General features: G+C 51.1%; 127 protein-coding genes, 5 pseudogenes and 1 other annotated feature (2 of these 133 running past the window's edge). Of the genes and pseudogenes, 86 read left to right on the forward strand and 46 right to left on the reverse strand.

Annotated elements, in window-relative coordinates; translation table 11 throughout:
* Positions 1-2,675: the 5' portion of a bifunctional acetaldehyde-CoA/alcohol dehydrogenase gene (adhE, locus tag P2W74_RS10640; protein ID WP_276294896.1), read on the reverse strand. The gene continues 4 nt to the left of window position 1, outside the view; the window shows 2,675 of its 2,679 coding nt (coding positions 1-2,675); the start codon lies at positions 2,673-2,675; its stop codon lies beyond the left edge, outside the window.
* A 474-nt stretch (positions 2,676-3,149) separates the two neighbouring features.
* On the opposite strand from adhE, the gene P2W74_RS10645 reads away from it, so the two are divergent.
* From P2W74_RS10645 to P2W74_RS10675, 7 genes are all read left to right on the forward strand, one after another.
* Positions 3,150-3,797, forward strand: a complete 648-nt coding sequence (locus tag P2W74_RS10645; protein ID WP_276294897.1) for a YchE family NAAT transporter — start codon at positions 3,150-3,152, stop codon at positions 3,795-3,797.
* Between the two features lie 766 nt (positions 3,798-4,563).
* Positions 4,564-6,195 carry an oligopeptide ABC transporter substrate-binding protein OppA gene (gene oppA / locus P2W74_RS10650; protein ID WP_276294898.1) on the forward strand — a complete coding sequence of 544 codons (1,632 nt, stop codon included), beginning with the start codon at positions 4,564-4,566 and terminating at the stop codon, positions 6,193-6,195.
* 120 nt (positions 6,196-6,315) lie between these two features.
* On the forward strand, positions 6,316-7,236 hold the full coding sequence (oppB, locus tag P2W74_RS10655) for an oligopeptide ABC transporter permease OppB (RefSeq protein WP_203361007.1): 921 nt from the start codon (positions 6,316-6,318) through the stop codon (positions 7,234-7,236).
* 14 nt (positions 7,237-7,250) lie between these two features.
* Positions 7,251-8,159, forward strand: coding sequence for an oligopeptide ABC transporter permease OppC (gene oppC, locus P2W74_RS10660; RefSeq protein WP_203361008.1), 909 nt, complete (start codon positions 7,251-7,253; stop codon positions 8,157-8,159).
* An 11-nt stretch (positions 8,160-8,170) separates the two neighbouring features.
* A complete protein-coding gene (gene oppD, locus P2W74_RS10665) occupies positions 8,171-9,184 on the forward strand; it encodes a murein tripeptide/oligopeptide ABC transporter ATP-binding protein OppD (protein WP_276294899.1) in 1,014 nt (337 codons plus the stop codon).
* Positions 9,181-10,185: a murein tripeptide/oligopeptide ABC transporter ATP-binding protein OppF gene (gene oppF, locus P2W74_RS10670; RefSeq protein ID WP_276294900.1), complete on the forward strand. Its 1,005-nt coding sequence runs from the start codon at positions 9,181-9,183 to the stop codon at positions 10,183-10,185. Before oppD ends, oppF begins: the two co-directional genes overlap by 4 nt.
* Before the next feature lie 47 nt (positions 10,186-10,232).
* Positions 10,233-11,069 carry an ion transporter gene (locus P2W74_RS10675; protein ID WP_276295172.1) on the forward strand — a complete coding sequence of 279 codons (837 nt, stop codon included), beginning with the start codon at positions 10,233-10,235 and terminating at the stop codon, positions 11,067-11,069.
* Positions 11,070-11,101: 32 nt separating this feature from the next.
* On the opposite strand, the gene P2W74_RS10680 is transcribed toward P2W74_RS10675, so the two are convergent.
* Both P2W74_RS10680 and cls read right to left on the reverse strand, forming a co-directional pair.
* A complete protein-coding gene (locus tag P2W74_RS10680) occupies positions 11,102-11,431 on the reverse strand; it encodes an HI1450 family dsDNA-mimic protein (RefSeq protein ID WP_162383145.1) in 330 nt (109 codons plus the stop codon).
* 34 nt (positions 11,432-11,465) lie between these two features.
* Positions 11,466-12,926, reverse strand: coding sequence for a cardiolipin synthase (gene cls / locus P2W74_RS10685; protein WP_276294901.1), 1,461 nt, complete (start codon positions 12,924-12,926; stop codon positions 11,466-11,468).
* A 143-nt stretch (positions 12,927-13,069) separates the two neighbouring features.
* Between cls and P2W74_RS10690 the strand changes: the two genes are divergently transcribed.
* Complete coding sequence (locus P2W74_RS10690; RefSeq protein ID WP_276294902.1) at positions 13,070-13,243, forward strand: YciY family protein; 174 nt, start codon at positions 13,070-13,072, stop codon at positions 13,241-13,243.
* A 56-nt stretch (positions 13,244-13,299) separates the two neighbouring features.
* On the opposite strand, the gene P2W74_RS10695 is transcribed toward P2W74_RS10690, so the two are convergent.
* Positions 13,300-13,596 (reverse strand): YciI family protein, encoded by a 297-nt coding sequence (locus P2W74_RS10695; protein ID WP_181630875.1) that lies wholly within the window; start codon positions 13,594-13,596, stop codon positions 13,300-13,302.
* Positions 13,597-13,810: 214 nt separating this feature from the next.
* Here P2W74_RS10695 and tonB point away from each other — a divergent pair, with 214 nt between their 5' ends.
* Positions 13,811-14,536, forward strand: coding sequence for a TonB system transport protein TonB (gene tonB / locus P2W74_RS10700; RefSeq protein WP_276294903.1), 726 nt, complete (start codon positions 13,811-13,813; stop codon positions 14,534-14,536).
* Positions 14,537-14,580: 44 nt separating this feature from the next.
* On the opposite strand, the gene yciA is transcribed toward tonB, so the two are convergent.
* From yciA to P2W74_RS10720, 4 genes are all read right to left on the reverse strand, one after another.
* Positions 14,581-14,982: an acyl-CoA thioester hydrolase YciA gene (yciA, locus tag P2W74_RS10705; protein WP_276294904.1), complete on the reverse strand. Its 402-nt coding sequence runs from the start codon at positions 14,980-14,982 to the stop codon at positions 14,581-14,583.
* Between the two features lie 219 nt (positions 14,983-15,201).
* Positions 15,202-15,741, reverse strand: coding sequence for a septation protein A (locus tag P2W74_RS10710; protein WP_276294905.1), 540 nt, complete (start codon positions 15,739-15,741; stop codon positions 15,202-15,204).
* A 54-nt stretch (positions 15,742-15,795) separates the two neighbouring features.
* On the reverse strand, positions 15,796-16,539 hold the full coding sequence (locus P2W74_RS10715; RefSeq protein WP_276294906.1) for a YciC family protein: 744 nt from the start codon (positions 16,537-16,539) through the stop codon (positions 15,796-15,798).
* A 25-nt stretch (positions 16,540-16,564) separates the two neighbouring features.
* Positions 16,565-16,969 carry a YkgJ family cysteine cluster protein gene (locus P2W74_RS10720; RefSeq protein WP_276294907.1) on the reverse strand — a complete coding sequence of 135 codons (405 nt, stop codon included), beginning with the start codon at positions 16,967-16,969 and terminating at the stop codon, positions 16,565-16,567.
* Between the two features lie 282 nt (positions 16,970-17,251).
* On the opposite strand from P2W74_RS10720, the gene ompW reads away from it, so the two are divergent.
* Complete coding sequence (ompW, locus tag P2W74_RS10725) at positions 17,252-17,890, forward strand: outer membrane protein OmpW (RefSeq protein WP_276294908.1); 639 nt, start codon at positions 17,252-17,254, stop codon at positions 17,888-17,890.
* A gap of 45 nt (positions 17,891-17,935) precedes the next feature.
* Here the strand turns inward: ompW and P2W74_RS10730 are convergent, their stop codons facing one another.
* The 7 genes and pseudogenes from P2W74_RS10730 to P2W74_RS10760 all read right to left on the reverse strand — a co-directional run bounded on the left by P2W74_RS10730 (position 17,936) and on the right by P2W74_RS10760 (position 23,542).
* Positions 17,936-19,063 carry a phage integrase Arm DNA-binding domain-containing protein gene (locus P2W74_RS10730; RefSeq protein WP_276294909.1) on the reverse strand — a complete coding sequence of 376 codons (1,128 nt, stop codon included), beginning with the start codon at positions 19,061-19,063 and terminating at the stop codon, positions 17,936-17,938.
* Positions 19,056-19,289 (reverse strand): excisionase, encoded by a 234-nt coding sequence (locus tag P2W74_RS10735; RefSeq protein WP_276294910.1) that lies wholly within the window; start codon positions 19,287-19,289, stop codon positions 19,056-19,058. Before P2W74_RS10735 ends, P2W74_RS10730 begins: the two co-directional genes overlap by 8 nt.
* Before the next feature lie 51 nt (positions 19,290-19,340).
* On the reverse strand, positions 19,341-21,749 hold the full coding sequence (locus P2W74_RS10740) for a 3'-5' exonuclease (RefSeq protein ID WP_276294911.1): 2,409 nt from the start codon (positions 21,747-21,749) through the stop codon (positions 19,341-19,343).
* Between the two features lie 141 nt (positions 21,750-21,890).
* Complete coding sequence (locus P2W74_RS10745; RefSeq protein ID WP_276294912.1) at positions 21,891-22,229, reverse strand: RrF2 family transcriptional regulator; 339 nt, start codon at positions 22,227-22,229, stop codon at positions 21,891-21,893.
* Positions 22,229-22,567 carry a hypothetical protein gene (locus P2W74_RS10750; protein ID WP_276294913.1) on the reverse strand — a complete coding sequence of 113 codons (339 nt, stop codon included), beginning with the start codon at positions 22,565-22,567 and terminating at the stop codon, positions 22,229-22,231. The genes P2W74_RS10745 and P2W74_RS10750 overlap by 1 nt, the downstream gene beginning before the upstream one ends.
* Before the next feature lie 161 nt (positions 22,568-22,728).
* Positions 22,729-22,869: pseudogene (locus tag P2W74_RS10755) on the reverse strand (hypothetical protein); the annotation flags it as partial.
* A gap of 292 nt (positions 22,870-23,161) precedes the next feature.
* Positions 23,162-23,542, reverse strand: a complete 381-nt coding sequence (locus P2W74_RS10760) for a helix-turn-helix domain-containing protein (protein WP_276294914.1) — start codon at positions 23,540-23,542, stop codon at positions 23,162-23,164.
* 105 nt (positions 23,543-23,647) lie between these two features.
* Between P2W74_RS10760 and P2W74_RS10765 the strand changes: the two genes are divergently transcribed.
* The 9 genes and pseudogenes from P2W74_RS10765 to P2W74_RS10805 all read left to right on the forward strand — a co-directional run.
* The gene (locus tag P2W74_RS10765) at positions 23,648-23,860 is read left to right on the forward strand and encodes a helix-turn-helix transcriptional regulator (RefSeq protein WP_276294915.1); all 213 of its coding nucleotides are present in this window, start codon (positions 23,648-23,650) and stop codon (positions 23,858-23,860) included.
* A 2-nt stretch (positions 23,861-23,862) separates the two neighbouring features.
* Entirely contained in the window at positions 23,863-24,417 is a 555-nt protein-coding gene (locus tag P2W74_RS10770; RefSeq protein ID WP_276294916.1) for a toxin YdaT family protein, read from the forward strand.
* Positions 24,418-24,471: 54 nt separating this feature from the next.
* Positions 24,472-25,278 carry a DUF1376 domain-containing protein gene (locus P2W74_RS10775; protein WP_276294917.1) on the forward strand — a complete coding sequence of 269 codons (807 nt, stop codon included), beginning with the start codon at positions 24,472-24,474 and terminating at the stop codon, positions 25,276-25,278.
* Between the two features lie 2 nt (positions 25,279-25,280).
* Positions 25,281-26,021, forward strand: coding sequence for an ATP-binding protein (locus P2W74_RS10780; RefSeq protein WP_276294918.1), 741 nt, complete (start codon positions 25,281-25,283; stop codon positions 26,019-26,021).
* Between the two features lie 19 nt (positions 26,022-26,040).
* Positions 26,041-26,457, forward strand: a complete 417-nt coding sequence (locus tag P2W74_RS10785; protein ID WP_276294919.1) for a PerC family transcriptional regulator — start codon at positions 26,041-26,043, stop codon at positions 26,455-26,457.
* Positions 26,458-26,462: 5 nt separating this feature from the next.
* Positions 26,463-26,801 carry a DUF977 family protein gene (locus P2W74_RS10790; protein WP_276294920.1) on the forward strand — a complete coding sequence of 113 codons (339 nt, stop codon included), beginning with the start codon at positions 26,463-26,465 and terminating at the stop codon, positions 26,799-26,801.
* Positions 26,798-27,244 carry a hypothetical protein gene (locus tag P2W74_RS10795; protein WP_276294921.1) on the forward strand — a complete coding sequence of 149 codons (447 nt, stop codon included), beginning with the start codon at positions 26,798-26,800 and terminating at the stop codon, positions 27,242-27,244. The genes P2W74_RS10790 and P2W74_RS10795 overlap by 4 nt, the downstream gene beginning before the upstream one ends.
* Before the next feature lie 183 nt (positions 27,245-27,427).
* Positions 27,428-27,712, forward strand: a pseudogene (locus P2W74_RS10800) (DUF550 domain-containing protein); the annotation flags it as partial.
* A gap of 26 nt (positions 27,713-27,738) precedes the next feature.
* A pseudogene (locus tag P2W74_RS10805) lies at positions 27,739-27,918 on the forward strand (hypothetical protein); the annotation flags it as partial.
* A 54-nt stretch (positions 27,919-27,972) separates the two neighbouring features.
* Here the strand turns inward: P2W74_RS10805 and P2W74_RS10810 are convergent.
* Complete coding sequence (locus P2W74_RS10810) at positions 27,973-28,950, reverse strand: Kiwa anti-phage protein KwaB-like domain-containing protein (RefSeq protein WP_276294922.1); 978 nt, start codon at positions 28,948-28,950, stop codon at positions 27,973-27,975.
* A gap of 11 nt (positions 28,951-28,961) precedes the next feature.
* On the reverse strand, positions 28,962-29,558 hold the full coding sequence (kwaA, locus tag P2W74_RS10815) for an anti-phage protein KwaA (RefSeq protein WP_276294923.1): 597 nt from the start codon (positions 29,556-29,558) through the stop codon (positions 28,962-28,964).
* A 724-nt stretch (positions 29,559-30,282) separates the two neighbouring features.
* Between kwaA and P2W74_RS10820 the strand changes: the two genes are divergently transcribed.
* The 38 genes from P2W74_RS10820 to P2W74_RS23585 all read left to right on the forward strand — a co-directional run bounded on the left by P2W74_RS10820 (position 30,283) and on the right by P2W74_RS23585 (position 55,438).
* Positions 30,283-30,516: a DinI-like family protein gene (locus P2W74_RS10820; protein WP_276294924.1), complete on the forward strand. Its 234-nt coding sequence runs from the start codon at positions 30,283-30,285 to the stop codon at positions 30,514-30,516.
* Positions 30,517-30,561: 45 nt separating this feature from the next.
* Entirely contained in the window at positions 30,562-30,807 is a 246-nt protein-coding gene (locus P2W74_RS10825) for a hypothetical protein (RefSeq protein WP_276294925.1), read from the forward strand.
* A 128-nt stretch (positions 30,808-30,935) separates the two neighbouring features.
* The gene (locus P2W74_RS10830; protein ID WP_048235144.1) at positions 30,936-31,136 is read left to right on the forward strand and encodes a hypothetical protein; all 201 of its coding nucleotides are present in this window, start codon (positions 30,936-30,938) and stop codon (positions 31,134-31,136) included.
* A 2-nt stretch (positions 31,137-31,138) separates the two neighbouring features.
* Complete coding sequence (locus tag P2W74_RS10835; protein WP_276294926.1) at positions 31,139-31,498, forward strand: RusA family crossover junction endodeoxyribonuclease; 360 nt, start codon at positions 31,139-31,141, stop codon at positions 31,496-31,498.
* Complete coding sequence (locus P2W74_RS10840; RefSeq protein ID WP_276294927.1) at positions 31,495-32,535, forward strand: DUF968 domain-containing protein; 1,041 nt, start codon at positions 31,495-31,497, stop codon at positions 32,533-32,535. The genes P2W74_RS10835 and P2W74_RS10840 overlap by 4 nt, the downstream gene beginning before the upstream one ends.
* 17 nt (positions 32,536-32,552) lie before the next feature.
* Complete coding sequence (locus tag P2W74_RS10845) at positions 32,553-33,383, forward strand: antitermination protein Q (protein ID WP_276294928.1); 831 nt, start codon at positions 32,553-32,555, stop codon at positions 33,381-33,383.
* A 211-nt stretch (positions 33,384-33,594) separates the two neighbouring features.
* Positions 33,595-34,008: a hypothetical protein gene (locus P2W74_RS10850; RefSeq protein ID WP_276294929.1), complete on the forward strand. Its 414-nt coding sequence runs from the start codon at positions 33,595-33,597 to the stop codon at positions 34,006-34,008.
* Positions 34,009-34,218: 210 nt separating this feature from the next.
* Positions 34,219-34,605 (forward strand): phage holin family protein, encoded by a 387-nt coding sequence (locus P2W74_RS10855; RefSeq protein ID WP_276294930.1) that lies wholly within the window; start codon positions 34,219-34,221, stop codon positions 34,603-34,605.
* Entirely contained in the window at positions 34,592-34,873 is a 282-nt protein-coding gene (locus P2W74_RS10860) for a phage holin family protein (RefSeq protein WP_276294931.1), read from the forward strand. The genes P2W74_RS10855 and P2W74_RS10860 overlap by 14 nt, the downstream gene beginning before the upstream one ends.
* Positions 34,873-35,415: a glycoside hydrolase family 108 protein gene (locus P2W74_RS10865; RefSeq protein WP_276294932.1), complete on the forward strand. Its 543-nt coding sequence runs from the start codon at positions 34,873-34,875 to the stop codon at positions 35,413-35,415. The genes P2W74_RS10860 and P2W74_RS10865 overlap by 1 nt, the downstream gene beginning before the upstream one ends.
* Positions 35,412-35,693: a hypothetical protein gene (locus P2W74_RS10870; protein WP_276294933.1), complete on the forward strand. Its 282-nt coding sequence runs from the start codon at positions 35,412-35,414 to the stop codon at positions 35,691-35,693. The genes P2W74_RS10865 and P2W74_RS10870 overlap by 4 nt, the downstream gene beginning before the upstream one ends.
* A complete protein-coding gene (locus P2W74_RS10875; RefSeq protein ID WP_276295173.1) occupies positions 35,641-35,820 on the forward strand; it encodes a hypothetical protein in 180 nt (59 codons plus the stop codon). Before P2W74_RS10870 ends, P2W74_RS10875 begins: the two co-directional genes overlap by 53 nt.
* Positions 35,821-35,824: 4 nt before the next feature.
* Positions 35,825-36,055 (forward strand): hypothetical protein, encoded by a 231-nt coding sequence (locus P2W74_RS10880; RefSeq protein WP_276294934.1) that lies wholly within the window; start codon positions 35,825-35,827, stop codon positions 36,053-36,055.
* Positions 36,056-36,419: 364 nt separating this feature from the next.
* Positions 36,420-36,938 carry a hypothetical protein gene (locus tag P2W74_RS10885; protein WP_276294935.1) on the forward strand — a complete coding sequence of 173 codons (519 nt, stop codon included), beginning with the start codon at positions 36,420-36,422 and terminating at the stop codon, positions 36,936-36,938.
* Between the two features lie 64 nt (positions 36,939-37,002).
* Positions 37,003-37,353, forward strand: coding sequence for an HNH endonuclease (locus tag P2W74_RS10890; protein ID WP_276294936.1), 351 nt, complete (start codon positions 37,003-37,005; stop codon positions 37,351-37,353).
* A gap of 132 nt (positions 37,354-37,485) precedes the next feature.
* Positions 37,486-37,980, forward strand: coding sequence for a phage terminase small subunit P27 family (locus P2W74_RS10895; protein ID WP_276294937.1), 495 nt, complete (start codon positions 37,486-37,488; stop codon positions 37,978-37,980).
* Positions 37,977-39,710: a terminase large subunit gene (locus tag P2W74_RS10900; RefSeq protein WP_276294938.1), complete on the forward strand. Its 1,734-nt coding sequence runs from the start codon at positions 37,977-37,979 to the stop codon at positions 39,708-39,710. Before P2W74_RS10895 ends, P2W74_RS10900 begins: the two co-directional genes overlap by 4 nt.
* Positions 39,711-39,721: 11 nt before the next feature.
* A complete protein-coding gene (locus tag P2W74_RS10905) occupies positions 39,722-39,904 on the forward strand; it encodes a hypothetical protein (RefSeq protein ID WP_276294939.1) in 183 nt (60 codons plus the stop codon).
* Positions 39,904-41,130 (forward strand): phage portal protein, encoded by a 1,227-nt coding sequence (locus tag P2W74_RS10910; RefSeq protein WP_276294940.1) that lies wholly within the window; start codon positions 39,904-39,906, stop codon positions 41,128-41,130. Before P2W74_RS10905 ends, P2W74_RS10910 begins: the two co-directional genes overlap by 1 nt.
* A complete protein-coding gene (locus tag P2W74_RS10915) occupies positions 41,120-41,770 on the forward strand; it encodes an HK97 family phage prohead protease (RefSeq protein WP_191219747.1) in 651 nt (216 codons plus the stop codon). The genes P2W74_RS10910 and P2W74_RS10915 overlap by 11 nt, the downstream gene beginning before the upstream one ends.
* 15 nt (positions 41,771-41,785) lie before the next feature.
* A complete protein-coding gene (locus P2W74_RS10920) occupies positions 41,786-43,003 on the forward strand; it encodes a phage major capsid protein (RefSeq protein WP_276294941.1) in 1,218 nt (405 codons plus the stop codon).
* Positions 43,004-43,047: 44 nt separating this feature from the next.
* Complete coding sequence (locus P2W74_RS10925) at positions 43,048-43,242, forward strand: hypothetical protein (protein ID WP_276294942.1); 195 nt, start codon at positions 43,048-43,050, stop codon at positions 43,240-43,242.
* A 34-nt stretch (positions 43,243-43,276) separates the two neighbouring features.
* Positions 43,277-43,600 (forward strand): head-tail connector protein, encoded by a 324-nt coding sequence (locus tag P2W74_RS10930; RefSeq protein ID WP_276294943.1) that lies wholly within the window; start codon positions 43,277-43,279, stop codon positions 43,598-43,600.
* Positions 43,597-44,010: a phage head closure protein gene (locus tag P2W74_RS10935; RefSeq protein WP_276294944.1), complete on the forward strand. Its 414-nt coding sequence runs from the start codon at positions 43,597-43,599 to the stop codon at positions 44,008-44,010. Before P2W74_RS10930 ends, P2W74_RS10935 begins: the two co-directional genes overlap by 4 nt.
* Positions 43,985-44,491 carry a hypothetical protein gene (locus tag P2W74_RS10940; RefSeq protein ID WP_276294945.1) on the forward strand — a complete coding sequence of 169 codons (507 nt, stop codon included), beginning with the start codon at positions 43,985-43,987 and terminating at the stop codon, positions 44,489-44,491. Before P2W74_RS10935 ends, P2W74_RS10940 begins: the two co-directional genes overlap by 26 nt.
* Entirely contained in the window at positions 44,488-45,048 is a 561-nt protein-coding gene (locus P2W74_RS10945) for a phage tail terminator protein (protein WP_276294946.1), read from the forward strand. The genes P2W74_RS10940 and P2W74_RS10945 overlap by 4 nt, the downstream gene beginning before the upstream one ends.
* Before the next feature lie 8 nt (positions 45,049-45,056).
* Positions 45,057-45,221, forward strand: a complete 165-nt coding sequence (locus P2W74_RS10950) for a DUF2635 domain-containing protein (protein ID WP_096324204.1) — start codon at positions 45,057-45,059, stop codon at positions 45,219-45,221.
* Positions 45,211-46,707 (forward strand): phage tail sheath subtilisin-like domain-containing protein, encoded by a 1,497-nt coding sequence (locus tag P2W74_RS10955; protein ID WP_276294947.1) that lies wholly within the window; start codon positions 45,211-45,213, stop codon positions 46,705-46,707. Before P2W74_RS10950 ends, P2W74_RS10955 begins: the two co-directional genes overlap by 11 nt.
* On the forward strand, positions 46,707-47,063 hold the full coding sequence (locus P2W74_RS10960) for a phage tail tube protein (RefSeq protein WP_276294948.1): 357 nt from the start codon (positions 46,707-46,709) through the stop codon (positions 47,061-47,063). The genes P2W74_RS10955 and P2W74_RS10960 overlap by 1 nt, the downstream gene beginning before the upstream one ends.
* Positions 47,063-47,332: a phage tail assembly protein gene (locus P2W74_RS10965; protein ID WP_276294949.1), complete on the forward strand. Its 270-nt coding sequence runs from the start codon at positions 47,063-47,065 to the stop codon at positions 47,330-47,332. The genes P2W74_RS10960 and P2W74_RS10965 overlap by 1 nt, the downstream gene beginning before the upstream one ends.
* A 141-nt stretch (positions 47,333-47,473) precedes the next feature.
* Positions 47,474-49,378, forward strand: coding sequence for a phage tail tape measure protein (locus P2W74_RS10970; protein WP_276294950.1), 1,905 nt, complete (start codon positions 47,474-47,476; stop codon positions 49,376-49,378).
* Positions 49,379-49,417: 39 nt separating this feature from the next.
* Positions 49,418-50,716: a DNA circularization protein gene (locus P2W74_RS10975; RefSeq protein WP_276294951.1), complete on the forward strand. Its 1,299-nt coding sequence runs from the start codon at positions 49,418-49,420 to the stop codon at positions 50,714-50,716.
* Positions 50,713-51,792 carry a phage baseplate assembly protein gene (locus P2W74_RS10980; protein WP_276294952.1) on the forward strand — a complete coding sequence of 360 codons (1,080 nt, stop codon included), beginning with the start codon at positions 50,713-50,715 and terminating at the stop codon, positions 51,790-51,792. Before P2W74_RS10975 ends, P2W74_RS10980 begins: the two co-directional genes overlap by 4 nt.
* On the forward strand, positions 51,792-52,340 hold the full coding sequence (locus P2W74_RS10985) for a phage baseplate assembly protein V (RefSeq protein WP_276294953.1): 549 nt from the start codon (positions 51,792-51,794) through the stop codon (positions 52,338-52,340). The genes P2W74_RS10980 and P2W74_RS10985 overlap by 1 nt, the downstream gene beginning before the upstream one ends.
* On the forward strand, positions 52,340-52,765 hold the full coding sequence (locus P2W74_RS10990; RefSeq protein ID WP_276294954.1) for a phage GP46 family protein: 426 nt from the start codon (positions 52,340-52,342) through the stop codon (positions 52,763-52,765). The genes P2W74_RS10985 and P2W74_RS10990 overlap by 1 nt, the downstream gene beginning before the upstream one ends.
* Complete coding sequence (locus tag P2W74_RS10995) at positions 52,752-53,810, forward strand: baseplate J/gp47 family protein (RefSeq protein ID WP_276294955.1); 1,059 nt, start codon at positions 52,752-52,754, stop codon at positions 53,808-53,810. The genes P2W74_RS10990 and P2W74_RS10995 overlap by 14 nt, the downstream gene beginning before the upstream one ends.
* Entirely contained in the window at positions 53,801-54,385 is a 585-nt protein-coding gene (locus tag P2W74_RS11000) for a YmfQ family protein (protein ID WP_276294956.1), read from the forward strand. The genes P2W74_RS10995 and P2W74_RS11000 overlap by 10 nt, the downstream gene beginning before the upstream one ends.
* Positions 54,386-54,388: 3 nt before the next feature.
* Positions 54,389-55,438, forward strand: a complete 1,050-nt coding sequence (locus P2W74_RS23585; RefSeq protein ID WP_412767227.1) for a phage tail protein — start codon at positions 54,389-54,391, stop codon at positions 55,436-55,438.
* A 265-nt stretch (positions 55,439-55,703) separates the two neighbouring features.
* Here the strand turns inward: P2W74_RS23585 and P2W74_RS11010 are convergent, their stop codons facing one another.
* A complete protein-coding gene (locus P2W74_RS11010; protein ID WP_276294957.1) occupies positions 55,704-55,946 on the reverse strand; it encodes a DinI-like family protein in 243 nt (80 codons plus the stop codon).
* A gap of 77 nt (positions 55,947-56,023) precedes the next feature.
* Between P2W74_RS11010 and P2W74_RS11015 the strand changes: the two genes are divergently transcribed.
* Positions 56,024-56,443 carry a translesion error-prone DNA polymerase V autoproteolytic subunit gene (locus P2W74_RS11015; RefSeq protein WP_276294958.1) on the forward strand — a complete coding sequence of 140 codons (420 nt, stop codon included), beginning with the start codon at positions 56,024-56,026 and terminating at the stop codon, positions 56,441-56,443.
* A 2-nt stretch (positions 56,444-56,445) separates the two neighbouring features.
* Positions 56,446-57,714, forward strand: coding sequence for a Y-family DNA polymerase (locus P2W74_RS11020; RefSeq protein ID WP_276294959.1), 1,269 nt, complete (start codon positions 56,446-56,448; stop codon positions 57,712-57,714).
* A 169-nt stretch (positions 57,715-57,883) separates the two neighbouring features.
* Here the strand turns inward: P2W74_RS11020 and P2W74_RS11025 are convergent, their stop codons facing one another.
* The gene (locus P2W74_RS11025; RefSeq protein WP_276294960.1) at positions 57,884-58,876 is read right to left on the reverse strand and encodes a DUF6896 domain-containing protein; all 993 of its coding nucleotides are present in this window, start codon (positions 58,874-58,876) and stop codon (positions 57,884-57,886) included.
* A gap of 250 nt (positions 58,877-59,126) precedes the next feature.
* Positions 59,127-59,801, reverse strand: a complete 675-nt coding sequence (locus P2W74_RS11030; RefSeq protein ID WP_276294961.1) for an SOS response-associated peptidase — start codon at positions 59,799-59,801, stop codon at positions 59,127-59,129.
* Between the two features lie 186 nt (positions 59,802-59,987).
* Here P2W74_RS11030 and P2W74_RS11035 point away from each other — a divergent pair.
* Both P2W74_RS11035 and P2W74_RS11040 read left to right on the forward strand, forming a co-directional pair.
* Positions 59,988-60,110, forward strand: a pseudogene (locus P2W74_RS11035) (OmpW family outer membrane protein); the annotation flags it as partial.
* 216 nt (positions 60,111-60,326) lie between these two features.
* Entirely contained in the window at positions 60,327-61,796 is a 1,470-nt protein-coding gene (locus P2W74_RS11040; RefSeq protein ID WP_276294962.1) for a GGDEF domain-containing protein, read from the forward strand.
* A gap of 32 nt (positions 61,797-61,828) precedes the next feature.
* Here the strand turns inward: P2W74_RS11040 and trpA are convergent, their stop codons facing one another.
* The 6 genes from trpA to trpL form a co-directional block, all read right to left on the reverse strand.
* On the reverse strand, positions 61,829-62,635 hold the full coding sequence (gene trpA, locus P2W74_RS11045) for a tryptophan synthase subunit alpha (RefSeq protein WP_276294963.1): 807 nt from the start codon (positions 62,633-62,635) through the stop codon (positions 61,829-61,831).
* The gene (trpB, locus tag P2W74_RS11050; RefSeq protein ID WP_276294964.1) at positions 62,635-63,828 is read right to left on the reverse strand and encodes a tryptophan synthase subunit beta; all 1,194 of its coding nucleotides are present in this window, start codon (positions 63,826-63,828) and stop codon (positions 62,635-62,637) included. The genes trpA and trpB overlap by 1 nt, the downstream gene beginning before the upstream one ends.
* Before the next feature lie 11 nt (positions 63,829-63,839).
* On the reverse strand, positions 63,840-65,198 hold the full coding sequence (trpCF, locus tag P2W74_RS11055; protein WP_276295174.1) for a bifunctional indole-3-glycerol-phosphate synthase TrpC/phosphoribosylanthranilate isomerase TrpF: 1,359 nt from the start codon (positions 65,196-65,198) through the stop codon (positions 63,840-63,842).
* A 3-nt stretch (positions 65,199-65,201) separates the two neighbouring features.
* Positions 65,202-66,797, reverse strand: a complete 1,596-nt coding sequence (gene trpD, locus P2W74_RS11060) for a bifunctional anthranilate synthase glutamate amidotransferase component TrpG/anthranilate phosphoribosyltransferase TrpD (RefSeq protein ID WP_276294965.1) — start codon at positions 66,795-66,797, stop codon at positions 65,202-65,204.
* Positions 66,797-68,359, reverse strand: coding sequence for an anthranilate synthase component 1 (locus P2W74_RS11065; protein WP_276294966.1), 1,563 nt, complete (start codon positions 68,357-68,359; stop codon positions 66,797-66,799). The genes trpD and P2W74_RS11065 overlap by 1 nt, the downstream gene beginning before the upstream one ends.
* 23 nt (positions 68,360-68,382) lie before the next feature.
* Positions 68,383-68,476, reverse strand: a sequence feature (Trp leader region).
* Positions 68,453-68,497: a trp operon leader peptide gene (trpL, locus tag P2W74_RS11070; RefSeq protein ID WP_193568659.1), complete on the reverse strand. Its 45-nt coding sequence runs from the start codon at positions 68,495-68,497 to the stop codon at positions 68,453-68,455. (Overlaps the previous feature by 24 nt.)
* 136 nt (positions 68,498-68,633) lie before the next feature.
* On the opposite strand from trpL, the gene rnm reads away from it, so the two are divergent.
* The 3 genes from rnm (at position 68,634) to rluB (ending at position 71,108) form a co-directional block, all read left to right on the forward strand.
* On the forward strand, positions 68,634-69,515 hold the full coding sequence (rnm, locus tag P2W74_RS11075; RefSeq protein WP_276294967.1) for an RNase RNM: 882 nt from the start codon (positions 68,634-68,636) through the stop codon (positions 69,513-69,515).
* Positions 69,512-70,132, forward strand: coding sequence for an L-threonylcarbamoyladenylate synthase (locus tag P2W74_RS11080; protein ID WP_203361022.1), 621 nt, complete (start codon positions 69,512-69,514; stop codon positions 70,130-70,132). Before rnm ends, P2W74_RS11080 begins: the two co-directional genes overlap by 4 nt.
* Before the next feature lie 100 nt (positions 70,133-70,232).
* The gene (gene rluB, locus P2W74_RS11085) at positions 70,233-71,108 is read left to right on the forward strand and encodes a 23S rRNA pseudouridine(2605) synthase RluB (RefSeq protein ID WP_276294968.1); all 876 of its coding nucleotides are present in this window, start codon (positions 70,233-70,235) and stop codon (positions 71,106-71,108) included.
* A gap of 86 nt (positions 71,109-71,194) precedes the next feature.
* On the opposite strand, the gene cobO is transcribed toward rluB, so the two are convergent.
* Together cobO and P2W74_RS11095 are read right to left on the reverse strand one after the other, a co-directional pair.
* Positions 71,195-71,785, reverse strand: a complete 591-nt coding sequence (cobO, locus tag P2W74_RS11090) for a cob(I)yrinic acid a,c-diamide adenosyltransferase (RefSeq protein WP_276294969.1) — start codon at positions 71,783-71,785, stop codon at positions 71,195-71,197.
* Positions 71,782-72,543: a YciK family oxidoreductase gene (locus P2W74_RS11095; RefSeq protein ID WP_276294970.1), complete on the reverse strand. Its 762-nt coding sequence runs from the start codon at positions 72,541-72,543 to the stop codon at positions 71,782-71,784. Before P2W74_RS11095 ends, cobO begins: the two co-directional genes overlap by 4 nt.
* A gap of 236 nt (positions 72,544-72,779) precedes the next feature.
* Here P2W74_RS11095 and sohB point away from each other — a divergent pair, with 236 nt between their 5' ends.
* Entirely contained in the window at positions 72,780-73,826 is a 1,047-nt protein-coding gene (gene sohB, locus P2W74_RS11100; protein WP_276294971.1) for a protease SohB, read from the forward strand.
* 35 nt (positions 73,827-73,861) lie between these two features.
* Here the strand turns inward: sohB and P2W74_RS11105 are convergent, their stop codons facing one another.
* Complete coding sequence (locus P2W74_RS11105; RefSeq protein WP_003020616.1) at positions 73,862-74,113, reverse strand: YciN family protein; 252 nt, start codon at positions 74,111-74,113, stop codon at positions 73,862-73,864.
* A 395-nt stretch (positions 74,114-74,508) separates the two neighbouring features.
* Here P2W74_RS11105 and topA point away from each other — a divergent pair, with 395 nt between their 5' ends.
* The 6 genes from topA to acnA all read left to right on the forward strand — a co-directional run bounded on the left by topA (position 74,509) and on the right by acnA (position 82,146).
* Positions 74,509-77,106, forward strand: coding sequence for a type I DNA topoisomerase (gene topA / locus P2W74_RS11110; protein ID WP_276294972.1), 2,598 nt, complete (start codon positions 74,509-74,511; stop codon positions 77,104-77,106).
* A gap of 209 nt (positions 77,107-77,315) precedes the next feature.
* The gene (gene cysB, locus P2W74_RS11115; protein WP_192612388.1) at positions 77,316-78,290 is read left to right on the forward strand and encodes an HTH-type transcriptional regulator CysB; all 975 of its coding nucleotides are present in this window, start codon (positions 77,316-77,318) and stop codon (positions 78,288-78,290) included.
* Between the two features lie 325 nt (positions 78,291-78,615).
* Positions 78,616-78,756, forward strand: a complete 141-nt coding sequence (locus P2W74_RS11120) for a YmiA family putative membrane protein (protein WP_276294973.1) — start codon at positions 78,616-78,618, stop codon at positions 78,754-78,756.
* Positions 78,757-78,930 (forward strand): hypothetical protein, encoded by a 174-nt coding sequence (locus P2W74_RS11125; protein ID WP_412767228.1) that lies wholly within the window; start codon positions 78,757-78,759, stop codon positions 78,928-78,930. It begins immediately after the preceding gene.
* 255 nt (positions 78,931-79,185) lie between these two features.
* On the forward strand, positions 79,186-79,281 hold the full coding sequence (gene ymiC / locus P2W74_RS23590; protein WP_276294974.1) for a small membrane protein YmiC: 96 nt from the start codon (positions 79,186-79,188) through the stop codon (positions 79,279-79,281).
* Positions 79,282-79,470: 189 nt separating this feature from the next.
* Positions 79,471-82,146: an aconitate hydratase AcnA gene (gene acnA, locus P2W74_RS11135; protein ID WP_276294975.1), complete on the forward strand. Its 2,676-nt coding sequence runs from the start codon at positions 79,471-79,473 to the stop codon at positions 82,144-82,146.
* A gap of 79 nt (positions 82,147-82,225) precedes the next feature.
* On the opposite strand, the gene ribA is transcribed toward acnA, so the two are convergent.
* Positions 82,226-82,816, reverse strand: a complete 591-nt coding sequence (gene ribA / locus P2W74_RS11140) for a GTP cyclohydrolase II (protein ID WP_276294976.1) — start codon at positions 82,814-82,816, stop codon at positions 82,226-82,228.
* Positions 82,817-83,011: 195 nt separating this feature from the next.
* On the opposite strand from ribA, the gene pgpB reads away from it, so the two are divergent.
* The 5 genes from pgpB (at position 83,012) to yciH (ending at position 86,662) form a co-directional block, all read left to right on the forward strand.
* Complete coding sequence (pgpB, locus tag P2W74_RS11145; RefSeq protein ID WP_276294977.1) at positions 83,012-83,776, forward strand: phosphatidylglycerophosphatase B; 765 nt, start codon at positions 83,012-83,014, stop codon at positions 83,774-83,776.
* 150 nt (positions 83,777-83,926) lie between these two features.
* Positions 83,927-84,235 (forward strand): LapA family protein, encoded by a 309-nt coding sequence (locus P2W74_RS11150; RefSeq protein WP_276294978.1) that lies wholly within the window; start codon positions 83,927-83,929, stop codon positions 84,233-84,235.
* A gap of 6 nt (positions 84,236-84,241) precedes the next feature.
* On the forward strand, positions 84,242-85,411 hold the full coding sequence (gene lapB, locus P2W74_RS11155; RefSeq protein WP_276294979.1) for a lipopolysaccharide assembly protein LapB: 1,170 nt from the start codon (positions 84,242-84,244) through the stop codon (positions 85,409-85,411).
* A gap of 187 nt (positions 85,412-85,598) precedes the next feature.
* Entirely contained in the window at positions 85,599-86,336 is a 738-nt protein-coding gene (gene pyrF / locus P2W74_RS11160; RefSeq protein WP_276294980.1) for an orotidine-5'-phosphate decarboxylase, read from the forward strand.
* Positions 86,336-86,662: a stress response translation initiation inhibitor YciH gene (yciH, locus tag P2W74_RS11165; RefSeq protein WP_276294981.1), complete on the forward strand. Its 327-nt coding sequence runs from the start codon at positions 86,336-86,338 to the stop codon at positions 86,660-86,662. Before pyrF ends, yciH begins: the two co-directional genes overlap by 1 nt.
* A 110-nt stretch (positions 86,663-86,772) precedes the next feature.
* On the opposite strand, the gene osmB is transcribed toward yciH, so the two are convergent.
* The 9 genes from osmB to P2W74_RS11210 all read right to left on the reverse strand — a co-directional run bounded on the left by osmB (position 86,773) and on the right by P2W74_RS11210 (position 96,546).
* A complete protein-coding gene (gene osmB, locus P2W74_RS11170; RefSeq protein ID WP_162383533.1) occupies positions 86,773-86,991 on the reverse strand; it encodes an osmotically-inducible lipoprotein OsmB in 219 nt (72 codons plus the stop codon).
* Positions 86,992-87,259: 268 nt separating this feature from the next.
* Complete coding sequence (yciT, locus tag P2W74_RS11175) at positions 87,260-88,012, reverse strand: DNA-binding transcriptional regulator YciT (RefSeq protein ID WP_276295176.1); 753 nt, start codon at positions 88,010-88,012, stop codon at positions 87,260-87,262.
* Between the two features lie 97 nt (positions 88,013-88,109).
* Positions 88,110-88,301: a YciZ family protein gene (locus tag P2W74_RS11180; RefSeq protein ID WP_192612377.1), complete on the reverse strand. Its 192-nt coding sequence runs from the start codon at positions 88,299-88,301 to the stop codon at positions 88,110-88,112.
* 177 nt (positions 88,302-88,478) lie between these two features.
* Entirely contained in the window at positions 88,479-90,470 is a 1,992-nt protein-coding gene (gene pdeR / locus P2W74_RS11185; RefSeq protein ID WP_276294982.1) for a cyclic di-GMP phosphodiesterase, read from the reverse strand.
* 283 nt (positions 90,471-90,753) lie between these two features.
* Entirely contained in the window at positions 90,754-92,688 is a 1,935-nt protein-coding gene (locus tag P2W74_RS11190; protein ID WP_276294983.1) for an exoribonuclease II, read from the reverse strand.
* 89 nt (positions 92,689-92,777) lie between these two features.
* Positions 92,778-93,935, reverse strand: coding sequence for a CMD domain-containing protein (locus tag P2W74_RS11195; RefSeq protein ID WP_276294984.1), 1,158 nt, complete (start codon positions 93,933-93,935; stop codon positions 92,778-92,780).
* Positions 93,936-94,167: 232 nt separating this feature from the next.
* Positions 94,168-94,956, reverse strand: coding sequence for an enoyl-ACP reductase FabI (fabI, locus tag P2W74_RS11200; RefSeq protein ID WP_203361040.1), 789 nt, complete (start codon positions 94,954-94,956; stop codon positions 94,168-94,170).
* Positions 94,957-95,179: 223 nt separating this feature from the next.
* Positions 95,180-95,806 carry a winged helix-turn-helix transcriptional regulator gene (locus P2W74_RS11205; RefSeq protein ID WP_276294985.1) on the reverse strand — a complete coding sequence of 209 codons (627 nt, stop codon included), beginning with the start codon at positions 95,804-95,806 and terminating at the stop codon, positions 95,180-95,182.
* Between the two features lie 92 nt (positions 95,807-95,898).
* Entirely contained in the window at positions 95,899-96,546 is a 648-nt protein-coding gene (locus tag P2W74_RS11210) for a helix-turn-helix domain-containing protein (RefSeq protein WP_276294986.1), read from the reverse strand.
* 438 nt (positions 96,547-96,984) lie between these two features.
* Here P2W74_RS11210 and P2W74_RS11215 point away from each other — a divergent pair, with 438 nt between their 5' ends.
* Genes P2W74_RS11215 through P2W74_RS11230 form a run of 4 tightly spaced genes read left to right on the forward strand, consistent with a single transcriptional unit; the run spans position 96,985 to position 101,956 of the window.
* The gene (locus P2W74_RS11215) at positions 96,985-97,560 is read left to right on the forward strand and encodes a fimbrial protein (protein WP_276294987.1); all 576 of its coding nucleotides are present in this window, start codon (positions 96,985-96,987) and stop codon (positions 97,558-97,560) included.
* A 24-nt stretch (positions 97,561-97,584) separates the two neighbouring features.
* Entirely contained in the window at positions 97,585-98,331 is a 747-nt protein-coding gene (locus P2W74_RS11220; RefSeq protein ID WP_276294988.1) for a fimbrial biogenesis chaperone, read from the forward strand.
* Positions 98,332-98,360: 29 nt separating this feature from the next.
* The gene (locus P2W74_RS11225) at positions 98,361-100,898 is read left to right on the forward strand and encodes a fimbria/pilus outer membrane usher protein (RefSeq protein WP_276294989.1); all 2,538 of its coding nucleotides are present in this window, start codon (positions 98,361-98,363) and stop codon (positions 100,896-100,898) included.
* Positions 100,899-100,933: 35 nt separating this feature from the next.
* Positions 100,934-101,956, forward strand: a complete 1,023-nt coding sequence (locus P2W74_RS11230; protein WP_276294990.1) for a fimbrial protein — start codon at positions 100,934-100,936, stop codon at positions 101,954-101,956.
* 538 nt (positions 101,957-102,494) lie between these two features.
* On the opposite strand, the pseudogene P2W74_RS11235 reads toward P2W74_RS11230, so the two are convergent.
* A pseudogene (locus tag P2W74_RS11235) lies at positions 102,495-102,870 on the reverse strand (IS1 family transposase).
* A gap of 187 nt (positions 102,871-103,057) precedes the next feature.
* Between P2W74_RS11235 and P2W74_RS11240 the strand changes: the two are divergent.
* Positions 103,058-104,062: a fimbrial protein gene (locus tag P2W74_RS11240; protein WP_276294991.1), complete on the forward strand. Its 1,005-nt coding sequence runs from the start codon at positions 103,058-103,060 to the stop codon at positions 104,060-104,062.
* Between the two features lie 146 nt (positions 104,063-104,208).
* On the opposite strand, the gene sapF is transcribed toward P2W74_RS11240, so the two are convergent.
* From sapF to pspF, 6 genes are all read right to left on the reverse strand, one after another.
* Positions 104,209-105,015, reverse strand: coding sequence for a peptide ABC transporter ATP-binding protein SapF (gene sapF, locus P2W74_RS11245; RefSeq protein ID WP_276294992.1), 807 nt, complete (start codon positions 105,013-105,015; stop codon positions 104,209-104,211).
* A gap of 1 nt (position 105,016) precedes the next feature.
* A complete protein-coding gene (gene sapD / locus P2W74_RS11250; protein WP_203361048.1) occupies positions 105,017-106,009 on the reverse strand; it encodes a peptide ABC transporter ATP-binding protein SapD in 993 nt (330 codons plus the stop codon).
* Positions 106,009-106,899, reverse strand: a complete 891-nt coding sequence (sapC, locus tag P2W74_RS11255; protein WP_276294993.1) for a peptide ABC transporter permease SapC — start codon at positions 106,897-106,899, stop codon at positions 106,009-106,011. Before sapC ends, sapD begins: the two co-directional genes overlap by 1 nt.
* Complete coding sequence (gene sapB / locus P2W74_RS11260) at positions 106,886-107,851, reverse strand: peptide ABC transporter permease SapB (protein ID WP_276294994.1); 966 nt, start codon at positions 107,849-107,851, stop codon at positions 106,886-106,888. Before sapB ends, sapC begins: the two co-directional genes overlap by 14 nt.
* Complete coding sequence (sapA, locus tag P2W74_RS11265) at positions 107,848-109,494, reverse strand: ABC transporter substrate-binding protein SapA (RefSeq protein ID WP_276294995.1); 1,647 nt, start codon at positions 109,492-109,494, stop codon at positions 107,848-107,850. Before sapA ends, sapB begins: the two co-directional genes overlap by 4 nt.
* A 112-nt stretch (positions 109,495-109,606) precedes the next feature.
* Positions 109,607-110,596: a phage shock protein operon transcriptional activator gene (gene pspF, locus P2W74_RS11270; protein ID WP_276294996.1), complete on the reverse strand. Its 990-nt coding sequence runs from the start codon at positions 110,594-110,596 to the stop codon at positions 109,607-109,609.
* A gap of 154 nt (positions 110,597-110,750) precedes the next feature.
* On the opposite strand from pspF, the gene pspA reads away from it, so the two are divergent.
* The 5 genes from pspA to P2W74_RS11295 all read left to right on the forward strand — a co-directional run.
* Positions 110,751-111,419, forward strand: a complete 669-nt coding sequence (gene pspA, locus P2W74_RS11275; protein ID WP_203361053.1) for a phage shock protein PspA — start codon at positions 110,751-110,753, stop codon at positions 111,417-111,419.
* A gap of 54 nt (positions 111,420-111,473) precedes the next feature.
* A complete protein-coding gene (gene pspB, locus P2W74_RS11280) occupies positions 111,474-111,698 on the forward strand; it encodes an envelope stress response membrane protein PspB (RefSeq protein WP_203361054.1) in 225 nt (74 codons plus the stop codon).
* On the forward strand, positions 111,698-112,057 hold the full coding sequence (pspC, locus tag P2W74_RS11285; RefSeq protein ID WP_192612358.1) for an envelope stress response membrane protein PspC: 360 nt from the start codon (positions 111,698-111,700) through the stop codon (positions 112,055-112,057). The genes pspB and pspC overlap by 1 nt, the downstream gene beginning before the upstream one ends.
* 17 nt (positions 112,058-112,074) lie before the next feature.
* The gene (pspD, locus tag P2W74_RS11290) at positions 112,075-112,305 is read left to right on the forward strand and encodes a phage shock protein PspD (RefSeq protein WP_276294997.1); all 231 of its coding nucleotides are present in this window, start codon (positions 112,075-112,077) and stop codon (positions 112,303-112,305) included.
* A gap of 164 nt (positions 112,306-112,469) precedes the next feature.
* Positions 112,470-113,082, forward strand: partial view of a sugar phosphorylase gene (locus P2W74_RS11295; RefSeq protein ID WP_276294998.1) — the 5' portion only. Its footprint extends 1,097 nt past the window's final position; only the first 613 of its 1,710 coding nucleotides appear in the window; the start codon lies at positions 112,470-112,472; the stop codon falls past the right edge of the window.

Below are 113,082 nucleotides of genomic sequence, written 5' to 3' on the forward strand. Positions count from 1 at the left end.
GCAGATTTTTTCGCTTTTTTGTCAGCTTTTGGTGCTGCAGCAACGTCTTTCTTCGCTACAGTGTCACCTTCGCTGAATTCACGACCGTAGAAGGTATCCATCAGAATCTGTTTCAGTTCAGAGATCAGCGGGTAACGCGGGTTAGCGCCAGTACACTGGTCATCGAACGCATCTTCAGACAGTTTGTCCACGTTAGCCAGGAAGTCAGCTTCCTGCACGCCCGCTTCACGGATGGACTTAGGAATACCCAGTTCAGCTTTCAGGCTTTCCAGCCATGCCAGCAGTTTTTCAATTTTCGCTGCGGTACGGTCGCCTGGAGCACTGAGACCCAGGTGATCGGCGATTTCAGCATAACGACGACGAGCCTGCGGACGGTCGTACTGGCTGAATGCCGTCTGTTTGGTCGGGTTGTCGTTTGCGTTGTAACGAATAACGTTACAGATCAGCAGGGCGTTCGCCAGACCGTGAGGAATGTGGAACTGAGAACCCAGTTTATGCGCCATGGAGTGACATACACCCAGGAAGGCGTTAGCAAACGCGATACCGGCGATAGTCGCTGCACTGTGTACACGCTCGCGCGCTACCGGGTTTTTAGCCCCTTCATTGTAGGACGCCGGCAGGTTATCTTTCAGCAGTTTCAGCGCCTGCAGAGCCTGACCGTCAGAGAACTCAGAAGCCAGTACAGAAACGTAAGCTTCCAGAGCGTGAGTAACGGCATCCAGACCACCGAACGCACACAGAGACTTAGGCATTTCCATAACCAGGTTGGCATCAACAATTGCCATGTCCGGAGTCAGCGCGTAGTCAGCCAGCGGATATTTCTGACCAGTCGCGTCGTCGGTTACAACCGCAAACGGGGTAACTTCAGAACCGGTACCGGAGGTAGTGGTGACAGCGACCATTTTCGCTTTCACGCCCATTTTCGGGAACTTGTAGATACGTTTACGGATATCCATAAAGCGCAGCGCCAGTTCTTCGAAGTGAGTTTCCGGATGCTCGTACATGACCCACATAATTTTCGCGGCGTCCATCGGGGAACCACCACCCAGAGCGATAATAACGTCTGGTTTGAAGGAGTTAGCCAGTTCAGCACCTTTGCGAACAACACTCAGCGTTGGGTCAGCTTCAACTTCAAAGAACACTTCAGTTTCAACGCCTGCGGCTTTCAGAACAGAGGTGATCTGGTCAGCATAGCCGTTGTTGAACAGGAAGCGGTCAGTTACGATCAGCGCACGTTTGTGACCATCGGTAATCACTTCATCCAGTGCGATTGGCAGTGAGCCACGACGGAAGTAGATAGATTTCGGAAGTTTGTGCCACAACATGTTTTCAGCTCGCTTAGCAACGGTTTTCTTGTTGATCAGGTGTTTCGGACCAACGTTTTCAGAGATGGAGTTACCACCCCAGGAACCACAACCCAGAGTCAGGGAAGGCGCGAGTTTAAAGTTGTACAGGTCACCGATACCACCCTGAGAAGCCGGGGTGTTGATCAGGATACGCGCGGTTTTCATCATCTGACCGAAGTAGTTGACGCGATCCTGCTGGTTGTCCTGGTCAGTGTACAGGCAAGAGGTGTGACCGATACCGCCCATGGCGACCAGTTTCTCTGCTTTAAGTACGGCATCTTCGAAATCTTTAGCGCGGTACATTGCCAGCGTAGGAGACAGTTTTTCGTGAGCAAACGGCTCGCTTTCGTCAACAACTTTCACTTCGCCGATCAGAATCTTGGTGGTTTCTGGTACGGTGAAGCCTGCCAGTTCAGCGATTTTGTACGCTGGCTGACCAACAATCGCTGCGTTCAGCGCGCCATTTTTCAGGATGATGTCCTGAACGGCTTTCAGCTCTTTGCCCTGCAGCATGTAGCCGCCGTGGGTAGCGAAACGTTCACGAACTGCATCGTATACGGAGTCAACAACAACAACGGACTGTTCAGAAGCACAGATTACGCCGTTATCGAAGGTTTTAGACATCAGTACGGAAGCCACCGCACGTTTGATATCGGCCGTTTCGTCGATAACAACTGGCGTGTTGCCTGCGCCTACGCCGATAGCCGGTTTACCCGAGCTGTACGCAGCCTTAACCATGCCCGGACCACCGGTAGCAAGGATCAGGTTGATGTCCGGGTGGTGCATCAATGCGTTTGACAGTTCTACGGAAGGTTGATCGATCCAGCCGATCAGATCTTTCGGTGCCCCTGCAGCGATAGCAGCCTGCAAAACGATGTCGGCAGCTTTGTTTGTTGCATCTTTAGCACGCGGGTGCGGAGAGAAGATGATGGCGTTACGGGTCTTCAGGCTGATCAACGATTTGAAGATCGCCGTAGACGTCGGGTTAGTGGTCGGAACGATACCACAGATGATACCAATCGGTTCAGCAATGGTGATAGTCCCGAAGGTGTGGTCTTCATCCAGCACACCACAAGTCTTTTCATCTTTATAGGCGTTATAGATGTATTCAGAAGCGAAGTGGTTTTTAATCACTTTATCTTCGATGATACCCATGCCGGATTCGGCAACGGCCATCTTGGCGAGAGGAATTCGAGCATCTGCAGCGGCCAGAGCGGCGGCGCGGAAGATTTTGTCAACCTGTTCTTGAGTGAAACTGGCATATTCACGCTGGGCTTTTTTTACGCGCTCTACAAGTGCGTTAAGTTCAGCGACATTAGTAACAGCCATAATGCTCTCCTGATAATGTTAAACTTTTTTAGTAAATCATCTGCTCGATACGAGAGTATAGACAGATCGACGAAAGTTTGTAGAAAAGTCTGAAAATCAAACGGTTACTTAACGTCCATTTTGCTCTGATTTACTAAAAGAGCTCATGCGTTAGCGCTAACAAATTCTAACGCGTGCTTCCAGGTGGCGTAAGCAAGATTACTCACTTCTGAGTAGTTATTACGTGATCAAGATCAAATTTACGCAAAGCTGACACCTTTCAGCAGGCCCTTTTAGCAATTTACATTAAGTGTTGGTGAATTGTTGTGGTGAATGATGGTTACATTAGCATAATCCACACATATTAATAACACTGGAGAATATAGAGAGATTACGCAGATTTGAGGTGAAGTATGCTGCTAAAAGGCGTATCTTCAGCGCGGTTTTACCATTATTGACGACTAACTTCATACGGCTAACGCTTCGGAGCTAACCGTGATCCAAACGTTATTTGACTTTCCTGTTTACTTTAAATTTTTCATCGGGTTATTTGCGCTGGTTAACCCGGTTGGGATTATTCCTGTCTTTATCAGTATGACCAGCTACCAAACGGCGGCGGCGCGCAATAAGACAAACCTGACCGCTAACTTGTCGGTCGCCATCATTTTGTGGACTTCACTCTTCCTGGGTGACGGCATTTTGCAGCTTTTCGGTATTTCGATTGATTCGTTCAGGATCGCGGGTGGGATTCTGGTTGTCACGATTGCGATGTCGATGATCAGCGGGAAACTGGGCGAAGATAAGCAGAACACACAGGAAAAATCAGAAACCGCAATACGCGAAAACATCGGTGTTGTGCCGCTGGCGTTACCCTTAATGGCCGGTCCGGGTGCCATCAGTTCGACGATAGTCTGGGGTACGCGATATAACAACATTATGCACCTGGTGGGTTTTTTCGTTGCTATTGCCATCTTTGCTCTGTGCTGTTGGGGCTTATTCCGTATGGCGCCGTGGCTGGTGCGGTTGCTGGGACAAACCGGCATTAACGTCATTACACGTATAATGGGCCTGTTGCTGATGGCGTTGGGCATTGAGTTCATCGTGACAGGGCTTAAAGCCATTTTCCCAGGTCTCCTCAGCTGACACACCTTTCATATAGACGGAGTCAATAATTGGCTCCGTTTCCTTCACAGTATCAGTAAAAGCGCTCACTTACGTTGAAAATTAACGCGAAAAAAGAATCAACATAGCGATATTTTTAATTTGCTTTCCTGTTGATTTAGCGGAAGTTTATTCAATTTTGATGTTTTAAAGTCACGCGTCTCGCTGTTATTTTATTTACATCATACTAAGGGGCTTGATGAAGGATTATCGAAATGTTATTAGTTATTTCAGCGCCATGCCAGATGAATGTGCTAAATAATGACCATTTGTTAAATTTATGTGTATTTTGACCTCTGCGCGATGCCTGGGTCGGTAGACGGTGGTGTATCTAAGATAACCTATTGATGAAAGTGATTTTTTTATGAGAATTATTCTCTCAAATGATGTCTTCAGGTTGGCGTATTTTTTCTACAAAAGAGAATTGGTTAACAAATCTGTAAATTGTATTGGCGGTTAAGAAACGCATTTGGTACTTTCCGGCCAGATATTTTCAGAAGATCTCACGTTGTTGAGAACTATTGTCAATAAAATGATTTACAGAATAAAAGCGCGTCTCTGACAGGGGAGGCGTAGACGGAATCGACGTAAGGCGATCATTCGAATCGTCAAAATAAATAAAGTCGGTGATAGCAACGTAGTAAACGAACTGACAGCAGCAAAATCTCCGGTGCTGTACAGAAACCCTAACGGGATTAAACAGGCTGGTTAAAAAGCCAGTAATTATAATGAGTGGAGTACAAACACAATGTCTAACATCACAAAAAAAAGTTTAGTAGCTGCGGGGATTTTAACTGCGCTAGTCGCTGGAAACGTTGCAATGGCTGCGGACGTACCGGCCGGCGTTCAACTCTCCGATACGCAAACGCTGGTGCGCAATAATGGTTCCGAAGTTCAGTCTCTCGACCCGCACAAAATTGAAGGCGTTCCGGAGTCGAACGTTAGTCGCGATCTGTTTGAAGGTTTATTGGTCAGCGATGTCGAAGGACATCCGTCAGCAGGTGTGGCGGAAAAATGGGAAAACAAAGATTTTAAAGTCTGGACGTTCCATCTGCGTAAAAATGCAAAATGGTCAGACGGCACGCCGGTTACCGCACACGACTTTGTTTATAGCTGGCAACGTCTCGCAAACCCGAATACCGCATCACCTTATGCAAGTTATCTCCAGTACGGTCATATCGCGAATATTGACGACATTATCGCGGGTAAAAAACCATCAACCGATCTCGGCGTAAAAGCGATTGATGATAATACGTTCGAAGTCACCCTGAGCGAGCCGGTTCCTTATTTCTATAAACTGCTGGTTCACCCATCCGTTTCTCCAGTACCTAAAGCCGCCGTCGAAAAATTCGGTGAGAAGTGGACTCAGCCCGCCAATATTGTCACCAATGGTGCGTACAAACTTAAAAATTGGGTGGTGAACGAGCGTATCGTGCTTGAGCGCAATACCAATTATTGGGATAACGACAAGACCGTCATTAATCAGGTCACCTATCTGCCAATCTCTTCTGAAGTCACTGACGTTAACCGCTATCGCAGCGGCGAAATCGACATGACCTACAACAACATGCCGATTGAATTATTCCAGAAGCTGAAGAAAGAGATCCCGGATGAAGTCCGCGTCGATCCTTACCTGTGTACTTACTATTACGAAATCAATAACCAGAAAGCGCCGTTTAATGATGTTCGCGTTCGTACCGCGCTGAAAATGGCGCTGGATCGCGACATCATTGTCAACAAAGTGAAAAATCAGGGCGATTTACCAGCTTATAGCTACACCCCTCCGTACACCGATGGCGCGAAACTGGTTGAGCCGGAGTGGTTTAAGTGGTCACAAGAAAAACGTAACGAAGAAGCGAAAAAACTGTTGGCCGAAGCTGGCTTCACCGCAGACAAGCCGTTGACGTTCGATCTGCTTTACAACACCTCCGATCTGCATAAAAAGCTGGCGATCGCAGTGGCTTCCATCTGGAAGAAAAATCTGGGCGCCAACGTGAAGCTGGAAAACCAGGAATGGAAAACGTTCCTCGACACGCGTCATCAGGGAACCTTTGATGTGGCACGTGCTGGCTGGTGTGCGGATTATAATGAACCGACATCCTTCCTGAATACCATGTTGTCAAACAGTTCAAACAACACCGCTCACTATAAGAGCCCTGCGTTTGACAAACTGATTGGCGACACGCTGAAGGTCACTGAAGAAGCGCAGCGTACCGAGCTGTACACGAAAGCAGAGCAGCAACTTGATAAAGACTCTGCAATTGTACCGGTTTATTATTACGTTAACGCGCGCCTGGTGAAACCCTGGGTAGGCGGTTACACCGGTAAAGACCCGATGGATAATATCTACGTTAAAAACTTGTATATTATCAAGCATTAATGGCAAAACGTGGGGCGAACGAGTTTTGCCCCACAGTGTCTTTTTTTCATCGCACTATAAACACCTCACCTGATTCGTTTGATACAGAGGTGTAAAGGCACACGCCAGAAGGTACGGGCAATGTTGAAATTTATTTTACGTCGCTGTCTGGAAGCGATTCCAACACTCTTCATTCTTATCACGATTTCATTCTTTATGATGCGCCTTGCGCCGGGAAGTCCTTTCACCGGTGAACGCGCGCTGCCGCCAGAGGTTCTGGCGAATATTGAAGCGAAATATCATCTGAATGACCCCATCAGCACGCAGTACTTCAGCTATCTGAAGCAGTTGGCGCACGGTGATTTTGGGCCTTCTTTCAAATACAAAGATTACACGGTCAACGATCTGGTCGCTTCAAGCTTCCCGGTGTCCGCAAAACTGGGGGCCGCCGCCTTTCTCCTTGCGGTGATTCTCGGCGTAAGCGCAGGGGTCATTGCAGCGCTTAACCAGAACACGCGCTGGGATTACACGGTGATGGGGGTGGCTATGACCGGGGTGGTTATCCCCAGCTTTGTCGTAGCACCCTTATTGGTCATGATATTTGCTATCACGCTCAAATGGCTGCCCGGCGGAGGCTGGAACGGCGGGGCGTTGAAATTTATGATTTTGCCCATGGTGGCGCTGTCACTTGCCTATATCGCCAGTATCGCCCGTATTACTCGTGGCTCGATGATTGAAGTGCTGCACTCCAACTTTATTCGTACCGCCCGGGCTAAAGGGTTGCCGATGCGACGGATTATTTTCCGTCACGCGTTAAAACCCGCGTTGTTGCCTGTTCTGTCTTATATGGGACCGGCGTTTGTCGGCATTATCACGGGCTCGATGGTCATTGAGACAATCTATGGTTTGCCGGGGATCGGCCAGCTATTCGTTAACGGGGCATTGAACCGTGACTATTCGCTGGTGCTGAGTCTGACCATTCTTGTGGGGGCGCTTACCATTGTGTTTAACGCCATCGTCGATGTGCTGTACGCCGTCATCGATCCGAAGATTCGTTACTGATACTGGAGCTCGCTATGATGTTAAGTAAGAAAAACAGCGAGACGCTGGAAAATTTCAGTGAAAAGCTGGAGGTCGAGGGCCGCAGCCTTTGGCAGGACGCCCGTCGTCGTTTTATGCACAACCGTGCGGCGGTGGCCAGTCTCGTGGTTCTGGTGATCATCGCGTTGTTTGTCGCGCTGGCGCCGATGCTGTCGCAGTTTACCTATTTCGATACGGACTGGGGCATGATGTCGAGTGCGCCAGATAGGGAGTCGGGGCACTATTTCGGCACGGACTCTTCCGGACGCGATCTGTTGGTGCGCGTGGCGATTGGTGGGCGTATTTCGCTGATGGTTGGGATCGCCGCTGCGCTGGTGGCGGTGATCGTGGGGACGTTATACGGCTCGTTATCGGGTTATCTTGGCGGCAAAATTGACTCAGTCATGATGCGCTTGCTTGAGATCCTCAACTCCTTTCCGTTCATGTTCTTCGTGATTTTGCTGGTGACCTTCTTTGGGCAAAATATCCTGCTGATTTTTGTGGCGATCGGGATGGTGTCCTGGTTGGATATGGCGCGTATTGTTCGGGGTCAGACATTAAGCCTGAAGCGTAAAGAGTTTATTGAAGCGGCTCAGGTTGGCGGTGTTTCCACGGGCAGTATCGTCATTCGTCATATCGTCCCTAACGTTCTGGGTGTGGTGGTGGTGTATGCCTCACTGCTGGTGCCGAGCATGATCCTGTTCGAATCCTTCCTGAGTTTCCTCGGGTTAGGTACCCAAGAGCCGTTGAGCAGTTGGGGGGCCTTGTTGAGCGATGGCGCCAACTCAATGGAAGTTTCACCGTGGCTACTGCTCTTCCCGGCAGGTTTCCTTGTGGTGACGTTATTCTGTTTTAACTTTATTGGCGATGGCCTGCGTGATGCCCTCGACCCGAAAGACCGTTAAGGAGTGCAGCCATGAGTGTAATTGAAACCTCAACCGCGCCGCTCGCGCAGCAACAGGCTAACGCACTGCTGAACGTGACAGATCTTCGAGTAACATTTAGTACTCCAGACGGTGATGTCACCGCGGTTAACGATTTAAATTTTTCGCTTCGTGCAGGGGAAACGTTAGGGATTGTCGGTGAGTCAGGTTCTGGCAAATCACAGACGGCGTTTGCGTTGATGGGGCTGCTGGCGGCAAATGGACACATTGGCGGTTCTGCGAAATTTAATGGGCGCGAAATACTGAACTTACCCGAGCGCGAGCTAAACAAGCTGCGTGCTGAACAAATTTCAATGATTTTTCAGGACCCGATGACCTCACTGAACCCGTATATGCGGGTCGGGGAGCAGTTAATGGAAGTCCTGATGCTGCATAAAGGGATGAGTAAAGCCGAGGCATTTGAAGAGTCTGTGAAAATGCTGGATGCGGTAAAAATGCCGGAAGCGCGTAAGCGCATGAAAATGTTCCCGCATGAGTTTTCTGGTGGTATGCGCCAGCGCGTCATGATCGCGATGGCGTTGCTTTGCCGTCCTAAGTTACTGATTGCCGATGAACCTACCACGGCGCTTGACGTCACTGTTCAGGCGCAGATTATGACGCTGCTGAATGAACTTAAACGTGAATTTAACACCGCCATTATCATGATCACGCATGACCTCGGCGTGGTGGCTGGGATTTGCGATAAAGTTCTGGTGATGTACGCGGGCCGTACCATGGAATATGGAAATGCACGCGACGTGTTTTATCAACCCGTTCATCCGTATTCAATCGGGTTGCTCAACGCCGTACCGCGTCTGGATGCGGAAGGGGAGTCGATGTTGACGATCCCTGGCAACCCACCGAACCTGCTGCGTTTGCCAAAAGGCTGTCCATTCCAGCCTCGCTGCCCTCATGCGATGGAAATATGCAGCAATGCGCCTCCTCTTGAGGAATTTAGCCCTGGCCGTCTGCGCGCCTGCTTCAAAGCGGTGGAGGATCTGGTATGAACGCGGTGACTGAACAACGAAAAGTGCTTCTCGAAATTGCCGATCTCAAAGTGCATTTTGACATCAAAGACGGCAAGCAATGGTTCTGGCAACCGGCACAAACCCTGAAGGCGGTTGATGGTGTGACGCTGCGACTGTATGAAGGGGAAACGCTGGGTGTCGTGGGAGAATCTGGCTGCGGAAAATCGACCTTCGCGAGGGCGATTATCGGTCTGGTGAAAGCCACCGACGGCAGAGTGGCCTGGTTGGGCAAAGATCTGCTGGGAATGAAGCCGGAAGAATGGCGCGCGGTGCGTAGCGATATTCAGATGATTTTCCAGGACCCACTGGCCTCGTTGAATCCGCGTATGACGATTGGGGAAATTATCGCCGAACCTCTGCGCACCTATCATCCCAAACTGTCGCGTCAGGACGTCCGTGACCGTGTGAAGGCGATGATGATGAAGGTAGGGCTTCTGCCAAACCTGATCAACCGCTATCCGCACGAGTTTTCAGGCGGGCAATGCCAGCGTATTGGTATTGCGCGGGCGCTGATCCTTGAGCCTAAACTGATTATTTGTGATGAGCCGGTTTCCGCGCTGGATGTCTCCATTCAGGCTCAGGTGGTTAATCTACTGCAGCAATTACAGCGTGAAATGGGGCTGTCGCTGATTTTCATCGCCCACGATTTGGCGGTGGTTAAACATATCTCCGATCGCGTTCTGGTGATGTATCTGGGTCATGCTGTGGAACTGGGCACCTATGACGAGGTGTACCATAATCCTCTGCATCCCTACACCAAAGCGTTAATGTCGGCAGTGCCGATCCCGGATCCGGATCTGGAAAAGAACAAAACCATTCAACTGCTGGAAGGGGAGTTGCCGTCGCCAATCAATCCTCCGTCAGGCTGCGTATTTCGCACCCGTTGCCCTATTGCCGGGCCTGAATGTGCTAAAACGCGGCCGGTGCTGGAGGGCAGTTTCCGACATGCTGTTTCCTGCCTGAAAGTAGACCCGTTATAATCGTGAGGGCTGACATGATGTCAGCCCTTATAAATTGCGAGGTCACTGTGTCGCGCTACTTCTCTTCAGTTCGTAGACGTCTTTATCATCTCTTATTCGATCTGAATACACGTTCTGGTCGCCGCTTTGAAGGGATATGCGGTCTGTTCGCGCTGCTTAGCGTCTTAATTATCTTTATTGAATCAGGTCTGGGGACGCAATATCACCTGACGTATAGCGAATGGCACACGTTTGTCTGGCTGGAGTTATTCGTGACGCTGGTCTTCACCTGCGAATATCTTCTGAGGTTATTGACCTGGCCGAATCCGGCGAAATACGTCTTCAGCTTCTGGGGGTTTATTGATTTAGCCACCATCCTTCCCCTGTATGTCATGTGGCTATGGCCGGAGATCAGTCTCAATTATGTTTTTGCCTGGCGGGCAATGCGGGCGATTCGTGTCCTGCGGATCCTGAAACTGTTGCGTTTCATGCCCTCGTTGCGGGTGTTCTGGAGCGCAATCATTAGCGCGCGTCATCAGTTGATTCTGTTTTATTCGTTTATTGCCATCGTGATGATTATTTTTGGTGCGCTGATGTATCTGATTGAAGGGCCAAAATATGGGTTCACGACACTGAATGCGTCGGTGTACTGGGCGATCGTTACGGTGACAACGGTGGGCTATGGTGATATTACGCCGCATACCCCGTTGGGGCGTATTGTGGCATCGGTGCTTATTTTAATTGGCTATTCCGTTATTGCGATTCCGACGGGTTTAATTACCACGCACATGAGTACGGCGTTTCTGAAACGTAATCAGCAGCGGAAATGCCCGTCCTGTCAGCAGGGGCAGCACGAATACAGCGCACAGTACTGTAACCGTTGTGGGAGTAAGCTTCCGGAGTAGATGAAAAAAAAGCCGCGTTAGCGGCTTTTAACTTACTCGCGCCAGAGAATATGGCAGAGTTTGTGATCTTTCTCGCGACAGAGCAGCACGCGGGCAAAGATGTCGTTAATTTCACCGTCTTCACTGTCTGCCAGGCCAATCACCACTTCGGCAAAAAAGTCAGGATTCAGGTCAAAATCGACATGCTCCTGCCAGTCTTCCGCCGGATCAAACAGTTCTGCGCCGCCGCGTTCTTCGAACTGAAGATTGAACAGAATAATGTCTGCCGGGTCGAGGTTATCCGCGGCCAGCTCAAGAAAAATATCGTAAGCCTGCTCAAGGGTTTCATCCTCAGTCAGGCGATTGTTCAGATCCATATCCATAATGACTACCTGTTTATCGTCGCTTGCGCACGTTTTACAGCAACGGGCTGAAGAAGTAAAACAGTCGCTCGGTGATTCGTTGCCACACGGGGCGTTTTACCCACAACCGCGCATCAAGCAGGCGTGAACGCGAGATATAATCATCCTGAACGGCGGCGAGATCGCCGCCGAATCCCGCGTCATCAATCACCAACGTTATCTCAAAGTTGAGCCATAAACTGCGCATATCCAGATTGACGGTGCCGACCAGACTCAGTTCGCCGTCAACCAGCACGCTTTTGGTGTGTAACAGTCCCCCTTCAAACTGGTAAATTTTGACCCCGGCAGCCAGCAGTTCGCTGAAAAAGGCACGGCTCGCCCAGCCGACCAGCACTGAATCATTTTTACGTGGAAGAATGATACTGACATCCACCCCGCGTTGCGCTGCGGTGCAAATCGCATGCAACAGATCGTCGCTGGGGACGAAGTACGGGGTGGTCATAATCAAATATTCGCGGGCAGAGTAGGCGGCTGTCAGCAACGCCTGGTGGATCAGGTCTTCAGGGAAGCCCGGTCCGGACGCGATAGTGTGAATGGTGTGTCCGCTGGCCTCTTCAAACGGCATGATATTCGCGTCAGGCGGAGGAGGCAGAATACGTTTACCAGTCTCAATCTCCCAGTCGCAGGAGTAGACGATACCCATCGCCGTCGCGACAGGACCTTCCATTCTGGCCATCAAATCGACCCATTGCCCGACGCCCGCATCCTGTTTGAAAAAACGCGGATCGACCATATTCATGCTGCCGGTATACGCGATGTAATTGTCGATCATCACCATTTTACGATGCTGGCGTAAATCCATACGGCGTAAAAAGACACGCATCAGATTAACTTTGAGCGCTTCGACAACCTCAATGCCTGCATTACGCATCATTGCCGCCCACGGGCTGCGAAAGAAGGCGACGCTGCCAGCGGAATCCAGCATCAGGCGGCAGTGAATACCGCGGCGGGCAGCGGCCATCAAAGACTCCGCGACCTGATCGGCCATCCCGCCGGGCTGCCAGATATAGAACACCATCTCAATATTATGGCGTGCGAGTTGGATATCGCGGATCAGCGCCTGCATAACATCATCGGAATCGGTCAGCAGTTGCAGTTGGTTTCCCTTCACGCCCGCAATTCCCTGACGACGCTCACAAAGTTTAAACAATGATGAAGCAACGCTACTGTTTTCCTGCGCGAAGATATGTTTGCAGGCCTTGAGATCGTTTAGCCATTTGGCGGTCGACGGCCACATGGCTCTGGCGCGTTCGGCCCGACGTTTCCCCAGATGGAGTTCACCAAACGAGAGATAAGCAATAATCCCTACCAGCGGCAGAATATAGATAATCAGTAGCCACGCCATCGCGGAAGGAACTGCACGTCGTTTCATCAGAATGCGCAACGTCACGCCGGCAATCAGAACCCAGTATCCGAGAATGACCAGCCAACTCACCACTGTGTAGAAGGTTGTCATAACATTAAAAATCCTTTTGAAAGCGTATTGTTATGAGTTTACGCATCAGGATTCATCTGGCAAATAAAAACACGGGAAAAGCGCTGGTCTGAGTTTGGTGAGGGCGTATAATGCTCGCCTCCAGCACTGTAAGAGTCGTTAACATGAAACGTAGTAGAACGGAAGTGGGACGCTGGCGTATGTTACGTCAGGCTAGCCGCCGTAAAGCGCGTTGGCTTGAAGGGCAGTCGCGTCGCAATATGCGTATCCACTCAATCAGAAAGTGCGTTCTCAATCAACAACGTAACTCGTTGCTGTTTGCGATCCACAGCATCTGATTAAAATAAGGGCACCGTATTCGGTGCCCAACGACTTCAGTGGTGTCCAGCCGGACTCAAAATACTTTTTTATAGGGCTTGACGGAAACCTGTGCGTAGACACCCGCGGCAACATAAGGGTCCGCTTCTGCCCACGATTGCGCAGCTTCCAGAGATTCAAATTCAGCAATGACCGTCGAGCCGGTAAAACCAGCCGCACCAGGATCGTTGCTGTCAACGGCAGGCATAGGACCCGCCGTGAGCAGGCGGCCTTCATCGTGTAGAAGTTGCAGACGCGCCAGATGTGCGGGGCGAACCGAAAGGCGCTTTTCGAGAGAGTCGGCGATATCCTGAGCGTAGATGACATACAGCACGGGTAGAACTCCTTAATAGGTAAAAGTCGTTAATTACGTTATTGGAAAGGACTCTCAACTGCAACGCAAAGATGACGGCTTTGTTAATGCGCACATTTTACAGGGCTTTTTTAGGATAATATTGCGTTTTAAATGCACCTCATTGTGATGTCTTATTGAATATGATTGCTATTTGCATTTAAAATCAGGGCCTGGTTTTTTAACTGAAACGATTATGACTTCAATGACCCTTGATCTACCTCGTCGCTTTCCCTGGCCGACGTTACTTTCCGTTGGCGTTCATGGTGCTGTAGTGGCGGGACTGCTGTATACCTCGGTACATCAGGTTATTGAACTGCCTGCGCCTGCGCAGCCGATCTCCGTCACCATGGTCGCGCCTGCCGATCTTGAGCCACCCCAGGCTGTTCAGCCGCCGCCACAACCTGTTGTTGAGCCTGAACCCGAGCCTGAGCCGATCCCGGAACCGCCAAAAGAAGCGCCGGTAGTGATTGAGAAACCGAAGCCAAAACCGAAACCCAAACCTAAACCGGTGAAGAAGGTTCAGGAGCAGCCGAAACGTGATGTGAAGCCGGTTGAGTCGCGTCCGTTGACGCCGTCTGAAAACACCGCGCCTGCGCGTCCGACGACCAGTACCGCACCCACTACCAGCAAACCTGTGGTCAGTGCGCCTGCGGGCCCTCGAGCCCTGAGCCGTAATCAACCACAGTATCCACCGCGTGCGCAAGCGTTGCGTATCGAAGGGCGGGTGAAGGTGAAATTCAACGTGACGTCCGACGGACGTGTTGACGATGTTGAAATACTCTCAGCACAACCGGCGAACATGTTTGAGCGGGAAGTGAAAAACGCGATGCGCAAATGGCGCTATGAAGCCGGGAAGCCAGGTAACGGGTTGGTGGTGAATATTGTTTTCCGCCTCAATGGCACAACGCAGATTGAATAAGCGTCATGATGAATAAAAAAGCCTCCACATCCGGAGGCTTTTTTTTACTTCTGACCTGGCAGAGCGCGGGGTTTACCGTCTTTGTCTACCGCAACATAAATAAACAGCGCTTCAGTCGCTTTATAACGCTGCCCAATAGGCTCAGAGGCCACCTTTTTAACCCACACTTCGATGTTGATGCTGACGGAGGTTGTGCCGCGTTTTACACAGCGAGCGTAACAGCACACCACATCGCCCACCGCGACAGGGCGTAAAAACGTCATTCCCTCGACGCGCACGGTCACCACGCGGCCATGGGCAATTTCTTTGGCCTGAATGGCACCGCCAATATCCATTTGCGACATCAGCCAGCCGCCAAAAATATCGCCATTGGCATTCGTATCAGCAGGCATGGCCAGCGTGCGTAAAACAAGTTCGCCCTGGGGGACATTATTCGTTGTTGTCATTGTAGAACCGACTATAGAAAAAAATTACAGGCGCGATGCTACTATGATTTGCAGATTGAGAACAGAGGAGATACGCCGCACACCGCGGGTGTCCCGGCAGTCAGAAGGAAAAGGTGACATTTCCACCATCGCTTTATGATTCATGCAATCTGTGCAGCGGAATCCGGGGAATAACGCAGAAAAGAGCAGCGCCAGAGGAAAGGTCTGGCGCTGGAGAGATTACGATTTGTCTTCCTGGGGCAGATGGCGGTAAATATAAACGCCGCTCAACAGGGTGAAAATCAACGTCAACGCGGTCAGGCCAAAGACTTTAAAATTGACCCAAATATTTTGCGGTAGCCAGAACGCGATGTAGATATTCGCAAGGCCACACAGGATGAAAAAGACCGCCCACGCCAGATTTAACTTCGACCACACAGGTTGAGGGAGCGTAAGCTCTTTCCCAAGCATGCGCTGAATCAATGGCTTTTTCATAATCCACTGGCTTACCAGCAGTGCGCCTGCAAACAGGCCATAAATCACCGTCACCTTCCATTTAATAAATTCATCGTTATGGAAGAAAATGGTCAGGCCGCCAAACACCGCAACCAGAATAAAGGTAATCAACGCCATCTTCTCAACCTTACGATAGCGTACCCAACTGTAAATCAGGACAACTGCGGTGGCGACGATCAGGGCTGAGGTTGCCGCATAGATGTCATACATCTTGTAAAACGCGAAAAAGACAACCAGCGGTAAAAAATCAAGAAACTGCTTCATTCTTCGATTCCGTAATTAAAATGCATCGGCCGGAAAGCACCGACGCACACAGGGTTATTGGCGAATCAACATATACAGGCGGAATAAATAGATGAGCAAAACAGCAGAGATCAAATTGCTCAGCGTATTCGCCACCACTGCGCCCACGTTCGGGGTCAGTACAGCAAAGTTAGGTGCAAAGAGCAGAAGCAGCGTTTTTGCCAGCAACCAACCGATCACCGCAGGCGCGACCAATCGCATATTAGACCACACAAGACGCATGCTGTTGCGCATTGCTGCAAAAACACCCATTTTGTCCTGAACCAGCATGACAGGCGCAAGTGCGAGGAGGATGGCCACAAGAATACCGGGAACCACCACCAGCATGATACCTACCTGCACCAGCAGCGTCGTCAGGAAAATCAGAATAAACAGCTTAGGCAAAACAGGGGCGCTGGCGCCAATGGCGCGTAATGCACTTACCCGATGACCGGCCGAAATCAATTGAATCATCAGCAATACGCCACCTGCCAGAATGGCATTGCCAATGAGACCTGAAAACGTCGAGGCGGCAGAAGCACGTAACAAGATTTGCTGCTGTTCCGGCGTCATGTTTTGCACCAGGTCGAACAATCCGACGCTATTCGCCAGATGATCGCCTTCGCTGAGTTGCGCAATTTGCGCGTCGCTGGGGGAAAAGGCATGACCTAAAACCACCGTGATAAACGCGCACAGCAACGATACCAGTAAGATGGTAACAAATTGATTACGGAAAAAATTCCCCGTGTCACGGTATACGGACTTCGCCGTGATAGACATGCACTCTCCTTGAGTTCTGCAGGTGTTAATTAGCGGGCAATTGTACCCTGGATAACCCGTGAGTGGCAGCATCAAGGCTTGTATGGAAAAGCATATCTTTGTAAAGCGGAGGTAATCCGTATCGGGCGCGAGCGCGGTTACAGGCTTCGTTGACCTCGCCATCTTCACCTGACATGGCAAATTCCCGGCAGGAGGAGGGGCGGTTTTCATAGATAGTACAGCTGACATTGTCTCCGGGCGAACCGGACAGCGCGGCACAGCGGGACTGTTTTTGGTTGGTGCCCGCCATACAACGGAGAAAGGGACTCACCGGTTCCGTCAGATGAACCGGGACAGGGCCGCCGGCATCACTGGCTTCTGCCCAATAAAAAGAGACACGAAAAAACGCACAACAGGCACCGCACGTCATGCACGGGTTGAGATCGCTCATGATTTCACCTGCAACAAGATAACGCATCAATTCAATTGTGAGAAAGCTAAATTAGCCCTCTGTTTCAGGAAGGGCAAGAGGGAAGCATCTGAATATTTTCAGTGCGAAAATATATCAAAATTGATTTGAATCACTTTAACCAGGATTTTGAATGCAAGTTCTAAATTAATCTGGATCAATAAATGTTAAATTACAAGATGTAATGTGATCCGTGTTAGATCACTTTTTACTCCATTGTAGGTATATTCGTCACGCTTTTATAACCATAACGATGGAGCGAATATGAAAAAATTAACAGTGGCGGCGTTGGCAGTAAGTACTCTTCTCTCTGGCGGGGTCTATGCGCATGAAGCGGGTGAGTTCTTCATTCGTGCGGGTTCGGCAACCGTTCGCCCGACCGAAGGGGCGGGGGGTACGTTAGGCAGCCTGGGCGGATTTGATGTTAGCAACAATACGCAACTTGGCCTGACCTTCACCTATATGGCAACGGACAATATCGGTATCGAATTGCTGGGCGCGACGCCGTTCCGTCATAAGATTGGAACCTCATCAACCGGTGATATCGCTACCGTTCACCATTTGCCGCCGACATTAATGGCTCAGTGGTACTTTGGCGACGCCAGCAGCAAACTGCGTCCGTACGTCGGGGCCGGTATTAACTACACCACCTTCTTCGACACGGGTTTTAACGACAAAGGAAAAGAGACCGGATTGTCTGACCTGAGCCTGAAAGACTCCTGGGGCGCTGCGGGACAAGTGGGTATGGATTATCTGATCGACCGTGACTGGCTGATCAACATGTCGGTTTGGTACATGGATATCGACACGACCGCGAACTATAAACTTGGCGGCGCTCAGCAGCATGACAGCGTTCGCCTCGATCCGTGGGTGTTTATGTTCTCTGCGGGCTATCGTTTTTAAGTTCTTCTGCAAAACCCCAGCAAAACTCCTCTGCAAAACTGGTCATTAAATGACCAGTTTTTTCCATTCTTTTCCACGCGTATCGTTGTAATGATCGGTCATTACTTTACTGCTATGGCCCAACAATATTTGTGTGTCGATACCTTGCTCTCTGAATATCCTTTCAGCCAAAGAACGCTGCTCATGGAAAGAGGGTGGAGTGCCTTTGCTTGACCAGTCGTAGTCGACTGAGTCACGTGTTTTTCTGAAGGCACCAGTTAGAGATGCTGGTTTTACCATTCCACCTCTTTTGCCTTTCCCTTTATCGTGGTGATGATGTAGTAAATACGGGCTAAGTATCCTGTCCCGGCACTGAGCGATCACATCTTCAAGAGAAATGTTTAACTTGTTACAACGTAACTTTATAGGTATCGCGATTTTGGCGCCTGTCTTACTTTGTTCAATAAAGAGGTGACCATCTCTGACATCTGAAAATTTCATATTACAAATATCGGCCAACCGCTGTCCTGTAATGATGGCCAGCAGCATCCCTTTCTGCAGAAAGTAATTTTCTTTTTCGGCTGCCTGGTAGATCATCAGCCATTCTTCGAACGTCAGTCGTTGTCTCGAGACACGGACCTGAGGTTTTTTTGTAGCCTCAGCTGGATTAAATCCTGCCGGCACTTCTCCTACCTGCTGTGCTTCTTTAAAAACATCAGACAGCACTTTGCGTACAATTTGTGCCATCCGTAGTTGGCCTTTATTCTTGTAGTCCTCGAGGATCCCAACTATATCTTTAACCGTTATGCTGTCGATTACCCGCATGCCAAGATGACTTTCAAAAACGTTAAGCGGGGCGTTTTTCTGCTTAAGCGTATTGAGTTTTATCTCTCCAGTTTCGTAACGCTGGTCCTGCAACTTTCGGTACCGAACAATCCATTCGCTTACCGTCGTAGACAGCCCACACCGTTTATTAATTTCTTCTCTGATTTTAAATGTGTGCCGCATTTGTCTTTCTGCGAGTCGGCTATTTGCTTCGACAGCTATTTCTTTAGCAACTTGCTCATCTGTTCCCAAACCATGAAATTTACCGGTTACAGGGTGCTTATACCTCCAGTACACCCTGTTGGTCCTCGAATCCAGGTAACATGACAATCCGGGAATGGTCACGTTGTGTTTTCGAGGTCTAGCCATCTTCTAAAATCCTTCTGAGTAATGGGTGATCTTGATTTTTAATTACTGGTTCTGTTGTGAGTCCAGTAAATCGTGCATTAGTCTCAACGCGCCAGCTTTTCCCAACACGGCAAGGGAGAGGAAAGATCATCCCGTTTTTTGCGTATTTGTTGAGTGTGGACCTGCTCGGAACCGGGTCACCGAACTCTGATCTCGCCCATTCAGAGAGTAAAATCAGTCTGGACATTTTTCCCCCAGAGTATGGCCCAGTTACGGGCCACTTAGTGAATATATGAAATCAGTTTGTGGTCAGACGTTGCCAGATTGCTGATACGTATTTGACCTGATGCCGGGCGTCAGAAAGCGCATTGTGCATGTCACCTTCAAACGGGATGTCGTAGCGTGGATTTATGCCGACAGATTTACCCAGTTCAACCATGGTCCTAACGTCCCTGTCATTCCTGAACGGAACAGCGAAGGGGGTATCTGTTAACGCGTATGCGCGGCGAAGAATGACGTTATCAAACGAACAACCATTACCCCATAACTGAACTGTTTGGCTTCCGTTAGCAGCATTTTCAGCAATAAAGTCAGCCAGAAGTTCGAGGATCTCAAGCAGTCCCATGGCTTCATCAACAAGAATGGCAGAGCGGGCTTCCGATGATTGTTTTAACCACCACTGAATTGTCGACGCATCCGGTTTCATGCCAAACGACATCGATGATTCAAGACTGACAACCCGGTAAAACTCGGCACCAGTGTTGCCAGTCGAAGGATCGAAAAATACAGCGCCGATAGAGACTATTGGGGCATCAGGACTGTTGCCCATAGTTTCCATATCAAGCATCAGGTGAGTATAAAAAGCGTTCAGTGGATCCGAATCAATATGGTGAACGGGTTCATTATTCAGGGAAGATGATGCGTCACCAGTTGCATCAGTGCTTTTAACTGGCAAAACTGCTGCTTCGCCCTGAGACACTTCAGGATTAGCTTTGATTTCGTTGTTGTCAGTTTCTTCCATCTGCACATTGCTGGTGGTTTCCTCGGTTAATTTTGCATGGGTATTCATCAGGCCATCGATTGAAAACGTGCCGTTACCCATGTTGATGACTTCAGGCTGACCTGTGGGTGCTTCCTGCCCAGTTGCAATCTGCTCGTTAATTTCATTCTCCCAACTCGATTCCGGCGCATGACCGGCTGCCGCCAGGGTTTCTTCAGTTGGTGCTTCGTGGTTGCTTTCTGTCAGGTTTGCATTGATGTAGGTCTGCAGGCTGGCCGGAAAATGATGGGCGTTTTCTGTCGCACCACGGATAAGCGCGAATATTGCTGCGCGCGAATAGTCCAAAATGCCAGCGCACTTACGCAGTGCTTCCGACCATTCCTTGAAAGGGCTCTCTTTTTTGGTGACGATCTCTTTTGCCCGGCGGTAAACCCCGCCAGGGATGTCGTAGATGTTAAAATCCATTGGCAGGGTGGCCAGCGCGATCTCAACGTCGAGCGTATCCAGTGTATGAGCGTAATCGGAATTGCGATCGGTCTTATTGCCACCACCGGCGTTGGTTCCGGTATCAGAGCGCTGAATATGCGACACTCGATTGCCTTTACACCACTCTTTAACCAGCAGCCCACGGTCAATATGTTCAGTATTGAACCAGGACTTAAAGAACTGGATGACGGTAGACAGTTCAACTCGCTTTCCATCAACCGGGAAAATAGTTTTCAGCGCGCTGACAATTTTCCAGATATCGATCTCTGGTACTTTTTTAAATGGTTCCACGTTTTCGGCGGCAAGCAGCAGGTTTTGCACATAACTGTCATCTACGTCCAGCTCGAGTTCCTGAATGGTTTTCTTCTGCTCAGCACTAATATGGTAAGCATATTCTTCAGAAATAAACTGAGCTAAAAGGCGCTGGCGTAGCGGCAGAGTGGCGACAGTAATAAGCTCAGGCGTGGTAGATGTGGTGGATTGTTCATCACCCACAACCTTTGCTTTCTTATCATTAACCCATTCCTGAACGGCGAGAGCTCGAGTATCTGGATCTTCAATCCATTCAGTAATAAATTCTTCAAATGAAATAACGGCGTAGACTTGGTCGCGGTCGAAGACTTCTTTTATCGCGCCTGCCAGTTTCCACTCAACATGTGCAGAAAGCTCCTTAACAGCTGGGACATTAGCGACGGCCAGTAGCAGGTTTTGTACATAGAGATCATTTTCGTCCAGTTCCATTTGTCCGATCTGGATGTGCTGTGCTTCGCTGATTTCCTTCTCTTCTGCATCATTTAACAGGTGAGCGATCAGGCGTTGAGACAGGCGCAGGCGAGCAATTGGGCGGAGCAGTACAGGCGCATCAGTGGCGGGTGTGCTGGCATTGGTAGGTTCAGGTTTTTGCTGGTTGGAAGCCCCCTGATTTTCATTTACCGACTTCGGTTTCAGCTGCCATGTTTGCTGGTCTTCTGCCAGCTCGTAACGATCGCACCATGTGTCATCGAGTGTGCTTTCCTCAGGAAGATCGTCAACAACAAACCAGTTAGTGCGGACAGGTAATTGATGGTCGGCACCACGACCGACGGCAATGCCATTGTCTTCCAGAATATTGAGGATTTCGCGTTCTGCACGGGAATCTGATTTCGCAGAGAACCAGCAAAACAGGTTTTTTGCCTCAGTTGCTTTCGCTTTGGCTTTAATAAGATACGCATACGTTAACATTGCGTTCGGGCTCCATTGGATTGTAAGATACCCGGCAGCTGATGATCGCCGCCTAAGGTAGTGGTTATTGGTCAAAACTCGTTCCGGAAAGCTTTGGTCGGCTGACCGGGTACTTAACCCGCCTTGCGCGGGTTTTGTGCTTTATGGGGTAGGGGATTTTCCCTGCGCCAGCTGTGCGACGGGGACCCACTCCAGAGCATTCAACACGGGTTCAAATGAATCAGGCGTGTTAGTAACGGCTCGAACGACGTCAGCAACGCTGGGGTTTACTTTGTTCAGATGGTAGCCGCCGCCGGGACCACGCTGACTGGTGACGATTTCACTGGTTCGCAACTTAGAGAAAATCTGCTCCAGATAAGACACAGACAACTTTGATTCTTTACTGACAGACGCAATGGAAACAGGGCGCCCGTTATAAATCCTGTTGAGGATGGCAACGACCTGAACAGATGCCACCACACGTTTCATTCCAAATTCCATCACGCATCCTTTGCCGGTTCGCGACCGTATCCTGGGTTATCGTTTAAGGCATCATTCAGAACCTGCATTGCCTCATTGTGTGGGAGAGTCAGTGCAAGTTTGATCGCCGTTCCAAGCTCTTCAGCTACGCATTCAAATTTACGAGCGAGCCTGGCTGTTTCATCAACTTGTTCACCCATCGCTTCCATTTCAAAGTTGTGCTCAGTCCAGACCTCATCCATCACATCGCTTTCAACTTCTTCACGTAATGATTCTTTCACTTCCAGAACAGGCAATACCCCGATTAATGACTCTGCTGGTGCGCTGCTGAAGCGCAATGCCAGATCGTTAGCTGACATAAAAACCTCCGGAAAAAAGCCCGCCACAGGACGGGCAAAGAACACTTTTCCAATTTAACCAGAACAGGTCTTCGTCTCCTGTTTGGTTACGATGGTGGTATTACCATCACAATGCCTGGTGCACCGGGCATGAGGCTGGTAACAGCTATTGGTCAAACTCGTTATGAACGAACTGCAGTCTGTTGGTCGGCAGACGGGTCACCCTTCTGGGCGAGCATGTAGCAAATCAGTCGAATGATTACTTCAATACGGTTTAGATGTACGGCCTGACGCCGCACTGGTTTACGTGCGAAATCGATCATGGATTTATCCTCTTGCGTTGCCCTTGTCGCCAGGCTGGCGGAACGTTGAACCTGCTGCGTGTTAATACTTGCCATCTCATCCGGTGATTCATATGCCGCCGGCAGCTACTTCGTGGGCGTCCTGCCTTGATGACTCATTTCAAATTGTGTTTATATTTAAACCCTATTTGTGTTTGAAAGTCAACACGACATGTGTTTAAAACTAAAGAGGTAAAAACGAGGGGCTGCAGGATGGGAAATAAGCATAAAAAAACCAGCCAAGTAGGCTGGTCAGGTCGCTGAGGATTGTAGATTACTCGTCAGTTGGCTTAAATCGCCCCCGAAGGTATTTCTCAACATATTCATCAATCTCTTTCAGTCGCAACTGAAAAGTATCAATCATTCTGTCTTGCTCAGACTCAGGTAACTGGTCAAAAAGAGTGATTAACTTACGATGTTTTGTCGTTAACCATGATTCAGCATGATCATCGCCAAACATTAGCTCCGCAGGGCTAATCCCAAGAGCTTTAGATATTGTTATAGCGTCGTCAACGCCAATATTTCGGCGACCTGCCTCATAGTTTCCGATGCGTGATTGAGCCCACCCGCACAACTCTGCGAGTTTAGATTGCGACATATTTTTCTGTTCGCGTAGCTGCTTCAGTCTGGCGGCAATTGCAGTGTTTATGTTCATTACTGATTTTTACCACGTTACGTGTTATCGCTCAAAGAACGTTTCGTCTTGACTATCTAACACATTATGTGTTTAATTCAGCTAAACACCATATGTGAGGACAAGATGAACAACATCGCCAAAGAACGGCAGGCGCTCGGATTAACTCAAGCGCAATTAGCCAAATTATTCGGGTGGCGTCAGTCAAGGCTCTCAAATTATGAGAACGGAACACGCCAACCGGGACTACCGGAATGCAGATTAATTGTGGAGAAGCTTAACGACCTAGGACGTTCTTGCTCTCTTGATAGTGTGTTTCCGCCACAAAGCGAGGTCTAACGATGCAATCAGTAGCTTATTCCCATAATAACCCACGGTTAGCAGCTCCGTTGAAAACGCAAAATCATTTTAAACCCCAGCGCCGCGACAGCATTCAGCACCGCGTCATATTGGCTGCTGTTCGTGAATGGGAATCGACATTACCAGGGCAGGCGCAGGAGCGGATCGCTCAGCTGGTGGCTGAAGAGTGGGCCAAAGCAGATGGCCGCGGTCTTGCGGTCAATAAGCAGAATCTATTTCGCTATCTGAAAAATGAGGGTGGTTCAGAGAAGTACACGGCTTACGTTATGCAGTTGTCAGGCTCAATTATTGCCGCTATGCCAGTTCAGATAGCCAGGAAGCACGGGTTAAGTAATGCAAGCACAGACGCTGAGCTGGTGGCGAACGCAGTCAAAGAGTGCAGTGAGGCACACCAGGCGAAATTAATCGGCGCGCCGTTACAGAAGCTTGAGAAGGAAATTCGTGAAGCCGCAATCGCTTTGTTCAACATGTTACCTGCTGACGCGGCGGGACCACTACTGGCGAGTTTAAGCGCCGTAGCGCCGCAATTGTTTTAATCGAGTTTTGAGCAATAACCATTACGCGCCGGAAAACCGGACAAGGGAGTAACCATGGCAGCTCTGCCTTACATGCAACTTTACATTGCTGATTACCTGGCGGACACCATGCATCTGTCTACAGAAGAGCATGGTGCTTACCTGCTACTGATGTTCAATTATTGGCAAACAGGTCGCCCGATCCCCAAAAACCGCCTGGCGAAAATTGCACGGCTAAGTAACGACCGTTGGGATGCCGTTGAGCCGTCGTTGAAAGAGTTTTTTAACGACACTGGTACCGAATGGGTGCAGGAGCGTATAGAGCGGGATCTGGAGGCTGTTAAAAATTCAATCAGCCAAAAGTCGGCTGCAGGAAAAGCATCCGCTCAAGCCAGAAAGGCCAAAAAAGGAGCAGACACCCAACAAAAGGGTAACGGGTGTTCAACGGGCGTTGAAGTTCCGTTTGAACAGGGCAGCAACGGCAACTCAACTAATAAAGATACAGATACAGATACAGATACAGATCTAAAAGAACAACAAGAGAGAGAGTTACGCGCGCAAAGTGATTTTCTCCCTCCAATGGGTAAATTTCCGATCACCGATGACTGGATGCCTGGTGAAGACTTTGTCGGTCAAGCCGCACAATGGGGGATTAATCTCGGCAGCCTGCCGGGTTACACGGCGGTTGAGATTCAGCAGTTCCGTGATTACTGGAAATGCGAAGGGAAAGTTAAACATCACATCCAGTGGGAACAGACCTTTGCTTCCAGCCTGAAAACATCACGGGCCATATCCTCCTCATCATCGGCAGGTACACGCCGACAAGCGGGCTTTGGCGTTTCGCAACCAGACACTGAGATCCCTCCGGGATTCAGGGGGTAACGATGAAATCGACGCACGATTTGCTTGGTCGTCTCCGCAATCTCATGCCTGCAGGTGTTCAGCCAAAATTTACCAGCAGTCAGGAGTTAATGGCCTGGCAGCAGGAAGAGGGTCGCAAGCGGGCTGCTGAGCTGGAAAAACAGAATCAGCAAAACCGCGCTGAAAGGATTTTTGGTCGTTCAGGGATCTGCGAGCTGCACAAGGGGTGCTCATTCGCGAATTACCAGGTGAGTATCGACGGGCAGAAACATGCACTGACGATGGCAAAGAGCTACGCCCATAACTTTGGTAATGGTTTCACCAGTTTCATATTCAGCGGCAGTTGCGGTACCGGGAAAAATCACCTGGCCGCGGCAATCGGGAACTACCTGCTTCAGCACGATCATTCCGTTCTGGTCGTGACCGTACCTGATTTGATGCTCCGCGCCCGCAAGTGCTATGACGAAGGCCAGTCTGAATCCGCTCTGCTGGATGACTTGTGCAAGGTTGATTTGCTTGTTCTTGATGAGGTTGGTGTTCAACGTGATACGCGCAACGAGTGGGTATTACTTAATCAGATTATCGATCGCCGTATGGCGTCAATGAAGCCAGTGGGGGTGCTAACAAACCTGAATTACGACGAGTTATCGAAAGTTCTGGGTGTGCGGGTCATGGACCGCTTAACCATGGATGACGGTATCTGGGTGAATTTTGCCTGGGGAAGTTATCGCAAAAACGTGACCCATTTACGGATCGTAAAGTAACCAAAACGAGTATTGACCAATGACCAAAGAAATATCTCAGAAAGACCGGGTGGCGATAGTCGTACGCCATACCCCGAACTGTGTAATGCGGGATGTATGTGAGGCACTTGATATTCCATCAGGTACCGCCGGAAAGTTTCTGCACGCACTGACAGTTAGCGGCACAGTTCGACGAACCCACAACGGAACTCAGTACGTTTACAACATCGCCCCGGATGCAGAAATACCAGACGTAAAACTGCCATTCATGGAAGAGAAAAGCGACCCGGTTCAAACGCAACTGGCGGAGAAAATGGCGAAAGACCTTAAGTCCAGAGGACTCTGGCGGCGCGCGGCAAAGGTGTATGCCGACATGTTGGGAATTGCCCGTAGTTCGGTTGAAGTTTCACGTATAGCGCAGCAGCGTAACGAGTGCCTGCGTATGGCCCGGAGATGATCAGCATGCCAAGACCAAATACACCAGAAGAACAGGAGGCGCTTATCAGGGTGATCATCGAAGAGGTGAAAATCCGCGGTCGTTTAACTGTTGACGAGGCATCGCAGATGTTGTCGCTTCACCGTCAAACAGCGGAGAAGTATTTCCGCGCAGCAGCTGTACGAGGCGAGCTCATCCGCTACGGTCGTCTCGGTCTGTTCCGGGACCAGAAAGCAGTGATTGATTTCGATCTCCAGCGATTCTCATACGGTTCAAGCAAGCCTGTAATGGAGTTGCCAGCAGATTTTCGGGGAAGTGCAGTTATGCGCCGGGTTATGGATATCGTGGGGAGAATGCCAGCATGAAACCAAACAAACAGGGGCTGACCGCTGAATCAGCGCGTGAATCAGGAAATATTCTGCTCATTGTGGCTGCTCGCATGGTCCGTCGAGAACTATTCACGCCACTCCACTTTCTCAGTGAATTACCGAAACGAGTGGTTAGCATGCGGGATTTACGCGATGCACTGGAGCGGTGTGAGGAAGCTCTTCAACGAGAGGTTTGCAAAATCGTTGATGGTCATGACCGCATGGCGAAAAAGCTCAAAGAGGCTGAGGCAAAGCTGGAAGTCGCAGAGAAGCGCATAGCAGAAATGGAGGCGCGTGAGGTTAAGGTTAAGCAATTCTCGGAGTTTCAGATTTGCCATTACGGCGCTTCTGAGGACTATGCGAAGGGCTACATCGACTGCCAGAAAAATTACAACAAGGCGCTTGGTGCCGCTAACATCCTCGTCAGCATGGAGGAATAACCCATGGCCACATTAACCAAAGACCACAATAAACACCCGGCACACTCTCCACTGACATCCCGTCGACTTCACCAGATGCGCGACATACTCAGCAAAGCCGCATCACAACGTGACGGCGGAGACCTTGGCTATGCGATGTCCGACGCGGTGAAGCTGATTGATGGGGTTCTGGAGTCGATGGCCCGTGAGCAAGTACGCCGTGAGCATGCAGCATGGTCACAGGCTACTTTCGGTGATGTCGGTGCCATTGGTCCTCTGAAGCACCTTTCCAAAGAAGCGCTTGAGGCCGCTGCTGAACCTGGCGACCTGAGCGAATGGGCTGACATGCAATTCTTGTTATGGGATGCGCAAAGACGCGCCGGTATCAGTGACGAGCAGATTACCCAAGCGATGATAGAAAAGCTGTCGGTTAACAAACAGCGTCAGTGGCCTGAGCCGAAAGATGGAGAGCCAAGGCTGCACATCAAAATGGGTCAACAGCAAGGAGAGATATGATGGACCAGATACTGCAATACGCAACCAACCGGATTATTAAGCTGGAAAACTTGTTGCTGGTGGATGTTGAGGAAACTGTCTGACCAGCCGAGTTGAAAATGATTTTTTCTCAGGTTGAAAACGCCGGGGATCTCCCGGCGCACCACCAATACCATCTACAGCATCACATTAACTGGATGTAGCGGGAAACAAATTAACCTTAAAAGTGCAACTTGCCATTAAAATGGTAAATATTATGCTGCTGAGTCTTTTCCAACGGCAAGAAAGGGTTCTTGGTTTAGTGCTGTGAAAGATGCTTCGTTATTTAAAAGACGGATGAAATATAATTTTTGCTTCTGAGATGATAGCTCTATTAATCCCGCTTGGTTGATAATGATATTTCTACCCAAGATTGGAAATTTTTGTATTAATGTTTGAATGTTAGCTATGTTTATAGTCCCATTTTGTATCAGGGGGCTATTTGCAGTAGTGGCAAGCCTACGCATAAAATTTCTATTTTTATGCATGTCATTAAAAATATCTAAAGGATTCGGATGATTTGTTACATCTAAGATATTTAATGCAATTATATGAGGTGTAGCATTTGCGGCTAAATTATTGATGACTTGCTCGAGCCCATATGACCTTTCAAGTAGGCTAATGTTTAGCGCGTAATATTTGTTGTTGAAGTAGAAGAAATCCACATTCCCATTAATATCAATGCTATCATGGCTGACTTTGTCTAGGGTTCTGCCATTCGCTGAAAAATATGATAATTTTGTTTTTTTGTGTAGTGCGATTGGGTACTTATGCTGGTAGACAACAACACCAGTGCCTTGCCCGTCACAAAGGTAATATATGATTCCTTTAACAGATGACAGGTTTTGCTGAGCAAAATTGAAATCAGGTGGTGTGATATTTACTCCAAAGTTAAGCACGTCAGCCATCTTTGCGAGGGCGGGCGGAAGGTGATTTATTGTTTGATGATCGTATTCATGAACCTGTTTATCTCTGCTCAGCAGCGAAGATACCAACGGCAAGGCGTTTTGCCCAACATTTGGGTCAATGACATCACGTTTAAGTGACTCACTAAACGATTGTGTTAATTTTTGTTCTGCTCCTTGTTCCAGTGATACTCTGTATATGTTGAGTTGTCCTTGTAATTCCGCAACAAAATACGCTTCACCTGATAAATTAGCAGAGTTTAATATATTGTCGATTGCTGTAAACATACCGTCCTCGGTTATTTAATGATCTTTGCAAGACATGTGTTGTCATCTAGTTTTATATATTTAATTATGCTTTTATTATCGATTTCACCATGACAAATTATTACAAAATCCTTTATTCCTCTGTCGTTTATTTTGGCTCTAAAAATTCTAAACCCAAGTAATGCCAGTGAAGGGTTTGAATAGAATCGATTTGTTTTAACATAAATCATTCCTATGGCTACTATCATTATCAACAGGTTCAGCATTGTCCTTTTGCTGTTCACGTCAGTAAAAACCAAAGGCATAACATAGGTTGTCAAAAACTCTAGGTGCTCATGACTTTCATTTTTAACATCAGAAACAGTACATGTTACTGACCATCCTGAGTTAAATGAGAAGAGTAAATATAGGAATATCAAAAATCCAGCTATTATCATTATAAAACTAGAAATAAAAACTATGTTTTTGGGTGTGATTTTTGATAGTAAAGTCGCTATGTCTTTGTTGCTAAAATATGTTGATATTGAAATAAAAAGATTTTTGTCATATGACATTATAAATAGAGATATAAATAATAACCATAAGGACAATATATATAATGCATACTTTAAGCCTGTTCTTTTTTTCATAATTTACATCTCTTGGGTTAATATAGTTTTGTATCGTTAATATTGTTCTTTGTGCTTGGTTACACACTCGAACAACTCATCGGCAATCAACTGATACGAAAAGAGATGGGCAGGGGCTATTGCAAAGTTTTTTTTATCACGCTACCGCCACAGACGCACAGTAGTAAGTCTGAGGAATAATTACACATAAGGTTAGCATCATGATTTTACAACCTTTTAGGTATTAAGATCCAGCGCTATGTCCCTAGCCACCTTATGGTTGCCACTGTTTGAATATACAGTATTTTTTTAGAGGTTCCAACTTGAGGTTGCTGGCCCAGCGAAAAGATTACGAGGAGCATACTCTTACTATGGAGTGCCTTTGTCACTTTGGCTCAAACAGCATGGCTATTGAGACAAATTAGGTTACACAGTGATTGACTGTTGTTTCATGGTTGTGAGGGGCAACATCATTTATCAATCGGTGTGGACGAGACCATTTGAAAAATTGATGGTTAAATCTCTCGTCACTATAGATGGAGAGGCGCTGGTAGGAGTTTATTGGTCCCTGTTATGTCACTTATAGAACTAACTACTTAATAAACTGTTGCTAATTCAACCCGCTACAGCGGCTTTTCCTTTTTTACTCCTGACAAGAAACTAACAATTTGTGCTCTTAAATCATTGATCATTTCAATGCACAGGTGTACTGTATAAACATACAGTATATGCAGTGGAGGCTATTATGAAAGTTGAACTCACCATTGATCGTACTAAAGAACTTCCAAAGGGAGCGATTCCCGCACTGGAGAAAGAATTGCTGAAAAGGTTGGGCAACCAGTATGAGAACTGCAGCCTGAGCATTCGTCGTGCTGGTTCTGATGGTTTAAGTGTTCTTGGTGGTGACAAGGAAGATAAAAAGAAAATAGAGACGATCCTCCAGGAGACCTGGGAAAGTGCTGACGATTGGTTTTATTAATTATTTTGGGTATTGCTTTTGTCCCGTTTGCATGGGGGAGTTTCAGTGGAAGAAAAAGTAGAATTGCCCAAAAAAGGCTACGCAGTCATCAGATGTCACGATGGGGTCATCGTTGCCAGGCTGCAATCATTTCCTGAGTGTGAGCGCGCCCTGATGTACCGGCGCGGTAGCGTGGTGTCATTTATGCCCCTTCAGGATGATGATGTTGTTGGTACACCAACGTTGTTTACCCAGATGCTGGAAAGGGCTGGTTATCGCGTTAATCAGAATTCTGTTACACTCCCGTCATAGGCCTGAACAACCTATACCTGCTGCGCCACAGGAGAAAAGCCCATGGCGCAAGACCAATTCAAGCAATTCCACTTACTGACGTTAACCAACGCCAGCGATTTTCTTTTTGCCGCATCCAGAGGTGCGTTATGAAGAAGAGCTGGTTCCAACATACCCAACTCACCACTGAGCAGGCCGACGAACTGGAAGCCCGCTATCGCGCAAAGCAGATTAAGACAGAGCGTAGTCTGGATAATGACTTTATTCACTGGACGATAAGCGCGTTCTTACCGGAAGTTTCGAAACCTCCGCGTCAGGACAGAACCTGGCAACAACGGATCTGGAGGTGAATGTGAAAGTCTACAACATCACCCCAATGGGCAAACCCAGAATGACGCGTGCTGATAAATGGAAAAAACGCCCTGAGGTTCTGCGGTACCGGGCTTTCTGTGACGAAGTTCGTCTGCAGGGCGTTGAGCTGCCGGAAAGCGGTTCGCATGTCACATTCATCCTGCCGATGCCCGCGAGCTGGAGCAAAAAGAAACGGGCTGAGTTCAACGGTAAACCGCACCAGACTAAACCTGATTTTGACAACATGATGAAAGCCCTGATGGATGCCATTTACGAAGATGACGCTCACATCTGGGATTCACGAGTCACAAAATTGTGGGGGGATAGCGGGAAAATCATTATTGGGGAGATTGCAGAATGAGGGCGCTGCTGAAGCCGGTGGTTGCACGTGAGCTCGGGATTGTGCTGCTTAAACCAGGCAGCGAGCTGATGTCATTATTCAGCTGCGAGCGCGTGCTGGTGGAGAGTCAGCCGGCAGGTATGGAACGGTTGCCTGCAGGCCGAGTTCCTGACGTGCGCCAGCCGCTTGCGTGTGACGATTCCCTGCGCGCGTTCTTCCTGGATGAAAAAGTTATAAACGCTGCTGGCGGTTTCAGTGGTCTTGATTACTGGCTTCAGCGTTATGGCAGTAATTGCTGCCAGTGGCCACACAGCAATTACCATTATCACGAGCTAACCATTCTGCGTCATGAACCGGGTTCGGTTCTTCTGTGTGGGCATTGTGATAACCATCTGCGTGACCATTACAGCGAGCAACTTGCAGAGCTGGCGCGCCGCAATGTTATTAACTGGATTATCAATAGCGTAATGACTGCGCTGAATCTGGATCCTTCCAGAGAACTGTCGCTGGCGGAGCTTTGCTGGTGGGCTGTTCGCATGGGGGTTACCGATGCAATTCCCGAATCAGCGGCCAGTCGTGCGCTACGTATTCCTTTGAAAGAACACCAGTCAGTCATGCGTGAAAGCGATATCGAACCGGGTGTTACATCCACCAGCATCATTACAGCCAAAGCCAGCGCAGTTACCGTGAGCACGCCACCAGCGCAGGTTCCTGCGATTAAACCCGTAGTCGGTGTTCTGGTAGATCCCGAGTCCCCGCAAACCTATATGAAGCGTCCAAAGCGGATCCGCTGGACGGACCCCAGATATCTGACGTGGATTAAAACACAGCCCTGTGAATGCTGCGGCAAACCATCAGATGACCCACACCATTTAATCGGCTGGGGGCAGGGAGGGATGGCAACAAAGGCGCATGATATTTTCGCGATCCCCCTGTGCCGTCAGTGCCATACAGAACTACATAACGACCCGGTGAAGTTTGAGCGAGAGCATGTGCCTCAGCCGGTGATGATTATCAGAGTGCTGGACCGGGCTTATGGGCTCGGCGTTCTGGCATAAAAAGACGGGATGCACATATGAATCTGGACAATATATTAAAGTTTTTCGCGCCGAAAGGTATGCTCATATCTGATACCAGCAGAGCAACAGCAAGCGACCAACTGAAGGTTACTGATGTTATGGCAGCACTGGGAATGACTCAGGCTGACGCGGGAATAGGGCTGGCGATGTATCTCGGGAAGGCTGGTATCAGTAGCCAGGACAGGGAGGCATCAATAAACTGGCTGAGTGAATGCGCCAAACAAACAGCCCCCTTTGCTGTTCGCCGCATCGCAGGAAAAAAATTCCCCCTCTGTATGCTCATACTTGCTAAGTTCGCCTACAACGACTACGCGTCATCAGCAGCTGACGTATTCGATTGCCCGAAATGCAATGGGAAAGGGATCCTTGAAAAAGTCGGGATGGTTACCAAAAGTCATTACACGGTAAGGATCCCGCAATGGGCCAAAGAGCTTGGGCAGTCTCCATCGGATTTTGAAAAAAAACGTGAAGTGAAGAATGTTGAACAATCACTCTGCGCTAAATGTCATGGCACCGGAAAGCTAAGCAAGCGCTGTCAGTGTGGCGGTACTGGGAAGACACTGGACCGCAAAGCAACTGAGCTTCAGGGCATTCCGGTTTATAAGGAATGCAAACGCTGTGAAGGTCGCGGTTACAGCAGACCTAAATCATCAGTTGCATACCGGGGAATTTTCTCTGAATTGCCAAGCCTTCCTGATCGCACGTGGCGTTACAGTTGGAAGCCATTTTACGAAATGCTCGTTTCCCGGTGCTTCCAGGAAGAGAGCTATTCAAACTCTCAGCTAAAAAAGGTTACCAGAAGCGAAAATATGATGAATATCGCGTAATTTAGCGTCACGTTATTTGCAATGTTGCCGTTTTTGAGTTAATTTGACACTAAAGATGGGCTTTGTATGTCCACGGTTAGCAAGTTGATTAAAAACCTCGCCAATGCGGGGTTTTTTAGTTTTGACGATTGGTGTCTTAATCGGGAACTATATTTTAGTTTCGTTGTCATAAGTTACTGTTGCATAAAGCTTCTAATTCTGGGATACGCATATGTTCGATGATAAACGAGACACAACAGTTGTTTTTACTGATACAGAAATGAATTCATTCGATGATGATGCCTATTTGGATCTTTCACAAGAAGTGCTGTCGTCAAGAATCGGAGAGGAATTACCAACCGTTTCGGTGTTGGTTGACATTGATGAAAGTGAGGATCTTCCCCCTGGGGTAGGGAGGGAAATTTATGAAGATTTCTCAGTCTTTGCTGACAAATTAAACCCGACTCAACTCATCATTGACAGAGAGTATGACGATAATTACTTCAGAATTACTCGACCCAAGGATCTTTCAACCATTGATAGCATCCTTCAAGAAAGAATTCAGGATATTAAAAATAACCGTGAGTTAGACGAGGACTATGAAAGAGAGCGCCAAGAGCGTGAGCGAGATGAATGGAATGACTGACTAAATTAAGTTCAACCTTTCATCAGTCTCACTTTTGTGAGCCATTTCATTTCAAAGATATATTTCATAGAGCGGTAGATTTGCGGGACACTAAGTTTTTACTAACTTAGAACCGAGATCTTACCGCTAGATCAAAACAGGCTGCCAGAAGGCGGCCTTTTTTATTCCCCTCGTTCTGAGAGGACTCACAGCAATTAAGAGGGGGGCTAAATGTCCGATCCGATTTCCGGCACTGGGTTAGCTGGTGGAGCCCTGACGGGGGCCAGTGTCTATGGACTGCTGACTGGAACTGATTACGGTGTGGTATTTGGCGCATTTGCGGGGGCCGTGTTCTACATAGCAACAGCCTCAGATATGAGTGCAACCCGTCGGCTTGCGTATTTCGTTGTTTCGTATATCGCCGGAATTCTCTGTTCTGGGCTGGTGGGTTCAAAACTGGCTGCTCTGACTGGTTATAGCGATAAACCTCTGGATGCCATTGGTGCCGTAATCATTTCCGCATTGGCCGTCAAAATCCTGACATTCCTGAATAACCAGGATGTCGGCTCGCTGGTGGCGCTTATAACGCGCCGGGGAGGTTCTGGTGGTGCTAAATGATCCGACAGCGACTGTTAACGCGCTGCTCTGCGTTGGGGTAGTGATAACCCTGATGTTTTACCGCCGTGGGGATTCCCGGCATCGTCCGTGGATTTCGCGCCTGGCATGGCTAATTACAGTCATCTACAGTGCGGTGCCATTAGCCTATCTTTGCGGCATTTACCCCCATTCATCATGGGCCACTATCGGGGCCAATATCATCTTTCTTTCTGTGCTGGTGGCCGTCAGGGGCAACGTAGCGCGTCTGGTTGATCAGCTGAGGCACTAATGACTAAAGACGGCATCTTTAATGCGATTCTCACGAAAGAGGGTGGCTACGTTAATCACCCGAACGATAAAGGCGGCCCGACGAACTGGGGTATCACCGAGGCAACTGCTCGTTCCCATGGCTATACCCGTGACATGCGTGATTTGACCAGACAGGAAGCACTCGAAATTCTTGAGGCCGATTACTGGTATGGCCCTCGATTTGACCTGATTGCCACCGTCTCACCGTCCATCGCCGCTGAGTTGTGCGATACGGGCGTAAACATGGGGCCATCAGTTCAGGCGAAGTGGTTGCAGCGTTGGCTAAACGCGTTCAACAACCAGCAGCGGTTCTATCCCGACATTATTACTGATGGTCATATTGGCCCGCGAACTGTCAGCGCGTTGAAGTCATTCATCGCTAAGCGAGGAAGTGAAGGGGAAAACGTCCTGTTACGTGCGCTGAACTGTAGCCAGGGACAGCGCTACCTGGAACTGGCGGAGCAACGCCCGGCGAACGAATCATTCGTTTATGGATGGCTACGGGAGCGTGTGAGCCTGTGACAAAACTCAAAGCTATTCTGGTCGGTATCGGGCTGCTCATCATGCTGGTGCTGGGGTCATTTGGCCTGGGCAGTGTGCGTGGACGCGAAAAGGCTGAAGCTAAAGCGGATAAGCAACGTACCGATGATAATGCGGTCGCAACCAAAGCCGTAGCTGAACGGCGCGTCGAAGCAACGAAAGAGGCCAGCAATGTACAGCAGACTGTTAACCGTATGCCTGATGACGATGTTGATCGCGAGTTGCGTGAGAACTTCACCCGTAAGACCCGAAGTAACTGACACCGCCTGTGACTGGATAAACATCATCTACCTCACTGAGCACGACATTGAGGTAATGGATAGACAGACAAAGCGTGACGTTCTGTCGCATAACAAATCAGTACAGGCGAACTGCAAGAAGGGGTAAGCTCGTGAACGCAGAGAACCTAAGTGAAGCGTATTACATCAATAACGAGATAAAAGAACTACAGCGGCAGAAAGACATGCTGGAAAGTGGCGCTGGGCTTGGGGTAACAATTCAGTCTACCTATCAGGATAATGCCTTTTTGGATGCTATCCGTCCACATGCAGTGGCTGAGCTTGATCGTCGTATCGAGGAGAAGAGCAAAAAACTCTCCACTCTTGGGGTAACGATTACTTGAGATTTTTGCACTTATATCGCTTTCTTAGCTCTAGTTTCGCCCACTCCATTAGAAAGCTAACTATTGGAGCGACATAGGGCGCAAGCGCATTAAGCAAATCGATTAAATCTGAGTCAAACATATTCCATCTCCTTGAAATTAACTAGAGGAGATGACTACGGATTGCAGTCATCCCATTGTAGGGCCTAATGGCTCTTCTCATTAGTGAGTCGTATAGATTGCGGCTCATTGAAGGGTTCATTACAGGAGATATGAAAATGGTTTCACTACGCCTTAGAGGTATGAAAAAGGCGGTGTTAATCAGTGCAGAAGCATTCACTGAGCGCTTGCGACAATGCTATCCTAGCGCCTCAAAGGAGGGGCTATGAACATCAATGAAAAAATATCTCTGCTGTCGATGATAGGGACATGGTTCTCAGGAATCGCCACGGTATTAGCTGTGTGGATGGCGCTGCATCTGGCAAATCGTAAACCGAAAGCTATTGCTAAATGTACGGTTTCTAGGTCATTGTTTTTCATACAAAGTAGTATGGGGACTGAAACGGAAAAAGGAATTCAAATTAAAGTCATTAATCAGAGCCTCCATGCTATAACTGTATCTTCAATAGAGTGGGAATATGGTGGTGATAGTGTGATCGCAAGTTATTTTTCTGATGAAAAATCACATAAGCTGCCATCAAAGTTAGAACATGGAGAAGTGGCTAGGTTTTGGATACCATTATTCCCTGATGAAAGGAATTGGTTAAAAAGAATCGCAGCCTTGGTCAGAAGTAATGGCAAAGACCCAAGCAAAATTATTTGTTCTGTTGAACTAACAACAGGCGATAGGTTTAAAACCAAACCGGATAAAGAAATTATTAATATACTTAAAAATATTAAATAAAAGCCTCGCTGACGCGGGGCTTTTTCTTGCGCATCGCACGCGCAGCATCAAAAAGAGTCTTTCAATGCCACCACGCACACCGAAAGCTTGCCGTGTACGCGGCTGCCGAAACACAACAACCGAACCATCTGGTTACTGCGAATACCACAAAAGTGAAGGCTGGAAATCCTACAAACCAGGGCAATCCCGTCACCAGCGTGGCTACGGGACGAAGTGGGAGGTAATCCGGGTCCGCATCCTGAAGCGTGACAAAGGGCTGTGCCAGGAGCATCTCCGGCGTAGCGTGGTGAAGCCGGCCTCCTGTGTCGACCACATCAAGGCGAAGGCACACGGCGGCACCGATGATGACAACAACCTCGAAAGTCTGTGCTGGTCGTGTCACGCTGCGAAGACCGCGCGTGAACGTCTCAAGTGAGAATTATTGTCATCTGAGTCCGCAAGGGGGGGAGGGGGAGGGTAAATCCCTGTAGCCCTTGTCCTTCCGGACTGCCCGCCTCATCGGTTTTTTATACCCGCGAAAAATCAAATTTAACCAGGAGCATTGCCCATGGCTGGAAAGGCGGGCGCTTCCGGTCGTCGTCCCAAGCCAACGGCGCGGAAAGAGCTGGCCGGAAATCCCGGTAAACGAGCCCTGAATAAAGACGAGCCGGTCTTCACCCCGATACAAGGCGTCTCGCCGCCGGACTGGTTTACCGAAGACGATCTTCCGCTGGCAGTGATTATGTGGGAGCTGACAACCAAAGAGCTTTGTGGACAGGGACTGCTGTGCGTTACCGATCTGGCGGTGCTGGAGCGCTGGTGTGTTGCCTATGAGTTCTGGCGCCGCGCGGTAAAAAATATTGCGTCCGAGGGAAACACCATCATCGGAGCGATGGGGGGGAAGATCAAAAACCCTGAACTTACCGCCAAGAAAGAGCAGGAGTCGGAGATGAGTTCGACTGGCTCCATGCTGGGGCTCGACCCCAGTAGCCGGCAGCGACTTATCGGTCTCGCTGGCCAGAAGAAAACCTCAAACCCCTTTCTGAAGATGATTAACTCATGAGCCGGAAATCGTACCCCAACGTCAACGCCGCGAACCAGTACGCCCGCAACGTTGTGCGGGGCAAGATCCCGGCGTGTCAGTTTGTTATTCAGGCCTGTCAGCGTCATATCGATGATATGGCGACCGAAAAGAGTAAAAAGTTCCGGTACCGCTTCGACAAGGATATGGCAGAGAAGGCGGCGAAGTTCATTCAGTTGCTGCCGCATACCAAGGGCGAATGGGCCTTTAAACGAATGCCGATCACCCTCGAGCCATGGCAGCTTTTCATCGTCTGCTGCGCGTTTGGCTGGGTGCAGAAGGGGTCTAAGCTGCGGCGTTTCCGGGAGGTGTATACCGAAATCCCGCGCAAAAACGGCAAATCGGCTATCTCTGCCGGTGTGGCGCTGTACTGTTTCACCTGCGATAACGAGTTTGGCGCGGAGGTTTACTCCGGTGCCACGACCGAAAAGCAGGCATGGGAAGTGTTTCGCCCGGCTCGCCTGATGTGCAAGCGCACTCCGCTGCTGGTGGAAGCGTTCGGCATCGAGGTGAATGCCTCCAACATGAACCGTCCTGAAGACGGCGCGCGCTTTGAACCGCTGATCGGTAATCCCGGCGACGGTGCATCGCCGCATTGCGCCATTGTCGATGAGTACCACGAACATCCTACGGACGCGCTTTATACCACGATGCTGACCGGGATGGGGGCCCGGCGCCAGCCGCTGATGTGGGCGATCACCACCGCCGGTTACAACATTGAAGGTCCCTGCTACGACAAGCGGCGCGAAGTTATCGAAATGCTGAACGGTTCGGTACCGAATGAGGAGCTGTTCGGCATTATCTACACCGTGGATGAGGGGGATGACTGGACCGACCCGAAGGTGCTGGAGAAGGCCAACCCGAACATGGGTGTGTCGGTCTACCGTGACTTCCTGCTCAGCCAGCAGATGCGTGCAGTGAACAATGCCCGCCAGGCAGGGATATTCAAAACCAAGCACCTCAATATCTGGGTGGCGGCCCGCGCCGCGTTCTTCAACCTGGTGAGCTGGCAGAACTGTGAAGACAAAACGCTGACCCTTGAGCAGTTTGAGGGACAACCTTGCGTACTGGCATTTGACCTGGCGCGCAAACTGGATATGAACAGTATGGCGCGGCTGTTTACCCGGGAGATTGACGGGAAAACGCACTATTACAGTGTGGCGCCACGCTTCTGGGTACCGTATGACACGGTCTACAGCGTGGAGAAAAACGAGGATCGCCGCACGGCTGAACGTTTCCAGAAATGGGTGGAGATGGGGGTTCTGACCGTTACCGACGGTGCCGAGGTGGACTACCGCTACATCCTGGAAGAAGCCAAAGCGGCGAACAAACTGAACCCGGTCAGCGAATCGCCGATCGACCCGTTTGGCGCAACGGGGCTTTCTCACGACCTGGCTGACGAAGGTCTGAGCCCGATCACCATCATCCAGAACTACACCAACATGTCAGACCCGATGAAAGAGCTGGAAGCCGCCATTGAATCGGGCCGGTTTCACCATGACGGTAATCCGATCATGAGCTGGTGTATCGCGAACGTTGTCGGGAAATGTATTCCCGGTAACGACGATGTGGTGAAACCCATCAAAGAGCAGAACGAGAACAAAATCGACGGCGCGGTGGCGCTGATTATGTCAATCGGGCGTTCGATGCTTTACGAGAAGGTAGACACCTTGTCTGACCGACTCGAGTCTCACGGTATCCGTTCACTTTAACCGAGGCGTTTATGATCCTGAAAATACTCACCCCACTGGTCGGGGTGCTGGGGGCACTTTTGCTCTCATTTGGGGTATGGATGATTTATCCCCCTGCAGGCGTTATCGCTGGTGGTTTTCTGTGTCTTCTCTGGTCCTGGCTGGTGGCTAAAGCACTCTCCATTTCGGGCAGCAAACAATCAGGGGGTGGCTGATGTTTTTCTCTGGCATGTTCGCCAAAAGTAACCAGCCGGTAACCACGCCCTCAGAACTGGCGCAGGAAATAGGTCTGACTTACGACACCTATACAGGAAAGCGGGTGAGCAGTGGGCGCGCAATGCGTCTGACCGCTGTTTTTGGCTGTGTGCGCGTGCTTGCTGAATCTATCGGCATGCTTCCCTGCAATATTTATAAAACCGTTGGCAGAGGTAAAGAAAAGGCGACCAGCGAGCGTCTGCATAAGCTGGTATCCATAAAACCGAATGGTTTTATGACACCACAGGAGTTCTGGGAGTTGCTGGTGGTTTGCTTATGTCTTCGCGGAAATTTTTACGCGTATAAGGTTAAGGCCCTGGGCGAGGTGGTTGAGCTTCTTCCATTGGACCCTGGCTGTGTCCAGGCGAAACTTAACAGTCAATGGGAGCCGGTTTACCAGGTCACATTTCCTGACGGTAGCACTGATGTGCTGGGGCAGGAGGACATCTGGCATGTGCGCATTCTTACCCTCGATGGTCTGGTGGGGCTGAACCCCATAGCCTATGCCCGTGAGGCAATTTCCCTTGGGCTTGCCACGGAAGAACACGGTGCCAGGTTGTTCAGTAATGGTGCGGTCACTTCCGGTGTATTGCGGACAGAGCAGGAGTTAAGCGATCTCGCTTACCAGCGACTAAAAGAGGATTTTGCCGAAAAACACCAGGGGCTCGGCAATGCCCATAAACCCATGATCCTCGAAATGGGGCTGGACTGGAAATCGATGGCACTGAGCGCCGAGGACAGTCAGTTTCTGGAAACGCGTAAGTTTCAGCTTGAGGAAATCTGCCGCCTTTTTCGAGTACCGATGCATATGGTCCAGAACACGGATCGGGCAACGTTCAGCAACATTGAAGAACTGGGCCTGGGCTTTATCAATTATTCATTAATCCCGTACCTCACGCGTATTGAGCAGCGCATCAATATCGGTCTGATCCGGGAATCGAAACTGGGCACGTACTACGCAAAATTTAATGTCGGCGCGCTGTTGCGAGGCGATATGAAGTCACGCTTTGAGGCATATGCCACTGCCATCAACTGGGGCATGTATTCCCCCAATGACTGCCTTGAACTTGAAGATCGCAATCCTCGTCCGGGCGGGGACGTCTACCTGACGCCAATGAATATGACCACGAAGCCGTCAGACGGCAGCAAAGCGAAACCTCAAGAGGATAAACCCCATGCAGAATAAGCAGCGACTGGATGTGCCGCTGAAACTGAAATCCGTCAGTGACAGCGGTGAATTTGAGGGCTACGGATCCGTATTTGGTGTGAAGGACAGCTACGACGATGTGGTCGTGCCCGGCGCGTTCAGCAAATCGCTTCAGTCGTGGCGTGAAAAGAACACGATGCCCGCCATGCTCTGGCAGCATCAGATGGATGAACCCATCGGCATCTATACCGACATGAAAGAGGATGACGTCGGGTTATACGTTAAGGGGCGACTCCTTATCGATGACGATCCCCTTGCCAGACGCGCACATGCTCACATGAAGGCCGGTTCTTTAACCGGCCTTTCTATTGGTTACATGCTGAAAGACTGGGAATACGACAGGACCAAAGAGGTGTTTCTTCTGAAAGAGATTGATCTCTGGGAAGTCAGCCCGGTGACGTTCCCGTCGAATGACGAGGCTCGCATCAGTGATGTTAAAAGTGCGTTTGCCCGGGGTGAGATGCCGTCCCAAAAAAGTATCGAAAGAGTCCTGCGCGACGTTGGGCTCTCCCGTACCCAGGCCAAGGCATTCATGGCCGGGGGTTATAGCACACTGAATCAGCGCGATGTTGATGGCGTGGGCACTGCACTGGATGCACTTAAAAACATCAAATTTTAATCCGGAGTAAAAAACATGGCAGTCGAAATTAAAGATGTAGAACAGGTCGCGCAGGAACTGCAGGCGAAGTTTGATGACTTCAGGGCCAAGAACGATAAGCGAATTGACGCCCTCGAAAGTGAGAAAGGGAAACTGGCCGGGGAGGTCGATACCCTCAACGGTAAACTCTCCGAGCTGGAAAACCTGAAATCCGATCTGGAAAGCGAACTGGTGTCGCTCAAACGCCCTGGCGGCCCACAGCAGCAGTCCAAAGCGGCGACTGAGCACAAGACCGCTTTTATGCAGTTTATGCGTAAAGGTGATGATGACGGTCTTCGTGAGCTGGAGCGTAAAGCATTACAGGTGGGCACCGATGAAGATGGTGGATATGCCATTCCGGAAGAACTGGATCGCAACATCCTTACCCTGCTGAAGGATGAAGTGGTGATGCGCCAGGAGTCCACGGTGATCACCGTAGGGGGTTCTGAGTATAAAAAACTGGTGAGCGTGGGTGGCACGGCTTCAGGCTGGGTGGGGGAGACTGATGCACGCCCGGCAACAGATGCATCCAAACTGAAAATGATTGAACCTTTTATGGGGGAAATCTACGGCAACCCGCAGGCGACACAGAAAATGCTCGATGACGTGTTTTTTAATGCGGAAGACTGGATTAACAGTGAGCTGGCCACTGAATTTGCTGAGAAGGAAGAGATTGCCTTTACCTCCGGGGACGGTACCAAAAAGCCAAAAGGGTTCCTGGCTTATGCATCCAGCCTCGACGACGACAAAGCACGCGCTTTCGGTACTCTGCAGCATATCCTGTCCGGTTCAGCCGCAGCAGTAACGGCGGATGCCATCATCAAGTTGGTATATACCCTGCGTAAGTCACACCGTAGCGGCGCCAGGTTCATGATGAACAACAACACCCTGTTTGCGATCCGCATCCTCAAGGATTCGGAAGGTAACTATCTGTGGCGCCCGGGGCTGGAAGTCAATCAGCCATCCACGCTGGTCGGCTACGGTATCGCGGAAAATGAGCAGATGCCCGATATTGCAGCTGATGCCAAAGCCATCGCGTTTGGTAACTTCAAACGCGGTTATACCATTGTCGATCGTATCGGCACCCGCATTCTCCGTGATCCGTACACCAACAAACCGTATGTCGGTTTTTATACCACCAAGCGTACTGGCGGCATGCTGACAGATTCGCAGTCCATCAAACTGATGCAGATTGGCGCGCCAGTTGCTCCGTAAGTACCGGGGGCTTCGGCCCCTCTTTAATGAAAGAGGTGAATACCATGCCTGTATTGAAAACGAGCCTGAAGTGGTCTCCTGATGGTTGCCGCATCGAGGTTATCCCGGCGGGTGAGCATCCGGAATTGCCAGGCCGGGCTCTGGAAATTGCCAGTCAACTGGGGATCCTTGACGTTGGCTACCTGCCGCCAGACCCGCAGCAGGACCCGGAAAAAACCGATAAAAAAGCCAAAAAATAACCCGCTATTGGCGGGTTTTTTACAGGTGTTTCTCATGATCCTGACGAATGAAGAGATAAAGCGGCAACTGCGGCTTGAGGACGATGACACCTCTGAAGATGTGTTGCTCAGTGCTCTTGGTGCCGCAGTGGAATCCAGGACAAGCACTTTCCTTAATCGCCCTTTATATGCCAAAGCCGACGATATTCCCGATGGGGATACGCGCGGACTTGTCGTGTCGAATGATATCCGCCTCGCGATGCTGATGCTGGTGACCCACTTCTACGAGAACCGGTCAGCGACCTCTGAGGTCGAAAAGCTTGAAACGCCGCAGGCATATAACTGGCTTGTATCTCCATACAGGTTTTATCCGCGATGAAAATTCGGCAAGCGCAAACCAGCGCGACATACCTGCTACCCGATCCCGGTGACCTGGATAAGCGAGTTCTGATCCGTAAACGGGTCGATGTGCCAACCGCTGATTTCGGTACGAAGCCAGAATACCCGGTATCGTTCAATACATGGGCAAAGGTGGTTCAGACCAGCGCCACGACATACCAGGAGACGGCCCAGACTGACAATGTCATCACGCATTACATCACCATTCGCTGGCGCCGCGGGATTACCAGTGATTTTGAGGTGGTGAAGGAGGACGAGGTATACCGCGTAAAACGCGCTCGTGACCTGAACAGCAAGCGGCGATTTTTGCTGCTTGAATGCACTGAGCTTGGTGTATTTCCAGCAAATACTGGAGGGAATTCTAATGGCGGAACCCTTTTTTCACGTTGATTTTCAGCAGCCGAATGAAATGCGCTTCAACCGTGCCCGTGTCCGGCGAGCGTTTATCACCATCGGCCAGCGCCATATGCGTGATGCACGCCGACTGGTAATGCGCCGTGGACGTTCCGAACCGGGAGAAAACCCCGGATACCAGACGGGCCGCCTGGCAAAATCCATTGGCTATATGGTGCCCAGGGCGAGTAACAACCGACCCGGTTTTATGACTCGTATCGCACCGAACCAACGAAACGGGCAGGGGAACAGGCTGATCACCGGCGATTTCTACCCGGCCTTTCTTTTCTACGGTGTGCGTGGTGGTGCTAAGCGGCGTCGGAGCCATCACAGAGGTGCTTCCGGTGGCAGCGGCTGGCGTATGGCTCCGCGTAACAACTTCATGGTTGAGACACTCAACAAAAACAGCCCGTGGACACGCTACTACCTGGCGCGTGAACTGCGGCTATCACTCAAACCGGAGAAACGTCGCAGATGAAACTGGCCCCGATTATTGCCGCACTACGGGCGCGTTGCCCGGAATTCCAGAATCGTGTAGCGGGAGCTGCGCAGTTTAAGGATTTGCCGGAAGTCGGAAAGATGAAACTGCCGGCGGCTTATGTTGTTCCTGGTGATGACTCACCTGGCGAACAGAAAAGCCAGACTGACTACTGGCAGGATCTGACCGAGGGTTTTTCCGTCATTGTGTTTGTCAGCAATGGCCGGGATGAGCGCGGTCAGTTTGCCTCATATGATGTTGTTCACGATGTGCGACAGTCACTGTTTAAGGCGCTCCTGGGCTGGAATCCTGAAGAACGAGGAAACCCGATCACCTATGCAGGTGGTACGTTGCTTGATGTGAACCGGCATGAACTGAGCTACCAGTTCGACTTCACTGTTCTGGCAGAACTTTCAGAAGACGACTCCCGTCAGCAGGACGATCTCAACGGCCTGGATGAGCTCCGCACACTGGCGATTGACGTCGATTTTATCGATCCCGGCGAAGGTCCCGACGGTAATACTGAGCTCCACACTGAAATAACACTCCCTTCCTGAGAGGTCCCATGTTTGTAAAACCCGTAAAAGGGCGGTCAGTTCCTGACCCGGCCCGGGGTGACCTTTTGCCCTCAGAGGGGCGAAACGTTGAAGAAGATAACTACTGGCTGCGACGTGAAGCGGCCGGTGATATCCGGCGCGTTAACAAAAAGGTGAAAACCAATGACGATTAGTATGAATACCATTCCCGCGAACACGCTGGTTCCGCTGTTCTATGCGGAAATGGATAACTCAGCGGCGAATACCAGCCAGGACAGCGCGCCCTCGCTTCTGATTGGGCACGCCAACAATGATGCAACCATTGCGACGAACAGCCTGGTGCTGATGCCATCGGCAGATTATGCCCGCCAGATTTGCAGTCCTGGCAGCCAGCTGGCGCGCATGGTTGCTGCTTATCGTAAAACCGATCCGTTTGGTGAGCTGTATGTCATCGCGATACCCGAATCCGCCGGGGCAGCCGCAACGGTGGTTCTGACGGTGACCGGCGAGGCGACCGAAACCGGTACGGTGAATCTCTATATCGGGCGCACCCGCATCCAGGCTGTCGTCATCAATGGAGATGATGTGGCCACGGTGGCCAGCAGCATTAAAGATGCCATTAATGCCGATCTGACTCTGCCGTTGACGGCGACCGCTGCGGCGGGTGTGGTTACGCTGACTGCGCGACACAAGGGGCTATGTGGCAATGAAATCCCCGTCACCCTGAATTATTACGGTTTTGGTGGGGGAGAGGTTTTACCTGCCGGTGTTCAGATTGCGATTGCAGCCGGTACAGCCGGCAGTGGTGCGCCTGTGCTGACTGGCGCGGTCGCCGCGATGGCGGATGAACCGTTTGATTATATCGGACTGCCGTTCAGCGACACCGCGTCCATTAACACGCTGGTGACCGAAATGAACGATACCAGCGGTCGCTGGAGCTATGCGCGTCAGCTCTACGGTCACGTTTATTCGGCGAAGATCGGTACGTTGTCAGAGCTTGTCACCGCAGGTGATCAACTGAATCAGCAACACATCACCCTCGCGGGTTACGAGAAGGATACGCAGACCCCGGCAGACGAACTGGCGGCAAGCCGGACGGCGCGGGCGGCGGTGTTTATCCGTAACGATCCGGCGCGCCCGACCCAGACGGGTGAACTGGTGGACATGCTGCCTGCACCCAAAGGGAAGCGTTTTACGATGACCGAGCAGCAGACGCTGCTGTCTCACGGCGTGGCGACGGCTTACGTGGAAAGCGGCATCCTGCGCATTCAGCGCGATGTCACCACCTATAAGAAAAATGCGTATGGCGTGGCGGATAACAGCTATCTCGACAGTGAAACGCTGCATACCAGCGCCTACGTGCTGCGGCGTCTTAAATCGGTGATCACCAGCAAATACGGGCGCCATAAACTGGCGAACGACGGCACCCGCTTTGGGCCCGGTCAGGCCATCGTGACCCCGGCGGTGATCAAAGGGGAATTGCTGACAACGTACCGTCAGCTGGAGCGGGCGGGCATCGTGGAGAACTACGAGTTGTTCAAAACGCACCTGATTGTTGAACGTGATGCCAGTGACCCGAACCGTCTGAACACGCTCTTCCCGCCAGATTATGTCAACCAGTTGCGTGTCTTCGCGGTGGTTAATCAGTTCCGTCTTCAGTACCAGGAGGAGGTCGCATAATGGCGCGTATTGGGGGTACCTGTTATTTCAAGATTGATGGCCAGCAGCTCTCGCTGACCGGTGGCATTGAAGTGCCAATGAACACGAGGGTAAATGATGATCTTATTGGCCTGGATGGCTCGGTGGATCGTAAAGAAACGCACCGTGCTCCCTACGTCAAAGGCACGTTCAAGGTACCGAAAAATTTTCCGGTCAACAAAATCACCAGTTCCGATGAAATGACCATCACCGCCGAGCTGGCGAATGGTCAGGTCTATGTGCTGTCGTCTGCCTGGCTGCATGGTGAAGCAAACCATAATGCGGAAGAAGGGACAGCAGAGCTTGAATTCCACGGTGAAGAGGGGGATTACCAGTAATGAAAGAGCTTGAGTTAAAGAAACCGATTATCGCGCACGGCGAAACACTGTCGGTACTGGAGTTTGAAGAGCCCACAGGAAAGGACGTCCGGGAACTGGGGTATCCGTATCAGATGAACCAGGATGAGTCCGTGAAGTTGCTGGCCCACGTCGTATCGAAATACATCGTGCGACTGGCTAAAGTGCCGCAAAGCTCTGTGGATCAGATGTCTCCCTCCGATCTGAATGCAGCCGCCTGGCTGGTGGCCGGTTTTTTCCTCCAGGCCTGACGGCGGAATTCCTCACTGATCGTTATTTTGACTGCGCCAGTTACTGGCGCATCAACCCCTTCGAGTTACTGAATATGCCGATCAGTGATATCCCTCTGCTGGTCAGTCAGGCGAACCGAATAGAGCAGGAGAAACGCACTCATGGCTGAATTTGAGCTGAAGGCGCTCATTACCGGCGTTGATAAGCTGTCGCCCACGCTCACGAAGATGCAGAAAAATATCCGTGGGTTTAAGCGCCAGGCGGAAGATGCGTCGAAAGGTGGGCTTGCACTGGCGGGAGGGCTAGCCGCCGGGTTGACGCTGTCGATGAAGAGTTATGCGGATCAGGAAAATGCCGCGATGGGGCTGAAAGTCGCCATGATGGAGGCGAACGGCGAGGTCGGAAAAAGCTTTGAGGGTATTAATAAACTGGCTGTCGGGTTGGGTAATCAGTTACCCGGAACCACGGCTGATTTTCAGAACATGATGCAGATGCTGGTCCGTCAGGGGATCCCGGCAGAAAACATCCTGGGGGGTGTCGGGAAAGCCACGGCGTATCTGGCTGTACAGCTGAAAAAGACCCCGGAGGCAGCGGCTGAGTTTGCGGCGAAAATGCAGGATGCGACGGGGACCGCCTCCGATGACATGATGGGACTCTTCGATACGATCCAGAAGGCGTTTTACCTGGGCGTTGACGATACCAATATGCTGTCGTTTTTTACGAAGACCAGCTCTGTTCTGAAGATGGTCAACAAGGATGGTCTGGAGGCAGCACGCGGTCTGGCCCCGATCAGCGTCATGATGGATCAGATGGGCATGCAGGGGGAATCTGCAGGTAACGCCCTGCGTAAAGTCATCCAGTCCGGACTGAATGTCAAAAAGGTCGGTGCGGTTAACAAGGTGCTGGCTCGCCAAAATCTGGATATCAGCCTCGACTTTACTGACGGCAAAGGCAGCTTTGGTGGCCTGGACAACATGTTCAGGCAACTGTCCCGGCTGCGAAAACTCACCGATGTGAAGCGTACCGGGGTGCTGAAGGAGCTTTTTGGCGATGATGCTGAAACACTGCAGGTCGTGAATGCACTGATCGACAAAGGCAAGGATGGTTACGATCAGGTGCAGCAGAAAATGAACAGGCAGGCCAGCCTGAACAAGCGTGTGGAGGCTCAACTGGGCACGCTTGCCAACCTGTGGGAAGCGATGACCGGTACGGCGACCAATGGTTTGGCGGCTATTGGCGGGGCGTTCTCCGATGACACAAAACAAATCACCACCTGGCTGGGCGATCTCGGTGAGCGATTCACAAAGTTTGCTGATGAAAATCCCAGAGTGATCCGCGGTGTCTTTGGCCTTGCAGCAGGACTGACGGTGCTGAAGCTGGGATTTATGGGGGTGGGTGGCGCCATCAGTATGGTCAGCCGGATTATGGCGATGACACCCATCGGCATGATAGCAACAGGTATTGCGCTGGTGGCGGGCCTGATCATTTCAAACTGGGACGTTGTGGGACCGTACTTCAAAGCATTATGGGACTTTGTTCAGCCGATATTTTCTGACTGGATGCGCTGGGCAAAAATGGTTTTTGACTGGTCCCCTCTGGGGATTGTCATCAATAACTGGGGACCCATAGTCCAGTGGTTTCAGGAACTGTGGGTCATGTTGCAGCCGATATTTGCTGACTGCATGAGCTGGACGAAGATGGCATTCGACTGGTCTCCTCTGGGCATGGTTATTAACAACTGGGGGCCGATCGTTCAGTGGTTTCAGGATATGTGGGCGAAGGTAAAGCCGATCATTGAATGGTTCTCTGAGGGGGCCAGCGATACGGTGACCGCTGCTAATGCGGCTCAGTGGGGGGCGGGGGGTTACGGTGCATACGGTACCGGTGTTCCCGCTCAGGGATATAACCCGTATCAGATTGCCCCGGCCGCGCCAAAAAAAGCGGAGGGCGAAATTACGGTCTCCTTCAAAGATGCTCCACCCGGGATGCGGGTAACAGATACCCGCTCCAGTGGCATCGATGTAAATCACGATGTTGGCTACACCCGCCTTGGTATGGGTGGCTGATAACCCGCTCCGGCGGGTTTTTTTATGTCCGGAGTTTATATGGCGTGGAAAGACAGGCTACAGGATGCGTCGTTCCGTGGCGTTCCGTTCAAAGTCGAGGAAGAGAGCAGTGGTGTCGGCCGCCGGGTGGAAACGCACGAATACCCGAACCGTGACAAACCCTACACCGAAGATTTGGGCAAAGTTTCTTTTCGTCCCTCTCTCACTGCCTATGTTGTCGGGGAAGACTGTTTTGACCAGCGCGACAGACTGATTGAGGCACTGAACAAGTCTGGCCCGGGAACCCTGGTTCATCCGGTCTACGGGGAAATGAGTGTTTGCGTGGACGGTGAGGTTCGCGTCAGCACATCCAGAAGCGAAGGACGAGTCGTTCGTTTCGATCTTAAATTTGTTGAGGCCGGTGAGCTGTCTTATCCCACGGCTGGTGCCGCAACCGCTCAGAACCTGACGTCTTCCTGTTCGGCGCTTGATGACTGCATCAGCAGCAGTTTCAGTGATTTCAGCATTGATGGTGTGGCGGACTTTGTCCAGAACGATGTCATCGGCAACGCCACAACGATGTTGGGGTATGTCTCCGGTGCCATGAAAGTGGTGGATTCCGCCGTCTCTGATGCCGCCAGATTGCTGCAGGGTGACATTTCAGTGCTACTTCCGCCCCCCTCATCCGGGAAAACCTTTGTCGACGAATTGCAGAAAATGTGGCGGGCAGGCAACCGCCTGTATGGTAACTCCGGCGATCTCTTCACGATGATTAAAACTTTTTCGGGGGTCAGTCTTGGGAGTGATTTGCAGCCCCGGGGCGTCTGGAAGACTGACAGCGTCACCACCAGGACCACCACACAGCAGAGCAACTATGTTGCCAGTGCTATTCGCACCACGGCCATCAGTGAAGCAGCACACACGGTAACGCGTCTGCCGGCACCCGCTCCTGTACCCACGGATAGCCAACCCGGTACCGGCTGGCCAGTGGTGACTCACCCTGCGCTGAATACCTCACCGGAAGAACCTGTTGCCACCGATCTGCCCGCCTGGGAGCAGCTTGTCGATATCCGCGACACACTGAATGTTGCCATCGATAAGGAGATGGCGCGCACCACCGATGACCGCTTATTTCTGGCGTTACGTCGGGTAAAAACCGATCTGAACACGGACATGAAAACCCGCCTGGAGCAGGTACAAAAAACTGTACAGCGCGTCCCGGCTGAAGTTACCCCTGCACTGGTACTGGCAGCGTCCTGGTTTGATAACGCCGCGAGGGAAAGCGACATCATCCGGCGTAATGTCATTTCACATCCCGGCTTCGTGCCGGTTGTTCCACTGAGGGTGCCGGTACGATGAATGATAACGTGACATTACGAGTGAATGGTCGGGAATGGGGCGGCTGGACGTCGGTCAGGATCGGCGCAGGCATTGAGCGGCTGGCGCGCGATTTCAGCGTTGAAATTACCCGTCAGTGGCCGGGGGATGACGGTACCGCCTCTCTCCAGCCACGTATTAAAAACGGCTCCCGGGTGGAAGTGCTCATCGGTGACGACCTTGTCATTACCGGCTGGGTGGAAGCCACTCCCGTCAGGTACGATGCCCGCTCCGTCAGTACCGGCATTTCCGGGCGGAGCCTGACTGCTGATCTGATTGACTGTACGGCAGAGCCGACACAGTTCAATGGTCGATCTCTGGTACAGATAGCCCGGGTCCTGGCTCACCCCTTCGGTATTGAGGTAGTGAGTGCCGGGGCGCCCGCCAGCGTTATCCCCGATGTTCAGCCCGATCATGGTGAAACCGTCATCGAGGTCATCAACAAAATACTGGGTCAGCAGCAGGCGCTGGCGTATGACGATCCCCGGGGCAGGCTGGTGATTGGCGGTGTTGGCGAAACCCGTGCTCACACCGCGCTGGTTCTCGGGCAGAACATCCTTTCCTGCGATACCGAAAAAAGTATCCGCGAACGCTTCTCCGTCTATCAGGTCGCCGGACAGCGTGCCGGGAATGATGACGATTTCGGGTCTGCCACCACCACGGCGCTGCGGGCCAGGACGGAGGATGCGATGGTATCCCGCTACCGCCCGATGTCTGTGAGACAGACCGGACAGGCGACGGGGGCGAGTTGTATTGCGAGGGCGGAGTTTGAAGCCCGGCAGCGGGCCGCGAGAACCGATGAAACCACCTATGTGGTTCAGGGCTGGCGGCAGGGGAACGGCATGTTATGGCAGCCAAACCAGCGGGTCATCGTCTTCGACCCCGTCTGTGGTTTCGATAATGCGGAACTGCTGATCTCAGAAGTGACCTTTACCAAAGACCAGAGCGGCACACTGGCGGAAATCCGTGTGGCGCCGCCGGATGCCTATCTGCCTGAACCGGATGATCCAAAAACCAGAAAAACGAAAACGCGTAAAACCCGGGAGGATCCTTTCTGATGAGTGCGTTACCCGGTTTGCATCGACAGTTCCTCAACCTGATAGGTCGGGCAGTCGTGAAAAGCATTAATGCTGCCGCGAAGTGCCAGACGGTGGATGTGTCACTGATCGCGGGCGAATCCAAAGGCGGCATAGAGCATCTCGAACCCTATGGATTTACCGCGCGGGCAACATCAGGCGCTGAGGCGATTGTGCTTTTTCCCGATGGCGATCGTTCTCACGGTGTCGCCATTGTGGTAGCCGACCGCCGGTACCGGCTGAAAGGTCTGAAAGGCGGAGAGGCGGCACTGTATGACGACCTCGGACAGAAGGTTCACCTCACCCGAAATGGCATTGTCGTTGACGGTGCGGGAAAGACCATCAGATTCATCAACGCACCAAAGGCCCGTTTTGAAATGGATATTGAGGCGACAGGTCAGATTAAGGATCTCTGTGATTCTTCTGGCCAGACGATGGCCGCCATGCGTGTGGCCTATAACGGCCACCGACACCGGGAAAACGGGCAGGGCAGTAACACCAACACACCGGATAAACCGATGGAGGCGTAATGGAACTGTGGCTGACAGTGAACGGGCAGCGGGTGAACGCGAATGCGCCGCTGGATCCCCTGACCCGATCGGTGGTGATTTCCCTTTTTACCTGGCGCCGCGCCGATCCGGATGACCAGGCTGATGTGCCGATGGGGTGGTGGGGGGACACCTGGCCTGCGGTACAGAATGATCGTATCGGTTCAAAACTCTGGCTTTACCAGCGCAGCAAGTTGACCAATCAGCTGGTGAATAACATCAGAACCTGTATTCGCGATGCGCTGCAGTGGATGCTGGATGACGGCGTGGTTTCCCGAATCGATCTGGACATCCGGCGTACAGGCATCAATGAACTGGCAAACAGCCTCACACTCTGGCGCCGTAGTGGGCCGGTCACCCTGACTTTTGAAGATTTATGGAGCGTAATTACCCATGGCGGACAGTGAATTCCGGCGCCCGACGCTGGCAGAGAATATCAGTATGCTCCGCACCGATTTATTCGCCCGGCTGGATGTGAACGATGCTCTGCGGCGGATGGATGAAGATGTGCGGGCGAAAGTGTATGCAGCAGCGCTGCACACCGTGTACGGCTATATCGATTACCTGGCCATGAATATGCTGCCGGATCGGTGTGATGAAGCCTGGCTGGCGCGCCACGCTGCCATGAAGCGCTGTCCACGTAAACCCGCAACAACTGCGGCCGGGTATATGCGATGGGAGGGGGTCAGCGACGGGCTGAAAGTCACTGCCGGTAGTGTGATTCAGCGCGACGATATGATCCAGTACACAGCCACGGTGGGCGCCGTCAGTGCGGGTGGGGTGTTGCGTGTGCCGGTTACGTGTTCAGTTGCCGGTGTCAGTGGTAACGCGGACGACGGTACCGCGCTCATTCTGGTCACGCCGGTGAGCGGACTTCCCTCTTCAGGTCTGGCCGACACACTGGTGGGGGGATTTGATACCGAGGATCTGGAAACCTGGCGCGCCCGGGTCATTGAACGTTACTACTGGACGCCGCAGGGCGGTGCCGACGGAGATTATGTCGTCTGGGCGAAAGAGGTTCCTGGCATCACCCGGGCATGGACTTATCGTCACTGGATGGGGACCGGAACGGTTGGGGTAATGGTGGCCAGCAGTGATCTGGTCAATCCGATCCCCGATGACGATACCGTGACGTCTGCCAGAACGCATATTATGCCGCTTGCCCCGGTGGCCGGCTCCGATCTCTATGTGTTTAAACCTGTAGAACATACGGTGAATTTTCACGTCAGAATTACGCCGGACACCCCGGAAAGTCGTGCGGCGGTCACGGCGGAGTTACGCGCCTTCCTGCTACGCGACGGTTATCCGGAAGGGGAACTGGAGCTGTCCCGTATCAACGAGGCCATTTCGATTGCGACCGGGGAATACAGCCATCAGCTAATTGAACCCGCTGCCAGTATTCCGATCGCGAAGAATGAACTGGCGGTGATGGGGAACATCGCATGGACGTGACGAACGACGATTACATCAGCCTGCTGTCTGCCTTGTTGCCACCGGGACCCGCATGGTCTGTCAGCGATCCGGCACTGTCCGGCTCCGCGCCCTCATTGCTGCGGGTGCATCAGCGGGCGGATGACCTGATGCTTGAGCTGGACCCACGCACCACGACAGAACTGCTTAACCGCTGGGAACGATTGTGCGGCCTGCCAGACGAATGTATTCCCGCAGGAACGCAGACACTGCGTCAGCGTCAGCAGCGTCTGGACGCAAAGGTCAATCTGAGTGGGGGAATCAACGAGGATTTCTTTCTTACCCAGCTCGCCGCGCTGGGGAAACCGGGCGCCACCATTACGCGCTATGACAAAAGCACCTTTACCTGTACCTCGGTCTGCACCAATGGCGTGTATTCGCCTGACTGGCGTTATTACTGGCAGGTGAATATGCCATCTTCCACCAGTACCGCCTGGATGACCTGTATTGATCCCTGCAACTCTGCGTTGCGGATCTGGGGGGACACGGTTGTCGAGTGTGTATTGAACAAGCTTTGTCCTTCTCATACCTACGTTATTTTTAAATATCCGGAGTAACTCATGCACCGCATAGATACCGCAACCGCGCAGAAGGATAAATTCGGCGCGGGCAAGAACGGCTTTACCCGTGGAAACCCTCAGACTGGCACTCCAGCCACCGATCTGGATGATGATTATTTTGACATGCTGCAGGAAGAGCTGGTGGGGGTAGTTGAGGCATCAGGCATCACTCCTGACAAGGCAAAACACGATCAGTTGCTGACGGCATTAAAGAAACTGCTCCTGAGCCGTTCAAATCCCTTTGGGGATATTAAAGCTGATGGCGCGACTGCCATCGCCACTGCTCTCGCAAACCTTCAATTGAGAGAATCATTCTCTGGTGTGGTTGGAACAACCAGAAATGCGAGAATGAGTGTCGCGACTGCATCAGCCGCCGCGATATTTTCAGCAGATGCGTTGATTGTTGAGGATACCGCTCGTCGGCAATACCGACTGACTACGTTCAACAAATCAGTCAACCTGGCAATAACTGGTGTGGGTGGGATGGATACTGGAGTAGCACCAGTAACCGGGTTTGTAGCTCTGTATGCAATTTACAACCCGACCACAGACACCTCTGCTCTGCTGGCAGTCAATGCAACATCAGTGGTAGCGCCTGAAATTTATGGTGGCGCAAATATGCCAGCAGGCTATACGGCCAGCGCACTGGTTAGCGTGTGGGCCACAGCCAGTGGAAAGTTCATTGTTGGATTTCAGGCAGGAAGAACTGTCAGGTTCGCGGCAAACCTGCTTTTGAATACAACTTCCGCGCCAACGTTGTCACCAACGGCATTTGTTATTTCAGCTGCGGTACCGAAAAATGCCAGGGCGGCCTATATCATAACCCGTGCGCAGGCGACATCGGGAACTGGTGGTTTTGGTTTTGCTCTGTCATCAGATGATTCAGGGGTGGGCAGAACGTCAGGGGGATGGTTTTTGGGTAGTAACTTCGCTATCGATTCCCCAGCGAACCCTGTGGAACTAATCACCCTGCAGACAATATTTTATTATGTGCAATCTGCCGTCGCGGCGTATGTGTTCAGCATCTATTGTTCCGGTTATGATTTCTGAGGTCTTATTATGATTTATGTACAGTTTTCTGATGAAACAGAGGAAGAAATAGTTTCTGTATTTAGTTCAGAGCAGTCAGGTTCAGCATATGTAAACCTTGGCACTGTCGAGCCCACAGATCCCCGGTATACTGCGTTTTACAACAGCATACCGGATGAATCTCGGGACGGACTGATTAGACCTGCGCCGCCGGCGGTGTAGGCCATTCGATACCTTGAGCTTTTGATGTATTCAAGATTACAGCTATAGCGGACATTGAAGAACTTTATTCACTGGTTAACCAGAACTCAGTCTCTTCAAACATTTCCTGAACCGCCCGGCTTATCTGTTCTTTCTCATGCTTGCTGGCGTCAGTGTTGATCGCCGGCAGTGTCATCATCGGTTTAACCCGGACATCAGCGTCCGGGAAGATTCGGTGAATCCTCTTCCTAAGCTCGCCCGATATGATGTCTTTTGCACCAGGCAGACCATCAAAATTTCTTTTGTCATAAACGAGTTCCACGAACATGCTTCAGCTCCTCTTTACTGAATATAATGACAGTATATACTGTATGTATAAACAGTATCAATGTGAGTGAGTTTATTATGAAGTTTTATTCACCAACTGAGCTGCGCCAGACAGTTGCGCTCCCCTTATTTAGCGATCTTGTACCCTGTGGTTTCCCAAGCCCAGCTCAGGACTACGTTGAACAGCGTATCGATCTTAACGAGTTACTGGTACAGCACCCCAGCGCCACCTATTTCGTTAAGGCATCCGGTGACTCGATGATTGATGCCGGGATCAGTGAAGGCGATTTACTGGTAGTGGACAGCTCACGCAAGGCAGAGCACGGCGATATCGTTATTGCTGCGGTGGACGGGGAATTTACAGTCAAGCGTCTGCAGTTACGCCCAACAGTCCAGCTTAACCCTGAAAACCGTGCCTGGTCGCCAATCATCGTCGGGAGCGAAGAAACGCTCGATGTTTTTGGTGTGGTGACGTTCATCGTGAAATCGACGGGCTGATCATGTACGCGTTGTGTGATGTGAACTCGTTCTATGCCTCCTGTGAAACCGTCTTTCGCCCGGATCTCAAAGGTCGGCCGGTTGTGGTGCTTTCCAACAATGACGGTTGTGTTATTGCGCGGAGCGCAGAGGCAAAGAAACTGGGTATCAAAATGGGAGAGCCGTACTTCAGGCAGAAGGAGCTTTTCCTCCGCCACGGGGTACTCTGCTTCAGTAGCAACTATGAGCTGTATGCGGATATGTCTAACCGGGTGATGACCACGCTGGAAGAAATGGCACCGCGTTGTGAAATCTACTCGATAGATGAGGCATTTTGTGACCTCACTGGTGTACGGAACTGTCGGGATCTGACCGATTTTGGTCGTGAAATCCGGGCTACTGTTTTGCAACGCACACACCTGACAGTGGGGGTCGGTATTGCCCAGACCAAGACGCTGGCCAAGCTGGCTAACCACGCGGCCAAACAATGGCAGCGGCAGACGGGCGGGGTGGTGGATCTGTCAAATGTTGATCGCCAGCGCAAACTGATGGCCGCGCTGCCGGTTGATGAAGTCTGGGGTATCGGTCGGCGTATGTCGAAAAAACTGGAGGCGATGGGGATCAAGACCGTGCTGCAACTCGCTGATACCGACATCCGTTTTATCCGTAAACATTTTAACGTCGTGCTTGAGCGCACGGTGCGTGAGTTGCGCGGAGAACCCTGTCTGGCGCTGGAAGAATTCGCGCCAGTGAAACAGGAAATTATCTGTTCCCGCTCTTTTAGCGGTCGTATCACGGAGTATGAAGAAATGCGCCAGGCGATCTGCAGCTATGCCTCACGGGCGGCAGAGAAGCTGCGTGGCGAACACCAGTATTGCCGTTTTATCTCGGCGTTTGTGAAGACCAGCCCGTTCGCACTGAACGAGCCCTATTATGGCAATAATGCCTCCGTGAAACTGTTAACGCCCACGCAGGATAGCCGGGATATCATCGGTGCCGCCATCCGTTGTCTGGACACCATATGGAAGGACAGTTATCGGTATCAGAAAGCGGGGGTGATGCTGGGTGATTTCTTCAGTCAGGGGGTTGCCCAGCTCAACTTGTTCGATGATAACGCGCCGCGCCAAGGCAGTGAGAAGCTGATGGAGGTACTGGATCAGCTCAACGCGCAAGACGGCAGGGGGACGCTGTACTTTGCCGGACAGGGTATCCAGCCACAGTGGCAGATGAAGAGAGAAATGCTGTCCCCACGTTATACCACCCGGTACTCAGATTTGCTGGTGGTGAGGTAACTTGTGATATCAGCGACTTATCCTGACGATACTCTGCGGCAGAGGTCGCTCATAACTGAAATTCGGTTATGAGCGGGGAGTGGACGTTAGCTTTAAAGTAACCTAATTCAATTCGTATGTCGGAAGTCCTCTAAAAGTGTATGGAACGTTCCTGTGGGATACTTGGTACTCATCGTGAGCTTCGCTTGTGCAACGTTCTTTTCTTCCTGATTAAATCACTTTCCCCATTACGTCCATTCATGAGGTAATGTACTTCACAACTAACTCTGTACTGAGAAAAAAATTCCGCAAAAGTAATATGTAACTCATGTGCCCATGGAAGACATTCTAATTTTTTATCAAAAAAATCACGCACCAATTCAGTATTGTCACGCAGATGGAAAATATCATTTCTAAAATTTCGGAGAGGATCTGAATGTTTATTCATTAACCGTCCTATACCATCAGAAAGAGGTATCAACTTCTTAAAATCATCAGGCCGATTATTCTTTAGTAAAATGTGCATGTTCAACTTTTTAAATCCCTCGCAAACCACCCTCAAGAAACCAAGCCAGGTAGTAAGATAAATTCGCATATCAATTTCTTTGCGTCGACTTAGACGTCCAGTTTTATGAAATTTCCGACTTAGTTTTTCGTAATTCTCAAGCATCAATTCAGCAGTTTGAAAGTAATGTGAATAGAGAACAAGAACTTGATCTAGATTGTGGCCTGGAAGCATATCGTCAGAGTGTCTACTATCTAACTCTGCGGCGTAGGTATATGGAATATTAGCTATATAGTAAAGGTCATGATCTGGACAAATCAGTTCCCCCACATCTATTGCTTTATTCAAACATTCAGCAACCTCATCCTTATTTTTAAATCCATAGTCTTTTAGATTTTTACCAGCAAATTGAATAAGCCACCATAAATTAAATCCCCCGATTTGCCCCTCCTCACCAAAATCGAAATCAACTTTCCCTGTACTAAGGCTTACTAGACATCCTGCGCCATGCTTAAAATATTTCACACCACCATCTAGTTCTCCAGTCTTTGGGATATCCGATTCAATCCAATCATTACGACTGGATGGCATTCGGATACCAGACCGCTGCATGAGTTTTAGCGCATCTTGTACTCTTTCTTGAAAATCAACTATCAAACGATCAAGTTTTTCATTCATATCATTAACCTACACTAATATTATTGAAATAGATGATACTGTAAGTACCCCACTAAATAGAAATACTCATTTTTAGTTTTCTTCTGGGATACTAGCTATACGCTAACCAAGTCACGCTGCGTAGGCTTGTTTCAACGAGTAACAAATTATCGCCGCTGACACTATGTAGTGTTTTACTGAATTCAGTCACATGAACAGAGGTGATATGCTCACTTCAGATCAGCCGCAGTTTCAGCACTAATGAACCTACTCAATTATTAACAGGCTCAATCAATTCAGAACCTTGGTTTTTTACATTCCCCACGGCGCGGGATACTGCATGCCAGGTAAAGTGTTCGCCAGATACAGCTCCATCTCCTACAATACGCTCCGCTTCTTTTCCTCCAACATCCTGCCGCATCCACTCACGAGCTGCTTCCGGTGACAGCACCAGCGGCCGGCGTTCATGAATATCTACCAGCCCTTTATCCGCTGCAGTAGTGACAATCAGGAACCCCTCAGCCTCATCACCACGTTCAAATGGTGTACTGCCAATGGCGGCCATAAATAATGGCTGACCGTCGATACGATGAATGAAGTAGGGTTGTTTTTTGCCGCCTTCGGTTTTCCATTCAAACCAGCCATCAGCAAATACAATTGCCCGGCCATGCAGCCACAGTGTCTTGAACATCCGGCTGGTGGCCGCAGTTTCAACACGGGCATTAATCAGCGGTGATTTATTCCACCATCCTGGCGCATACCCCCAGAACACGGGATCAAGATGCAGCTGTTCGTCGCGTTCGCTCAGCAGCAAAACTTTGGTGCCTGGCGCCACGTTGAATCTTCCAATCGGCTCGGGATCGTATGGGATGTCGCGTTCGGCTTCTTCTGAGAGTAAGGCGAGATAGTCCTCGCGCGTCATTGATTGGGCGAAACGTCCACACATAGATACCTCCAGTCTCGAGACTGAAAGTATAGGTATTCAAGGAATATCTAAGAAAATACGTTCTGCAAAACAATTTAAATCTATTGGCGAATCATAAGCTTACAACACGTTCATAATGGTCATTTAAATCTGATGAAACATCCATAAAATTCTTTTAATTCATGCTGATAGCGTGAAATCAGATGTATGCCGGTTTGGTACATGGATATCGACACGACCGCGAACTATAAACTTGGCGGCGCTCAGCAGCATGACAGCGTTCGCCTCGATCCGTGGGTGTTTATGTTCTCAGCGGGCTATCGCTTCTAAAATCCTCATCGCTATCGAAAAAGGCTGGTTGCATTGCTACCGGCTTTTTTTTCGTCACTTGCAGCGTGTTTTTTTATTTTTCCCCTCGCTTAACTCTCTGAAATGCTAACATTAGTAAAATTATCGCCGTCTCTGGCAAGCAGATTTCAGGGATGTTATGCAACAACATAAACGGGCGACCGGTTTTGCAGTACTGTTAATGATCTGGGTGGACGCGTGAAGATTGTGCAGGACGGGCTGAGAAACCGACAGGCATTGCTCATTTCAGGGCTTATCACGTTACTTTTTACCTCGCTGTTCATTTTTGTGATTTATGAACAGCGACTTGCGGCGGCCAGTGATGGCATGAATCGTCTGCAGACGCGGATGGTAGACATTTTTAATGATAACGAACTGATCGCAGATGCGACGGGTGAACGTTACCATCAGATTAAAAATGCTGGTATGTGTGGCGATACGTCACTGTTTGTCCCCAGAGATAACGACGGTTGGGGCATCAATGCCGACAGAAACCGGACCCATTCGGCGACAGGCGCGATGGTGGCAAAACATACCGGCATTGAAGCGCTATGTATGTTTACCGCGGCCGAGTTCATCCGTGACAGGGTCAATACCCTCAATCCCGGAAATTATGACGCGCACCGTTATATCATCGCCAAAGATGCCGATTACTTTTACTGGTTTACGCCTGCAGACTCCCGGATGTTTCATTTCTCTGACTCGGAGATGGCGAGAGATATTCGCAGCTTTTTTTACCCCCCCGTTGATTTTTATACCCGCCTGTTGGAAAAAAACGTCAAAACCAAGGCGCTGAGCTCCACCAATTTCTACACCGATAAAATCACCGGCGACAAAGCATTCAGCGTGGTGAGTTATATTTACGATCTTTCCGGAAAAGAGATCTCCGATCATATTGTGGCGTATCTCGTTTACGACCACGCCAGGCCTGAGTTACAGGAAGCATTGGCTAAAGCCTTTGATAACCAGATACCGCAGGGGCTTAACGTGGCGCTGGTGAATGTAACAAACAACGAATCGCTGTGCCTTACCGGAGATTGCCAGTCGATGGGGGGAAGCATTGTCAAAATAGTGTCTGAAAAGTATGAGTTTAAATACACCATCTCACTCGGGCGTTTTGTCACGCATGACGTACAGGCGGGTATTGCGATTCTGTTGGCACCTTTCTTTTTTATTATGATCAGTCTGGGGCTGAAGGCATGGCTCAACGAAAGTGACCTCAAGATTTATATCGACTCTTTGACGGGGTGCTTTAACCGCAAGATCCTCGATATTATTAAACGCCGTATGCTATCGCATTGCGCGGTGATTCTGCTGGATTGCAATAAATTCAAAGCGATCAATGATACCTGGGGACATGTGGCTGGCGACAGGGCGCTACAGGTTATCGCGAACCGTATGCTTTCCAATACCCGAACCAGCAATGACATGGTGATACGCACGGGCGGCGATGAGTTTGTGATTCTGCTTTACCGGGCAAAAGCCAGCGATGCCATCGCAGTTGCAGAACGCATTGCCAGCCAGGTGCAGGGATATGCGTTTTGGGTTGACGGCAATCAGGTGCCGTTGTCGGTGTCATGGGGAATTGCAGAAGTGAACGGCGCGTTGGATGCGGCGATCCAGCTTGCGGATAATGAGATGTACAAAATGAAACAGGTAAAAGGGTAAACCGCCAGACGTGTTCTGGCGGTTGTTGGGCATTATGCGCGCGTTGCCGCTTTCATCGCCGTGACGAACGTTTTTAGCTCGGCCAGCATTTGTTCGGGCTTATCGACGTTTTTCTCGATGATTTTAACAATCGCTGAACCGGAAATGGCTCCTGTCGCACCGGCTTCAACCGCCCCGGTGACCTGTTCCGGTGAAGAGATCCCGAACCCCTGCAACGGCGGGGCCGCGTTGTACTCTTTCAGTTTTTCGACCAGATGGTGCAACGGTAACGCGGCACGATTTTCGGCACCAGTGACCCCCGCTCGGGAAAGCAAATAGGTGTAGCCGCGGCCCCGGGAGGCAATCTGGCGCAGAAGATCATCATCGGCATTCGGCGGGCAGATGAAAATCGGCGCGACGTTGTGGCGCAATGCCGCCTGATGGAAAGGCGCAGACTCTTCCACCGGTACGTCGGCAATCAGTACAGAGTCGACGCCGACTTTTTCGCACTGGGCGTAAAATGCGTCGATCCCTTTACTGAAGACCAGGTTGGCGTACATCAACAGGCCAACAGGAATGTCAGGGTGCTTCTGGCGGATTAACGCCAGCATCTCAAAACATTGCGTTGGAGTAACGCCCGCGGCAAACGCGCGCAGCGTGGCTTCCTGAATCGTCGGGCCGTCAGCCAGCGGATCGGAGAACGGTATCCCGAGTTCAAGGGCATCGGCACCAGCCTCGATCAGCGTATCAATAATTTTCAGCGATTGCTCAACCGAAGGGTCGCCCAGCGTGACGAAGGGAACAAATGCGCCTTCCTTACGATCCTTCAACTGTGCAAATAGATTGTCGTAGCGTTCCATCAGATTTCCCCTCGCGCTTTCAGAATGTCGTGTACGGTGAAAATGTCTTTGTCGCCGCGACCGGAAAGGTTAACCACCAGCAGCTGCTCTTTTTCCGGGTTGTCGCGCATCATTTTTAACGCATGCGCCAGGGCGTGAGACGACTCCAGCGCCGGGATAATACCTTCATGAAGGCACAGGGTTTTGAACGCCTCAAGCGCTTCGTCATCGGTGATCGACACGTAATCGGCACGACCGATACTGTTCAGGTACGCGTGCTGCGGCCCGACAGACGGGAAATCCAGCCCGGCGGAAATCGAGTAAGACTCTTCAATCTGGCCTTCTTCCGTCTGCATCATCGGTGCTTTCATACCGAAGTAGATGCCGACGCGACCGTGTTTGAGCGGCGCGCCATGCTCACCGGTTTCGATCCCATGACCGCCGGGCTCTACGCCAATCAGCCCCACGCTGGTTTCGTCAATAAAATCAGCAAACATACCGATCGCATTTGAACCGCCGCCCACACAGGCGATAACCGCGTCTGGCAAACGACCTTCTTTTTCCAGGATCTGGGCTTTGGTTTCTTCGCCAATCATGCGCTGGAACTCACGCACAATGGTCGGGAACGGATGCGGACCTGCGGCCGTACCGAGCATATAGTGTGCGGTGTCATAGCTGCCAGACCAGTCACGCAGCGCCTCGTTACAGGCATCTTTCAGGGTTGCGGAACCACTGTGAATCGGGATCACTTCAGCACCCATCAAACGCATACGGAACACGTTAGGCGACTGACGTTCAACATCTTTTGCACCCATATAAATGCGGCATTTCAGCCCCAGCAGCGCACTGGCAAGCGCGGCGGCCACGCCGTGTTGACCCGCGCCGGTTTCGGCAATAATTTCGGTTTTGCCCATCCGTTTGGCCAGCAGCGCCTGACCCAGCACCTGGTTGGTTTTGTGCGCGCCGCCGTGCAGCAAATCTTCACGCTTCAGGTAAAGGGTGGTGCGAGTGCCTGCGGTGATGTTCTGGCATTTGGTTAACGCGGTCGGACGTCCGGCATAGTTTTTGAGCAGGTCGGTAAACTGCGCCTGAAATTCTGGATCTTTCTGCGCGCTGACGAACGCTTCTTCCAGTTGACGCAATGCAGGCATCAGAATCTGTGGCACATACATGCCGCCAAATTCACCAAAATACGGATTCAGTAATGTTGTCATGTGTTTCTTCCTTAATAAGCGCGCAGTGTCTGAAAGACCGAGGCCAGAAGACGCGCATCTTTGATGCCCGGCAGCGACTCTACACCAGAATTAAAATCGAGGCCGGCACAGCCGGTTTTAGCCGCGTCTACGCAGTTATCTGCGCTTAATCCGCCAGCCAGAAAAACATTGTCCAGCGTCTGACCCTGCAATAATGACCAGTCAAAACGTTGCCCTGTACCGCCCTGGCCGTTATCCAGAACGTACTTATCAACCTGCTGATAATCGCGGGCAGGGAGCGTGTCGCCGACGCTCAAGGCTTTCCAGATTTGTACCTGGTCAGGCAGCGCAGCGCGCAGCGCATTCACATAGGCCTGATCTTCGTGACCGTGCAGTTGCACCGCCTTTAGCGACAGGGTGGTGGCTTTCTCGCAAACCTCTGCAATGTCCGCATCACGAAAGACGCCAACATACTGGAGCGGTGCCGCCGCCATCACGTCCCGTGCCTGCTCAGCGTTCACGGCGCGAGGGGAGGAGGTCACAAAAATCAAACCGCCATAAATGGCGCCAGCGTCATACGCCGCCCTGGCATCCTGGGGACGCGTCAGGCCGCACACTTTATTCTCACCCAGCAACACCCGACGCACGGCGGCGTGGAGATCGTCCAGGGACATCAGCGCAGAGCCGATAAGAAAGCCGTTGGCAAAGTGGCTCAGTTCGCGCACCTGGCCGTAGGTGTTGATCCCGGATTCGCTGATCACGGTCACGCCATGGCCCAGACGTGGCGCAAGCTGCCGGGTACGATTCAAATCAATCGACAGGTCGCGCAGGTCGCGGTTATTGATACCGACCACTTTTGCGCCCAGCGCAATGGCGCGCTCCAGCTCTTCTTCGTTACTGACCTCGGTCAGCACGCCCATTTTTAAGCTGTGCGCCACGGTGGCAAGCTGGCGGTACTGCTCGTCATCCAGCACCGAGAGCATCAGCAGGCATGCATCCGCCTGATAATGGCGCGCCAGATAGATTTGGTAAGGGTCAATAATGAAATCCTTACACAGAATCGGCTGCGGCGCGATGGCGCTGACCACCGGCAGAAAGTCAAAACTGCCCTGAAAATATTTCTCGTCGGTCAGTACGGAAATCGCCGACGCATAGTGCTTGTAGACGCCCGCAATCTGCGCAGGGTCGAAATTCTCCCGAATTACGCCTTTCGATGGGGAGGCCTTTTTGCACTCCAGGATAAACGCGGTACGCGCGCCCTGCAGGGCATCATAAAAATGTCGTGAACTCGGCTGGATGTCGTTCTGGAAACTGGCCAGCGGTTGCTGCTGCTTACGGGCTTCTACCCAAATCGCCTTATCTGCGACGATTTTCGCTAAAACGGTCTGCATCATTTACCCTCTTGCCGCCAGTGCGGTGACCCGGTCATACGCTGCGCCGCTGCGCAGAACAGTGATGACGGTTTGCGCATTGGCCTTCAAATCTTCCTCGCCATGCAGGCGCATCAGCATGGCGACATTCGCGGCGACAGCAGCCTCGTGGGCGGCTTCACCTTTACCTTGTAGCAAGCGTGTCAGAATGTCACGGTTTTCTTCTGGCGTGCCGCCTGCCAGCTGTTCCTGATGATAAGGGGTGAGGCCAAAGTCATCAGCCGTCAGCGTATAGCTTTTGATTTCACCCTCGTGTAGCTCGGCAACGATAGTCGGCGCATGCAAGGAGACTTCGTCCATTCCACCGCTGTGGACCACCGCGGCGCGTTGATATCCCAGAACGCGCAACGTCTCGGCAATCGGCAGCACCAGTTCAGCGCTGTAGACGCCAATCAGGGCAATCGGGGGGTGCGCCGGGTTAATCAGCGGTCCCAGAACGTTGAACAGCGTGCGCGTTTTTAACTGCTGGCGCACCGGCATCGCATGGCGAAAACCCGTATGGTACTTCGGTGCAAACAGGAAGCAGACGCCGAGGTCGTCCAGCGCCTGGCGTGACTTGTCGGCATTCATCTCCAGATTAATGCCGAAGGCCGCCAACAAATCAGAAGAGCCGGATTTACTGGAAACACTACGGTTGCCGTGTTTCGCGACTTTCATGCCGCACGCCGCCGCCACAAAGGCGCTGGCGGTGGAAATATTGATACTGTTGCTACCATCACCGCCGGTACCGACGATATCGGCGAACAGATAGTCAGGACGCGGAAACGGTGCCGCGTTTTCCAGCAATGCGGTTGCCGCACCGGCAATTTCGTTAGGATGCTCGCCACGAATTTTCATGCTGACCAGCGCCGCCGCCAGCTGTTCCGGCTTCAGTTCTCCGCGTACCACGGCAGAGAACAGCTGATGGCTCTCCTGTTGAGAAAGCGTTTGTGCCTGGTACAGTTTTTCCAGAATAGGCTGCAGCGTGTTGGTATGCTCCAGCTTCTGTTGCGCCCACGCCAGCGTTTGTTCCAGCAAGCGAGCGCCCTGAGTGGTCAGAATGGATTCCGGATGAAACTGGAAGCCGCAGACGCGATCCGTATCGTGACGTACCGCCATCACCATCCCGTTAAAATGGGCGTTGATGGTCAGCCCGGCAGGCACATTGCTGCCAACCAGAGAGTGATAACGCGCGACGGGCAGCGGATTTGCCAGACCGGCAAACATCGCCTGGCCGTCATGCTCAATGCTTGACGCTTTGCCATGCAGAATTTCGCCTGCCTGACCGACATAGCCACCGTAGGCTTCAACAATCGCCTGATGGCCGAGGCAGATACCGATAATCGGCAATTTGCCACGCAGACGGGTCAACAGCTCCGGCATGCAACCGGCTTCACTTGGCGCGCCAGGGCCCGGAGAGAGCATCAGTACCGGATTTTTCATCGTCGCAAGACGGTCAATCAGCGTCTGGGCAGGGATATGGTTGCGGTAAATCACCACATGATGACCGTTGGTCCGTAGCTGATCTGCCAGGTTGTACGTGAAGGAGTCGATGTTATCGAGCAGCAGAATGTCAGCCATTAGAAAATCTCCTGTGCATGGTGCGCGGTGGCGATAGCGCGCAACACCGCGCGCGCTTTGTTACGGGTTTCATCGGCTTCAGACTGCGGAACAGAATCGAGAACAATCCCGGCGCCAGCTTGCACGGTGGCAATGCCATCTTCGACAAGGGCAGAGCGAATCACAATGCAGGTATCCAGATCGCCGTGGGCGGTAAAATAGCCGACGGCGCCGCCATAGCTGCCGCGACGACGCCCTTCGGCATTCGCGATGAGCTGCATGGCGCGGACTTTTGGCGCGCCGCTAAGGGTGCCCATATTCATGCAGGCGCGGTAAGCATGCAGAACATCCAGATCGCTACGCAACTCGCCCACCACGCGGGAGACCAGGTGCATCACGAAGGAGTAGCGGTCAACTTTCGTCAGGTCGGCGACGTAGCGACTACCTGGAGTACAGATCCGCGCCAAATCATTGCGGGCAAGGTCAACCAGCATCAGATGTTCGGACATCTCTTTGTGATCGGTACGCATTTCCAGCTCAATACGGCTGTCCAGATCCCGGTCCAGAGTGCCATCCGCGCGACGGCCGCGTGGCCGCGTTCCGGCAATGGGGTAGATCTCAATTTGACGGCTGGTGGCATCGTATTTCAGCGAGCTTTCTGGCGATGCGCCAAACAGCGTGAATTCGTTGTCCTGCATAAAGAACATATACGGACTGGGGTTACTCTTTTTCAGTACATCATAGGCCGCGAGCGGCGACGGGCAGGGCAGTGAGAACCGGCGTGACGGGACCACCTGAAAAATCTCACCTGCACGAATGGCTTTTTGCATGCTGCGTACAACAACGCCGAACTCTTCATCGTTCTGATTGCATTCGCAACGCATATGCGGAACGGCGGTGACAGGCAACGGCGGCGCGGTCTCGGTCAACTGCTGGGTTAATTGCGCCAGACGCTGCGCCAGACGCTGACGTTCAGCCGCATCAGAGGTAAAAATGCTGGCCTGAATGCGGGTACTTTTCTTTTGATGGTCAATCACCATCAGCGTTTCCGCCAGGTAGAAGCAGTAGTCCGGGCAACGATTACCGGCTTCAAGCTGCGGTAAGTCTTCAAAACCGGCCACCAGGTCATAGGCAAACAGACCACCGAAGAACATCGCTTCCCGCTCTTGCGAGGGCACATTCACCAGGTTCTGCAACAGGCGGAACGCGTCAAACACGGAGAGTGAACACAGGCGGGCATCTTCATCCAGCAGCGGGCTGACCGGCGGAAAATGGAGAACGCGACCTGATGCAAGCTGCTCGTTGTCAATCCCGGCGGGCAGTGCGGCATCCAGCAGTGGCAGCAGGGAAGCGCCGTTATCTGATAATGCCTGAATGGTGACAGTGTCACCTAATGCGGTAATGCGCAACGCGCTGTCAACCAGCAGCAGACTTTTGAGGTCATCTTTACTGTCGATGTCGGCGGATTCCAGTAACAGTGTGGCAGGTCGATCGCCACAGACCTGATGGAACAGTGCCGTCGGGTTTTCGCGGTAAGCGGCATCGCAGGAGAGCAGTTCGAGTGTCGGTTTTTGTGTTTGCATTGTTCTTCTCATTCATTTTGTTCAAAAAAAAGCCCGCTCATATTGGCGGGCCGGGTATCTGGTTGCATATAGCTGCTAAGACACTGCCCGAAATCAGGAAGTGCGCCACCAACCTTGCAGTACGAATTGAGCTTTCATTTCAGATACCTTCTTCATGTGAACTTGTGTACTAGTTAACTAGTTCGATAGATTTTTGTCAACACCTGATTTCAGTAAATTTGCCGGAAACGTTATGATGTGTGTGAAAGAACCTTTATTAAGACGGGAGCTCGCCTTGAGCGACACGAATTACGCAGTGATTTATGACCTGCACAGTCATACAACGGCGTCCGATGGACGGTTGACGCCAGAAGCGTTGGTACACCGTGCAGTAGAGATGCGAGTCGGCACGCTGGCGATCACCGATCATGACACCACAGCCGCTATTCCGGCGGCAAGAGAAGAAATTTCACGTTCCGGGTTAGCCCTGAATTTGATTGCCGGCGTCGAAATTTCGACGATCTGGGAAAATCACGAGATCCATATTGTGGGGCTGAATATCGATATCGCCCATCCGCTGATGTGTGAATTTTTGGCCGAACAAACGGAGCGTCGCCAGCAGCGCGCGCGTTTGATTGCTGAGCGCCTGGAAAAGGCCCACATCCCCGGTGCATGGGAAGGGGCGCTACGCCTTGCAGACGGCGGGGCGGTTACACGCGGGCATTTTGCCCGCTTTTTGGTGGAATGCGGTAAAGCGACCACTATGGCGGATGTGTTCAAAAAGTATCTTTCGCGTGGGAAAACCGGATACGTTCCCCCACAGTGGTGTACAATAGAACAAGCTATTGATGTGATTCATCATTCTGGCGGTAAGGCGGTGCTGGCCCATCCTGGGCGATACGACCTTAGCGCTAAGTGGCTGAAAAGATTAGTTGCGCATTTTGCTGAACACCACGGTGACGCGATGGAAGTCGCGCAATGCCAGCAATCTCCCAATGAACGTACTCAACTGGCGACATTGGCGCGCCAGAATCAATTATGGGCATCGCAAGGGTCTGATTTTCATCAACCGTGCCCGTGGATTGAGTTGGGTCGTAAGCTCTGGCTGCCAGCAGGCGTCGAAGGCGTATGGCAGTTATGGGAGCAGCCCGAAGACACCACAGTGAGGGAAGTATGAGCCAGTTTTTTTATATTCATCCGGAAAACCCGCAGCCGCGCCTGATTAACCAGGCCGTCGAGATCGTGCGTAAAGGCGGGGTGATCGTTTATCCAACCGATTCCGGTTATGCGCTTGGCTGCAAAATCGAAGATAAAGGCGCCATGGAGCGCATTTGCCGTATTCGTCATCTGCCAGATGGGCATAATTTTACGCTGATGTGTCGGGATCTGTCGGAACTGTCGACCTATTCCTTTGTTGATAACGTCGCGTTTCGTTTAATTAAAAACAACACGCCGGGCAACTACACCTTCATCCTGAAAGGAACCAAAGAAGTGCCGCGTCGCCTGTTGCAGGAAAAACGTAAAACCATTGGCCTTCGCGTGCCATCAAACCCGATTGCGCTGGCGTTGCTGGCCGCTCTGGGTGAACCGATGCTTTCGACATCGTTGATGTTACCGGGCAGTGATTTTACCGAGTCGGATCCGGAAGAGATCAAAGATCGCCTTGAGAAGCTGGTTGATTTGATTATCCACGGGGGCTATCTCGGCCAACAACCCACGACGGTTATTGATTTAACCGATGATTCTCCGGTGGTCTTGCGCGAAGGCGTCGGCGACGTTAAACCTTTCTTATAAGGGCGCAACTCTGTATACTACGCGGCCTTAAAATGGCGCTGTATAGCGCCGTTGATTCTCCTGTTCGACGCCTGTGAAGGCGACACCTAAAGGAAGCTCTATGAGCGAAAAGTTACAGAAAGTGCTGGCACGCGCTGGCCACGGTTCCCGCCGTGAAATCGAATCCATTATTGAAGCCGGTCGTGTGAGCGTTGACGGCAAAATTGCCACGCTTGGCGATCGCGTTGAAGTGACGCCGGGTCTGAAAATCCGTATCGACGGTCACCTGATCTCGGTGAAAGAGTCTGCAGAACAAATTTGTCGCGTTCTGGCCTATTACAAGCCTGAAGGCGAACTGTGTACCCGCAACGACCCGGAAGGTCGTCCTACTGTTTTTGATCGTTTACCAAAACTGCGTGGCGCGCGCTGGATTGCGGTAGGGCGTCTGGACGTGAATACCTGCGGTTTGCTGTTGTTTACGACGGATGGCGAACTGGCAAACCGTCTGATGCACCCCAGCCGTGAAGTTGAGCGCGAATACGCTGTGCGTGTCTTTGGTCAGGTCGATGAGACAAAACTGCGCGATCTGAGCCGCGGCGTACAACTGGAAGATGGTCCTGCTGCCTTTAAAACCATCAAGTTCAGCGGCGGTGAAGGGATTAACCAGTGGTACAACGTAACGTTGACCGAAGGACGTAACCGTGAAGTACGCCGCCTGTGGGAAGCCGTAGGTGTGCAGGTGAGTCGTTTGATTCGCGTACGTTACGGTGACATTCCGCTGCCAAAAGGTCTTCCGCGTGGCGGCTGGACCGAGCTGGATCTTGCGCAGACTAACTATTTACGCGAACTGGTGGAGTTGCAGCCAGAAACCGCGTCAAAAGTGGTCGTCGAGAAAGACAGACGTCGCATGAAAGCGAATCAGATTCGCCGTGCGGTGAAACGTCACAGCCAGGTTGGCAGCGGTCGTCGTTCCGGCGGTCGTAACAACAACGGTTAACGCTTTTGTAGGCCTGATAAGCGTAAGCGCCATCAGGCAATTGCGCGGTGCCGGATGGCGCCGCAAGCGCCTTATCCGGCCTACAGTCAGTAATCAATACCCATTTGGGCTTTCACGCCCGCTTCAAAGGCGTGCTTGACCGGGCGCAGTTCGCTCACGGTATCCGCCAGCTCCAGAATATCCCGATGGCAACCACGACCCGTGATGATCACCGTTTGATGCGCTGGGCGCGCCTTTAAGGCGTTCAGGACCTCTTCAAGCGGCAGATAGTCGTACGCCACCATATAGGTCAACTCGTCCAGCACTACCATATCCAGTGTCGCGTCGGCCAGCATGCGTTTACCGTGCTCCCAGACGGCCAGACATGCAGCGGTATCGGCTTCGCGATTTTGCGTCTCCCAGGTAAAACCTGTCGCCATCACCTGAAACTCTACGCCATGGGGTTCAAGCAAATTCCGCTCGCCGTTTGGCCAGGTTCCTTTGATGAACTGCACCACGCCGACGTGCTTTCCATGGCCGACTGCACGCGTTGCCGTACCAAACGCGGCGGTTGTCTTGCCTTTGCCGTTGCCGGTAAACACAATCACAATTCCGCGTTCGTCTTGTGCTGCCGCAACGCGGGCGTCAACCTTGTCTTTTACGCGCTGCTGGCGCTGTTGATAGCGTTCTTCACTCATTGGGCGATTCCTGGTTTACGGCCCGGTTGGGCATCAAAAGTCATACCGGTTTTGCGACGGCTGTCATCGCCCATCAGCCACAGATAGAGCGGCATAATATCGGCGGGTGTTTTCAGTTTTAACGGATCTTCTGTTGGAAAGGCACTGGCGCGCATATCGGTGCGTGTCCCACCAGGATTGATGCAATTGACCCGCAATTGACGATTTTGATATTCATCTGCCAGCACCTGCATCATACCTTCCGTTGCAAATTTGGAGGTCGCATAAGCGCCCCAGTTAGCGCGGCCCTGTCGCCCGACGCTTGACGAGGTAAACACCAGTGAACCGGCATCCGATTTGAGTAATAAAGGAAGCAATGCCTGCGTCAGCATAAATGTCGCGTTGACGTTAACCTGCATCACCTCCTGCCAGATCTGCGGATTCTGTTCGCTCATCGGGCAAATATCGCCGAGCAGTCCGGCGTTGTGCAATACACCGTCAAGGCGTGGGTAGTGCGCTTCAATGCGCTGGGCCAACTGATGGCAGTTCTCTGAGGTGCAGGTCAGCAAATCCAGCGTAAACCACTGTGGCATTGAGCCTGTCGTATCGGCGATGGTTTGCGCCACCTGACGCAGTTTTTCCTCATTACGGCCGAGCAAAATGACGCTGGCGCCGTAGCGGGCATAGGTGAGCGCGGCCTCCCGGCCGATACCATCGCTGGCGCCAGTGACCAGAATAATACGGTCCTGCAGTAAATCGTGTTTGGGTTGGTAATGCACGGCTACTCCTCGGTGACGCGTTGGGTCACCCTGCCAGTTGTCTTATCTTTTCATTAACTTTTTGGTTTTATGCCTGAAACCCTACGGTTTTTCAATCAGTCAACGGCGATAACGCCGTAAAATGAACGCTTTGTCATGTTTTTCACTGAGTCACCGCCAGGTGGATGAAGCGAGACGGGTTCACAGGCCTGTTGTACACTGAGGCGAAGTTGGAATGTTTAACCAAGGTGGGACTCGTGGAATTGTTGTCTGAATATGGGTTATTTTTGGCAAAGATCGTCACCGTGGTGGTGGCGATTGGCGTGATTGCCATGATTGTTGTGAATGCTACCCAGCGTAAACGTCAACGCGGTGAGTTACGGGTGACGAATCTCAGTGAGCAGTATAAAGAGATGAAAGAAGAGCTGGCGATGAGCCTGCTTGATGGCGCACAGCAAAAACGTTGGCATAAGGCGCAGAAAAAGAAACACAAGCTGGAGGCGAAGGCCGCGAAAGCCAAAGCGAAATTGGGCGAGAGTGACGACAGCGGGAAACCCCGTGTCTGGGTGCTTGATTTTAAAGGCAGCATGGATGCGCACGAAGTGAGCGCATTACGTGAAGAAGTGACCGCGGTGCTGGCGGTGTTTAAACCTCAGGATCAGGTGGTGGTTCGCCTGGAAAGCCCCGGGGGCGTTGTCCACGGCTATGGTCTGGCGGCGTCACAATTACAGCGCCTGCGCGATAAGCAGGTTCCCTTAACCGTGACGGTCGATAAAGTGGCGGCTAGCGGCGGGTATATGATGGCCTGCGTGGCCGATAAAATTGTCTCGGCGCCGTTCGCCATTGTGGGATCGATTGGGGTCGTTGCACAAATTCCGAACTTTAATCGCTTCCTGAAAGGCAAAGAGATCGATATTGAGTTGCACACTGCCGGACAGTACAAGCGCACGCTGACGCTGTTGGGGGAAAATACAGAAGAAGGGCGCCAGAAATTCCGTGAAGATCTGAATGAAACCCATCATCTGTTTAAAGCGTTTGTACAGCGGATGCGTCCGAGCCTGGACATCGAAAAGGTGGCGACCGGTGAACACTGGTATGGCCAACAGGCGCTGGAAAAAGGGCTTGTGGATGAGGTCAATACCAGTGATGACGTTATACTTGGTCTGATGGACGGTCGCGAAGTGCTGAGCGTGCGTTTTATGCAACGTAAAAAGCTGATCGATCGTTTTACGGGCAGTGCAGCAGAAAGCGCGGACAAGCTATTGCTTCGCTGGTGGCAGCGCGGGCAAAAGCCGCTGATGTAAACGAAAACGCGAGGCACTGGCCTCGCGTTTTGCTTTCAATCGATCAGGTGATACTTCTCAGAGAGCACATGGGCTAAATGTTTAAACATATTAAACACTGCGGTGCTTTTTGGGGTCGGCAATCCTTGCTCGTCTAAAAAGTAATCACCACTGAAGACCAGCACGCCGTTTCGCTGTGTCACACCGGTGGCTACAATCCCCGCCAGCGTGTCCTCATGCTCACGAATGATTTTGTTGGCTTCTATCAGCAGTGTTTCACGATCGATGGGTTGAGTGTCTTTGTGCATTTTTTACTCCTTAAACAAGGACATTAGTCTACGCCGAGCGCCGCTTATGGGCAAATATTCCATGAGGAAACCGAGGGCTTTATGACATGGGCATCACTGGCGAGATTTGTTTTTGCATGCTAATAAAGTTGCGTAACGGATTTTATCAGGTACAGTGTGACGCTTTCGTCAATCTGGCAACAGATTTGCTTGACATTCGACCACAATTCCGTCGTGCTATAGCGCTTGTGTGCTAAAAAGCCTGTTAACTCAGTCACCTGACTATTTCGTGCACACAGTCAGTTCAAGGGGTTGATATCCGTCGTCGCAGAGACCATATCGGTGTCTCGTCGCCAGCGGAAGGTGAATCAACGTGCGACGCATTCCTGGAAGAATCAATTTAGGTAAAGGTGAATATGGGTAAAGCTCTTGTCATCGTTGAGTCCCCGGCAAAAGCCAAAACGATCAACAAGTATCTGGGTAATGACTACGTGGTGAAATCCAGCGTGGGTCATATCCGTGATTTGCCGACCAGTGGCTCAGCAGCTAAAAAGAGCGCCGACTCTACCTCCACCAAAACGGCCAAAAAGCCCAAAAAGGATGAACGTGGCGCGCTCGTCAATCGTATGGGGGTTGACCCGTGGCATGACTGGGACGCGCACTACGAAGTGCTGCCCGGCAAAGAGAAGGTTGTCTCTGAACTAAAACAGTTGGCTGAAAAAGCTGACCACATCTATCTCGCAACCGACCTTGACCGCGAAGGGGAAGCCATTGCCTGGCACCTGCGGGAAGTGATCGGGGGTGATGACACACGCTACAGTCGTGTGGTGTTTAACGAAATTACCAAAAACGCCATTCGCCAGGCATTTGAAAAGCCCGGTGAACTGAATATTGATCGTGTTAATGCTCAACAGGCGCGTCGCTTTATGGACCGCGTCGTGGGCTATATGGTCTCTCCGCTGTTATGGAAAAAGATTGCGCGTGGCCTGTCAGCCGGTCGTGTCCAGTCTGTCGCCGTGCGCCTGGTCGTTGAGCGCGAGCGCGAGATCAAAGCGTTTGTTCCTGAAGAGTTCTGGGAAATTGATGCCAGCACGACCACGCCGTCTGGCGATGCGTTACCGCTGGAGGTCTCGCACCAGAACGATAAACCGTTCCGTCCGGTTAACCGCGAGCAAACGCTGGCGGCGGTGAGTCTGCTGGAGAACGCGCGCTATAGCGTGCTGGAACGTGAAGATAAACCGACCAGCAGCAAGCCGGGCGCGCCGTTTATCACCTCCACGCTTCAGCAGGCGGCAAGCACGCGTCTGGGCTTTGGCGTTAAAAAAACCATGATGATGGCGCAGCGCTTGTATGAAGCGGGTTACATCACTTACATGCGTACCGACTCAACAAACCTGAGTCAGGATGCGGTATCCATGGTGCGTGATTACATCAACGACAACTTCGGTAAGAAATATCTCCCGGAGAACGCCAATCAGTACGCGAGCAAAGAAAACTCGCAGGAAGCGCACGAAGCGATTCGTCCCTCCGATGTCTCCGTTCAGGCCGAAGCCCTGAAGGATATGGAAGCCGATGCGCAGAAACTGTATCAACTGATCTGGCGTCAGTTTGTCGCCTGTCAGATGACCCCGGCACAGTACGATTCCACCACGCTGACCGTTGGCGCAGGGGATTTCCGTCTGAAAGCGCGTGGTCGTATCCTGCGTTTTGATGGCTGGACAAAAGTGATGCCTGCGCTGCGTAAAGGTGATGAAGACCGCACGTTGCCTGCCGTGAATAAAGGCGATGTGCTGACGTTGGTCGAACTGACCCCGGCGCAGCACTTCACCAAACCGCCGGCACGCTTTAGTGAAGCGTCGCTGGTGAAAGAGCTTGAAAAACGCGGTATCGGTCGTCCTTCGACCTACGCGTCAATCATCTCTACGATTCAGGATCGTGGTTATGTGCGCGTTGAGAACCGTCGTTTTTACGCGGAAAAGATGGGCGAGATCGTCACCGACCGTCTGGAAGAAAACTTCCGCGAGCTGATGAACTACGATTTTACCGCGCAAATGGAAAACAGCCTTGACCAGGTGGCGAATCACGAAGCCGAATGGAAAGGGGTGCTCGACAACTTCTTCAGTGATTTTACTCAGCAGTTGGATAAAGCAGAGAAAGATCCTGAAGAGGGCGGTATGCGTCCGAATCAGATGGTGCTGACCAGTATCGACTGCCCAACCTGTAGTCGTCAGATGGGGATTCGTACCGCCAGCACCGGTGTATTCCTCGGTTGTTCCGGTTATGCCCTGTCGCCGAAAGAGCGCTGCAAAACCACCATTAACCTGGTGCCGGAAAACGAAATACTGAACGTGCTCGAAGGCGATGATGCAGAAACCAACGCCTTGCGTGCTAAACGTCGCTGCCAGAAATGCGGCACGGCGATGGACAGCTATCTGATCGATCCAAAACGTAAGCTTCACGTGTGTGGTAACAACCCAACCTGTGACGGCTACGAAATCGAAGAGGGCGAGTTCCGCATCAAGGGGTATGACGGCCCGATCGTTGAGTGTGAGAAATGTGGCTCTGAAATGCACCTGAAAATGGGGCGTTTTGGTAAATACATGGCCTGCACCAACGACGAGTGCAAAAACACCCGTAAGATTTTGCGTAACGGCGAAGTGGCTCCACCGAAGGAAGATCCGGTGCCGCTGCCTGAACTGCCGTGCGAAAAATCTGATGCTTACTTCGTCCTGCGTGACGGGGCGGCAGGTATCTTCCTGGCGGCGAATACGTTCCCGAAATCACGTGAAACACGTGCGCCGTTAGTGGAAGAGCTGTACCGCTTCCGCGATCGTTTGCCGGAAAAACTGCGTTATCTGGCCGATGCGCCGCAACAGGACGCCGAAGGTAACAAGACTCTGGTTCGCTTCAGTCGTAAAACGAAACAGCAATATGTTGCTGCGGAAAAAGACGGAAAAGCGACCGGCTGGTCAGCCTTCTTCGTTGACGGCAAATGGGTGGAAGGTAAGAAATAACCGTTAACTGACAGTTATTTGGTGTAAAAAGGTCGCGAAAGCGGCCTTTTTTATGGGTGACTTATTATTTTTTCGTCACGTCTATACACTACAGATATAAATGATATAGTGGTTATAGTTATCGACTTTCTTATTATTAAATCGTATTAGCAACTCGGCGGAGTTTGCTCTCAAACGATGATCTGATGGCGCAAATCTGGATGGCTAACATGAAATTACAGCAGCTTCGCTATATTGTTGAGGTGGTTAATCACAACCTTAATGTTTCCTCAACAGCAGAAGGACTTTACACCTCTCAGCCGGGCATCAGTAAACAAGTTCGTATGCTGGAAGATGAGCTTGGTATCCAGATTTTTGCCCGCAGCGGGAAACATCTTACGCAAGTCACCCCGGCGGGGCAGGAAATCATTCGCATCGCGCGTGAAGTGTTGTCAAAGGTTGATGCGATTAAGTCGGTAGCCGGGGAGCATACGTGGCCAGATAAAGGCTCGCTGTATATTGCCACCACGCATACTCAGGCACGCTACGCGCTGCCAAATGTCATCAAAGGATTTATCGAGCGCTATCCACGCGTGTCGTTGCATATGCATCAGGGATCGCCAACCCAAATTGCGGAGGCGGTCTCCAAAGGCAATGCTGATTTTGCCATCGCCACCGAGGCGCTGCATCTGTACGACGATCTGGTCATGCTGCCATGCTATCACTGGAACCGCTCTATTGTCGTGACTCCGGAGCATCCGCTGGCGGCGAAATCATCGGTCTCGATTGAAGAGCTGGCGCAATATCCGCTGGTGACTTATACCTTTGGCTTTACCGGACGTTCTGAACTGGACACCGCGTTTACTCGTGCCGGCTTAACACCGCGTATTGTCTTTACCGCAACGGATGCGGACGTTATCAAAACCTACGTCAGGCTGGGGCTTGGGGTTGGCGTGATCGCCAGTATGGCGGTGGATCCTATTGCCGATCCTGACCTTGTTCGTGTTGATGCGCATGATATTTTCAGCCACAGCACCACCAAGATCGGTTTTCGCCGCAGCACATTCTTACGTAGTTATATGTATGATTTTATTCAGCGTTTCGCGCCGCATTTGACGCGTGATGTGGTAGATACCGCAGTGGCATTACGTTCTAATGAAGAAATCGAAGCCATGTTTAACGATATTAAACTGCCTGAGAAGTAATCGCGAATGCACTCTTTTTGGTATCTCCTGTGAAGGGGAGATACCAAAATAATGTCGGATATATTGACCTGGAAATTGAATCAGCGATCCTGTAAATAGTAACCGCATAATATTCAAGGTAATGAGGTCGCAAAGTAGTTATAAATTCCCCGCCTCGCAAATTTCACCGTCCAAATATTTATTTCGTGTCAAAAGATTGATTTATTCACTGGAAACGATGCGTAAATTCGCTGGATTTTTGACTAAAGTTTCTTTAGGATTTGTCTCATCTAATGATTAGTTGCATCAATCGTTTGGTGCTAAAATAATAAGTGATACCGATTGTATGAGGTTAGCAATGCCGTCTGGAAACCAGGAACCACGCCGAGACCCTGAGCTGAAACGCAAAGCCTGGCTCGTGGTTTTTGTTGGCTCCGCACTGTTCTGGGTTGCGGTTGCGCTGTTGATCTGGAAAGTGTGGGGATAAATGATGGTCACACAAGAGCAGCAGTCCGCCTTGTCAAAACAACTTCCGCATTGTGATGACGAGAAAGAAACGGCAACGGGATGCGTGACGCAAATTCCAGAGTCCTGGACACTGACGCAACAGCAGCAGGCATTTATTGATTTATTTGCGGATGATGAGCAACAGAAAAAATAATCGATAAAATTCTTATTCTCACTTTTTAGTTCAGATTATTAATAGCCTGAGCTGTCATTATTCCTACACCACAGCAATATCGCGCTGAGAAAATCTCAGTTAATTTTCCTGGTTCGGCTTGCCGTATTACGGCAGGTGAGAGGCGCCCTGGGGGCTTATCACAGTCAGTGGCTGAGGTGAGCGAACGTGGTTGCAGCATATGTCGCCTGAAATATGGCGCACATATTATCCTCTGAGCAAATGTGGGTGTCGCTTATGCAAACATGCAGTCTTAAATATTGGTCATGGCTAAGCACGTTCTTCGTCTCGCTGTTATTCTGGGCCTCATTGTTGGGGTTCGTTATCCGTTAATTCTCTTCTTCTCACTGCCCGATAGCGCCATGCCGTCGGGCATTGTTTTGTATTGATTCCCTCTTGCAACGTTCCTCCTCTTTTATCAATTTGGGTTGTTATCAAAACGTTACATTTTGTTTGTGTTATCTTTAATACTAACCCTGAGGAGAATCCGGGTTTCGCAAACCCTGTTATTAAGGAGGAGCTATGTCGTCAACCCTACGAGAGGCCAGTAAGGATACGTTGCAGGCCAAAGGCAAAACCTGGCATTACTACAGCCTGCCGCTGGCAGCCAAATCTTTGGGTGACATCACCCGCTTACCCAAATCATTAAAAGTTCTGCTCGAAAACCTCCTGCGCTGGCAGGATGGAGACTCGGTCACTGAGGAAGATATCCGGGCACTGGTGGGCTGGTTGAAAAACGCCCATGCCGACCGTGAAATTGCCTATCGCCCAGCCCGTGTTCTGATGCAGGATTTTACCGGTGTTCCGGCGGTGGTCGATCTGGCCGCGATGCGTGAGGCGGTAAAACGTCTGGGGGGCGATACGGCCAAAGTAAACCCGTTGTCTCCCGTTGATCTGGTGATTGACCATTCGGTCACGGTCGATCATTTTGGCGATGATAGCGCGTTTGACGAAAACGTCCGGCTGGAGATGGAGCGTAACCACGAACGTTATGTCTTCTTACGCTGGGGGCAGCAGGCGTTTAGCCGCTTCAGCGTAGTCCCTCCGGGAACTGGCATTTGCCACCAGGTTAACCTGGAATATCTGGGCAAAGCTGTCTGGAGCGAGTTACAGGATGACGAGTGGGTGGCGTATCCGGATACGCTGGTGGGAACTGACTCGCACACCACCATGATAAATGGACTGGGGGTATTAGGTTGGGGTGTCGGGGGGATCGAAGCGGAAGCGGCGATGCTGGGCCAACCCGTGTCGATGCTGATCCCTGATGTCGTGGGATTCAAACTGACCGGTAAATTGCAGGAAGGCATCACTGCCACTGACCTCGTGCTGACGGTCACGCAAATGTTGCGTAAGCATGGCGTGGTGGGCAAATTCGTCGAATTCTACGGCGATGGGTTGGATTCGCTGCCGCTGGCCGATCGGGCAACTATCGCGAATATGTCGCCAGAATATGGGGCGACGTGTGGCTTCTTCCCAATTGATGCCGTCACACTGGATTATATGACGTTAAGCGGGCGTAGCGACGAACAGGTCGCGCTGGTGGAAGCCTATGCGAAAGCGCAAGGCATGTGGCGCAACGCTGGCGATGAGCCGGTGTTCACCAGTTCGCTGGAATTAGACATGGGCGAGGTTGAAGCGAGCCTGGCGGGACCGAAACGTCCGCAGGACCGGGTCGCTCTGGGCGATGTACCGAAAGCCTTTGCCGCCAGTAGCGCACTGGAACTGAACACGGCGCAGAAAGACCGGAAGCCTGTTGATTATGTTCTGAACGGTCATCAATACCAGTTACCGGATGGCGCAGTCGTGATTGCGGCCATCACCTCTTGTACCAATACCTCAAACCCCAGCGTATTGATGGCCGCAGGGTTACTGGCGAAAAAAGCGGTGACGCTGGGACTGAAACGCCAACCCTGGGTTAAAGCCTCGCTGGCGCCCGGTTCAAAAGTGGTCTCCGACTATCTGGCAAAGGCGAAGCTTACGCCGTATCTCGACGAGCTTGGATTCAACCTGGTGGGCTATGGCTGCACCACCTGTATCGGTAACTCCGGCCCGTTGCCCGATCCTATCGAAACCGCCATCAAAAAAGGGGATTTGACCGTGGGGGCGGTGCTTTCGGGTAACCGAAACTTTGAAGGCCGAATCCATCCGCTGGTGAAGACCAACTGGCTGGCGTCGCCGCCGCTGGTGGTAGCCTATGCTCTGGCCGGGAATATGAACCTTAATCTGGTGAAAGATCCGCTTGGTCATGACAAAAAAGGCGACCCGGTCTATCTGAAAGATATCTGGCCGTCGGCACAGGAGATCGCCCGCGCCGTTGAGCAGGTCTCAACGGAGATGTTCCGCAAAGAGTACGCGGAAGTCTTTGAAGGCACACCGGAATGGAAAGCCATTGAGATTGCGCGCTCAGACACCTATGGCTGGCAGGAGGATTCGACGTATATTCGCCTGTCGCCCTTCTTTGACGAGATGCAGGCTCAACCAGATCCGGTTGAAGATATTCATGGGGCGCGTATTCTCGCCATGCTGGGCGATTCTGTCACCACCGATCACATTTCGCCCGCCGGGAGCATCAAACCGGATAGCCCGGCAGGGCGCTATCTGCAAGGGCGTGGCGTAGAACGTAAAGACTTTAACTCCTACGGTTCGCGGCGCGGCAACCATGAAGTGATGATGCGAGGCACATTTGCCAATATTCGTATTCGTAACGAAATGGTGCCAGGCGTCGAAGGCGGCATGACGCGTCATTTACCGGGCTCCGAAGTTGTGGCGATCTACGATGCGGCGATGCAGTATCAACAGGAGAAAACGCCGCTGGCGGTTATCGCCGGGAAAGAGTACGGCTCAGGATCAAGTCGTGACTGGGCGGCGAAAGGGCCACGATTACTGGGGATCCGCGTGGTGATTGCGGAGTCCTTCGAGCGCATTCACCGTTCGAACCTGATCGGGATGGGGATCTTGCCCCTGGAGTTCCCGCAAGGGGTGAGCCGTACAACTCTTGCGCTGACCGGTGAGGAAATCATTGATATTGCGGATCTGCAAAAGCTGAAACCAGGCGCGACGATTCCGGTCACCCTGACCCGGCCTGATGGCAGTACAGAGGTGGTTCCTTGTCGATGCCGCATTGATACGGCGACCGAGTTAACGTATTACCAGAATGATGGCATTCTGCACTACGTGATCCGTAATATGCTGCACTAAACGATCAAAAAAGCCTGCGTGAGCAGGCTTTTTTCTCGGTAAGAGGGCACTTTCTTACCGGGCCGCGCAGGACGGGCATTTACTCATCCAATAAATGGCCCATTTTGGCGGCTTTAGTATCCAGATAGTGCGCATTTTTCGGGTTACGCCCGACAATCAGCGGGACGCGCTCAACGATATTGATGCCTGCTTCTGTCAGGATTTCGACTTTCTTCGGATTGTTGGTGAGCAGGCGAACTTCATCCACCCCCAGCAGCTTGAACATATCCGCACAAAGGGTAAAGTCACGCTCATCTGCGGCAAACCCTAATTGGTGGTTGGCTTCAACCGTGTCGTAGCCTTGATCCTGCAATGCATACGCGCGAATCTTGTTGAGCAGACCAATATTACGTCCTTCCTGGCGGTGATACAGCAGAATACCGCGACCCTCTTCGGCGATGTGCGACAGTGCGGCTTCGAGCTGAAACCCGCAATCACAGCGCAGGCTGAACAGCGCATCGCCTGTTAAACATTCAGAATGGACACGCGCGAGGATTGGTGTTTTCCCTGAAGTATCGCCATAGACCAGCGCGACGTGATCGTGTCCGGTTGCCAGTTCTTCAAATCCCACCATCAGGAAATCGCCCCATGGGGTTGGCAGTTTGGCTTCTGCCACACGTTTAAGCTGCATGTATTTCTCCAGATTATGCTGGCACCTGACGTGCCGTCGCCTGTAGGCTTCTGTATTGGGCTATTTTGCCATAAGCCGACGGACTTCACCTAATTGCTGTCGCGTGTCCGAAATTGGAATGGCACAAATTTGTCAATTTTCCCGACCTGCGTCATTTTCGGTTATCATTGCGAGAGTTATCAAAGGGGAGAGTTCATGCTTTCAATTGCCAAACGTACCGCTGTCGGCGCCGCGTTGTTACTTGTGATGCCTGTTGCCGTATGGAGCTCGGGCTGGCACTGGCAACCGGGACATAATGTCTGGTGGTTAAAAGCCTTATACTGGGTAACTGAAACGGTCACTCAGCCCTGGGGAATTATCACCCATGTGATTCTGTGCGTCTGGTTTCTTTGGTGTTTACGCTTTCGCCTCAAAGCGGCCATTATGCTATTTGCGATCCTCGCGGCGGCGATTATGCTGGGGCAGGGGATAAAATCCTGGGTCAAAGAACGCGTACAGGAACCCCGTCCGTTTGTCATTTGGCTGGAAAAAACGCACCATATTCCTGTTGATGAGTTCTACACTTTAAAGCGTAAAGAACGTGGTAACTTAGTGAAAGAACAGCTGTCCGGACAGCATGATATTCCGAGCTTTTTACGCAAACACTGGCAAAAAGAGACGGGTTTCGCATTTCCTTCCGGACACACGATGTTTGCGGCCAGTTGGGCATTACTGGCCGTGGGACTGTTGTGGCCACGCAGACGAACCCTGACGATTGCGGTGTTATTGGTTTGGGCGACGGGTGTGATGGGAAGCCGGATGGTGTTGGGGATGCACTGGCCTCGCGATTTAGTGGTGGCAACCGTGATATCCTGGCTTCTGGTGACGCTGGCGACCTGGCTGGCGCAACAGTTGTGCGGGCCTTTAACACCGCCGGTGGAAGAGGTCCGTGAGATTGCAGAACGTGAACAAGAAGACTGATCGTGGTTGATTTTCCGTAATTTGCCCTTAAATCATTTGTTGGCAGGGCGCTTTTCCATTTCGCACTCGTCGTGAAAATGGTAATTTAACAGGATTAATGCGGTAAGTTGAACACGATTTATTCGCTCAAACCACATAACGGGAAGTAATGTGAAATATTTACTCATTTTCTTACTGGTGTTGGCGATTTTTGTTATTTCGGTAACATTGGGTGCGCAAAACGATCAACAGGTGACGTTTAATTACCTGTTGGCTCAGGGCGAGTATCGTATCTCTACCTTGCTTGCCGTATTATTTGCCGCAGGTTTTGCCATTGGTTGGTTGATTTGCGGTCTGTTCTGGCTACGGGTTCGCGTATCTCTGACACGTGCAGAACGTAAAATTAAACGACTGGAAAACCAGCTTTCGTCTGCGACCGACGTTGCGGTAACTGCCGATTCGTCGGTTGTAAAGGAATAATCATTTATGTTGGAGTTGTTGTTTCTGCTTTTACCTGTAGCGGCAGCGTATGGCTGGTATATGGGTCGCAGAAGTGCGCAACAAACAAAACAGGATGAAGCTAACCGCTTGTCTCGCGACTATGTCGCCGGGGTTAACTTCCTCCTGAGCAACCAACAGGACAAAGCGGTGGATCTGTTCCTCGACATGCTAAAAGAGGATACCGGCACCGTTGAGGCTCATCTCACCCTCGGAAACCTGTTTCGCTCACGTGGCGAAGTCGACAGGGCCATCCGCATTCACCAAACCTTGATGGAAAGCGCCTCGCTGACCTATGAACAGCGCCTGCTGGCGGTTCAACAGCTGGGTCGTGATTACATGGCGGCGGGATTGTATGATCGCGCGGAAGACATGTTTACCCAACTGATTGATGAAACAGACTTTCGTATCAGCGCGTTACAGCAACTGCTGCAAATCTACCAGGCGACCAGCGACTGGCAAAAAGCGATCGATGTGGCGGAGCGGTTGGTGAAACTCGGCAAGGATAAACAGCGTATTGAAATTGCCCATTTCTATTGCGAGTTAGCGCTGCAACAGATGGGCAGTGACGATTTGGATCGCGCCATGGCGCTGTTAAAGAAAGGTGCCGCGGCAGACAAAAATAGCGCCAGAGTCTCCATCATGATGGGGCGGGTCTATATGGCAAATGGCGACTACGGCAAAGCGGTTGAGTGCCTGCAGCGCGTCATCTCTCAGGATAAAGAGCTGGTAAGCGAAACGCTGGAGATGCTGCAGACCTGCTACCAACAGCTCGGGAAGAATGACGAATGGGCTGAGTTTTTACGCCGGGCAGTAGAAGAGAACACCGGCGCCGCTGCGGAATTAATGCTGGCTGATATTCTGGAAGGGCGTGAAGGCAATGATGTCGCACAGGTCTATATCACCCGTCAGTTGCAGCGTCATCCCACGATGCGCGTATTCCATAAACTGATGGATTACCACCTTAATGAAGCAGAAGAAGGGCGTGCCAAAGAGAGTTTGATGGTGCTGCGCGATATGGTCGGCGAGCAGGTGCGCAGTAAGCCTCGTTATCGTTGCCAGAAATGCGGCTTCACGGCTTATACTCTGTACTGGCACTGTCCTTCCTGCCGTGCGTGGTCGACCATCAAACCGATTCGCGGTCTTGACGGCCAGTAGTTTTAAAAAAAATCTTATTTTAGTTACAACATCCTTATTGTTTCTCATCCCGCAACCTCCGGCAATCGTGCAACGGAGTCTGGCAGGAATGCAAACGCGCCTGTTAATTTGAGCCTCTCGCGGGTAGAATGCACGCCGTTTACCTATTTCGCGCCACACCCGGCGCCCATCATAAGAAGGTCTGGTCATGACGTTTACTGCTTCATCTTCTTCTCGCGCTGCTACTGATTCTCCTGTCGTTGTTGCCCTGGATTATAATAATCGTGATAAAGCGCTGGCTTTCGTCGACAAAATCGATCCCCGTGATTGTCGCCTGAAAGTAGGCAAGGAGATGTTCACGCTCTTCGGGCCGCAACTCGTTCGTGATTTGCAGCAGCGTGGATTTGATATCTTTCTTGATCTGAAATTTCACGATATCCCCAATACCACCGCCCATGCGGTTGCCGCCGCCGCAGAACTTGGCGTCTGGATGGTCAATGTGCATGCATCGGGAGGGTCGCGAATGATGACCGCCGCACGCGAAGCATTAATGCCGTTTGGCAAAGACGCGCCATTGCTGATTGCGGTGACAGTGCTGACCAGCATGGAAGCGAGCGACTTGCTTGATCTCGGCGTGACGTTGTCACCTGCGGAGCATGCAGAACGGCTGGCGCGTTTAACGCAAAACTGTGGCCTGGACGGTGTGGTCTGTTCAGCGCAGGAAGCCGTGCGTTTCAAACAGGCGTTTGGCGAAGCGTTTAAACTGGTGACGCCGGGTATTCGTCCTCATGGGAGTGATGCTGGCGATCAACGTCGCATTATGACCCCAGAACAGGCGATGTCTGCGGGTGTGGATTATATGGTGATTGGTCGTCCGGTGACGCAGTCAGAAGACCCTGCACAAACCCTGAAAGCCATCAACGCGTCTCTGAAACGAGGAGCATAATGAACGATTCCAACAGCCGTCTGGTGTACTCAACAGACTCTGGGCGTATTAATGAGCCAGAGGTAGCGCCTGAGCGTCCTAAAGGTGATGGCATTGTCCGTATTCAGCGTCAGACCAGCGGTCGTAAAGGTAAAGGCGTTTGCCTGATTACCGGCATTGATATGGATGATGCTGAGCTGACAAAACTGGCCGCTGAACTGAAGAAAAAATGCGGTTGCGGCGGTGCGGTGAAAGAGGGTGTCATTGAAATTCAGGGCGATAAGCGCGATCTGATTAAATCGTTGCTGGAAGCCAAAGGAATGAAAGTTAAATTGGCTGGCGGCTAACGAAAAAAGCCACGGTATATTCCGTGGCTTCAAATGTAGCTGTAAATATTATTTTAAGTCAGACCAGGTCAGAAATAGTGTATTTTTGTATTGAGTCGGTCAACCGTAAATTATTTACCCACCTGGTGGCCGATAATACCACCCACAGCAGCACCACCCAGCGTACCCAGCGCGCTGCCGTCAGTTAAGACCGCGCCGCCGACTGCACCAGCGCCTGCACCAATTGCCGTGCTGCGGTCTTGTTTTGACCAGTTAGAACATGCGCTCAGAGACATCGCAAGGGTAATTGCCAGAACCGCGGCGGTCATTTTTTTGCTCGTTGCAAACATAATACTTTCTCCTGAATTAATGATTCACGGAAGCAAGTCTCTTTAACTATAGCTAAGATAGAGGCCATCAAAGAAGCATTCCGTAAAACCGTGTTGCGCAGGTGTGTAGCCTATTATCACGCAGGTGATAGTCACTCCCTGTTATATCGCTAACATTAATTTTACGACTTTGATTCATTTACTAAAGGTAAATAGTCTTAATTGGCTGATCGGAAAAATCTCAGAGAGAGGAGATGATTTGCCGCCCGGCAAATCATCTGAAAAGCGGTCAGGACTGGGATTCAATGATGTTCACCGTCAACCCGGCGAGCTCCAGTTCCTGTTGGTCGTTAGCGCTGATTTTTGAATCAGTAATCACACGGTTGAACCTGGATAATGGACCGAGCGTATACGGGTGTACGGTGCCGAATTTGGAGCTGTCGGTCAGCACAATGGCCTCCGCCCCTTTTTCAAGAACCGCATTGACCACATCAGAACGCATCATATCCCGTCCCGTAAATCCGGTTTCAGGCTGCCAGCCATCAATCCCGATGAAAGCCTTACTGAAGTGAACCTGTTGGATGAACTGCCGGGTTAAGGGACCGACCATACTTTCACTTTTTTTCTGATAGATCCCGCCAAGCAGGATCACTTCGCAGGGAGTTCCCTTCAGCAAGTGCGCAATGTAGCTGCTGACGGTAATAATCGTCACGTCTTTTTGTTCAGCCAGCGTTCTGGCCAGAAGCGCGTTACTGCTGCCGTTTTCAATAAAGACCGATTCACCCGGGTTGACCAGAGAGGCCGCAAACTCGGCAAGCTGATGTTTGAGGGTGTAGTTAGTCATCATGCGCGTTTCAACATCTTCACTGTCCAGTGAAACGGCAAAACCATGAGCACGGCGCAGATAGCTCTGTTTCTCGAGCGTGTTGAGATCCTGTCGAATCGTCACTTCAGAAACACCGGTGATTTTCGCCAGCTCGGCCACACTCATGCGGCCTTTATCAATCACCATTTGTAAAATTGATTGTTGTCGGGAATTCATCGCTTTAATTTTTATAATGGTATCCATACCGTGGAGTAAAAGAGTGCTACGTATTCTGAGTCAGGTCGCGCCCGACGTCAGATGGAGCCCTGTATTGTTAGATCTCCCAAGGGGATCTGGGGTGTTTTGACGACGATTCCACATCGTCTTTCACCTGGCTTAACAACTCTGCCTTCAGTATTTCAAGGTTATGGATGGCAGAGTGGTAATCGCCAGCGACAAGGATATCCAGCACGGTATCAATTCGTTCAGCGACACGTTGTGCGTCGATATCAGACATGGTTGTCATCCTTACGTCAGAAGGTGTTTGATTTTAATGATGCAGAAAATCATCGCAAAAGAGAAGGGAAAAATAGGATTACTCACCACCCGTGAGAAATATCATATCTTCTGTCATTACAGACAGATAGGTTTGCGGTGAAATCACCTTTATTCTGAACGGTTCACGTTCTCTGTATCGCCAGCGCTAGCGTCTTTTTTTATTCAGATAACGTTTATACCAGCGTTCAAACGCGGCGGCGGGCATCGGTTTGGCAAACAGAAAACCTTGCCGTTCATTGATGCCATTTTTGGTCAAGAACGCATCTTCCTTTGTGCTTTCCACCCCTTCAGCAATCACCTGCAGATTCAGCGCCTGCGCCACGGCAACGATGGCGCGGACCAGCGATTGTGAGATGGACTGTTTGTGTATGTCTTTGACGAAGGTGTGATCAAGTTTGATGGCGTCAATCGGGAACCGGGCAAGCTGCGACAGGGAGGAGTACCCGGTCCCAAAATCATCCAGGTGTATTTGTGCGCCCAGCTGGCTAAATTGTTGGATGACGGATAACGCAAGTTCTTCATTTTCAATCAAACAGCTTTCCGTCAATTCGACATCAATGGGGCAATACTCAAAGTTAAGCTCATTAAGGACCTGCTTCAGGTCCGTAAAAATCGTTTGATCGGCGAGCTGGCGGGCAGACACGTTGACGGCGACACGCAGATGAATCCCTTTATCGCGCCATTCGGCAACCTGTCTGACGACCTCGAGGATCACCCAGCGCCCCAGCGGAACAATCAGGCCAGACTCTTCAGCATACGAGATAAATTCACGGGGGGGGATCAGTCCACGCTCGGGAGATTGCCAGCGCACCAGCGCTTCCAGGCTGCGCACTTCGCCTCGCCAGGTCAGCTTGGGCTGGTAGTGAATCAGTAGCTGATCGCTTTCGAGGGCTTTACGCAGATGGGTATCCAGCCACAGATATTCGAAAACCCGTTGGTTCATTTCGGGGGAGAAAACGCAAAACTGACCGCGTCCGCCTTCTTTGGCGGTGTACATTGCCGTATCGGCGTTGCGAATAATGCTGTCGCTGTCGTGACCGTGTTGAGGGGCCAGAGCAATGCCGATAGAGCATCCGGTATACACTTCGAGTAGACCGATACGGAAGGGCTGACGTAAACGCGTTAAAATGCGGGAGGCAACGGCCTCAAGCGAACCCTGAGAGGTATGGGTGGCAAGAATAATAAATTCGTCACCGCCCAGGCGGGCCAGTAGCTGATTCTCCTCCAGACAACTGAGGATCGCCAGTGACACGGCCTGCAACAACTGATCGCCAAACATATGTCCGTAGGCGTCATTCACCTTTTTGAAATTATCCAGATCGAGATAAACAACACCGACCTGATTTTCCCCGGCGCTATCAATGGCATCATTGATCAGCTCATGAATGGCATTACGATTCGGTAGCCCGGTAATCGTGTCGGTGTTGGCTAACACCCGCAGACGTTCCTGGGCGCGGCGTTCTTCGGTGATGTCGGTCCCTGAGCAGATCAGATAGATTTCGTTTTTTCCGCTACCGCTATGGACAAACTTATTGCGAAACAGAAACAGGCGCTGACCTTTGCGGGTCTTCACCCAGCGTTCGATTTCGTAAGAGTTACCGTTACGGAAAAAGCCGTTAATGTTACGCCGTGAGGCGGCGGCTTCGCGGCGGCTCATAAACAACTTAAACACGCTTTGTCCAATGACTTCGTGCTCTTTCAGGCCGGTATACTCTTCGCAGAGACGATTGAAGCGCTGAATATTGCCCCGGCTATCGAGGATCACAATGGCGGAATTGGCTTCGGAGACGACCTGTTCGGCAAAAGATAATCCTTGCACCAGATCGCGGGCGACGGCAGGGGTGTCGTGCCATGCAGATGCACTGCCGGCCCATTCACGTTTATTGATTTTTCGACCGACCAAATGCACTGACAAATCGTTATCGTCGATGGGCAGCGTCATCATCAGGCTGGAGGTAATCGCGGTCATTTCCCGAATGCGGTTTGCCTGTTCAGGCGTGAGTTCGACGGCCTGATCCGACTGTGCAACCTCGGTGACCGATAAGTGCAGGATGTTGCAATCTTCCGACAAATGCCAGTAAGGGCTGTGCGTCCCCAGGTAGCTAAACAAGGTGACCGGTTCCCGAATGTTTTTCATTATGCATACCGTCCCGTTTAAAGCACTACAGCCGTCAGGCGAAAGGTTAGCCATGAATCCTTTTCGGTAACTATGGCTGAACATCTTGTTTTATTTATATTTTAATTTGTAATCCAGATTTAGAAAAATGCATACTCATCACAGTGAAATAACCAAAAAAACGTAATGAATATTTAAAGTGTAGTGTGCGTGGGCGGTTCAGGCAGGAAAAAGAAAACGGCCTTTCCTTATCGGGAAAGACCGTTGTACTCGTCATACTTCACGTTGCAGGTACGGTGGTACGTTATGCGACCGGGCGGGCAATGACGCTACGGGTTTCCATGCGCACTTCGGCAATCGTTACGTCGATAACGTCAGTCACTTTGTAAACCGCTTCACCTTTAATCTGTACGGTGCCGCTTTCCTGGCTACAGACCAGTTCATCGCGAACCGCATGCAGGAACGGCGCAGGGATAAAGGCAACGGCACCGTTATCGACCAGACGAACACGCATTCCACCACGGCTGACATCAATGATTTCTGCCGCGAAACGCGTGTCGGTACCGGCTTTGTCACTCAGGAAACGCGCGTACAGCCAGTCGCCGACATCACGTTCCGCCATACGGTTCAGGCGACGACGTTCTGCCATTTGCAGGGTTGTTTCTTCCTGCGGACGTGCGATTGACTCACCCTTGATGATGGCTTTCAACAGGCGATGGTTGATCATGTCGCCATATTTACGGATAGGCGATGTCCAGGTGGCGTAAGCCTCCAGACCAAGACCAAAGTGCGGACCCGGTTCGGTGCTGATTTCGGCGAAAGACTGGAAGCGACGAATTCGGCTGTCCAGAAAACCGGAAGGCTGCGCATCCAGCTCACGACGGAGTTTGCAGAAACCCTCCAGCGTCAGGACTTCTTCGGCATTAACGTGCATACCGTGCGATGACAGCAGCGCCGCCAGGGCGTCGACATTAGCCGGATCGAAGCCCATGTGAACGTTATAAATACCAAAACCTAATTTGTCGCGGAGCACGCGAGCGGCGCAAATATTTGCGGCGATCATGGACTCTTCCACAATACGGTTGGCAATGCGACGGGGTTCCGCAACGATATCGAGGACTTCGCCTTTCTCACCGAGTACAAAACGGTAATCCGGACGGTCTTTGAACACCAGCGCGTGGTTGTGACGCCATTCGCCACGGCTCAGGCAAATGCGTTGCAGCAGTCGGATTTGCTGGGCAATGGCCTCGTTCTCAGGCTGCCAGGTCCCGGTGTTTTCCAGCCAGTCGGAGACGTTGTCATAGGCCAGTTTTGCTTTTGAAATGATGGTCGCGGCGAAGAACGTGATGTCGTCTTCAAGGGTTCCATCAGCAGCAATGGTCATCCGGCAGGCGAGAACAGGGCGAACTTCCTGCGCGCGCAAGGAGCACAGATCGTCAGAGAGTTCACGCGGCAGCATTGGGATATTGAAACCCGGCAGATAGTTGGTAAACGCACGGACTTTCGCCGAGTTATCCAGCTTGCTGCCTTCGGCAATCCAGGCGGTAGGGTCGGCAATGGCGACGGTGAGCTGCAGTTTGCCGTCGGCCAGTTCTTGCGCGTATAACGCATCGTCCATATCTTCGGTGCTGGCACTGTCGATCGTGACAAAATCCAGCGCCGTCAGGTCCTGACGTTCGAGGCCTTCATCCAGCATTTCAGTGGCGACGCCGTTGGGGGCTTCTTTTTCGAGGTTATGACGCGCCAGTGTGACCCACCATGGCACGAAATGATCGTCGCCAAAGGTGATGAACTGGGTTAATTCGGCGTAAAACGTACGATCGCCTTTCAGGGGATGACGGCGCATCTCAGCGACAGCCCAGTCACCCTCTTTAAATTCATGTTCCACGCCACGTGCAGCGCGGCACGGGATGGCGTCTTTCAGCAACGGATGATCCGGCACGATGGACAGACGATCGTTCTTGCCCTGAACTTTGCCCACGAAGCGGGTCAGGAAGGGTTCGATCAGCTCTTCTGGCTCAGCAGATTCGCGTTCTTTTTCCGTGTGGATCACCGCGACAATGCGGTCACCGTGCATCACTTTTTTCATCTGCGGCGGCGGGATGAAATAACTTTTTTGCGCGTCGACTTCCAGGAAGCCAAAGCCTTTTTCCGTGGCTTTTACCACCCCTTCAGCGCGTGGCGTCTGGGAATGCAGTTGCTGTTTAAGCTGCGCTAGCAGCGGGTTGTCCTGAAGCATAATTGTCTATTTTCGTGGCCAAAAGAGCGGCTGACAGTTTTACGCGATTCTGCCTGACGCATCAAGCGCTCTTTAAGCAAATGGATGGGTTAATGGGTCTCACCCAGCGCGATTTTTAGGCGGTTTAACCATCCGCACAATCCGCTCCAACTGAGTAAGTTGATTGCCTGTTCAGAGGAAAAATCGAGCCCGGATAAAGCGCTGAACTGGACGTCGCTAAAACGATCGGGTGCCCTCGTGAGCCATTGTATCGCTTGCAACGTAATGCGCTCAACCGGATGTCGCCGTTCCCACTGCTGTATTTCGCGTTCGTCCTGACGAAGTGTGGCAATAAACGCGGCACATTCCGGGGAACGTTGCGCCTGCTCATTAAAGCAAGCGACGCTGCCATTAATGCGGGCAGTGAGCAGGGTTGCAAGCGGGGAGGCGTTCTGCGGCATCCCGGTGCGCAATGCGCTTGTTATCAGCGTGGCGAGCAGTGAGAGCAGCGCGGGTTCGTGCGCCAGTACCGGCGCAAGCTGCTGTAATTCTGTGACTGGCTGAGGGTGGGACAAACACGCCTGCTGTTCGGCGTTGGCCAGATGGAACGCAACGGCGACATGTGCTGGATGCCATGTTGCCTCGACGGCGGCAAAAGGGGGGGCGGGAGCGAACGGCTGCATATCGAGTCCGGGCACCCAACGCACCGGCTGTCCGAGAAAAGCCTGGAAGACCGCCACCACCCGCGCCTGAAAACCGACAAAGCCAACGATCTGACTTATCAGAACGCTGTCCCACACCGTCAGTCCAACATCATCCAGATGCTGCCGGGCGCGGGCATCAATCACCGCAGGAGAACTGGCTAACTGACGGGCATACTGGGTTATTTGCGCGAGACGATGGTTACTTTCCCGGGAGGAGTCTGGGCCAGGGAGCGGCGCCAGACGAGCCGCATAGTGATTGCACAGTCGCTGAACGCCACAGACCTGCGCGACAGTCAACGCGGTACTCATGCGTTCATAGGCGCTGAACGTATTCATTTGATTTTGCTGAACGTGAGGGGGAAACAGAATATGAGCAAGTTGACGGGCAGGGTGCAACCAGGACTGAAAGGGGAAAAGCGCCTCTTCAGGTATCGGCAGATCGAGCAGAAAACGGTCCTCTACGTGTGCCGCTTCAGGCACCAGCGGCAGGACATCCTGCGCCCAGGCGTTGGACTGTGTTTCATGATACCAGTGGCTTTTGCCTTCAATTCGGCGTTGTTCCATGGGCGTTCCTTGATCTAAAAGTGGCGACCCGGACACGTCATTGAAACACAGCGGGTCGTTTTCGCTGCATTATCCTGACGTAAGCAAGAGGTGGGATGAAAGATTGTTACGTGATAATAAATATCGGAAAGCTATATGCTGGGCGAAAAGCGAGTGGGAAACGCGTGGGGAGGGGAAAACAGGCAGAGATCGATGGGCGACGAGCGCCGCCCATACCAGGATCCTGAAACGATTATTTCAGTTCCAGCTCGTTCATTGCCGCGATGCTAAAACCGCCATCAACGTGAACCACTTCACCAGAGATACCGGCAGACAGATCAGAACACAGGAATGCTGCGCTGTTGCCCACGTCTTCAATGGTCACGGTACGACGGATCGGAGTAACCGCTTCGCAATGCGCCAGCATTTTGCGGAAATCTTTGATGCCAGAGGCAGCCAGGGTACGGATTGGACCTGCAGAGATACCGTTGACGCGTACGCCTTCCGGACCCATCGCATTCGCCATATAACGCACGTTAGCTTCCAGAGACGCTTTTGCCAGACCCATCACGTTGTAGTTCGGAATTGCGCGCTCTGCGCCCAGGTAGGAGAGCGTCAGCAGGGCAGAACCTGGGTTCAGCATGGAACGGCATGCTTTCGCCATCGCAACGAAGCTGTAGGAGCTGATGTCGTGAGCGATTTTAAAGCCTTCGCGGGTGACTGCATTCACGTAGTCGCCGTCCAGTTGGTCGCCAGGTGCAAAACCGATGGAGTGTACGAAACCATCGAATTTCGGCCAGACGTTACCCAGTTCAGCGAACATTGCGTCGATGCTGGCATCTTCAGCCACATCGCACGGCAATACGATGCTAGAATCCAGTTGAGCGGCAAATTCTTCCACACGGCCTTTCAGTTTGTCGTTCTGGTAGGTGAACGCCAGTTCAGCACCTTCGCGGCGCATAGCTTGCGCGATACCGTAGGCGATGGACAGTTTGCTGGCAACGCCAGTCACCAGAATGCGTTTACCGGAAAGAAAACCCATAGCTTTAATCCTTATGTCATTGCTTATTTTTGGCTTTATATTCATTCAGTTACAACGAACGAAGCCAGAATAATAGAGATAGCAGGCCGAAATTATAGCCCACTATACGCATGAATTGTCACGTGATTTTTACATAGCGCTGAAAGTGGCGAGCGCCAGTGAGTAGAAAACCAACACTTTTCTATTATACCAGCAGCCGCGGTCTGTACTGATCCAACCTCATTCAATACTTTTGCGGCAAATGATGGATAGCTATCAACCGTCCGTTTTCGATGTTGATGTAACCACCCGTTTTGAGATCGGCGAGGATTTTCATGATGCTGCTGCGTGAAAGGTGGGTCCTGTTGCGAATAAAACGTTCGACGGAGATTTTACTGCGCATATCTTCAGGTTCATGCATCAATTGTACTAACTGGCTGCAAATCACTTCATAAGCGGTCGGTGCACTCAATTGCTTACTGTAAGAAAACAGTTTGCTGCTTACCACGATCATATGTTTGGCCAGCACTTCCCATAAACCCAACTCCTCAATGTGCTGATGCACCTCGTCTAAAGGGAGGGTCGCGATTTTGCACGGCTCAGCAGTAGCAATGTAGACGTCGTGGAGGCCCAGACCGAGGATACTAAAAGGAAGGGCTCTCACAATCAGAAGATGGTCTGAGGAACGATGCACATCCGCTGAGCCGCTGATAATAAACCGGCAAACCGGTTTATCGTCCTGACGTAAATCGAGCCGAATCCCTTTTCGGTATGACTGAGGCGTAGCAAAGGGCAATAACGCCTCAACGAGGGTTTTTGACCATGGGTAAGGCGCATTTAATGCCGGTGGGGTTATCGCTTTTTCATCCATAAAATTGTTTTACCGAAAAAAATGTCTCTTTGACAAGTATATACAAAGAGTTGCAAAGCGTTACAATAAAACTCACCAGATCATACTTAAACTTAAAACTTTGTCGGCAAATAATTGATTGAAAGCAATTTTCCATTGCTTATTTCAATGTAATTCCCCCGGCGTAAGGTTGAAAGGACTGCCATAATCCCACTGCGTGACAGAAAACTGCGGGTTTGGATGTAATTGACCACCGATTCCGATTTTCTGACGGTCTCTGATTCAAGAGAAAGTTCAAACAGCAAATAGCGTATGGTGCCATAAGCTCCTGGCTGCGACATCCGCGTACAATGGTTAAATATCCGGGATGAGACATACACCATTACGTGGGAAAGCGACTCCCATAGCGCGTGCTGCTGGATAATACCCATGGCCAGGTCAAGCGGAAGCCGGCTCAGGACCGCATCTTCTGATGTACATAATGTTAACCGACAAGGGTTGTCGCTCATCATGCTAAAACCAAAAATGAACGGTGCGGTTTCAGAATTTAACGAAAGCTCATCTTTTGTGCGGTTGATCACCACATGGCCTTGATGTAGCAAATAACAGTAATTTATCTCATCGGTTACAAATTGCAGCAATGTTCCCTTGCGCGTCAGTAGGGGCGTGGCCGGAGGTGCTAAAGCCGTGAACAATTGCTGCAAGGAACGTTCCGGCTTATTTTCATGCAAAAAAATGTCAATGGTCGGTGAATCTGACATGGTGAGGCTGAATCCTGGTAATGAAAATGAAATAGAATAACGTTGGAATTATGACGTATCCGCATCTGTAACTGGATCCAGAATAAGTATCTAAAATTACACCGCAAATTTATTGCAGTTTGTAAGGAAATGGCGTGAGGGGGTGTGTAATTTTGGATTGCGGCCACGTTGCGTTTAATTGTTCCTATAAATATAATCTTCCTTGTCATTGAATAGCCAAGTTTTTGTGATAGACATTTTCACTCATGTTTTCTATTCAACCGTATAGGCGATATAGAGGTTAAATGAGATGATTATTAATTATTTATGGAAAGAATGGTTTGCGGCAGTGAATGTAACGCCATTATATTCCACCTTCTTTTTTATAATTAAATAAAGTTATCTCAGAAACAACTATGGACTTGCAGTCAGGGCATCATTCTATTTTTAGGAACGAAAATGAAACTATCTGTGTTTTTTAAAGTGGGTCTTATTGCATCCGCGTCTATGGGTATGGTGAATGCCGCCCATGCCGTAGGATCATCAAGCGGCACAATTAACTTTGAGGGGAAAATTACCGCATCTACCTGTGAGGCGACAGTAAATGGCGTTTCAAATGACGGGACCGTAACATTGCCGCCGATTGCCATATCTGCGTTCACTGATGCTACCGCCGGGCGTACCCCTTTTACCATTGAGCTGGCGAATTGTGCGCTGACCGACCCCGATACGAAGGTTGGGACGTTTTTTGAACCTGATGGTATTCAGGTGGATTCCGAGACCGGGCATCTGAATAACACCGCTACGACAGGTCCCGCGACCGGTGTCAGTCTGCAATTGGCAAATGGCACTGACGACTCTCCTATTCTTGTCGGCGATGCTGGGCAGACAGGTGTTGCGCAATATGTGACGCCTGACGCCACGAGTAAGACGGGAACCCTTTCTTACTTTGTTGAGTACTACAAAATATCAGGTGGCACCCTTGCTCCTGGCGCGGTACAAAGCAAAGTTGTCTACGACCTGATTTATAAATAATCGACCAAAGAGTGTTATGATAAAATGTTAATTCCTATGATTTTTTCCAGACGTAACGTAAAGATTTTAATAGTAGCGCTATCAGGGATGACGGCATTAAGTTATAGCACTCTTTCTTGTGCTGGTGTTGTGTTAAGCGGAACCCGCGTTATTTATCCCGCAGAACAAAGTGAAGTCACCGTGAACATGAAAAACTCCGGTAAAGCACCCGTGCTGGCACAAAGCTGGATTGATGATGGCAATCAATCCGCAACGCCGGATAAAATCATCTCACCGTTTGTTTTAACGCCGCCCATTAATCGTGTCGATGCTGGAAAGGGGCAAACGTTAAGGATCAGTCTGGTTGATAGTAAGGGGATTCCGACGAATAAAGAATCCGTGTTTTATCTGAACGTACTGGAAATCCCTGCGAAATCAAAAAGTGCCGCTGAGAATAACCATCTTAGTATCGCATTCAGAACCCGGATAAAGCTTTTTTATCGTCCGCAAGGTTTAAGCGGCAGTGCAAGTGACGCGCCAGACTTATTGCAGTGGTCAATCAGTAATGGCGGTGTAAAAGCCACAAACCCTACGCCTTATTATATTACTCTTGGGACGGTGACCTATACCCAAGGGGGAAGTAAACATGTTGAAGATGGAAAAATGATCGCACCTGGAAGCAATGCTGACTTTCATTTTAAAAATATAAGTGCGATCAGTGATATCCACGCGATTACTTTTACGTCAATTAATGACTATGGCGCTGCGGTCAAACATAACCAGGGCAAATAGTCTTAAGCTCTGCCTCTGGTGGAAATATAATGATTATCTTGTTCCCCATTATTTTATTTTTGGCATTAAATATTTTCATTGTGCAATGTTCGGTGGCCGCCACGGGGGATGTGCCGACTCCGCCGGCAGAGGGGCAAGTGGAGTTTGATTCTGACTTTGTGAAACAACCGGCGGGACAGTCCGTAGATTTAGCCCGTTTCTCCAACGGGGCTAACGTGCTGCCGGGGGTTTATAAAATCGCTGTGGCGTTGAATCAACAAACGCTGACAGTGACGGAAGTTGAGTTTAAAGCGGCAGATAACAAAAATGTCATCCCATGCATTCCGCTGAGTGTGTTCAATTTGATTAATTTCAAAAAAGAGCAAATTAACTTCACTCAGTGGGATTCACTGACTGAAAAAACAGAATGTATCAACCTTAAGACGATCATTCCTGAAGCGGAGCTGGATTTTGACAACCAGGCTCAGCAGTTAAACATCTCAATACCGCAAATTTATATCAATAAGCAGCCTCGAGGGTCAGTGCCTGCCTCTATGTGGGATAGCGGTATTCCGGCGATGATGCTGAGCTACAACATGAACGCGTATCAATCTAAAAATAATGGCTACGATTCAAAGTCGCTTTATACCTCCATTAACAGCGGGTTGAATATCGGCTCCTGGTATTTACGCCATAATGGTTCATATAACTGGGCTGATGCGACCGGGGGGCATTACAGCGTCCTGAATACTTACGTTCAGCACGATTTACCGCGCGTTTCCGGCCGTCTGGTAGTGGGGCAGACCAACACCAGCGGTCAGTTGTTCGATACTGTACCGTTAACCGGCGTTCAGGTCGCCAGCGACGAACGTATGCTGCCGGAATCACAGCGTGGTTATGCGCCGGAGATCCGCGGTGTGGCGAAAACCAATGCGAAAGTAACGGTGAAACAGAGCGGGCAGACTATTTATGAAACTACCGTTTCGCCTGGTGCTTTCGTCATCAACGACCTCTATCCCACGGGTTACGGCGGTAACCTGGATGTCACCATTGAGGAAGCCGATGGCTCTCAGAATAATTTTTCGATTCCTTATGCATCGGTGTCTCAGCTCTTGCGTCCTGGCAGTCAGCGTTACAGCCTGAGCTTAGGTAAGCTGCGTAGTGACAGTGTTTCAAGCGACCCGAAATTGCTTGAAGCGACATTTCAACGCGGTTTCTCTAACCTGATCACCGGCTATGCCGGTTTGCAGGCGAATAAAGATTACCAGGCAGTAAAAGTGGGGACCGCACTGGGGTTGCAAATTGGCGCGATCGCTTTTGATGTCACCCAATCGAAGACGCATTTACCGTCGCCTGATGCACAGGATATCTCCGGCCAAAGCTATCAGGTCAGCTACAGCAAGCTGATTGATGAAACCAACAGTAACATTACCCTGGCGGCATACCGCTTTTCGAGCAGCGGTTATATGGATTATATGACCGCCATGGAAAGCATTCAGGCGGTTAAAGATGGCGAAGACAGAAACAGCATCCAGCGCGAAAAAAACCGTTTTACGGTCACGATAAGCCAGGGACTGGCTGACGACTGGGGCCAACTCTATCTCAGTGGTTCTTTACAGGACTATTGGGGACAAGATAATTATGAGCGTCAGTATCAGTTTGGTTACTCGAATCACTATAAACAGCTGAGCTACAGCATCAACGTAAGCCGCAGCCAGGACGCCTGGGGCGAATCGCAGACCAGCTATTATTTGAATCTGTCATTCCCTCTGTGGGAAAGCCACAGCAGCAACTATGCGCCACAGATGAGTCTGAGCTACAACCAGGACTCTAATGGTCGTTCGGGTGAGCAGGCGATGATTTCAGGGAGCGCGGGAGAGGATAACCAATTGTCCTGGAACGCCAGCGGTATGCATGACAGTGAGGCAGGGACGTCCGCGAGCTTTGGTGGCTCGTATCGGGGCAGTGTGGCACAGATGTCCGGCAGTTACAGCCAGGGGCCGGACTATCACAGCACGTCTCTGAGCATGTCCGGGGCGATGGTTGCCCATTCCGGCGGTCTTACGCTCTCGCCATATAACAGCGACACCTTCACGCTGGTGGAAGCGAAAGGCGCGGAAGGGGCGACGGTGCCGTCATATCCGGGGATTAAGATCGATAGATTTGGTTATGCGTTGTTACCGGCTTCAAGTCCGTATCAGTTGAACGATGTGTCGATCGATCCGAAAGGCACGTCCCGCAATGTCGAGTTGGACAATACGTCGCAAAAAGTGGTCCCTCGTTATGGCGCTGTCGTGAAAGTGAAATTCAATACTGAGAAGGGCACGCCGATTTTAATTACCTCGTCTTACTCAGGTAACGCGCTGCCGTTTGGCGCCGAGGTGTATGACGAAAAAGACCATAGCGTCGGCACGGTTGCGCAGGGGAGCACGATCTATGCCCGTGTCGCGGAGCCGAAAGGGACGTTGAAGGTGAAATGGGGTGAGGATGGCACATCACAATGTTCTGTTAGCTATATGCTTGCGCCCGGAATTGAAAACGACACTAAGCAAACGGCTATTCAGCGGTTTAGTAATGAGTGTCGTTAACCGGAAATTCAACATTGGTTTGATGTCAGGTTATTATGAATAAGATTAATTACGCTTTTATACTTTTCTTCCTGCTCTACGGCGGGCCTGTTTCAGCATGTTATTATTACAAAGACTATAACCCTAAGGCTGCGACGACGTTAAATATTGACATGGGGCCTATTTCTATGGCGAGCGATGCCGTTGGTGGGGTGATCGCCACAAAAGAAGGCCCGATGACTGATTTTGGCGGGGCTCCCGCTGGGTTTTCTTGCGGCACCGATGGCGCCTCTACACCTGCATCCGCCAATATGGGGATAAGTGGAGATGGAACCGGCACGGCTAATGCCACTTATAACACCAATATTCCGGGTATTGGTGTGAGGATTTACTATTATACCCTCCAGCCGTATGGTTCTGAACCTTCGTCTCCGAAACAAATTGCGACTGTAATACCTGTAACTATTAAAACACCCTATTACACGATGTATCGAAATACAAATGCAGCATTAAAGATTGAGTTAGTGAAAACAGGAACTGTTGATCAAGTGCAAGGAGGACGATTAACCTTTAGCAGAAAGAAATTAATGGGGGTCGACAATAATGCAGGTTATGATGGCGGTGCCTTGGATTTGGTTGATTTAAATTTGACCGCGACTATTACCGCCAACACCTGCGATGTCGACGCAACATCACCTACACGAGTTGACCTGGAACCCGCGGATGCCAATACCTTACCGCGCAAAGGGGCGACAACCGGGGATACTCCGTTTGAAATTCGGCTAAAATGTACAGGTAAAACAGACGTCAATTTATTGCTTGATGGACAAGAAGATACCGATGTTACCGGCCAGGGTGTGTTGGCTATTAAAAAAACGGCAGAATCAGCAAAAGGGATTGGTCTTCAGGTTCTGTATAATGATCTGCCTGTTGAGTTGGAAAAAGAATTCTCTACTGGCATGTCTGCAGAAGGCACCTTTACTATTCCTTTGACAGCGAGATATTACCGAACTACAGAAATACCGGTGAAGGCTGGTGATGTTTCCGCTACGGTGGTTTATAACCTGACCTACAAATAGTCCGTAGATTGCCACATCAATCGATTTTTACTTCATCCTGAAATGAGGTAAGACTCGGTAGCGCTTGTCTCTGCCGCTTCTGCTTCACGCCGTTGCCGTATCTATCGTTTTCGCACAATACTTTTCCGCATTACATCCTCTCCGAAGTCAGTATCAGAAGCAGTATTTTTAGGTGTAAAATTGGACCGCTATGGTTACTGGTCAGAACAAAAAACAATATAATATTTTTATAAAGCTCTCATGGAATGGCTATGGATCGAATATAATTCAGTGGTGTTTCAAATATCATTGTGATATTTGGTCGGCATGGTTGCGCAGGCGAGCACTAACTATACTCTTGTCGCGAAGCCGAAAGGGTACTGAAAGTGAAATGGGGTGAGGATGGCGCATCACAATGTTCTGTTAGTTATATGCTTGCGCCCGGAATTGAAGACGATTCTCAGCAAACGGCTATTCAGCGGTTTAGTAATGAATGTCGTTAGTCACAAATTATTAATTAAACGTTTCTCTTTTATTCACGGTTTGGTAATGCCTCCAATTAGTAGAACATGTATTTTTTAATAAAGGCCCCGATAACTTTTTCGTGGAGTTTGATGGAGCGTGAGAAACAGATTGTTTTACGGGTGAGGCATTTTATTCGGGTGCGTAGCGTCAGATTGTTTCGTTCAATGCGCTGAGTGAAGATTTTACCGGTCAGATGCTTATCTTTCAGCACTCTTGCGGTATCCCGAATGCCAGCGCCATTGAAAGCCATTTCGGTAATGTGCTCGTTTTCTGGCTTCATAAGTATAGGTGAGCAGAAATACTCGATGGCACTCACGGCATCGAAACCGGTCACGACCTTTAGGGTTCTGTCCATGACGGTAAACCAGCGCTGACTGACAACGGGGACAATGAACGGTGATGGTTGCCACAGAAGCACTTTAAAAAACCGTATTATTCATGACAATTCAACTAATTGGAAGCGTTACTCAAGTTTTGTCTATTTTTACACCCGTCATAAATATGCGCATAGCATAATAGATATTATAATCCCCCCAGTTCAAACCGTGACAGATTCAAACACTTACCCCCTACTAACAATATCTTAATAGCGAGATTATGAAAGCAAAAAATATTATTTTCATACTGATCAGCATCTTTATTTCACTGTTGACACTCACCGGCTCAGCGCATGCCAGTTGTTCAGGTACCACCGGGATTATGAATATTGACATCGGCACCATCACTATTCTAGGTGATGCGGATAACAGCACCAGCATTGAATATAAAGATTTACTTGGAACCAAGGCTGATGTTGAGACCGCAGCAGCGATATCCTGCTCGGGTTATTTTACTTACGTAGGGAAAATAACCAATCCCGTACCGGGCACCAACGATCTTGAAAAAGCGCTGTTATCGGATGGTTCCTGGAGTGGTCTTGGTTTTAAATTTTATACCAGAGCCTATAACGGCTGGTATAATTCATTGCACAATGCCTCGCCTCCGGTCACGATTGCCGCCTCATGGAATAAATTCTGTATGCAATCTGAATGCTGGAACCCACAAAGTCACGAAGGCATTATTATGATAGGTGCCCTTAGTGTATACGGCGGCGGTGTCCCGGCAATGCCTGGTATCATTAATACAACCGTTACACCTTTCACTACGGATGGCTATCCCGCCATCACCTACCATATTACCGGTACCGTTGTTGTCCCCAGCTGTAATGTAGATGCTGCCACGCCTTCACGTGTTTTGCTCAAACCGGTCAATGCCAACGACCTCTCCCATAAGGGAAGTACGGCTGAGGATACGCCGTTTGAGATTTCACTGAAGTGCAATAGTAACGTCTCTGTCAATTTGCTGCTTGATGGCACCGAGGACAGTGACGCACAGGATGATGGTGTGCTGGCTTTAAATGGCAACTCAACGGCCTCGGGGGTTGGTGTCCAGCTGTTGGTCAATAATAACCCGGCGAAACTGAATGAAACCTTTAAGGTAGGCGATGCCGTTGCAGGAAATACCGCCATAGCCATGACGGCTCGTTATTACCGAACCAGCAACGCGGCAGTTAAAGCGGGCTCCGTTTCTGCCACCGTGGTTTATAATGTAACGTATAAATAATAATTTCGCCGGAAGTGAAACATTATTTTTCAGATGATGGTTTCCGTATATAAAATCTGTGATGACGTATAATTTAACCTATAAATAAAAACATTATGTGTCGTCACGGGGTTAAGAAAAGGCAGAATAATTTCTGCCTTTTCTATTTACCGATCCTTTCGCCACGCATCCGCTGTCAATGCTTCACCAAAATGCCCGGCAATCAGCCGTTTGGTCAGCTCATGCAACGGCGAGGCGAGCACGTCAGAGGTGCTGCCGCGCTCGACGACTTCGCCCTGGTGCATAACTAAAACCTGATCGCTGATATGTTTCATCATTCCGATATGCTGGGTGACATAAATATAAGAGATACCCTGTTTCTCTTGTAATTCCAGCATCAGATTAATGAGCTGCGAACGCATCGACATATCCAGCGATGCCAGCGCTTCGTCTGCGATGATCACCTTCGGGCGCAAAATCAGCGCACGGGCCAACCCCAGACGCTGTTTTTGCCCTGGCGCCAGCATGTGCGGATAATAACTGACGTGATCGGGCAGCAAACCGACCATCCGCATGGTTTCCACAATCTGCTTCCGGCGCTGTTCAGGCTCGAGGTCAGTGTTCAGGCGCAGTGGAAAATCGAGGATCTGCGAGATACGCTGGCGCGGATTGAGCGACGTCGACGGGTCCTGAAAAATCATTCGAATACACTGGCTACGAAACGAATAATCGCCGTAGTGCAGTGGATGATCGTCAATCAGCACTTCGCCGCTGGTCGGTTCGATCATGCCCGCCAGCATTTTCGCCAGCGTCGATTTACCGGAACCATTCTCGCCAATAATGGCGAGGGTTTGCTTTTCGCGGAGGGTAAAACTCAGCGGTTTTACCGCCTCAACGGTCTGACGGCGAAACCAGCCTGTACGATAGCGAAAGGTTTTGCTCAGATTGCGTACTTCAAGCAGCGTTTCCACCATGTCACTCTTTCTCCATGTTCAGCGGGAAATGACAGGCGTAGAGATGATTCTTTACCCCGGTCAGGCGCGGGGTTTCAATACATTCTCGTTGAGCATACGGGCAGCGAGGCCCCAGACGACAACCTATCGGTAATTGTTCAAGCAAGGGGATCGCCCCAGGCATCGTATTCAGGCGGCTTTTATGCGGCATAGCGCTGCCAAAGTCGGGGATAGCGCGGATCAACGCCTGGGTATACGGATGGTGCGGGGTCGTCACCAAATCTTTGCTGAGCGCGGTTTCCACCGTTTGCCCGCAGTACATCACGTTGATTTTGTCTGCCCACTGACTCAACATCTGCAGGTCGTGGCTGATCAGCAAAATCGTGGTGTTGCTGTTCTGATTCAAACGGGTCAGCAGACGAAAAATTTGCGCCTGAGTAGTGGGCTCCATCGCGTTCGTCGGTTCGTCGGCAATCAACAAACGCGGCTGGTTAGCCAGCGCGATGGCGATCATCACTTTCTGGCACTCACCATCGGTCAGCTCATAGGGAAAACTGCGCATCGCATCTTTGTGATCTTTAATGCCGACACGGTGCAACAGTTCAATGGCGCGGCGTTTACGCCAGCCAATACGCTGCCACCAGCGGCCTTTGTAGGTCCAGGCCGGAATATTTTGCATCAACTGGCGACCCACACGCTCGGACGGATCAAGACAGGACTGCGGCTCCTGAAAGATCATGGAGACGTTGTGACCGACCAGCTTACGACGCTCACGCGAGGAGAGACGCAGCAGGTCGATGTCATCAAAGCGCATACGGTCGGCGGTGACGCGCCAGTTGTCTTTCGCGACACCGCAAATTGCTTTGGCGATCAAACTTTTTCCCGACCCTGATTCACCCACCAGACCACGGATTTCGCCTTCGTTTAAGGTCATGCTGATCCGATCGACGGCTTTTACCCATCCTTCGTCGGTTCTGAATTCAATGGTGAGGTTACGAATATCCAGTAATGGCATTATTCCACCCCCGCAATAATCGCCCGGCGCAGGCCATCGCCAAGCAGGTTAACCAGCAACACGCTGATCATAATGGCGCCGCCGGGCAGCATCACGGTCCACGGCGCAACATAAATCAGCTCCAGCGCGTCTCCGAGCATGGCTCCCCATTCAGGAGAGGGCAGCTGCGCGCCTAGATCCAGAAAACCCAACGCCGCAATGTCGAGGATCGCCATCGAGAGCGCACGGGTGATTTCGGTGATCAAACCGGCCGTGATGTTGGGCAGAATCGCAAACCAGAGAATATTCAGCGTGGTTGCGCCATCCAGACGGGCGGCGATCACATACTCTTTTTCCAGCTCATCATGCACCATGCTGTAGACAGAACGCACCATACGCGGCAGTAACGCCAGCCAGACCGCAAACATCGCATGGCTTAAATGCGGACCCGCAAACGCCACCACGATAATCGCCAGCAGCAGCGACGGAATAGAGAGCAGCGTATCCAGAATGTGATTGAGCACGGCGGAGCGTAAGCCGTGGGTCGCCCCGGCAACCACCCCAAGCACCAGACCACAAATCGTGGCGGCGAGCGTCACCACGAATGCGCCGCCGACGGTGGGCGCGGCGCCACTCAGCAATCGACTTAAGACGTCGCGCCCCAGATCGTCGGTGCCGAGAAAGAACGACACTTCGCCGTAGCGAGACCAGGAAGGCGGCAAAAGCTGATAGCCGAGGAACTGTTGATCAATACCGTAGGGGGCAAACCAACTGCCAAAAATGCACAATAGCACCAGCCCCGCGCAGCCATACAGGCCGATCATCGCGGTGGTATCGCTATAAAATTTCCGCCAGGCCGTGCGTAGCGTACCCGGTGGGCGTTTTTCGCTGTATACGCTATCGTAGGGCATACCATTCCTTATGTTTCAGCGGGTTAGCCATGGCACCCAAAATATCAGATAACACATTGACGATGATGACCAGGGAGCCAATCACCATCACGCCTGCGGAAATGGCGGCATAATCTTGTTGGCGAATGGCATTGATCAACCAGCGGCCCAGTCCCGGCCAGCTAAAGACCATCTCGGTGATCATCGCCAGCGTCAACATGGTCGAAAATTGCAAACCAAGACGTGGGATCACCGGAGGAAGCGCGTTGTGCAGCACGTGACGGCGCAGAATCGTCAGACGTGATAATCCTCGGGTGGCCGCCGCTTTCACGTAGTTCTGGTCGTACACTTCAATCGTGCTGATCCGCATTAAACGAATCACCTCTGTGGTAGGGGCGACCGCCAGCGTCAGGACCGGTAATACCATGTGGCGCAATGCGCTCATCACCATCTCGTCACGCCAGGGTGAGTCAGAAATCCACGCATCGATAATGGCGAATCCAGTGACGGGTTTGACTTCATAAAGCAGATCGAAGCGGCCAGACACCGGCAGCCAGCCGAGCGTCAGCGAAAAGAACAACGTCAGCAGCAGCGCCAGCCAAAACACGGGAATAGAAAATCCCAGCAGGGCGAGGGCGCTGATAAAGCGATCGGGCCATTTATTGCGCGTCACGCCAGCCACCATTCCGATCGGGATGCCGACCATCAGGGCAAAGCCGAAGGCGAGAATGCACAGCTCCATGGTGGCGGGAAACACCTCTTTAAGCTGCTCAGAGATTAGCTGACCATTAATGCTGGAGACGCCGAAATCCCAGTGGATCAGGCCATTGAACCAGAATACCCAGGCATTCCACAACGAGGCACCCTGAAGCGGCGCGTGCGGCGTAAAGTAACTCAGACTGAAGCCGATAAAGGTCAGGAAAAAGAGTGTGACCAGCAACAGCAAAAAACGGCGCAGGGTGAAGATAATCATGGTTTTTTCACCTCTTTGGCTTTTTCCCGCGAGACACCCGCAAAGGAGGCGTTACCAAACGGACTGAGCACCAACCCTTTGATGTCATAACGATACGCCTGCAGACGCAACGATGACGCCAGCGGCAGGATCGGCAATTCGGTCGCCAGGATATTTTGCGCTTCATCATACGCGTCAATACGCGAGGCAAGCTGCTGAGAAGAAAGCGCTTTACGCAGAACGCTGTCAAACTCGGGATTACACCAGTGGGCGAAGTTCGTTTGCGAGTTAATGGCGGCGCAACTCAACAGCGGACGGAAAAAACTGTCCGGATCGTTACTGTCCGTTGCCCAACCGGACAACGTCAAATCATGGTTCATGTCCATCAACCGCGCCTCCTGGAAACGCCCCTCTACCGGGACAATCACCACTTTTACACCCACCTGCGCCATATCCGCCTGGATCAGTTCAGCCGTTTTCAGCGGGCTTGGGTTCCATGCCTGAGAACTGGTTGGCACCCACAACTTCAGCGTTAAATTTTCCAGCCCCAGCGCTTTTAACTGCTCGCGGGATTTAGCGGGATTGTATTCTGTAATTTTAGCCTCGTTGTCATAGGCCCACGAGGCGCGCGGTAAAATAGAGGCGGCTGTTTCCGCCGTGCCGTAGTAGATCGACTGCATCAGACGCTGGTTATTGATGGCCAGCGCCAGCGCATGCCGCACTGCGGGGTTATTCAGCGGGGGTTTATTGGTATTAAACGCCAGATAGGCGATGTTCATTCCCGGGCGTAGCGTGAGTCGCAGGCGAGGATCGTCGCGTAAAATCGTTAACTGGCTGGCGGCAGGCCAGGCCAACACGTCGCACTCGCCGGTCAGCAGTTTAGACAACCGTCCGGTACCGCCAGATCCTAAATCGACGACGACCTGAGGCATCAGCGGCGTACCCCGCCAGAATTCGCCATGTCGTTGTAGACGAATGTATTGTCCTGAACGGTATTCAGAAAGCTGGAAAGGACCGGTACCGACAGGCTGACGGTCCAGTAATTCCTGGTGATCCTGTTTGGCCAGGTTCGCCGCATATTCTGCAGACATCACCGAGGCGTAATGCGTCGCCAGATGCCATAAGAATGATGCATCGGGCTGCGTCAGACGAAACTCGACGGTGTAATTATCCAGTTTACGCACGCTTTGGACGTTATCGGCAAACTGCAGGCTGTCGAAGTAGGGGAAATTTCCGCCATTGACGTAATGCCACGGATGATGACGGTCAAAAATACGCTCGAAGGTGAACACCACGTCATCCGCATTCAGTTTACGGGTGGGGGTAAACCAGGCCGTTTTTTGAAACGGAACGTCGCGGCGTAAGTTAAAACGGTAGGTTGCTCCGTTGTCGAGCACCTCCCAGCTTTCCGCCAGCTCAGGCATCAGGCGATAGGTATAAGGGTCCACATCCAGCAGCCGGTCGTACAGCTGGGCGGCAAGCGTGTCGACGATCAGACCGCTGCTCGCCTTTTGCGGATTAAAGGTGTTGACCTGCCCGCTGACACAGTAGACAAAGCCGCTCTCGCGAATATCAGCACGCGGGGGCTGTTCAGGCGCAGCTGCTGCTGCCTGACCACTGAGAAGTCCAGCTATCACTACCAGAGACGATAAAACCAGGCGCATAATTTTTAAGGTTTTTAGATTCGATCTACAAAGTGTATCGCACTACGGCCCACCAGGTAAAAATGTCTGCGGGTAACTGGTGCAAATGTCATCAATTCTGGTGAAGGAATCACTAAATCTGATGTTTTTTGAGCAATGCGCGCAGTTGATGGTAGGTCAGACCCAATAATTCAGCGGCGCGTTTCTGATTAAATTTTGCCTGCTGTAGACTGCGTTGCAGTAAATCTTTCTCCTGCTGTTGCTGAAATTCACGTAAATCCACCGGCAGTGCAGGGGAAGCAGCAGGCGCTTCCGTGTTCTCAACGGCAACGGTATGTCGCTTAAACGGATTGAGAATGATCTCGTCGAGCGGGTAATCGCTGGTGCCGTGCCGGTACACCGAACGTTCAACCACATTTTTCAGCTCACGAATATTGCCTGGCCAGCGGTAGTGCAGCAGGGCCTCTTTTGCACGCTCGCTAAATCCGGGGAAAAGCGGCAGACGGATTTCTCGGCACATCTGAATCGCAAAATGTTCAGCCATTAACATGATATCGGTCTGACGTTCACGAAGCGGTGGGAGCTGCACCACATCGAAAGCCAGCCTGTCCAGCAGGTCGGCACGAAACGTCCCTTCATCAACCATCCGGGGCAGATCGGCGTTAGTGGCGCAGACCAGCCGCACATTGACCTGCAGCGGCTGACTGCCGCCTACGCGTTCCAGCTCACCGTATTCGATGACCCGCAGCAGTTTTTCCTGCACCAGCATGGGAGCGGTGGCCAACTCATCGAGAAACAGCGTGCCGCCATCGGCGCGCTCAAAACGGCCTGGATGGCGCTTTTGCGCGCCGGTAAATGCACCCGCTTCATGACCAAATAACTCAGTGTCGAGCAGGTTTTCATTAAGCGCGGCGCAGTTCAGTGAAATAAACGGCCCCTGCCAGCGAGAAGAGAGAAAGTGCAGGCGGTTGGCGATGAGCTCTTTCCCCGTCCCGCGTTCACCAATAATCAGCACCGGTTTATCCAGCGGTGCCAGATGAGAAACCTGCTCCAGCACTTCAATAAAACTGTTGGCTTCACCGAGAAGGTTATCTTTGTATTCTGTCATGATGAAATTCACCACTTGTTAGCGTTATTCACCACTTTAACCTGAATTGCCTCCGAGGTAAAATCATACATATTATTATTAATCAATGATTTAAAAAGTTGGCACGTGAATTGTATTAGAGCTACAGCAGGGCATAGCCCGACATCAGAAAAATTGTGAGGATTGAATTATGGGTATTTTTTCTCGTTTTGCCGACATCGTGAACGCCAACATTAACGCGCTGTTGGAAAAGGCTGAAGATCCGCAGAAACTGGTGCGACTGATGATTCAGGAAATGGAAGACACCCTGGTTGAAGTTCGTTCCAACTCTGCGCGGGCGCTGGCGGAAAAGAAACAGTTGTCCCGTCGCATTGAGCAGGCTGTTGCTCAACAGACAGAGTGGCAGGAGAAAGCGGAACTGGCGTTGCGCAAAGAGAAAGACGATCTGGCGCGCGCCGCGTTAATTGAAAAGCAGAAACTGACCGATCTGATCGCCACCCTCGAACATGAAGTGACGCTGGTGGATGACACGCTGACGCGTATGAAGAAAGAGATTGGCGAACTGGAGAATAAGCTGAGCGAAACCCGCGCCCGTCAGCAGGCCCTGATGTTACGTCACCAGGCCGCAAGCTCCTCCCGTGATGTGCGCCGTCAACTGGACAGCGGCAAGCTGGACGAAGCCATGGCCCGCTTTGAATCGTTTGAGCGTCGTATTGATCAGATGGAAGCGGAAGCGGAAAGCCATAACTTTGGCAAACAAAGAACGCTGGATCAGCAGTTTGCCGACCTGAAAGCAGATGATGAAATCGGCGAGCAACTGGCGCAGTTGAAAGCCAAAATGAAGCAAGATAATCAATAATAATCGCAGGCGGCGTCTGAGTACGCCGCCGCTCATCACCTGTAAGGAGTACTCATGAGCGCGCTATTTCTGGCCATTCCGTTAACCATTTTTGTGTTGTTTGTGTTGCCGATTTGGTTATGGCTGCATTACAGCAACCGTTCCAGTCGTGGGGAACTGTCGCAAAGTGAGCAGCAACGTCTGGCGCAATTAACCGACGACGCGCAACGGATGCGTGAACGCATTCAGACGCTGGAAGACATTCTTGATGCTGAACATCCGAACTGGAGGGATCGCTAATGGGAGGGATTAATTTGAATAAAAAGCTCTGGCGCATTCCGCAGCAGGGAATGGTGCGTGGCGTCTGCGCCGGGATCGCAAACTACCTTGATGTGCCGGTGAAACTGGTGCGGATCCTGGTGGTGCTGTCGATTTTCTTCGGGCTGGCGTTCTTTACGCTGGTTGCGTATATCATTTTGACGTTTGTGCTTGATCCGCTGCCGGACAACATGACCACTGGCGAGCAATCCCCCTCAAGCGGTGAATTGCTGGATGCCGTCGACAGGGAACTGGCCGCGGGCGAAAAGCGTCTGCGTGAAATGGAGCGCTATGTTACGTCCGACACCTTCACGCTGCGCAGTCGTTTCCGTCAGTTGTAATGAAGAGAACTCATAAGATGAATACACGCTGGCAACGCGCCGGGCAAAAGGTGAAGCCGGGCTTTAAACTCGCAGGGAAACTGGTTCTGCTGACCGCGCTACGCTATGGCCCGGCCGGTGTGGCAGGGTGGGCGATCAAATCCGTCGCACGCCGCCCGCTGAAAATGTTGCTGGCGTTGGCGCTGGAACCCTTACTGAGACGCGCGGCGGCAAAAATCTCCCGGCGCTATGATGGCCGCCATTCCTGATCACAGGGCTGCACATAAAAACAAACAATCCATTCACAATCGACTGGCGAATTTGCGGCAGCTCACAAATACGATTTTTGGGCTGCTGAAATCCTTTTTTTTACCCCCTCTAAACCCCCTTGCTTGATTGACAGCTTATTTTCTGCAAGGTAGTCTCCCTATCCATGGGACCGCTACCACGGAAAATGAAAGTGAACCAAAAAATCAAACATTACCTGACAGAAGTTTACGGAGATACATTTGCATCCCGTCACTATGGTGTGTTGTCTGACCGCATTAAACGATCGCAATCATTAATTAAAAAAACACGTAAACCACACTGGGATGAGAACGATGTGGTTCTCATTACTTATGCCGATCAGTTTCACAGTTCGTCAGCAAAACCGCTTCCAACGTTTAACCAATTTTATCATTACCGGTTAAAAACAATTTTTTCCCATGTTCATTTATTACCTTTTTATCCCTGGTCTTCTGACGACGGTTTTTCCGTTATCGATTATCACCAGGTTGCGAAAGAAACAGGGGAGTGGACAGATATTGCTGAACTGGGTCAAGCTAGCCAATTAATGTTTGATTTTGTCTGCAATCATATGTCGGCGAAAAGTGAATGGTTTAAAAACTATTTACAGCAAACGCCTGGCTTTGAAAATTTCTTTGTTGAAATGGACCCGAATACCGATCTTTCGGCAGTAACACGCCCGCGGGCTTTACCGTTACTGACGCCATTTACCCTGTCGGATAATTCGGTTCGCCATTTATGGACAACGTTTAGCGATG

Origin of the sequence: Citrobacter enshiensis, from assembly GCF_029338175.1 — a bacterium.
In the GTDB taxonomy this organism is placed as follows: domain Bacteria; phylum Pseudomonadota; class Gammaproteobacteria; order Enterobacterales; family Enterobacteriaceae; genus Citrobacter_D; species Citrobacter_D enshiensis.

Coding starts and splice junctions, on each gene's coding strand:
- oppA (WP_276294898.1), top strand. CDS start 4,564: ATGTCTAACATCACAAAAAAAAGTTTAGTAGCTGCGGGGATTTTAACT.
- oppB (WP_203361007.1), top strand. CDS start 6,316: ATGTTGAAATTTATTTTACGTCGCTGTCTGGAAGCGATTCCAACACTC.
- oppC (WP_203361008.1), top strand. CDS start 7,251: ATGATGTTAAGTAAGAAAAACAGCGAGACGCTGGAAAATTTCAGTGAA.
- oppD (WP_276294899.1), top strand. CDS start 8,171: ATGAGTGTAATTGAAACCTCAACCGCGCCGCTCGCGCAGCAACAGGCT.
- oppF (WP_276294900.1), top strand. CDS start 9,181: ATGAACGCGGTGACTGAACAACGAAAAGTGCTTCTCGAAATTGCCGAT.
- P2W74_RS10680 (WP_162383145.1), bottom strand. CDS start 11,431: ATGGATATGGATCTGAACAATCGCCTGACTGAGGATGAAACCCTTGAG.
- cls (WP_276294901.1), bottom strand. CDS start 12,926: ATGACAACCTTCTACACAGTGGTGAGTTGGCTGGTCATTCTCGGATAC.
- P2W74_RS10690 (WP_276294902.1), top strand. CDS start 13,070: ATGAAACGTAGTAGAACGGAAGTGGGACGCTGGCGTATGTTACGTCAG.
- tonB (WP_276294903.1), top strand. CDS start 13,811: ATGACTTCAATGACCCTTGATCTACCTCGTCGCTTTCCCTGGCCGACG.
- yciA (WP_276294904.1), bottom strand. CDS start 14,982: ATGACAACAACGAATAATGTCCCCCAGGGCGAACTTGTTTTACGCACG.
- P2W74_RS10710 (WP_276294905.1), bottom strand. CDS start 15,741: ATGAAGCAGTTTCTTGATTTTTTACCGCTGGTTGTCTTTTTCGCGTTT.
- P2W74_RS10715 (WP_276294906.1), bottom strand. CDS start 16,539: ATGTCTATCACGGCGAAGTCCGTATACCGTGACACGGGGAATTTTTTC.
- P2W74_RS10720 (WP_276294907.1), bottom strand. CDS start 16,969: ATGAGCGATCTCAACCCGTGCATGACGTGCGGTGCCTGTTGTGCGTTT.
- ompW (WP_276294908.1), top strand. CDS start 17,252: ATGAAAAAATTAACAGTGGCGGCGTTGGCAGTAAGTACTCTTCTCTCT.
- P2W74_RS10730 (WP_276294909.1), bottom strand. CDS start 19,063: ATGGCTAGACCTCGAAAACACAACGTGACCATTCCCGGATTGTCATGT.
- P2W74_RS10735 (WP_276294910.1), bottom strand. CDS start 19,289: ATGTCCAGACTGATTTTACTCTCTGAATGGGCGAGATCAGAGTTCGGT.
- P2W74_RS10740 (WP_276294911.1), bottom strand. CDS start 21,749: ATGTTAACGTATGCGTATCTTATTAAAGCCAAAGCGAAAGCAACTGAG.
- P2W74_RS10745 (WP_276294912.1), bottom strand. CDS start 22,229: ATGGAATTTGGAATGAAACGTGTGGTGGCATCTGTTCAGGTCGTTGCC.
- P2W74_RS10750 (WP_276294913.1), bottom strand. CDS start 22,567: ATGTCAGCTAACGATCTGGCATTGCGCTTCAGCAGCGCACCAGCAGAG.
- P2W74_RS10760 (WP_276294914.1), bottom strand. CDS start 23,542: ATGAACATAAACACTGCAATTGCCGCCAGACTGAAGCAGCTACGCGAA.
- P2W74_RS10765 (WP_276294915.1), top strand. CDS start 23,648: ATGAACAACATCGCCAAAGAACGGCAGGCGCTCGGATTAACTCAAGCG.
- P2W74_RS10770 (WP_276294916.1), top strand. CDS start 23,863: ATGCAATCAGTAGCTTATTCCCATAATAACCCACGGTTAGCAGCTCCG.
- P2W74_RS10775 (WP_276294917.1), top strand. CDS start 24,472: ATGGCAGCTCTGCCTTACATGCAACTTTACATTGCTGATTACCTGGCG.
- P2W74_RS10780 (WP_276294918.1), top strand. CDS start 25,281: ATGAAATCGACGCACGATTTGCTTGGTCGTCTCCGCAATCTCATGCCT.
- P2W74_RS10785 (WP_276294919.1), top strand. CDS start 26,041: ATGACCAAAGAAATATCTCAGAAAGACCGGGTGGCGATAGTCGTACGC.
- P2W74_RS10790 (WP_276294920.1), top strand. CDS start 26,463: ATGCCAAGACCAAATACACCAGAAGAACAGGAGGCGCTTATCAGGGTG.
- P2W74_RS10795 (WP_276294921.1), top strand. CDS start 26,798: ATGAAACCAAACAAACAGGGGCTGACCGCTGAATCAGCGCGTGAATCA.
- P2W74_RS10810 (WP_276294922.1), bottom strand. CDS start 28,950: ATGTTTACAGCAATCGACAATATATTAAACTCTGCTAATTTATCAGGT.
- kwaA (WP_276294923.1), bottom strand. CDS start 29,558: ATGAAAAAAAGAACAGGCTTAAAGTATGCATTATATATATTGTCCTTA.
- P2W74_RS10820 (WP_276294924.1), top strand. CDS start 30,283: ATGAAAGTTGAACTCACCATTGATCGTACTAAAGAACTTCCAAAGGGA.
- P2W74_RS10830 (WP_048235144.1), top strand. CDS start 30,936: ATGAAGAAGAGCTGGTTCCAACATACCCAACTCACCACTGAGCAGGCC.
- P2W74_RS10840 (WP_276294927.1), top strand. CDS start 31,495: ATGAGGGCGCTGCTGAAGCCGGTGGTTGCACGTGAGCTCGGGATTGTG.
- P2W74_RS10845 (WP_276294928.1), top strand. CDS start 32,553: ATGAATCTGGACAATATATTAAAGTTTTTCGCGCCGAAAGGTATGCTC.
- P2W74_RS10850 (WP_276294929.1), top strand. CDS start 33,595: ATGTTCGATGATAAACGAGACACAACAGTTGTTTTTACTGATACAGAA.
- P2W74_RS10855 (WP_276294930.1), top strand. CDS start 34,219: ATGTCCGATCCGATTTCCGGCACTGGGTTAGCTGGTGGAGCCCTGACG.
- P2W74_RS10865 (WP_276294932.1), top strand. CDS start 34,873: ATGACTAAAGACGGCATCTTTAATGCGATTCTCACGAAAGAGGGTGGC.
- P2W74_RS10875 (WP_276295173.1), top strand. CDS start 35,641: ATGTTGATCGCGAGTTGCGTGAGAACTTCACCCGTAAGACCCGAAGTA.
- P2W74_RS10885 (WP_276294935.1), top strand. CDS start 36,420: ATGAACATCAATGAAAAAATATCTCTGCTGTCGATGATAGGGACATGG.
- P2W74_RS10890 (WP_276294936.1), top strand. CDS start 37,003: ATGCCACCACGCACACCGAAAGCTTGCCGTGTACGCGGCTGCCGAAAC.
- P2W74_RS10895 (WP_276294937.1), top strand. CDS start 37,486: ATGGCTGGAAAGGCGGGCGCTTCCGGTCGTCGTCCCAAGCCAACGGCG.
- P2W74_RS10900 (WP_276294938.1), top strand. CDS start 37,977: ATGAGCCGGAAATCGTACCCCAACGTCAACGCCGCGAACCAGTACGCC.
- P2W74_RS10905 (WP_276294939.1), top strand. CDS start 39,722: ATGATCCTGAAAATACTCACCCCACTGGTCGGGGTGCTGGGGGCACTT.
- P2W74_RS10910 (WP_276294940.1), top strand. CDS start 39,904: ATGTTTTTCTCTGGCATGTTCGCCAAAAGTAACCAGCCGGTAACCACG.
- P2W74_RS10915 (WP_191219747.1), top strand. CDS start 41,120: ATGCAGAATAAGCAGCGACTGGATGTGCCGCTGAAACTGAAATCCGTC.
- P2W74_RS10920 (WP_276294941.1), top strand. CDS start 41,786: ATGGCAGTCGAAATTAAAGATGTAGAACAGGTCGCGCAGGAACTGCAG.
- P2W74_RS10925 (WP_276294942.1), top strand. CDS start 43,048: ATGCCTGTATTGAAAACGAGCCTGAAGTGGTCTCCTGATGGTTGCCGC.
- P2W74_RS10930 (WP_276294943.1), top strand. CDS start 43,277: ATGATCCTGACGAATGAAGAGATAAAGCGGCAACTGCGGCTTGAGGAC.
- P2W74_RS10935 (WP_276294944.1), top strand. CDS start 43,597: ATGAAAATTCGGCAAGCGCAAACCAGCGCGACATACCTGCTACCCGAT.
- P2W74_RS10940 (WP_276294945.1), top strand. CDS start 43,985: ATGGCGGAACCCTTTTTTCACGTTGATTTTCAGCAGCCGAATGAAATG.
- P2W74_RS10945 (WP_276294946.1), top strand. CDS start 44,488: ATGAAACTGGCCCCGATTATTGCCGCACTACGGGCGCGTTGCCCGGAA.
- P2W74_RS10950 (WP_096324204.1), top strand. CDS start 45,057: ATGTTTGTAAAACCCGTAAAAGGGCGGTCAGTTCCTGACCCGGCCCGG.
- P2W74_RS10955 (WP_276294947.1), top strand. CDS start 45,211: ATGACGATTAGTATGAATACCATTCCCGCGAACACGCTGGTTCCGCTG.
- P2W74_RS10960 (WP_276294948.1), top strand. CDS start 46,707: ATGGCGCGTATTGGGGGTACCTGTTATTTCAAGATTGATGGCCAGCAG.
- P2W74_RS10965 (WP_276294949.1), top strand. CDS start 47,063: ATGAAAGAGCTTGAGTTAAAGAAACCGATTATCGCGCACGGCGAAACA.
- P2W74_RS10970 (WP_276294950.1), top strand. CDS start 47,474: ATGGCTGAATTTGAGCTGAAGGCGCTCATTACCGGCGTTGATAAGCTG.
- P2W74_RS10975 (WP_276294951.1), top strand. CDS start 49,418: ATGGCGTGGAAAGACAGGCTACAGGATGCGTCGTTCCGTGGCGTTCCG.
- P2W74_RS10980 (WP_276294952.1), top strand. CDS start 50,713: ATGAATGATAACGTGACATTACGAGTGAATGGTCGGGAATGGGGCGGC.
- P2W74_RS10985 (WP_276294953.1), top strand. CDS start 51,792: ATGAGTGCGTTACCCGGTTTGCATCGACAGTTCCTCAACCTGATAGGT.
- P2W74_RS10990 (WP_276294954.1), top strand. CDS start 52,340: ATGGAACTGTGGCTGACAGTGAACGGGCAGCGGGTGAACGCGAATGCG.
- P2W74_RS10995 (WP_276294955.1), top strand. CDS start 52,752: ATGGCGGACAGTGAATTCCGGCGCCCGACGCTGGCAGAGAATATCAGT.
- P2W74_RS11000 (WP_276294956.1), top strand. CDS start 53,801: ATGGACGTGACGAACGACGATTACATCAGCCTGCTGTCTGCCTTGTTG.
- P2W74_RS23585 (WP_412767227.1), top strand. CDS start 54,389: ATGCACCGCATAGATACCGCAACCGCGCAGAAGGATAAATTCGGCGCG.
- P2W74_RS11010 (WP_276294957.1), bottom strand. CDS start 55,946: ATGTTCGTGGAACTCGTTTATGACAAAAGAAATTTTGATGGTCTGCCT.
- P2W74_RS11015 (WP_276294958.1), top strand. CDS start 56,024: ATGAAGTTTTATTCACCAACTGAGCTGCGCCAGACAGTTGCGCTCCCC.
- P2W74_RS11020 (WP_276294959.1), top strand. CDS start 56,446: ATGTACGCGTTGTGTGATGTGAACTCGTTCTATGCCTCCTGTGAAACC.
- P2W74_RS11025 (WP_276294960.1), bottom strand. CDS start 58,876: ATGAATGAAAAACTTGATCGTTTGATAGTTGATTTTCAAGAAAGAGTA.
- P2W74_RS11030 (WP_276294961.1), bottom strand. CDS start 59,801: ATGTGTGGACGTTTCGCCCAATCAATGACGCGCGAGGACTATCTCGCC.
- trpA (WP_276294963.1), bottom strand. CDS start 62,635: ATGGAACGCTACGACAATCTATTTGCACAGTTGAAGGATCGTAAGGAA.
- trpB (WP_276294964.1), bottom strand. CDS start 63,828: ATGACAACATTACTGAATCCGTATTTTGGTGAATTTGGCGGCATGTAT.
- trpCF (WP_276295174.1), bottom strand. CDS start 65,198: ATGCAGACCGTTTTAGCGAAAATCGTCGCAGATAAGGCGATTTGGGTA.
- trpD (WP_276294965.1), bottom strand. CDS start 66,797: ATGGCTGACATTCTGCTGCTCGATAACATCGACTCCTTCACGTACAAC.
- P2W74_RS11065 (WP_276294966.1), bottom strand. CDS start 68,359: ATGCAAACACAAAAACCGACACTCGAACTGCTCTCCTGCGATGCCGCT.
- P2W74_RS11080 (WP_203361022.1), top strand. CDS start 69,512: ATGAGCCAGTTTTTTTATATTCATCCGGAAAACCCGCAGCCGCGCCTG.
- rluB (WP_276294968.1), top strand. CDS start 70,233: ATGAGCGAAAAGTTACAGAAAGTGCTGGCACGCGCTGGCCACGGTTCC.
- cobO (WP_276294969.1), bottom strand. CDS start 71,785: ATGAGTGAAGAACGCTATCAACAGCGCCAGCAGCGCGTAAAAGACAAG.
- P2W74_RS11105 (WP_003020616.1), bottom strand. CDS start 74,113: ATGCACAAAGACACTCAACCCATCGATCGTGAAACACTGCTGATAGAA.
- topA (WP_276294972.1), top strand. CDS start 74,509: ATGGGTAAAGCTCTTGTCATCGTTGAGTCCCCGGCAAAAGCCAAAACG.
- cysB (WP_192612388.1), top strand. CDS start 77,316: ATGAAATTACAGCAGCTTCGCTATATTGTTGAGGTGGTTAATCACAAC.
- P2W74_RS11120 (WP_276294973.1), top strand. CDS start 78,616: ATGAGGTTAGCAATGCCGTCTGGAAACCAGGAACCACGCCGAGACCCT.
- P2W74_RS11125 (WP_412767228.1), top strand. CDS start 78,757: ATGATGGTCACACAAGAGCAGCAGTCCGCCTTGTCAAAACAACTTCCG.
- ymiC (WP_276294974.1), top strand. CDS start 79,186: ATGCAAACATGCAGTCTTAAATATTGGTCATGGCTAAGCACGTTCTTC.
- acnA (WP_276294975.1), top strand. CDS start 79,471: ATGTCGTCAACCCTACGAGAGGCCAGTAAGGATACGTTGCAGGCCAAA.
- ribA (WP_276294976.1), bottom strand. CDS start 82,816: ATGCAGCTTAAACGTGTGGCAGAAGCCAAACTGCCAACCCCATGGGGC.
- pgpB (WP_276294977.1), top strand. CDS start 83,012: ATGCTTTCAATTGCCAAACGTACCGCTGTCGGCGCCGCGTTGTTACTT.
- lapB (WP_276294979.1), top strand. CDS start 84,242: ATGTTGGAGTTGTTGTTTCTGCTTTTACCTGTAGCGGCAGCGTATGGC.
- pyrF (WP_276294980.1), top strand. CDS start 85,599: ATGACGTTTACTGCTTCATCTTCTTCTCGCGCTGCTACTGATTCTCCT.
- yciH (WP_276294981.1), top strand. CDS start 86,336: ATGAACGATTCCAACAGCCGTCTGGTGTACTCAACAGACTCTGGGCGT.
- osmB (WP_162383533.1), bottom strand. CDS start 86,991: ATGTTTGCAACGAGCAAAAAAATGACCGCCGCGGTTCTGGCAATTACC.
- yciT (WP_276295176.1), bottom strand. CDS start 88,012: ATGAATTCCCGACAACAATCAATTTTACAAATGGTGATTGATAAAGGC.
- P2W74_RS11180 (WP_192612377.1), bottom strand. CDS start 88,301: ATGACAACCATGTCTGATATCGACGCACAACGTGTCGCTGAACGAATT.
- pdeR (WP_276294982.1), bottom strand. CDS start 90,470: ATGAAAAACATTCGGGAACCGGTCACCTTGTTTAGCTACCTGGGGACG.
- P2W74_RS11190 (WP_276294983.1), bottom strand. CDS start 92,688: ATGCTTCAGGACAACCCGCTGCTAGCGCAGCTTAAACAGCAACTGCAT.
- P2W74_RS11195 (WP_276294984.1), bottom strand. CDS start 93,935: ATGGAACAACGCCGAATTGAAGGCAAAAGCCACTGGTATCATGAAACA.
- fabI (WP_203361040.1), bottom strand. CDS start 94,956: ATGGGTTTTCTTTCCGGTAAACGCATTCTGGTGACTGGCGTTGCCAGC.
- P2W74_RS11205 (WP_276294985.1), bottom strand. CDS start 95,806: ATGGATGAAAAAGCGATAACCCCACCGGCATTAAATGCGCCTTACCCA.
- P2W74_RS11210 (WP_276294986.1), bottom strand. CDS start 96,546: ATGTCAGATTCACCGACCATTGACATTTTTTTGCATGAAAATAAGCCG.
- P2W74_RS11215 (WP_276294987.1), top strand. CDS start 96,985: ATGAAACTATCTGTGTTTTTTAAAGTGGGTCTTATTGCATCCGCGTCT.
- P2W74_RS11220 (WP_276294988.1), top strand. CDS start 97,585: ATGTTAATTCCTATGATTTTTTCCAGACGTAACGTAAAGATTTTAATA.
- P2W74_RS11225 (WP_276294989.1), top strand. CDS start 98,361: ATGATTATCTTGTTCCCCATTATTTTATTTTTGGCATTAAATATTTTC.
- P2W74_RS11230 (WP_276294990.1), top strand. CDS start 100,934: ATGAATAAGATTAATTACGCTTTTATACTTTTCTTCCTGCTCTACGGC.
- P2W74_RS11240 (WP_276294991.1), top strand. CDS start 103,058: ATGAAAGCAAAAAATATTATTTTCATACTGATCAGCATCTTTATTTCA.
- sapF (WP_276294992.1), bottom strand. CDS start 105,015: ATGGTGGAAACGCTGCTTGAAGTACGCAATCTGAGCAAAACCTTTCGC.
- sapD (WP_203361048.1), bottom strand. CDS start 106,009: ATGCCATTACTGGATATTCGTAACCTCACCATTGAATTCAGAACCGAC.
- sapC (WP_276294993.1), bottom strand. CDS start 106,899: ATGCCCTACGATAGCGTATACAGCGAAAAACGCCCACCGGGTACGCTA.
- sapB (WP_276294994.1), bottom strand. CDS start 107,851: ATGATTATCTTCACCCTGCGCCGTTTTTTGCTGTTGCTGGTCACACTC.
- sapA (WP_276294995.1), bottom strand. CDS start 109,494: ATGCGCCTGGTTTTATCGTCTCTGGTAGTGATAGCTGGACTTCTCAGT.
- pspA (WP_203361053.1), top strand. CDS start 110,751: ATGGGTATTTTTTCTCGTTTTGCCGACATCGTGAACGCCAACATTAAC.
- pspB (WP_203361054.1), top strand. CDS start 111,474: ATGAGCGCGCTATTTCTGGCCATTCCGTTAACCATTTTTGTGTTGTTT.
- pspC (WP_192612358.1), top strand. CDS start 111,698: ATGGGAGGGATTAATTTGAATAAAAAGCTCTGGCGCATTCCGCAGCAG.
- pspD (WP_276294997.1), top strand. CDS start 112,075: ATGAATACACGCTGGCAACGCGCCGGGCAAAAGGTGAAGCCGGGCTTT.